Origin of the sequence: Candidatus Amarolinea dominans (assembly GCF_016704685.1) — a bacterium.
Taxonomy (GTDB): Bacteria; Chloroflexota; Anaerolineae; order SSC4; family Amarolineaceae; genus Amarolinea; species Amarolinea dominans.
In genome coordinates, this window is the sequence record NZ_JADIZS010000026.1 from 1 (window position 1) to 112,780 (window position 112,780).

General features: G+C 61.7%; 85 protein-coding genes, 2 tRNA genes, 6 rRNA genes and 3 pseudogenes. 28 read left to right on the forward strand and 68 right to left on the reverse strand.

Annotated elements, in window-relative coordinates:
• Positions 1–21: 21 nt before the first annotated feature.
• Complete coding sequence (locus tag IPF85_RS17440) at positions 22–1,320, reverse strand: ATP-binding protein (RefSeq protein ID WP_343409339.1); 1,299 nt, start codon at positions 1,318–1,320, stop codon at positions 22–24.
• A gap of 415 nt (positions 1,321–1,735) precedes the next feature.
• Between IPF85_RS17440 and ftsY the strand changes: the two genes are divergently transcribed.
• The 3 genes from ftsY (at position 1,736) to IPF85_RS17455 (ending at position 5,201) form a co-directional block, all read left to right on the forward strand.
• Positions 1,736–2,686: a signal recognition particle-docking protein FtsY gene (ftsY, locus tag IPF85_RS17445; protein ID WP_343409340.1), complete on the forward strand. Its 951-nt coding sequence runs from the start codon at positions 1,736–1,738 to the stop codon at positions 2,684–2,686.
• A 45-nt stretch (positions 2,687–2,731) separates the two neighbouring features.
• A protein-coding gene (gene prfB / locus IPF85_RS17450) for a peptide chain release factor 2 (protein WP_343409418.1) occupies positions 2,732–3,836 on the forward strand; the annotation gives its coding sequence in 2 pieces (ribosomal slippage) (positions 2,732–2,797 and positions 2,799–3,836; 1,104 coding nt in all).
• Positions 3,837–3,839: 3 nt separating this feature from the next.
• Positions 3,840–5,201: a bifunctional riboflavin kinase/FAD synthetase gene (locus IPF85_RS17455; protein WP_343409341.1), complete on the forward strand. Its 1,362-nt coding sequence runs from the start codon at positions 3,840–3,842 to the stop codon at positions 5,199–5,201.
• Between the two features lie 292 nt (positions 5,202–5,493).
• On the opposite strand, the gene thyX is transcribed toward IPF85_RS17455, so the two are convergent.
• From thyX to IPF85_RS17490, 7 genes are all read right to left on the reverse strand, one after another.
• Positions 5,494–6,036: an FAD-dependent thymidylate synthase gene (gene thyX, locus IPF85_RS17460; RefSeq protein ID WP_343409342.1), complete on the reverse strand. Its 543-nt coding sequence runs from the start codon at positions 6,034–6,036 to the stop codon at positions 5,494–5,496.
• Positions 6,033–6,497, reverse strand: coding sequence for a hypothetical protein (locus IPF85_RS17465; protein WP_343409343.1), 465 nt, complete (start codon positions 6,495–6,497; stop codon positions 6,033–6,035). Before IPF85_RS17465 ends, thyX begins: the two co-directional genes overlap by 4 nt.
• Positions 6,498–6,568: 71 nt before the next feature.
• A complete protein-coding gene (locus IPF85_RS17470; protein ID WP_343409344.1) occupies positions 6,569–7,210 on the reverse strand; it encodes a CBS domain-containing protein in 642 nt (213 codons plus the stop codon).
• 280 nt (positions 7,211–7,490) lie between these two features.
• A complete protein-coding gene (locus IPF85_RS17475) occupies positions 7,491–8,381 on the reverse strand; it encodes a glycerophosphodiester phosphodiesterase (RefSeq protein ID WP_343409345.1) in 891 nt (296 codons plus the stop codon).
• A gap of 31 nt (positions 8,382–8,412) precedes the next feature.
• The gene (gene era / locus IPF85_RS17480; protein WP_343409346.1) at positions 8,413–9,387 is read right to left on the reverse strand and encodes a GTPase Era; all 975 of its coding nucleotides are present in this window, start codon (positions 9,385–9,387) and stop codon (positions 8,413–8,415) included.
• Between the two features lie 13 nt (positions 9,388–9,400).
• Complete coding sequence (locus tag IPF85_RS17485) at positions 9,401–10,141, reverse strand: queuosine precursor transporter (protein ID WP_343409347.1); 741 nt, start codon at positions 10,139–10,141, stop codon at positions 9,401–9,403.
• A 25-nt stretch (positions 10,142–10,166) separates the two neighbouring features.
• Complete coding sequence (locus IPF85_RS17490; RefSeq protein ID WP_343409348.1) at positions 10,167–10,616, reverse strand: phosphopantetheine adenylyltransferase; 450 nt, start codon at positions 10,614–10,616, stop codon at positions 10,167–10,169.
• A gap of 421 nt (positions 10,617–11,037) precedes the next feature.
• Between IPF85_RS17490 and IPF85_RS17495 the strand changes: the two genes are divergently transcribed.
• The 4 genes and pseudogenes from IPF85_RS17495 to IPF85_RS17510 all read left to right on the forward strand — a co-directional run.
• Positions 11,038–12,450 carry an endo-1,4-beta-xylanase gene (locus IPF85_RS17495; protein WP_343409349.1) on the forward strand — a complete coding sequence of 471 codons (1,413 nt, stop codon included), beginning with the start codon at positions 11,038–11,040 and terminating at the stop codon, positions 12,448–12,450.
• Positions 12,447–13,022, forward strand: coding sequence for a hypothetical protein (locus tag IPF85_RS17500; protein WP_343409350.1), 576 nt, complete (start codon positions 12,447–12,449; stop codon positions 13,020–13,022). Before IPF85_RS17495 ends, IPF85_RS17500 begins: the two co-directional genes overlap by 4 nt.
• Positions 13,023–13,060: 38 nt before the next feature.
• Positions 13,061–13,522, forward strand: a complete 462-nt coding sequence (locus IPF85_RS17505) for a YqhA family protein (RefSeq protein WP_343409351.1) — start codon at positions 13,061–13,063, stop codon at positions 13,520–13,522.
• Between the two features lie 47 nt (positions 13,523–13,569).
• A pseudogene (locus IPF85_RS17510) lies at positions 13,570–13,698 on the forward strand (DNA adenine methylase); the annotation flags it as partial.
• A gap of 120 nt (positions 13,699–13,818) precedes the next feature.
• On the opposite strand, the gene IPF85_RS17515 reads toward IPF85_RS17510, so the two are convergent.
• Positions 13,819–13,983 carry a hypothetical protein gene (locus IPF85_RS17515; RefSeq protein WP_343409352.1) on the reverse strand — a complete coding sequence of 55 codons (165 nt, stop codon included), beginning with the start codon at positions 13,981–13,983 and terminating at the stop codon, positions 13,819–13,821.
• Positions 13,984–14,344: 361 nt separating this feature from the next.
• Between IPF85_RS17515 and IPF85_RS17520 the strand changes: the two genes are divergently transcribed.
• The gene (locus IPF85_RS17520) at positions 14,345–16,300 is read left to right on the forward strand and encodes a M28 family peptidase (RefSeq protein ID WP_343409353.1); all 1,956 of its coding nucleotides are present in this window, start codon (positions 14,345–14,347) and stop codon (positions 16,298–16,300) included.
• A 143-nt stretch (positions 16,301–16,443) separates the two neighbouring features.
• On the opposite strand, the gene IPF85_RS17525 is transcribed toward IPF85_RS17520, so the two are convergent.
• Both IPF85_RS17525 and IPF85_RS17530 read right to left on the reverse strand, forming a co-directional pair.
• Positions 16,444–16,755 carry a hypothetical protein gene (locus IPF85_RS17525; RefSeq protein WP_343409354.1) on the reverse strand — a complete coding sequence of 104 codons (312 nt, stop codon included), beginning with the start codon at positions 16,753–16,755 and terminating at the stop codon, positions 16,444–16,446.
• Between the two features lie 66 nt (positions 16,756–16,821).
• On the reverse strand, positions 16,822–17,307 hold the full coding sequence (locus IPF85_RS17530) for a PaaI family thioesterase (RefSeq protein ID WP_343409355.1): 486 nt from the start codon (positions 17,305–17,307) through the stop codon (positions 16,822–16,824).
• A gap of 242 nt (positions 17,308–17,549) precedes the next feature.
• Between IPF85_RS17530 and nadC the strand changes: the two genes are divergently transcribed.
• The 3 genes from nadC to nadB are packed head-to-tail and all read left to right on the forward strand — an operon-like array spanning position 17,550 to position 21,067.
• The gene (nadC, locus tag IPF85_RS17535) at positions 17,550–18,422 is read left to right on the forward strand and encodes a carboxylating nicotinate-nucleotide diphosphorylase (protein ID WP_343409356.1); all 873 of its coding nucleotides are present in this window, start codon (positions 17,550–17,552) and stop codon (positions 18,420–18,422) included.
• 29 nt (positions 18,423–18,451) lie between these two features.
• Complete coding sequence (nadA, locus tag IPF85_RS17540; protein WP_343409419.1) at positions 18,452–19,495, forward strand: quinolinate synthase NadA; 1,044 nt, start codon at positions 18,452–18,454, stop codon at positions 19,493–19,495.
• A 3-nt stretch (positions 19,496–19,498) separates the two neighbouring features.
• Positions 19,499–21,067, forward strand: a complete 1,569-nt coding sequence (gene nadB, locus IPF85_RS17545; protein ID WP_343409357.1) for an L-aspartate oxidase — start codon at positions 19,499–19,501, stop codon at positions 21,065–21,067.
• A 2-nt stretch (positions 21,068–21,069) separates the two neighbouring features.
• Here the strand turns inward: nadB and IPF85_RS17550 are convergent, their stop codons facing one another.
• From IPF85_RS17550 to galK, 11 genes are all read right to left on the reverse strand, one after another.
• Positions 21,070–22,077, reverse strand: a complete 1,008-nt coding sequence (locus IPF85_RS17550) for a branched-chain amino acid ABC transporter permease (RefSeq protein ID WP_343409358.1) — start codon at positions 22,075–22,077, stop codon at positions 21,070–21,072.
• 60 nt (positions 22,078–22,137) lie between these two features.
• Positions 22,138–23,523, reverse strand: a complete 1,386-nt coding sequence (locus IPF85_RS17555) for a branched-chain amino acid ABC transporter permease (protein ID WP_343409359.1) — start codon at positions 23,521–23,523, stop codon at positions 22,138–22,140.
• Positions 23,524–23,551: 28 nt separating this feature from the next.
• Positions 23,552–24,283: an ABC transporter ATP-binding protein gene (locus IPF85_RS17560; protein ID WP_343409360.1), complete on the reverse strand. Its 732-nt coding sequence runs from the start codon at positions 24,281–24,283 to the stop codon at positions 23,552–23,554.
• A gap of 32 nt (positions 24,284–24,315) precedes the next feature.
• Positions 24,316–25,095: an ABC transporter ATP-binding protein gene (locus IPF85_RS17565; RefSeq protein WP_343409361.1), complete on the reverse strand. Its 780-nt coding sequence runs from the start codon at positions 25,093–25,095 to the stop codon at positions 24,316–24,318.
• Positions 25,096–25,269: 174 nt separating this feature from the next.
• Positions 25,270–26,385: a substrate-binding domain-containing protein gene (locus IPF85_RS17570; protein ID WP_343409420.1), complete on the reverse strand. Its 1,116-nt coding sequence runs from the start codon at positions 26,383–26,385 to the stop codon at positions 25,270–25,272.
• Positions 26,386–26,698: 313 nt separating this feature from the next.
• Positions 26,699–27,499: an alpha/beta hydrolase gene (locus tag IPF85_RS17575; protein ID WP_343409362.1), complete on the reverse strand. Its 801-nt coding sequence runs from the start codon at positions 27,497–27,499 to the stop codon at positions 26,699–26,701.
• Between the two features lie 50 nt (positions 27,500–27,549).
• Entirely contained in the window at positions 27,550–28,341 is a 792-nt protein-coding gene (locus IPF85_RS17580) for an alpha/beta hydrolase (protein WP_343409363.1), read from the reverse strand.
• The gene (locus IPF85_RS17585) at positions 28,332–29,060 is read right to left on the reverse strand and encodes an HAD hydrolase-like protein (protein WP_343409364.1); all 729 of its coding nucleotides are present in this window, start codon (positions 29,058–29,060) and stop codon (positions 28,332–28,334) included. The genes IPF85_RS17580 and IPF85_RS17585 overlap by 10 nt, the downstream gene beginning before the upstream one ends.
• A gap of 24 nt (positions 29,061–29,084) precedes the next feature.
• Positions 29,085–30,770: an AMP-binding protein gene (locus IPF85_RS17590; protein ID WP_343409365.1), complete on the reverse strand. Its 1,686-nt coding sequence runs from the start codon at positions 30,768–30,770 to the stop codon at positions 29,085–29,087.
• Positions 30,771–30,842: 72 nt separating this feature from the next.
• On the reverse strand, positions 30,843–32,582 hold the full coding sequence (locus tag IPF85_RS17595) for a hypothetical protein (RefSeq protein ID WP_343409366.1): 1,740 nt from the start codon (positions 32,580–32,582) through the stop codon (positions 30,843–30,845).
• 12 nt (positions 32,583–32,594) lie between these two features.
• Positions 32,595–33,746, reverse strand: coding sequence for a galactokinase (gene galK, locus IPF85_RS17600; RefSeq protein WP_343409367.1), 1,152 nt, complete (start codon positions 33,744–33,746; stop codon positions 32,595–32,597).
• A gap of 321 nt (positions 33,747–34,067) precedes the next feature.
• Here galK and fabF point away from each other — a divergent pair, with 321 nt between their 5' ends.
• From fabF to IPF85_RS17615, 3 genes are all read left to right on the forward strand, one after another.
• Positions 34,068–35,327, forward strand: coding sequence for a beta-ketoacyl-ACP synthase II (gene fabF / locus IPF85_RS17605; protein ID WP_343409368.1), 1,260 nt, complete (start codon positions 34,068–34,070; stop codon positions 35,325–35,327).
• Between the two features lie 29 nt (positions 35,328–35,356).
• Positions 35,357–36,799, forward strand: coding sequence for an RsmB/NOP family class I SAM-dependent RNA methyltransferase (locus IPF85_RS17610; protein WP_343409369.1), 1,443 nt, complete (start codon positions 35,357–35,359; stop codon positions 36,797–36,799).
• A gap of 207 nt (positions 36,800–37,006) precedes the next feature.
• Positions 37,007–37,507, forward strand: coding sequence for a divergent PAP2 family protein (locus tag IPF85_RS17615; RefSeq protein WP_343409370.1), 501 nt, complete (start codon positions 37,007–37,009; stop codon positions 37,505–37,507).
• Positions 37,508–37,947: 440 nt separating this feature from the next.
• Here the strand turns inward: IPF85_RS17615 and IPF85_RS17620 are convergent, their stop codons facing one another.
• The 12 genes from IPF85_RS17620 to IPF85_RS17675 form a co-directional block, all read right to left on the reverse strand.
• Positions 37,948–38,439: a hypothetical protein gene (locus IPF85_RS17620; protein ID WP_343409371.1), complete on the reverse strand. Its 492-nt coding sequence runs from the start codon at positions 38,437–38,439 to the stop codon at positions 37,948–37,950.
• Complete coding sequence (locus IPF85_RS17625) at positions 38,436–39,590, reverse strand: RHS repeat-associated core domain-containing protein (RefSeq protein ID WP_343409372.1); 1,155 nt, start codon at positions 39,588–39,590, stop codon at positions 38,436–38,438. The genes IPF85_RS17620 and IPF85_RS17625 overlap by 4 nt, the downstream gene beginning before the upstream one ends.
• 8 nt (positions 39,591–39,598) lie before the next feature.
• Positions 39,599–40,858 (reverse strand): M23 family metallopeptidase, encoded by a 1,260-nt coding sequence (locus IPF85_RS17630; RefSeq protein WP_343409373.1) that lies wholly within the window; start codon positions 40,856–40,858, stop codon positions 39,599–39,601.
• Positions 40,859–40,871: 13 nt separating this feature from the next.
• The gene (locus tag IPF85_RS17635; protein ID WP_343409374.1) at positions 40,872–41,723 is read right to left on the reverse strand and encodes a hypothetical protein; all 852 of its coding nucleotides are present in this window, start codon (positions 41,721–41,723) and stop codon (positions 40,872–40,874) included.
• Between the two features lie 652 nt (positions 41,724–42,375).
• Positions 42,376–42,555, reverse strand: a complete 180-nt coding sequence (locus IPF85_RS17640; RefSeq protein ID WP_343409375.1) for a hypothetical protein — start codon at positions 42,553–42,555, stop codon at positions 42,376–42,378.
• Positions 42,556–42,633: 78 nt separating this feature from the next.
• On the reverse strand, positions 42,634–43,071 hold the full coding sequence (locus IPF85_RS17645; RefSeq protein WP_343409376.1) for a hypothetical protein: 438 nt from the start codon (positions 43,069–43,071) through the stop codon (positions 42,634–42,636).
• A 113-nt stretch (positions 43,072–43,184) separates the two neighbouring features.
• Positions 43,185–43,847 (reverse strand): hypothetical protein, encoded by a 663-nt coding sequence (locus tag IPF85_RS17650; RefSeq protein WP_343409377.1) that lies wholly within the window; start codon positions 43,845–43,847, stop codon positions 43,185–43,187.
• A 5-nt stretch (positions 43,848–43,852) separates the two neighbouring features.
• Entirely contained in the window at positions 43,853–44,551 is a 699-nt protein-coding gene (locus tag IPF85_RS17655; protein WP_343409378.1) for a hypothetical protein, read from the reverse strand.
• Between the two features lie 34 nt (positions 44,552–44,585).
• Complete coding sequence (locus IPF85_RS17660) at positions 44,586–47,567, reverse strand: RHS repeat-associated core domain-containing protein (RefSeq protein ID WP_343409379.1); 2,982 nt, start codon at positions 47,565–47,567, stop codon at positions 44,586–44,588.
• On the reverse strand, positions 47,546–48,616 hold the full coding sequence (locus IPF85_RS17665) for a hypothetical protein (RefSeq protein WP_343409380.1): 1,071 nt from the start codon (positions 48,614–48,616) through the stop codon (positions 47,546–47,548). The genes IPF85_RS17660 and IPF85_RS17665 overlap by 22 nt, the downstream gene beginning before the upstream one ends.
• Entirely contained in the window at positions 48,570–50,246 is a 1,677-nt protein-coding gene (locus tag IPF85_RS17670) for a hypothetical protein (protein WP_343409381.1), read from the reverse strand. Before IPF85_RS17670 ends, IPF85_RS17665 begins: the two co-directional genes overlap by 47 nt.
• A gap of 253 nt (positions 50,247–50,499) precedes the next feature.
• Complete coding sequence (locus tag IPF85_RS17675; protein WP_343409382.1) at positions 50,500–52,989, reverse strand: tetratricopeptide repeat protein; 2,490 nt, start codon at positions 52,987–52,989, stop codon at positions 50,500–50,502.
• 216 nt (positions 52,990–53,205) lie between these two features.
• Between IPF85_RS17675 and IPF85_RS17680 the strand changes: the two genes are divergently transcribed.
• Both IPF85_RS17680 and IPF85_RS17685 read left to right on the forward strand, forming a co-directional pair.
• Entirely contained in the window at positions 53,206–54,153 is a 948-nt protein-coding gene (locus IPF85_RS17680; RefSeq protein ID WP_343409383.1) for a ribonuclease Z, read from the forward strand.
• Positions 54,154–54,391: 238 nt separating this feature from the next.
• On the forward strand, positions 54,392–55,375 hold the full coding sequence (locus IPF85_RS17685; protein WP_343409384.1) for a type I phosphomannose isomerase catalytic subunit: 984 nt from the start codon (positions 54,392–54,394) through the stop codon (positions 55,373–55,375).
• Between the two features lie 43 nt (positions 55,376–55,418).
• Here the strand turns inward: IPF85_RS17685 and IPF85_RS17690 are convergent.
• From IPF85_RS17690 to dnaX, 22 genes and pseudogenes are all read right to left on the reverse strand, one after another.
• Positions 55,419–57,117: pseudogene (locus IPF85_RS17690) on the reverse strand (methylmalonyl-CoA mutase family protein).
• 98 nt (positions 57,118–57,215) lie between these two features.
• Complete coding sequence (locus IPF85_RS17695; protein ID WP_343409385.1) at positions 57,216–57,632, reverse strand: DUF2283 domain-containing protein; 417 nt, start codon at positions 57,630–57,632, stop codon at positions 57,216–57,218.
• Positions 57,633–58,116: 484 nt separating this feature from the next.
• Positions 58,117–59,571, reverse strand: coding sequence for a phosphoenolpyruvate kinase (locus tag IPF85_RS17700; RefSeq protein ID WP_343409386.1), 1,455 nt, complete (start codon positions 59,569–59,571; stop codon positions 58,117–58,119).
• A gap of 11 nt (positions 59,572–59,582) precedes the next feature.
• Positions 59,583–60,743, reverse strand: coding sequence for an acyl-CoA dehydrogenase family protein (locus IPF85_RS17705; RefSeq protein ID WP_343409387.1), 1,161 nt, complete (start codon positions 60,741–60,743; stop codon positions 59,583–59,585).
• Positions 60,744–60,769: 26 nt separating this feature from the next.
• Positions 60,770–61,327, reverse strand: coding sequence for a CBS domain-containing protein (locus IPF85_RS17710; RefSeq protein WP_343409421.1), 558 nt, complete (start codon positions 61,325–61,327; stop codon positions 60,770–60,772).
• Between the two features lie 27 nt (positions 61,328–61,354).
• Positions 61,355–62,554: pseudogene (gene ccrA / locus IPF85_RS17715) on the reverse strand (crotonyl-CoA carboxylase/reductase); the annotation flags it as partial.
• Positions 62,555–62,855: 301 nt separating this feature from the next.
• Positions 62,856–65,003, reverse strand: coding sequence for a hypothetical protein (locus tag IPF85_RS17720; RefSeq protein ID WP_343409388.1), 2,148 nt, complete (start codon positions 65,001–65,003; stop codon positions 62,856–62,858).
• A 142-nt stretch (positions 65,004–65,145) separates the two neighbouring features.
• On the reverse strand, positions 65,146–65,826 hold the full coding sequence (locus tag IPF85_RS17725; protein ID WP_343409389.1) for a transposase: 681 nt from the start codon (positions 65,824–65,826) through the stop codon (positions 65,146–65,148).
• Between the two features lie 111 nt (positions 65,827–65,937).
• Positions 65,938–66,759, reverse strand: coding sequence for a DNA repair protein RecO (gene recO / locus IPF85_RS17730; protein ID WP_343409390.1), 822 nt, complete (start codon positions 66,757–66,759; stop codon positions 65,938–65,940).
• Positions 66,760–66,763: 4 nt separating this feature from the next.
• Positions 66,764–67,162, reverse strand: coding sequence for a cytidine deaminase (gene cdd, locus IPF85_RS17735; RefSeq protein ID WP_343409391.1), 399 nt, complete (start codon positions 67,160–67,162; stop codon positions 66,764–66,766).
• A 152-nt stretch (positions 67,163–67,314) separates the two neighbouring features.
• Positions 67,315–68,691, reverse strand: a complete 1,377-nt coding sequence (locus IPF85_RS17740; RefSeq protein ID WP_343409392.1) for a hemolysin family protein — start codon at positions 68,689–68,691, stop codon at positions 67,315–67,317.
• A gap of 108 nt (positions 68,692–68,799) precedes the next feature.
• Positions 68,800–68,916, reverse strand: a 5S ribosomal RNA gene (gene rrf / locus IPF85_RS17745).
• Positions 68,917–69,034: 118 nt separating this feature from the next.
• Positions 69,035–72,017, reverse strand: a 23S ribosomal RNA gene (locus IPF85_RS17750).
• Between the two features lie 273 nt (positions 72,018–72,290).
• A tRNA-Ile gene (locus tag IPF85_RS17755) sits at positions 72,291–72,364 on the reverse strand.
• A 129-nt stretch (positions 72,365–72,493) separates the two neighbouring features.
• Positions 72,494–73,986, reverse strand: a 16S ribosomal RNA gene (locus IPF85_RS17760).
• A gap of 109 nt (positions 73,987–74,095) precedes the next feature.
• Positions 74,096–74,212, reverse strand: a 5S ribosomal RNA gene (rrf, locus tag IPF85_RS17765).
• A gap of 116 nt (positions 74,213–74,328) precedes the next feature.
• Positions 74,329–77,312, reverse strand: a 23S ribosomal RNA gene (locus IPF85_RS17770).
• 276 nt (positions 77,313–77,588) lie between these two features.
• Positions 77,589–77,662, reverse strand: a tRNA-Ile gene (locus IPF85_RS17775).
• A gap of 128 nt (positions 77,663–77,790) precedes the next feature.
• Positions 77,791–79,281 (reverse strand): 16S ribosomal RNA (locus tag IPF85_RS17780).
• Together the 16S, 23S and 5S rRNA genes with 2 tRNA genes alongside form the textbook arrangement of a ribosomal RNA operon.
• Before the next feature lie 783 nt (positions 79,282–80,064).
• Positions 80,065–80,667 carry a recombination mediator RecR gene (gene recR, locus IPF85_RS17785; protein WP_343409393.1) on the reverse strand — a complete coding sequence of 201 codons (603 nt, stop codon included), beginning with the start codon at positions 80,665–80,667 and terminating at the stop codon, positions 80,065–80,067.
• A gap of 20 nt (positions 80,668–80,687) precedes the next feature.
• Positions 80,688–81,023 carry a YbaB/EbfC family nucleoid-associated protein gene (locus tag IPF85_RS17790; protein WP_343409422.1) on the reverse strand — a complete coding sequence of 112 codons (336 nt, stop codon included), beginning with the start codon at positions 81,021–81,023 and terminating at the stop codon, positions 80,688–80,690.
• 122 nt (positions 81,024–81,145) lie between these two features.
• Positions 81,146–82,969, reverse strand: a complete 1,824-nt coding sequence (dnaX, locus tag IPF85_RS17795; protein ID WP_343409394.1) for a DNA polymerase III subunit gamma/tau — start codon at positions 82,967–82,969, stop codon at positions 81,146–81,148.
• Positions 82,970–83,253: 284 nt separating this feature from the next.
• Here dnaX and rsmG point away from each other — a divergent pair, with 284 nt between their 5' ends.
• The 11 genes from rsmG (at position 83,254) to IPF85_RS17850 (ending at position 95,622) form a co-directional block, all read left to right on the forward strand.
• Entirely contained in the window at positions 83,254–84,009 is a 756-nt protein-coding gene (gene rsmG / locus IPF85_RS17800) for a 16S rRNA (guanine(527)-N(7))-methyltransferase RsmG (RefSeq protein ID WP_343409395.1), read from the forward strand.
• 102 nt (positions 84,010–84,111) lie between these two features.
• On the forward strand, positions 84,112–84,918 hold the full coding sequence (locus IPF85_RS17805; RefSeq protein WP_343409396.1) for a TetR/AcrR family transcriptional regulator: 807 nt from the start codon (positions 84,112–84,114) through the stop codon (positions 84,916–84,918).
• A gap of 43 nt (positions 84,919–84,961) precedes the next feature.
• A complete protein-coding gene (locus IPF85_RS17810; RefSeq protein ID WP_343409397.1) occupies positions 84,962–87,145 on the forward strand; it encodes a PEP/pyruvate-binding domain-containing protein in 2,184 nt (727 codons plus the stop codon).
• A complete protein-coding gene (locus IPF85_RS17815) occupies positions 87,055–87,636 on the forward strand; it encodes a PEP-utilizing enzyme (protein WP_343409398.1) in 582 nt (193 codons plus the stop codon). The genes IPF85_RS17810 and IPF85_RS17815 overlap by 91 nt, the downstream gene beginning before the upstream one ends.
• 262 nt (positions 87,637–87,898) lie before the next feature.
• Entirely contained in the window at positions 87,899–88,402 is a 504-nt protein-coding gene (locus tag IPF85_RS17820) for an HNH endonuclease (protein ID WP_343409399.1), read from the forward strand.
• Positions 88,403–88,530: 128 nt separating this feature from the next.
• On the forward strand, positions 88,531–89,976 hold the full coding sequence (locus IPF85_RS17825) for a PQQ-dependent sugar dehydrogenase (protein ID WP_343409400.1): 1,446 nt from the start codon (positions 88,531–88,533) through the stop codon (positions 89,974–89,976).
• On the forward strand, positions 89,973–90,701 hold the full coding sequence (locus tag IPF85_RS17830; RefSeq protein ID WP_343409401.1) for an SURF1 family protein: 729 nt from the start codon (positions 89,973–89,975) through the stop codon (positions 90,699–90,701). The genes IPF85_RS17825 and IPF85_RS17830 overlap by 4 nt, the downstream gene beginning before the upstream one ends.
• A 37-nt stretch (positions 90,702–90,738) precedes the next feature.
• Positions 90,739–92,055 carry an imidazolonepropionase gene (gene hutI / locus IPF85_RS17835; RefSeq protein ID WP_343409402.1) on the forward strand — a complete coding sequence of 439 codons (1,317 nt, stop codon included), beginning with the start codon at positions 90,739–90,741 and terminating at the stop codon, positions 92,053–92,055.
• 93 nt (positions 92,056–92,148) lie between these two features.
• The gene (locus IPF85_RS17840; protein ID WP_343409403.1) at positions 92,149–93,129 is read left to right on the forward strand and encodes an ABC transporter ATP-binding protein; all 981 of its coding nucleotides are present in this window, start codon (positions 92,149–92,151) and stop codon (positions 93,127–93,129) included.
• A gap of 5 nt (positions 93,130–93,134) precedes the next feature.
• Positions 93,135–94,691 carry an ABC transporter permease gene (locus IPF85_RS17845; protein WP_343409404.1) on the forward strand — a complete coding sequence of 519 codons (1,557 nt, stop codon included), beginning with the start codon at positions 93,135–93,137 and terminating at the stop codon, positions 94,689–94,691.
• Between the two features lie 154 nt (positions 94,692–94,845).
• Positions 94,846–95,622 (forward strand): mechanosensitive ion channel domain-containing protein, encoded by a 777-nt coding sequence (locus IPF85_RS17850; RefSeq protein WP_343409405.1) that lies wholly within the window; start codon positions 94,846–94,848, stop codon positions 95,620–95,622.
• Between the two features lie 10 nt (positions 95,623–95,632).
• On the opposite strand, the gene IPF85_RS17855 is transcribed toward IPF85_RS17850, so the two are convergent.
• The 4 genes from IPF85_RS17855 to IPF85_RS17870 all read right to left on the reverse strand — a co-directional run bounded on the left by IPF85_RS17855 (position 95,633) and on the right by IPF85_RS17870 (position 99,587).
• Entirely contained in the window at positions 95,633–96,448 is an 816-nt protein-coding gene (locus IPF85_RS17855; protein ID WP_343409406.1) for an ABC transporter ATP-binding protein, read from the reverse strand.
• Positions 96,449–96,532: 84 nt separating this feature from the next.
• The gene (locus IPF85_RS17860; protein WP_343409423.1) at positions 96,533–97,687 is read right to left on the reverse strand and encodes an ABC transporter permease; all 1,155 of its coding nucleotides are present in this window, start codon (positions 97,685–97,687) and stop codon (positions 96,533–96,535) included.
• A 113-nt stretch (positions 97,688–97,800) separates the two neighbouring features.
• The gene (locus IPF85_RS17865) at positions 97,801–98,883 is read right to left on the reverse strand and encodes an ATP-binding protein (protein WP_343409407.1); all 1,083 of its coding nucleotides are present in this window, start codon (positions 98,881–98,883) and stop codon (positions 97,801–97,803) included.
• Positions 98,880–99,587 (reverse strand): response regulator transcription factor, encoded by a 708-nt coding sequence (locus IPF85_RS17870; protein WP_343409408.1) that lies wholly within the window; start codon positions 99,585–99,587, stop codon positions 98,880–98,882. Before IPF85_RS17870 ends, IPF85_RS17865 begins: the two co-directional genes overlap by 4 nt.
• Before the next feature lie 465 nt (positions 99,588–100,052).
• Between IPF85_RS17870 and IPF85_RS17875 the strand changes: the two genes are divergently transcribed.
• Positions 100,053–101,126: an alpha/beta hydrolase gene (locus tag IPF85_RS17875; RefSeq protein WP_343409409.1), complete on the forward strand. Its 1,074-nt coding sequence runs from the start codon at positions 100,053–100,055 to the stop codon at positions 101,124–101,126.
• A gap of 318 nt (positions 101,127–101,444) precedes the next feature.
• On the opposite strand, the gene IPF85_RS17880 is transcribed toward IPF85_RS17875, so the two are convergent.
• The 8 genes from IPF85_RS17880 to IPF85_RS17915 form a co-directional block, all read right to left on the reverse strand.
• Positions 101,445–102,611, reverse strand: coding sequence for an aminotransferase class I/II-fold pyridoxal phosphate-dependent enzyme (locus IPF85_RS17880; protein ID WP_343409410.1), 1,167 nt, complete (start codon positions 102,609–102,611; stop codon positions 101,445–101,447).
• Between the two features lie 40 nt (positions 102,612–102,651).
• Positions 102,652–103,644 carry a sugar phosphate nucleotidyltransferase gene (locus IPF85_RS17885; protein WP_343409411.1) on the reverse strand — a complete coding sequence of 331 codons (993 nt, stop codon included), beginning with the start codon at positions 103,642–103,644 and terminating at the stop codon, positions 102,652–102,654.
• 25 nt (positions 103,645–103,669) lie between these two features.
• On the reverse strand, positions 103,670–105,130 hold the full coding sequence (gene gatA / locus IPF85_RS17890) for an Asp-tRNA(Asn)/Glu-tRNA(Gln) amidotransferase subunit GatA (protein ID WP_343409412.1): 1,461 nt from the start codon (positions 105,128–105,130) through the stop codon (positions 103,670–103,672).
• Complete coding sequence (gene gatC, locus IPF85_RS17895; protein ID WP_343409413.1) at positions 105,130–105,423, reverse strand: Asp-tRNA(Asn)/Glu-tRNA(Gln) amidotransferase subunit GatC; 294 nt, start codon at positions 105,421–105,423, stop codon at positions 105,130–105,132. Before gatC ends, gatA begins: the two co-directional genes overlap by 1 nt.
• 267 nt (positions 105,424–105,690) lie before the next feature.
• A complete protein-coding gene (locus IPF85_RS17900) occupies positions 105,691–108,819 on the reverse strand; it encodes a hypothetical protein (protein WP_343409414.1) in 3,129 nt (1,042 codons plus the stop codon).
• A 287-nt stretch (positions 108,820–109,106) separates the two neighbouring features.
• A complete protein-coding gene (locus IPF85_RS17905) occupies positions 109,107–110,210 on the reverse strand; it encodes a hypothetical protein (RefSeq protein WP_343409415.1) in 1,104 nt (367 codons plus the stop codon).
• A 298-nt stretch (positions 110,211–110,508) separates the two neighbouring features.
• Positions 110,509–112,413: a hypothetical protein gene (locus tag IPF85_RS17910; RefSeq protein ID WP_343409416.1), complete on the reverse strand. Its 1,905-nt coding sequence runs from the start codon at positions 112,411–112,413 to the stop codon at positions 110,509–110,511.
• Between the two features lie 68 nt (positions 112,414–112,481).
• A partial coding sequence (locus tag IPF85_RS17915) for a hypothetical protein (RefSeq protein ID WP_343409417.1) occupies positions 112,482–112,780 on the reverse strand: 299 nt, incomplete at its 5' end.

Below are 112,780 nucleotides of genomic sequence, written 5' to 3' on the forward strand. Positions count from 1 at the left end.
CTGACGCACGACGTTTCGCCATCAGGTTGCCTCTACGATCTGTCTCAGATCGCCCAGGAAGGGGATGGCGCCGTAGCGACCGCGCACGTAGTCACGTCCGAAGGACGCATCGTTCCGCACCCTGAACTCGGCAAGCGAGTACAGGTGCGTCGCGCCGTAGCGGTCCTTTTCGGTGAACCAGATTTGGTCGCGGCGGAGGAAACGGTTGTCAAGCAGGCCGGTATCCTGAGTGGTGAAAATCAGTTGCGCGTGGCAGGGATTAGTCTCTCTGGCGTTGAAAAGCCCAACGATTTCGCGCGTGAGAAGAGGATGAAGTCGGGCATCCAACTCATCCACGACTAAGACCCGCCCCTCTTTCAGCGTATGCGTGAGCGGACCAGCCAGGGCGAAAAGCTTCTGCGTGCCTTCAGATTCCTGCTCATCCAAGTTGAAAATCTCTTGCGCCACAAGATGACCATCCCGGTCGTACTGGGGATGAACCGTGTGAATCGCCACGTCCTCAATCTTCGTACCGGTGTGTTCCATGAGGGATCGAAAGGCTGTCTTCAATCCTTCAGGCATACTCTCAGGCAAAGAATCTATACGGGTTGGCACATGCTCTACTTTCAGATCGTGGATGCCGAGGTCCAATCGGCGCACAAACTGAACGATCTCGTCACGCATCTCGCCATCGAACAATTTTTGCTGGGTAAACATGCGCATGCCCGTATCCTCAAGGCCAGAAGCAATCCCCAGACGAAAAAACCAATCGAGAACTTTCTGGGCTACTTTGCCGTTGAACTGGGCCACAATGGAGAGGAAGAGGGCATTGGGTCGGGTCTTGCTCATTAAGTCCCGACCTTCCTTGAAGCCCTCGCCCAATTGGACGTCATCTCCCATCCGTTCGAACAAGCGGGCTTCCCGGCTGCGCGGCACGTGGAATAGCCACTCCTTTTCGACCCGCTGGGACGTGGCCATGAAGCCATAGCGGTAGCGTCTGCCTCCCGCGATGAACACCATCTCGAAGTGAGATGGCTGCGCGATCGTCTCAGCGCTCAGCCGGAAAGGCTCAGCGTTGATCGCGCCGGTAGGTTGAGTCTCCTTGGGCGAATTGAGCACAAACTCGCGCATGAAGCTGATCGCCCGCACCAGGTTGCTTTTGCCGCTGGCGTTAGCCCCGTAGACTGCGGCGCTGGTGAGCAGACGAGGCTCCCCCTCCGTCTCGAACACGGTGTTCTCATCCAGAGTCTTGTCCTTGGCGCTCAGGTTGGCCGCTAACATGCTGAGCGTGACAATATCCCGGAAGGAGCGGAAGTTTCCTACGCTGAACTCGACAAGCATTGTAGCCCTAGTCCTTTGGTTAAGGAACGAGAATTTTTTAATTGTCTGGTTTAACAACCCACGGAATGGCTATGTTCGGACACTTATTTAATTCTCGTTCCCAAAGCGATAATTTTGTGAAAAAATCACGAATAGCCCTAGTTTACTCTACATACATAATATTGGCAAGCCCGAATTTCAGGCTCAAGTGTTGCCCGCGCGACTCATCCGACAGAAGTATGCGCAAAGCTCGCTGCGCGCGCTCGATAGTCGGGTCGCCGATGCACTTCGAGTACCAGTCATACGCTCACAACGCCCGCTGGCCTGTGCTTGGGTAAACTCACGGCTTGCGGTATAATCTTTCTCTTGGAAATCAAGGGCCGCCGGCGACGGGATTGGCCCTGTGGGTCAAGATGAGATCGCGAAGGAGCAAGCAGTGCTGTCACGTTTATTCAAGCGGCCGGAAGATCGCCAGGCCGAGCAGGAGAAGGTGCAGGAGAGCCTGACCAAGACCCGGCGCGGCCTCTTTAGCCAGATCGGGGGCCTGTTCCAGGCCAATGAGCTGACCGACGAAACCTGGGATGACCTGGAGACGCTGCTCATCCAGGCCGATGTGGGCGGTGAAACGTCGGCCAAGCTGGTGGAGCGTATGCGCAAACGCGTGCAGGCGCTCGGCGTCAAACGCGCCTCTGACGCGCAGGCGATCTTTGAGCAGGAGCTGATTCGGTTACTCGATGAGCACCGCCCGCCCAAAGATGACATGGAACGCCTGCTGACCATCATCATGGTCGTGGGCGTCAACGGCTCCGGCAAGACGACCACTATCGGCAAGTTGGCCCGGCTGTACAAACAGGCCGGCTACAAGGTGGTGATCGCGGCCGCCGATACGTTCCGTGCGGCCGCGATCGAGCAACTGGTCATTTGGGGCGAACGCGCCGGCGTCGAAGTGATCAGCCAGGGGTCGGGTGCGGATCCAGGCGCGGTGGTGTATGACGCCATCCGCGCCTGCCAGGAGACGCGCCGCGCGGATGTGCTGTTGATTGACACGGCCGGGCGTCTGCACACCAAGTATAACCTGATGAAGGAATTAGAAAAGGTGCGCAATGTCTGCGCAACCCGCGTGCATAAGGCGCCGCACGAGGTGCTGCTGGTGCTGGACGCCAACACGGGCCAGAATGCAATTCCGCAGGCCAAGCACTTCAAGGAAGCCACGCAGTTGACCGGCGTCGTCCTGACCAAACTGGATGGCACGGCCAAGGGCGGCGTGGTCTTTGCCATCGGCGAGGAGCTGGCGCTGCCGGTGCGCTTCGTCGGCACCGGGGAAAAGATCACCGATCTGGCCGAGTTCAGCGCCGAGGCCTTTGTGGCCGGCCTGTTCGAGAAGTAAGACGATAGAAAAAACTGAGCGCAAAGAAACGAGGAAAAACTTATGATGCAAGATCTCACACTGCGCCTGGACAAACTCGACGCCCGCTTCGAGTCAATCTGGAGGCGTCTTTGACTTAGATGAGAAGTCCAAGAAGGTTGTAGAATTCGAACAACAATCGCAGGCGTCGGATTTCTGGAACGATGGCCTGGCCGCGCAAAAGCAGATGCGTGAACTGTCCGATCTGCGCCAGCAGGTTGAGAGTTGGACAGCCCTGCGCCATGAGGTGCGGGACGCGCGCATCATGCTGGAAATGGCGCAGGCTGAGGAGGATGAAGACACCGGCGCTGAGCTGGTGTCTGAGCTGGATCGGCTGCAAAAGGTGCTGGAGGAGCGCATCTTCCAACTGGCCTTGTCGGGCAAACATGATCGCAACGATGCCATTCTGGCGATCCACGCGGGCGAAGGCGGCACCGAGGCGCAGGATTGGGCCAGCATGATGCTGCGCATGTATCTGCGCTGGGCCGAGCGCCGCGGGTACAAGGCCACCATCACCGATCAGACGCAAGGCGACACCGCGGGCATCAAGAGCGTTTATGTGGAGGTGATGGGGGAGCATGCGTATGGCTATCTGAAGGCCGAAAAGGGCAATCATCGCCTGGTGCGCATCAGCCCGTTCGACGGCTCGGCCCGGCGCCACACGTCGTTTGCCAAAGTCGAAGTGATGCCCATTCTGGACGACGACATCGAGATCAAGATCGCCCCGAGCGACATTCGCATGGACTTCTTCCTCTCCGGCGGCGCCGGCGGGCAGAATGTGCAGAAGAACTCGACGGCCGTGCGCATCACGCACCTGACCAGCGGCCTGGTGGTGACGTGCCAGAATGAACGCAGCCAATTGCAGAATCGTGAGTCCGCGATGCGCGTGCTGCGCGGCAAGCTGTATGAAATCGAACGGCAGAAGAACGAGGCCGAGCGGGTAGAAATAAAAGGCGACCTGGTACATGCCGGCTTCGGCAGCCGCATACGCTCCTACGTTCTTCATCCCTATCAAATGGTCAAAGATGAGCGCACTGGCCTTGAAACCAGCAATACCCAGGCCGTGCTGGATGGCGAAATTGACGCGTTCATTGACGCCTGGCTGCGTCAACAGGTGGGCGACGAAGAATAGGCCATGCAACGCTACCGCGATCTCTATCAGACGCAACTAACTGCGCCCACCTACCTGAGTATCGGCAACTTCGACGGGGTTCATGCCGGTCATCAGGCCCTGCTGCAGCAGATGCTGGCCGCCGCGCACCTGGCCGGCGCGCAGGCCGGCATCCTGACCTTCGATCCGCACCCGCGCGAGGTGCTGCGGCCTGACCAACCCTCGCCCAGCCTCTCCACGTTGGACGAGCGCCTGGCGCTGCTGGAGGCGCTGGGCCTGGACTTCGTCGTCGTGCAGCCATTCAGCCGCGCGACCGCGCAGGTGACAGCGACCGAATTTGCCACGCTGTTGGTCAATCGTCTGCACGTGCGCGAACTGTGGGTGGGACCGGACTTTGCCCTGGGACACAAGCGTCAGGGCACGGTGTCGTTCTTGCAAGAGATCGGGGCACGCCTCGGATTCACGGTGCAGGTGGCATCCACGTTCTGGCAAGATGGTCATGAGGTGCGCAGCGGGGCAATTCGCAGCCTGATCGAGAGCGGCGACGTGCGCACGGCCGCCCGCCTGTTGGGCCACCCCTACACCCTGACCGGAGTGGTGGTCAAGGGCGATCAGCGCGGGGCCACGATTGGCTTCCCCACGGCCAACCTGGCGGTCGCGGCCAATCGCCTGCTGCCGGCCAACGGCGTCTATGCGACGTGGGTGGTGCTGCCCTGGGAACGCCGCGCCGCGGTGACCAACATCGGCGTGCGCCCCACCTTCAGCGGGCAGGGCCGTTCCATCGAAGCGCACATCCTGGATTTCAGCGGTGATCTGTACGGTCAGTCGTTCGCGTTGGAATTCGTGCAGCGCCTGCGGCCCGAACAGCGCTTCGACGGCATCGAGGCCCTGATCGCCCAGATTCGCGTGGACGCGGCGCAGGCACGCGCGCTTCTGACCTTTGCGGCCGAAGATGCCGGGCATTCGCTCATTTACGAAGAACTGGAGCACACGGCCGATTGGGCGGTGCGCATCTTTGGCCGCGACCTGCCCACGCTCTTTGCCCACGCCGGCGAGACCCTTTTCCGCCTCATCCAGACGCCCTTCGCCGCGCCACCGCAGGTCACGCGGCAGGTACAGGTCGAAGGCGCAGATCTGGAGATGCTGCTGGTGAGATGGCTGCAGGAATTGCTCTATTTGATGGAAACCGAGGGCGAACTGTACACGCAGTTCAGCATCGAGGCGCTCACCCCGCCGGCCGGCGCGGAGCCGGCGCGTCTGACCGCCACCGTGGCCGGCATCCGCGGCCGCAGCGATCGGTCACCCATCAAAGCCGTGACCTATCACGACCTCAGCGTCAGCCAGACGGACGATGGCTGGCAGGCAACGGTGTTGTTCGATACGTGACCCAGCGAGGAGGCAGACCAAACGTCTTATGAATCACAATGTTTTTGTGCAACGCCAGATTAGCGATCTTGCAGATTTGTGGTAAGCGCAGTGTTGTCTGTGGACAGAAAAAAGCGCCGCGACCGAAGGCCCAAACGGGCTTTGCTCGCGGCGCTTGCGATATGATTTCACTGCGTTTACAAATTCACGAAATGCTTGGCTCTCCGTGTCCATCGTTTCGCACACCGCAGGGCAACAATCCTGTTCATCATGTAAATCCTGTCTGAGATGGAGCCAAAGGTTATCAGCTATCCTATGCCGGCAGCGGCTCCCCCGGCAAGAAGTAGTCCACCAGGTCCTGGAACACGGCCGGCGCCAGCCGGTGGAGAGTGCGCAGGATTTCCTCGGCCACCTGCCGAATTTCCCACTGTGCGGCTTTGTCGCAGCGCAGCCAGCAGAAGTGACGCCAGGCGCTGAAATCCATCGTGACGACGATGCGTGTGACGGACGCGTTGGGCAGCAGGAAGCGGCTATCTTCCTTGCGAATGCCCAGGGCGCGCAATTCGCCGTAGGCACGTTCCAGGTCGTGCATGGCCTGTTCGAAGCGGACGCGTGTTTCTGGATTCTGCGCAATGGCGGGCGGGGTCACGGTCAGTTCGATGCCCGGCTGCGCAATTTTGCTCAGGTCTACGTAGCGCTGGCTTTCCTGGCTGAAAGAGGCGAGCCGATGACGCACCAACTGGTGACTGGCCGCGCGCGAGATGCCATCGAGCAAGAAGGTGGCCGCGCCGTGCTGCTGTAGCTCCTCGGCCGAGAGGGAAGCAGGCGCCAGGCTGCCGAGCAACAGCACTCTCATGCTTTCTCTCCTGCCAGGTCGGCGTACAACATGGGCCACGTCTGCGCGGCCAGGATCAAGAGCTGGCGAGCCAGCTCGGAATCAGAATGCTTGATGATGTCGCGCAGCGTGCGTGCGTTCATGCTGAGGATGACCGACTGCGGGCGCCGCGTGAAACGCAGGCCGTGAGCCACTTGGTAGGCACGCAGAATTTCCGCATCCGGCACCTCCCAGGCCTCGAAAACCATCTGCAGATGTTCGATGATGTCCTCGTGCCCTTCACGGACGCGGGCGCTGATGAAGCCCGGCGCCGTGCCCATCTTGTCGGTGGAACGATAGCAGACGCGGCCCGCATATTCGATCAGGGCCAACCCAAAAGCCTGCGTCCCTTGCGCCACCAGGTAACGCACATCGCTCGCAGCCAAATCCTGTGTCAACAAATCGGGGTTCACCTGGGTCGCCGCCAGTAATGTCACGCGCATGTCGAAATCCGTCCTCGCTCTTTATGAAGACTTCCGAAGTCTGCGGGACTTCGGAAGCCTGGGGCGCACGTCTACGCTTCCCGAATGTCAATGATCTCGCCGCTCAAGCGTTCCAGGGTGTCTCGCACCGTGGCCATGTCCAGGTCGGTTTTCATCATCACCTCGAAGGTGCCGGGCTTGATGCCCTCCAACGTGGCGAGGGCCATGATGTTACCGCCCCTGACGGCAATGGCCGAGGTCAGCGTGGCCAACTCACCCTTGACGTCGGGCACAACCACGGTGACGCGCACGCCGGGCTTGCGCGCGCCCAATAATTCCACAAAAATCTTGAAGAGGTCCGATTCGGTGATGATGCCAACCAGGCTGTTTCCTTCGATCACCGGCAGGCCACCGATCTTCTTGTCGGCCATGATACGGGCCGCCTCTTCCAGTGGCGTCTTGGGGGTGACGGTGATGACCGGGGTGGACATGATCTTCTCGACATTCAAACGGGAGAGAAGATAGCGCAATTCAAAAATGTCCAGCGACGTGGCCGGTGAGGGAGAGGCCAGGTAGAGGTCCTTATCTGAGACAATACCTATCAGGCTGCCGTTGCTGTCCACAATGGGCAGGCGACGGACGTTCCTGTCACGCATCAGACGCAGGGCATCATCAACGCCTGTTTCACGGGTGATCACGACGGGGTTCTTGGTCATGCGCTCGCCGACTAACATGGTATCCTCCTTCGTACGTTGGTGTCCAACTGTAGAAAATGCGTCGCCACACCAGAGGTGCGACCCACAAAAAACGACTTTAGGGTTCAGACCCTCACCCCCTACCCCCTCTCCCGACGACGGAACTGCTGTCGTCGGGAGAGGGGGGGGGGGGGGGGCCGCCCCGGGGGGCTCTCCCCCCCGGGGGGGGGGGGGGGGGGGGGGGGGGGGGTTGGGGGGGCTGCAAGGGGAGGGGGCCGGGGGGTGAGGGCCTGAACGCTTACCTTTTACGAACCCTTAGCTAGGGGGCCTTGCGTCCCAACACCTCCAGCGCCAGGTCGGGCCGGTCGGTGATGATGCCATCCACACCCATGTCAATCAGGCGGCGCATGGTCCCGGCATCGTTGATGGTCCAGGCATGAACAGCCACCTCCCGCGCGTGCGCGGCCTGCACGAAGTGCGGCGAAAGCACCTGGATGTTACCAAAATACTCTGGCACCTGCAAAGCGTCGGCCGTGGGGCGATAGAAGGCCGAGACACGCACGGTTTGCGCGTAGAAAAAGCCGCGCACTTCGCTCTCGGAGGCGCCTGTCGCCACGGCCGGCCGCAGCGCCCGGAAGCGTTCGATCACGTCGTTGTTGCTGGCCACCACCAGCACTCGCTCCTGCGCGCCGGTCTGCTGAATGAGGTCCGCCACGGCCTGCTCCATGGGCGGATCAGCCTGTTTGATTTCGATGTTGATGCGCAGCGCGGGAAAGGCCGCCAGTACCTCCTGCAGCGTGGGGATGACAACACCCTGACCGCGGAAGGGGTAGGTTTGGCCGTTGTCGGTGCTGAACTGATAGCCGGCGTCCAGGGCTTGCAGTTCAGGCAGGGTGAAGTCATGCACATGCCCGTAGCCGTTGGTGGTGCGATCTACGGTTGCATCGTGAATGACGACCACCACGCCATCTTTGCTGGTGTGTACGTCCAACTCCAGCACGTCAACGCCCATCTGCGCGGCGTTGCGAAACGCGACCATCGTATTGCTGGGCGCCAGGTCGGCGCCACCTTGATGGGCCATCACCAGGGGCCGCGAGGTCTGCAAATAGGCTTTGTAGGGCCGCGGCTTGATTGTGAGCAGGCGATAGATGGCGAAGAAAACCACTACCACGAGCAACGTCAAGGCGATGCGGCCGATGATACGCTTCATGTTCACCTCTTCCCCTCTTCACCTCTTCACTTTACTCGGCGGCGTAACCAAAGCGGCGCAGATAGGTCAGATCGCGGCGCCAGTGCGGAACGACCTTGACCCACAACTCCAAATAGACCTTGGTCTCAAGCATCTCTTCGATACCCACACGAGCCTGTTGGCCGATCTGTTTCAACATGCGCCCGCCCAGGCCGAGTACGATGCCCTTCTGCGACTCGCGCTCCACGTAGACGGTGGCCGCGATGTAGGTCATCTCCGGCCCGCGCGTCTTGAACTCATCCACCACGACCGCGACGGCATGCGGCACTTCCTCGCGCAGATGATGAATCACCGCTTCGCGTACTAACTCCGCGGCAATGAAACGCTCCTGCACGTCGGTCACCTGATCGGCCGGGTAGTAGGGTGGGCTGAGCGGCAGCAAAGGCCGCAGCACGGCAATCAAGTCATCTATGCCCTGGCCCCTGGCGGCCGCCAACGTCACTAGCGCCGTAGGTGCGACCAGGGCACTGAACACAGCCTGGCGTTCAGCCAGCGTAGACGCATTGACCAGGTCAACCTTGTTGCAGCCGATCACCACGGGGCGGCCGGCGGCTTTTTGGGCCAGGAGGAGTGCAATCTGTTCATCCTCGGCAAAGGGCGGCTCTGCGATATCCACAATCCACAGAATCACGTCGGCGTCGGGCAGCGCCATGACCGCCTGCTGCACCATGTATTCGCCCAGCTTGTGGCGTGGGCGATGAATGCCAGGGGTATCCACGAAGACGATCTGGGCCTCGGCCAGCGTCAGAATACCCAGCAAACGGCTGCGGGTGGTCTGCGGCTTGGGCGCGGTAATGGCGATCTTCTGGCCCAAAATGGCATTGAGCAGCGTTGATTTACCCACATTGGGGCGACCAATGATCGCTACAAACCCGGCGCGGTGTTCAGGCGCCGCGCTGCTGTGGTCATGCCCGGCTGTTTCCACGGGCAACGGTTGCTTGTCGGCGTCGCTTTGATTCTGGCTCACAGGTTACGTCCCATCATCCAGCCTGTGCTTCGAGATGAAATGGGTTGAAATTGGTGTTGATGTCGTAATAGTCCTCGTTTTCCAGGCGCTTGAGCAGGCTGACGATTTGGTAGGTCAACGGCGTGAAGAGCACCTCGATGCCCACCTTGAAAAGATAGTTAGTGACCACCAGGGTCAGTGCGATGGCCCAGGGAAAGACTCCGGCCAGGCAGGCGATGGCCACGAAGAGCAGCGAGTCAACGCCTTCGCCGATCAACGTGGAGCCAATCGTGCGTAGCCACAGCCAGCGCCCGTGAGTCAGCACCTTCAGGCGCGCCAGGGTGTAGGAGTTAGAGAATTCGCCGGCAAAATAAGCGAGCAGGCTGGCCACAATGATCCCTCCGCTGCTCACGCCGCCGAGGATGGCATCGTACGCGCCCTGGCCCACGCTCTGCTGCCAAAGTGCTTCGCCGGGCATACGGCTCACCAGCCACAGGGTGGCACTCAGCAACGCCGCGGCGCCGAAGCCCACCCAGATCACACGCCGGGAGCGCTGGTAGCCATAGACTTCGGTGAGCACGTCGCCGAAGATATAGGAAATGGGGAAGAGCAGCGTGCCGGCATCGAAGGCCAACGGCAACCCGCCCAGCCACGCCGGCAGGGAAACGCCCCAATCTACGATTTTGGCTGAAGAAGCGATGTTGCTGGTCAGCAAAACGGTGACAAAGAGCACCATGACCAGGTCCAAGAAACGATACGTCCGTGCAAAAGTCATGCCAACATCCTATGCCGATCTGTCCCTAGCTGACCAGGTGTCCATATTCATCAATTTCCCCCGCCCAGATGCGTGTGCTGCTGATGGGATGGCCGTCTTCGGCCAACACCCAGGCAATCTCAGCGATGCGCAGCGGGGGCTTGCCTGCCTCGCGGCGTTTGATGTTGATGCGTTGAGCGCCGACCAGTGTCTCTGGCGAGACGACAAGCAGGTCATAATCCTCACTCACGGTGTGCCCGTACGTGTCATGCAGGGGGGCAATCGTCACCGGGAGATCGGGAGTCAGGGTACGCACAAAGTCCAAAACACCCTCGACCCGCTCGGCGAAAGGAGCAATGGGGTGCTGTTTGCCCTGCACCATGCTGTTGACCGTGACGCCAATGACTAATTCGGTGGCCTGACTGGTTGCGTAGCGCAGCAGTGCCCGGTGGCCGTCATGCAGCGGAGAGAAAGTCCCGCCGAGTACCACTCGCATCTGTTAGTTCACCTCACTTTCAGCCCTGCAGCCGGCCATCCGTTCACACAACCTGACACCGGGATGCGGCATAAGCGGTCTGCTCGCTGCCAGGGGCGAATCCAGGCGTAAGTGCGGAGATTTTACTCGATTTAGATGCAAATGACAATTGCGACTCACGAGATTTGACTACTTACTGAAGGGGCAGAACGGCTCGATGGACATTTTGTCAGCAACCTGTTAGGGTTGCGCGGCGGGCGGCTGTGTTATACTGTCAACATGTTATTTGGATCTTATGAGTTGAATTTTTGTACAGGCAGCGAGGGTTAGACCGCCAAGACGCGAAGGTCGCGAAGTTTTTTTCTTGGCGCTCTTGGCGTCTTCGCGGTTCCTGTCTCTCTGTTTGGTTCCGGCATGCCCGGGTTAGGAGACGATCACCAACTTGCTCGAACTCAGAAATTTGTCCCAATTCTGCGCTCTGCTCCTCATTCTTACGGCTGCAGCCAACGTCTCTCCTCGCCTGCAGACTTCCGAAACTGCCCGGCAAGCGCCAACGATGACCGCCAGCGCTGCGGGCGCTGACGTGCCGACCGGGGAAACAAGGATCGCCGGCCGCCAGGCGCTGCCGATTTGGCCGGCGGGGCCGCTATCGCCCGCCTTTTTTGGTATGCACATTCAGCGGCCGGACATTGCCTGGCCGAAAGTGAACGGCGGCCTGGGCGCGGTGCGCATCTGGGACGCCGGCGCACAGTGGGCTGACATCGCCCCGGCCAAGGGGGTTTTCAACTGGGATGCGCTGGATGCCCATGTCAGCCGGGCGCGAGCCAACGGCGCCGATGTCATCATGAACCTGGGGCGCACGCCGCGTTGGGCCAGCGCCCGGCCGGCTGAGCCGAGCGCGTATGGCCCCGGCCAGGCCGCGGAGCCGGCGCTCGATCAGTACTGGCAGGATTGGGTACGCGCGGTTGCGACCCGTTACCAGGGCAAAATTCGCTATTGGGAGGTTTGGAATGAGCCAAACGACACGGCGTTCTTTTCGGGCAGCGCCGAGAAACTGGTTGACCTGGCACGCCAGGCCTACTTCATTTTGAAGACGAGCGATCCAGACAACCAGGTGCTCAGCCCCAGCCCCTACAATGTCAATTATCTCGATTACTACCTGTCGCTGGGCGGCGGTGACTATGCCGACGTGATCGGTTACCATTTCTACCTGGCCGAAGCCCCGGAGGCGCTGGCGACCTGGTATATTCCGAGCGTCCGGGTCGTCCTGACGCAGCGTGGTCAGGCGGACAAGCCGCTGTGGAACAGCGAGGGCGGTTATCTGCGGCCCGCGGTGCCCGGCCCCAAGACGCTGAGCGATGAGACGGGCGCGGCCTACCTGGCGCGTGCTTATCTGCTCAACTGGACGGGTGGCGTCAGCCGGTTCTATTTCTATGCCTGGGACAACCACACAGCGACCAACATCGAATTGACCGCGGCCGACAACACGACCTTGACCGCGGCCGGCGTGGCCTACCGGGAGCTGAGCGGCTGGCTGCTGGGCGCACAACTGAGCGAACTGCGCGTGGATGAGGCCGGCGTCTGGATCCTCACCTTCGATCATCCAACTCGCGGTCAGGCGTACATCGTCTGGCATCCAACCGAAACGATCGTGTTCGACTTGCCCGCGGCGTGGCAGGTGCAGGCGCTGCGTTCCCTGGCGGGCGCCCACATGAGCCTGAGCGGACAGCGCCAGCTCGCGGTGGGGCCTGCTCCCTTGCTGCTGGAATCGTCCCCGGTACACAGCCTGTACCTGCCGACCGTCAGCGGGCCGGCGCAATCAGGGGCTTTGGGCCGCCAGGAATGGGGGAGATGACAGGCGAGATGTTGACAAGATGGGTGAAAGCGGCGGCTCTCATGGTGGGGCCTGTGCTCTGGCTGGCGCTGCCCTGGGTTTTGACTGCCTGCCAGGCGTCGCCGGCGCCAGCGGTCGTGACAGCCACGCCGAGCCGGCCCGATGCGCAGATTGCAGTGACGCAGACGCCCACGCAAACCGTGTTGGAGGTGGTCAGCCAGGGCGGTATTGGCGAGGCGGACGTTGAGATGGGGCCGGGTGCGCGGCCTCCGCGCCTGGTCATTCGCCTGCACCTGGCGGGTTTGGAACAATTTCGCCTGACCTACGGCGACACGATCATCACCGCGGCGGTGGCGAGCGTGGGCCAGCCCATCGTCAGGCAGCAGCGCAGCCTGCTCAGCGCGCCGGCGACCGAAGAAACGCTGACGGACGCCAGCCGCTTCTGGCTGCCGCTGCGCCTGGTGACCGACACGGCGGCCGCGGCTCAGATTCCCCTGGAAAACGGCGCCTTCGAACTGGAGCTTTCGCCCGATTTCTGGGCCAGGGACTACCGCAGCTTTCATTTCGAGTGGATAGATTTTTACCGCGGATAGACAAATTTAGTATAATAGCCGTATCGAGGTACATCAATATGCTGGCTAAACTACTGCAAAGCGTGCGCTACGTAAACCTGGTTGGAGTGGTCGCCCTGCTGCTGGCGGCGATGGCGGCCCTGGGCTGGGCGTCACTCAAATCGTTGACCACCATCATGCTCATCATCAACAGCGGCGCGCAGGACGCCAAGATTCCCATCGCCCTCATCGAGGTGGTGGACAGTTTCTTGATCACCACGGCGCTCTTCGTCTTTGCCTTCAGCCTGTATGAACTGTTCATCGGCGGGCTGAAGGTGCCGGGCTGGATGCTGGCGCATAACCTGCAAGAGCTGAAAGCGAAGCTGAGCGGCGTCATCGTGCTGGTCATCGTGGTCAAATTCGTCGAACGCCTGGTCAAGTGGGAAAATCCCAGCGACACCCTCTTCTTTGGTCTCGCCGTTGCCGTCGTGTCGGCCGTCCTGATTGCCTTGACGAACGTGGGCGCCAGCGGCAAGGATTAGTGACGATATCGAACTGCAACAGACGAATTCAAGAAACCTCGCAACAAATACCAGATACCCTGTTCGAGCGCGAGGTGTTCGTCAATTGCGGGCCTTCGATGCTCAGGCGATTTCAGATGAACGGGCAAACGCTGGAAGGGGAGATGGTGGCGGATCGGCTGCTGCTGACATACTGATGAGATAATGGGCGACAATGGCCGTGGAGTCGGCGCAGCGAGCCAGGTCTGGCCATTGATGCAAGCAGGCGACAGGAGGACTTTCGGATGAAATGCTCAACATCTTCGACGCGGAGACTGTCAGCCGCCCTGGCCGTGATCTTCCTGGCCGCGCTCTGGCTGCCGCAAGCGCCGGCGCAGGCCGCCAACCGCCGCCTGGATGGCGTGCTCGGTCCGCAGTTGTTCCGCATCGGGACCCCGCCAGCGCGCCAGGCCGAACTGGCCGCAGCCGGGCTGGTGCTGCACACCCGGCTGGCTGACGGCGCCTTTCTCGCCAGCGGCCCCGCCGCGGCCGCGGCCGCCTTGCAGACCGCGGGCCTGGCCTTCGAACTCCTGGCGGCCGACACCGGCGGTCAGGTCTACTACCTGGTGGATGCGCAGGCGCCAGACGCCGCGTCCTGGCCGGCCAGTTCGGCCACATCCTCTACCAGGATGCGTTCGATCTGCTGGTGGCCGTGCCGTCTACCGCTGAACAGGCCTTCGTCGAAACGCTGCCGGCGCAGGGGGTGGCGATCGTCCTTGTTGCCAGCAGCCCGTTCTTCGCAGAGACCGGCGCGGGTCTGCCCTCGCCCCGCCCGCCAGCACCGACCCGGTCATCGTCGCGCTGTTGAACCAACTCAGCGCCGCGGCCCTGTCGGACCGCATCGCAGACCTGAGCGGCGTGCGCCCTGTCGTCATCGGCGGCAGCAGCGTGACGTTGACCACGCGCTACACCTTGGCCAGCCGTATCCGCGACGCGGAAGCCTATCTCCTGCAGGCCTACCAGCAGATGGGGCTGCCGGCCAGCTACGCCAGTTGGACCTACAGCTCCTACAGCGGCCGCAATGTCATTGCCGACATCCGCGGCGTGACTCATCCTGAGCGCCTGTGGCTGGTGGGCGGGCATTTCGACAGCATCTCCGAGATTCCCTACACCACGGCGCCGGGCGCGGACGACAACGGTTCGGGCACGGCATCCACGCTCGTATTGGCCAACCTCCTGCGCGGCCAGCAGTTCAGCGACACGATTCGCTTCGTCCACTTTTCGGGCGAGGAACAGGGGCATTGGGGCAGCCAGGTCTACGCCGCGGCGCTGCGCAACGCCGGCAGCCAGGTGATGGGCTACATTGATCTCGATATGATCGGTTACGATGGCAACGATGACCGCGTGATCGAGCTGCACAGCGGCGCCGGCAGCAGTTCGATCGGCCTGGCCAACGCGTTCATCTCGGCCAACAGCCGCTACGGCCAGGGCCTGACGGTGGAGCTGAAAACGAGCAGCGCCAGCCGTTTCTCGGATCACGCCTCGTTCTGGGACAAGGGCTACGCTGCGTACCTGGCGATCGAGAACTTCTTCGACGACAGCCGCCCGCGGGACCGCAACCCGTGGTATCACAACAGCGGCGATACGCTGAGCCGGGTTGATCTGGATTACGTGCTGCGCTACGCACGCACGACGCTGGCCTCACTGGCCGAATTGGCCGGCATCGTCAGCGGCCCTACGCCGACGCCCACGGCCACGCGCACCAGCACACCGACCGCTACGAATACGCCGACGCGCACCAGCACGCCGACCGCCACCCATACACCGACGCGCACCAGTACGCCGACGCCGACCGCCACGCGCACCAGCACGCCGACCGCGACGCCCATCCCCGGCGGCTGTACGAATCTGCTGGTCAACGGCGATTTCGAGGGCAGCAGCGGCTGGGCGTTCGGCTCGACTGCGCGGCCGGCCGGCTATGTGACATCGCCGGTACACAGCGGCGCGCGCGCGCTGCGCCTGGGCATTGCGCCCGGCACGGCCAACGCCACCGCGCACTCCTCCGCCTATCAAACCGTGGTCATTCCAGCCTGGCCTACGGGCGTTTTCCTGCACTTTTGGCAGCGGCCCGGCGGCGGTGAAGCAGCCGATTACCGCGAAGTGCTGCTGCTCAACACCAGCTACGGCCTGGTAGCCACCATCGAACGCAGTTCGGCCGTGGGCAACGATCAATGGCAGGAGAAGACCTTCGACCTGACCGCGTATCGCAACCGCACGTTGGTGCTCTATTTCAACGTCTACAACAACGGCAGCGGCAATCTGACCCGGAACTACCTGGATGATGCGGCGCTGTTCGCCTGCGTGCCTACGCCAACGCCGACCCTGACGCCCACGGCCACAGCCACGCCGACCGCAACGCCCACGCCTACCCCGTCGCCCACGCCGACCGATATTCCGACGCCGACCGAGACGCCAACGCCCATGCCAACCGAAACGCCGGTGGACACGCCCACGCCGACCGGTACACCCACGCCGGATGACGCCTCACCGACGCCCACGGAAACGCCCACGCCGGACGATGGCACGCCCACGCCGACAGATACGCCGACGCCGGACGACGGCACACCAACGCCCACACCCACGCCGGGTGACGCCTCACCGACGCCCACAGTCACGCCCACGCCGGGCGAGGCTACACCCACGCCAACGCCAACCGACACACCCACGCCGGGCGAGGCCACGCCAACGCCCACAGAAACCCCGCCCACACTGCCCCCGCGTCAATTCCTGCCGCTGATCGTGTGGCAGATGGCCGCCTGAACAAAAACACTGGGATCAAGAAATACTAAGCCGTACCGCCAGTCAGGTAAAAGCCGGTCTGTTGCCTGGCAACCAGCTGAAGCACTTCGTCTTGCAGAGGATAGAGTTGCGTCAGGTAAAATTCGCGACTCGCAATTTTCTGACTAGTCAAGCGATGGTTTGTCATTGAGTAGGTCTGGATGTTTCAGAGAAATCCAATCGGTCAGGAAATCGAGTCCGCGCTGAACTTCCAGCATGCGCACCCGTGAACGCCACCGCGGCCATCCTTCGACGATCGCCTTGTAGCCAAGTAAATGAATCATCTCATCATACGGGGCATACTCGATCAAACGTAGAGCGGCCCAATCACGGTTCAGGCGCCCAATCTCCAACGTGCCGTTGAGAATGCCCTGAAATTCTTCGTACGTGATATTGTGATCCCACAGATAAGGAGGCCGTAGATAGCGGAATGTCATTCGCTCATCCACAGGCTGCGAGGATTTGGTCGGGTGTATAGTCGTTGACGCCGTCATGAGGGTGTCCTATTTTGTGTTCGCCATGTCATCCGGCATCTGGACGGCGACGACTTCGCCGCGTACGCACAGTTGGCCGGCTGCGTAGAGTTGAACGCTGACGATGGTCTTGCGGCCTTTGATCTCTTTGACCTGGGCGCGCAGGGTCAACGGGCCGGCCAGGGGCGTGGGGCGCAGGTAATCCACGTGCAGCGAGCCGGTGACATAGCGGAAGGGCGGCTCGGTATCCATTTCGCGCCCGGCCGCGCGGTAGGCCGCGGCGGCCGCGGTGCCGGTGGCGTGGCAGTCCACCAGCGACGCTAACAGGCCGCCATAGACGTATCCGGGCACGGCCGTGTGCTCCGGTCGCGGCTGAAACGTGCAGACCGTTTCATCGCCCTCCCAGTAGCTCTTGATCTGCAAGCCGGTTTCATTCAGCCGGCCGCAGCCGTAACAGTAACTGGTGTGATTGGGGTAAAAATCTTGAAAAGCTCGTCTCAAAATCGGTTCCTTCATCGTGCAAACTTAACTATACGATCCTCGAGATGAGTCGCGGCATAAACGAGCGCCTGACGAATATCTTCATCATCCAGTTCGGGATAATCCCAAACACTATTTTACCCTGATGGACGCGACTGCGCCAATCACGTTGGGGCGCGTGACTTGGCATTGCGGGGCGAACGGTGGTAAACTGACCAGCAGCCAGGGGGCGAAATGGGGGCTGAGATGAGGGCTGAAATCAAGGAGAGAGAGCGATCATGAAGTTGGAACCGTTTGATTTCACCACGGACGCGGCGCAGGCAGGGATCGCGCAGATCGTCTCCCGCGGCCTGGCCGAGGATGTGGGCGACGGCGATGTGACATCGCTGCTCACCGTGCCTGAAAATGCACTGGTGGACGGAGATTTCATCGCCAAGGAGGCGGGCGTGGTGGCCGGCCTGGCCGTGGTGATCCAGGTCTTCGCGCAGGTGAGCGACCAGGTGCAGGTGACGCCCCTGGTTGCCGATGGCGAGCGCGTGGCGGTGCGCCAGGTGATTGCGACGATCCGCGGCGACGGTCGCGCCATTCTCACCGGCGAGCGCGTGGCCTTGAACTTCTTGCAGCGCATGTCGGGCATTGCCACGGCCACGCGGCGCTATGTGGATGCCGTGCAGGGCACGCGCGCGGTCATCCTCGACACACGCAAGACCGCGCCGGGGCTGCGCGTGCTGGACAAATGGGCGGTGCGCCTGGGCGGCGGGCAGAATCACCGTTTTGGCCTGTACGATATGGCGATGATCAAGGATAACCACATCGCGGCCGTGGGCAGCCTGACCGCGGCCGTGCAGCGCGTGCGCCAGGGCGATGCGCGCCAGCGGCCCATCGAGGTGGAGGTGACCACGCTGGCGCAACTGGCCGAGGCGTTGCAGCAGCCGGTGGACCGCATTCTGCTGGATAACATGCCGCCGGAGCAGATGGCCGTCGCGGTGCAAATGACGGCCGGCCGCATCCCGCTGGAAGCCTCGGGCAACGTGAATCTGAACACGGTGACGGCCATTGCCGCGACCGGCGTAGATTACATCTCGATCGGCGCGCTGACCCATTCGGTCAAGGCGCTCGATATTAGCCTGGATTTGAGGGATAGCACATGACCACACTACAACGAGTGGATCGTTCCCGCATGACCGTGGACGATATTCTTGCCGACCTGCAGGCCAAAATTGGCGACTATACGCCGGCGTTCGAGCTGCGCTTGCAGGCGGAGCTGGCCTATGAGATCAACCAGCTCAAGCGCCAGCGCAACGCGATCATCCTGGGCCACAATTACATGGAGCCGGCGCTGTTTCATTCGGTGCCCGATTTTGTGGGCGATTCGCTGGACTTGAGCCGCAAGGCCGCTCAGACCGAGAAGGACATCATCGTCTTTTGCGGCGTCAGGTTCATGGCCGAAACGGCCAAAATCCTCAACCCGACGCGCACCGTGCTGATTCCGTCGCTCGAGGCGGGTTGTTCGCTGGCGGCCAGCATCACCGCCGCGGACGTGCGCGCGCTCAAGGCCCGCTTTCCCGGCGTGCCGGTGGTGACCTATGTCAACACCTATGCCGATGTCAAAGCTGAGAGCGATATCTGTTGCACCTCTGGCAACGCGGCCGCGGTAGTGGACTCACTGGGGGTTGACACGGTCATCTTCTTGCCTGATGAATACCTGGCGCGCAACGTGGCGCGCGACACCGGCAAGCACATCATCCTCCCGACGCTGCTGCCCGGCGGCAACATCACCTTTCAGGACACGGACGTGGACTATCAGATGATCGGCTGGCACGGCCGCTGTGAGGTGCATGAGCAGTTCACGGTGAGTGACATTGATGCGGTGCGCGCTCAATTCCCCGATGTGGTCATCCTGGCGCACCCCGAATGCAGCCCGGAGGTGGTGGCCGCGTCGGACTTCTCCGGCAGCACCAACACCATGATTCGCTACGTGGAGCAGACCAAAGCCCCGCGCTATCTGCTGCTCACCGAGTGTTCGATGGGCGAAAATGTGGCCGCGGCCAATCCCGACAAGGAAATGCTGCGCCTGTGCATGGTGCGCTGCCCGCACATGAACCAGATCACGCTGCAGATGACCCGCGACGCGCTGGCGAATATCCAGTATGTCATTGACGTGCCTGAGGAGATTCGCGTGCGTGCGGCCCGCGCGGTGCAGCGCATGATTGCGATCGGATAATCCATGAACGATTACCTGGAAACGGACGTTCTGATTCTCGGCAGCGGCATTGCCGGCGCGACCGCGGCCCTGGAATTGGCCGATGCCGGCCTGGCGGTGACGGTGGTGACGCGTGCGCTGCAGCCGGAAGATTCCAACACCTATTGGGCGCAGGGCGGCATCATCTACCGGGGTGAGCATGACGCGCCGGCCGCGCTGGCGGCCGATATTCTGCACGCGGGCGCAGGGCACAGCTACCCTGCGGCGGTGCAGATCCTGGCCGAGGAGGGGCCGCCGGTGCTCAAGCGCGTGCTGCTGGAGCGGGTGGGGGTGCAGTTCGACCGTCATGACGACGGCGCGCTGTCGCTGGCCCTGGAGGGCGGCCATTCGATGCCGCGCATCCTGCACGTGGCCGACCACACCGGGCAGGCCATCGAGGTGGCGCTGATACGGGCGCTGACCGCACATCCCAAGGTGACGCTGCTGACCGGCCACACCGGCGTGGACCTGCTGACGCCTTCGCACCATGCCCTGAACCGCCTGGCTGTCTACGAACGGCGCTCGTGCGTGGGCGCGTACCTGTTCGAGCAGGCGACGGGCCAGGTCAAGCGCTGCCTGGCGCGCGCCACCATCCTGGCGACCGGCGGCCTGGGCCAGATTTTCCTGCGCACGACCAATCCCGCCGGCTCGCGCGGCGATGGCGTGGCGATGGCGCAGCGGGCGCAGGCGCGCGTCATCAACATGGAGTTCGTCCAGTTTCACCCGACCACCTTCTACCACGTGGCTGCGCCCAACCTGCTGATCTCAGAGGCGGTGCGCGGCGCGGGCGCACGCCTGGTGGACGCCAACGGTGAACCGTTCATGCAACGCTATGCGCCTGAATGGAAGGACTTGGCCCCGCGTGATGTGGTGGCGCGTAGTATCCGCCAGGAGATGCTGGCGCGTGATCTGACGCATGTCTACCTCGATCTGCGTTCGACCGTGCCGGAGAGTGAAATCATGCAGCACTTCCCCACGATTCGCAGCAGTCTGTTGCCCTACGGCGTGGACATCGTCAAAGACCTGGTGCCCGTGGTGCCCGCGGCGCACTATCAGTGTGGCGGCGTGTGGGTGGACGCATGGGGCAAGACGACGATCCGCCAGCTTTATGCAGTGGGTGAGGTGTCATGCACCGGAGTGCATGGCGCCAATCGCCTGGCCAGCACCTCGCTGTTGGAAGGGTTGGTGTGGGGCAGCCGGGCCGCGCACGACATCGCCCGACATCTGCCGCCTGGCCTGACGATCGCGCCGGACGGCATTCCGCCGTGGCGCGATGATGGCCTGGACGAACCGGACCCGGCGCTGATCAGCCAGGACATGAGCGCGATCAAGCATATCATGTGGAACTACGTGGGGCTGGCGCGCACCGCGCGGCGGCTGGACCGGGCGCTGAGCGAGTTGTACCATCTGGAGACCGAGATCGAGAGCTTTTACCGCACGTCACGCCTGACCGACGGCCTGATCGGTCTGCGCAACGCCGTGCGCACCGCGATCCTGGTGGCTTCGGCCGCCTGGCAGAATAAGCGCAGCATGGGCGCGCACTACCGGGAGTAGGCTCAATGGATCAATTCAAGCAGACGACGCCAGCCTTGCCGCCATTGGAACGCGTGCTGTTGCCAGGTGCCGACGATGCCGTAGGGGACGAAGAGCACGAGTAGGATGTAGATGATGCCGATGACGAGCACCGAGGCCTGACCGAAGGTGTTGGAAAGCCAGTAGCCGAGCAGTTGCAGCACGCCGGCGCCCAGGGCGGGGCCGATCAGGGTGCCCACACCGCCAATGATGGTCATCAGTAAGGCGTCAATGGTGCGGTTGATGCCCAGCAGCGAGGGCGTGGCGCTGCTGTTGAGCATGACCTGTAGGAGTCCGGCCAGCGCGGCCATCAGCCCGGCCACGATGATGGCCAGCAGCTTGAAGACCGTGGTGTTGTAGCCGATCATCTGCGCACGGGCTTCGTTTTCGCGCACGGCCACGAACACCTTGCCGGTCGGCGAGTTGACGATGCGGCGCAGCGCCAGGTAGACCAGCACCAGCAGCAGCAGCGCCAGGTAATAGAAGCGCAGGCGCTCGTTGGTCGGGTCAATGAAGGCCGGCACAGCCATCCCGTGCAGCCCATCTTCCGCGCCCGTGTACGCGCGCAGGTCTGAACCGGAGGCCAGGATGGCGAAAAATTCGGCGAAGGCCAGGGTGGCCATGGCGAAATAGACCCCTTTGACCCGCAGCGAGACGATGCCCACGATCAGCCCCTGCACGATAGCCACCACGATGACCAGCAGCACGGCCAGGCCAAAGGGCCAGTGCAGGTGCTTGACCGCAATGCCGGCGGTGTAGGCCGCGGTGCCAAAGAACATGGCATGGCCGAATGAAAGAATGCCGGTGTAGCCCATCAAGATGTCGTAGCTCATGGCGTAGATCGCCATGATAAAAACCTCGATCAACAGGCTCTGCCAGAACTTGGAGCTGCCTTCGCCCACGGAGGTGCCGGTCAGCGCCGCCACCAGGTAGGGAAACAGCACCAACCCCGCCAATACCGCCGCCCCCGCGCCCCACTGCTTGATCTTCATGCTTTGATCCCTTGATCCCTTGATCCCTTGATCCCTTGATCCCTTGATCCCTTGATCCCGTCATTCCTTCTTTCCCAACAGGCCGCTTGGTTTGACCAGCAGGATCAGGGTCATGATGAGCACGGCCGAGGCGCGGGCAATGGTGGCGCCGGCCACATTGTCGCCGATGGCGCGGGCCAGGCCGAGCACCACCGCGCCCAGGGCTGTGCCAGGATAACTACCCATGCCGCCGATGACGACCGCGATGAAACCTTGCAACTGAAATTCCAGCCCCATGTCGGTGTAGACGCCCAGGAAGGGCGCCGCGATGACGCCGCCCAACGCCGCCAACGCCGCGCCGGCCGCAAAGACCAGCGTGAACACCTGGCGCACGTTGATACCGAGCGCCTGCACCATCTCCGCGTCCTGCACGCCCGCGCGGATGATCATGCCCAGGCGTGAGCGCTGCAGCACCAGGGCCACGATGAGGGCAATGGCAAGCCCCACGACGATGATGAACAAGCGATAGGTGGGAAACGGGCGCCCCAGCATGTCAATGCGGCTGCAATGGTTGACCGCCCAGTCGAGCAGGGTGGCGGCGCGGCAGTTCTGATCGAACAGCTCGGGTCGCGCCATGCTGAAGCCGGCCGGGCCCCACAGGGCGCGCACCACCTCGTTGAGCACGAAGGCCAGGCCCAGGGTCATCAACACCTGAAAGATCGGTCGCGCATAGAGCGGGCGGATCAGGCTCCATTCGATGAGCGCGCCGAGCAGCCCGCCGCTCAGCGTACCGATGACCAGAGCCAGGGCAAAGCGCCAGTTGCTGTCGAGGCCGATGATGGCCTGGCTCAGGGGCGCCTGTTGCCAGGTGATGAACAGCGCCAGGCCCAGCAAAATCAGCGGGCCGGCCCAGACCCCCGCGGAAGCCGGGCGAGACACCTGGTTCCGGGGCCTTTCACCGCCCACGGCCGCGCTTAGCCCAAAGAACGCGCCGCTCAGCACGCCGCCCAGCAGGCGCGCCAAGCTGGCCCCGCTCTCCCATTCACGCACGCTCAGCAGCGCCACCACTACGGCCAGGACCAGGCTGACGACCGCGATGCCCCGTTTCTTGAGGAAACCGGGTATCTTGACCAATGGCGCCACGAAAAGGCCGGCCAGCAGCCCAAGCAGCAGCGGCAGCCCGGTCAGCAGCACGCCGCTGCGATCGAAGAGGGTGTAGCCGATGTACGCGCCAATCATGAAAATGGAGCCATGCGCGAAGTTGAGAACATCCATCAGGCCGAAGATGAGCGAAAGGCCCGACGCGACCAGAAAGTAGAGCGCAGCCAGGGTCAAGCCACTGAGCACAATGTTGGTCAGCGTTGGCACGCCGCGGGTCTGCGCAATCACAGCCAGAACAGCAATCATCAGCAGCACCAACGCAACGGCGCCCCAAGAAACCCGGGTTCTCAGCGTCAAGTATTTCATGCCGGGCACCTCCTCTCAAGCTGTCATTTCAGGCAACGCCCAGGAAGCGCTGGATGAGCGCCTTGTCCTGCACCAGGTCGGCCATCAGGCCATGATGACCATTCTTGCCGTCGTCAATGATGTAGTAGCGGTCGCCCAACTGGCTGGCCATGGTGAAGTTCTGCTCCACCAGCAGCACCGTCAGATGATCGCTCAGACGCCGGATGGCTTCCATCATCTGCTCGATGATGACCGGCGCCAGGCCCTCGCTCGGCTCGTCAATCAACAGCAGGCGGTTTTCAGGCACCAGGGCGCGGGCAATGGAGAGCATCTGCTGCTGTCCGCCGGAGAGCTGCCCACCCTTGAGCTTGATCAGACGCTGCAAATCAGGAAACAGGCCAAAGATCAACTCAGCACGCCGCGCCAAGTCACCCTTGCGGCGCTCGGCCAGGCGCAGGTTCTCATCCACCGTCAGATCGCGGAAGATGGCGCGATGCTCCGGCACATAGCCTACGCCCAGGTTGGCAATATCGAACGGCTGCCAGCCCTCGATGGCCTGGCCGTCGAAGACGATGCGCCCGCTGCGCGGCGGGGTCAGGCCCATGATCGAGCGCAGAGTGGTCGTTTTGCCGGCCCCATTGCGTCCCAGCAGCACGGTGATGCTGCCCTCCGGCACCTCCAGGTCCACACCTTCCAGGATGTGAAACTGACCGATGAAGGTATGCACGGCGGAGACGCTGAGCAAGGGGGGGCCGTTTGCCTGGTTTGAGTTGGTTGCCATGTCCTGTCTCCAGACTCCAGAAACCGGGTTTCTCAGGCCGGTTTCTCGACATCCCGGTAAAGGCCGCCCAGGTACGCGTGCTGGACGACTTCGTTAGCGGCAATCGCGGCCGGGGTGCCGTCGGCCAAAATTTGGCCCTGGTGCATCACGGTGATGCGATCCGAGGCGCGCATCACCACGTCCATGCGGTGCTCAACCAGCAAGACGGTCTTCTGACCCTGCATACGAATGGCGTTGATGACCTCCATCAGATGCGGCACCTGTTCCGAGGCCATGCCGGCCGTTGGCTCATCCAGCAGCAGCACGGCCGGATCGGGCGCCAGGAGAATCGCCAGCTCCAGTTTGCGCTTGTCGCCATGCGGCAGGGTACGCGCCAGCACCTGCTCCTTGCCCCCCAGCGCCACCTGCTGAATCACCTCCCCGGCGCGCGCCACGTACTGCGGAAAATGACGCGCATCCCGCCATAGGGTCAGGTTATCGCGTCCCAGCGCCTGCACGGCCAGACGCACATTTTCAAGCACAGTCAGGTTGGGAAAGATGTTGGTGATCTGAAACGAACGCCCCAGGCCCAGGTGAACCATGCGATGCATCGGCACATGGGTGATGTCGCGTCCGCGGAAAAAGACCTGGCCGCTGGTGGGCTTGAGCGTGCCGCTGAGCAGGTTGAAGAAGGTGGTCTTGCCCGCGCCGTTCGGCCCGATGATCGAATGCAGCGATCCTGCCTGCACCTGCAGGCTGACCCCATCCACCGCCTTGAGACCACCGAAGTATTTGCTGACGTTACGCGTCTCCAGGATGATATTTTCCAGCATCGTAACCTCAGTTGGGGGGAGAGAGAGCAGAGATCAGAGAGCAGAGACCAGAGACCCACGTGGAAGGCGGTTGATTTGTGGTTGAAAGTGAGGGGTGAGACCGGAGGCCGGAGAACTTCCGCCTTCCACGAAACCCGATCTCCGATCTCCGATCTCCGATCCCTGATCTCTGTTCTACTGCGCGCAGCGCTTCAGCTCGGCTGGCACGGCGCAGGGCGGCGTGGTTTCGGCCGCGCTGTATTCCTTGATCAGCTCGATGTTCTTGAACTCAGGGTCATCGGCCTTGATGATCTTGACCAGGTACAGCGGCTGTAGGGCGACGTGGTCTTCCTTGCGGAAGGTGGTGGTGCCCTTGGGGCCTTCGAAGCTCAGGCCCTCGAGCGCGGGAATCATCTTCTCGGCCGTTGCGTCGCCGCCGGTCTTTTCCAGGGCTGCCACGATGGCCTGCGCCGCGCTGAAGCCACCCTCGGTGAAGAGGTCGGGCGGGCTGTTGAAGCGCTTCATGTGTTCGGCCACCAGCCAATCGTTGGCCGCGGTCTTGGGCAGCGTATAATGGTAGACGTTGACGCCGACAACGCCAATGGCGCCGCTATAGACGGCCTTGAAGGTGGCGTTGTCGCCCACGCCGGTGGCCACGGTCATGCTGTCGAAGACGCCGGCATCGGTCATCTGCTGGAACAGCGGCAGGAAGCTGGCGCCGGCCCAGGTCACGATCAGAACCTTCGCCTTCGCGGCCAACACCTGGTTGATGTAGGACGAGAAATCGGTGGCATCGGCCGGGATGAAGATGGAGCCAACGCCTTCGGCCGTATCGTTGGCGGTGAACTGGCCGCCCTTGGCCTTGACCACCGCGTAGAAGCCGGCCGCCGAGCCGCGACCAAACGCATTATCGGGCGCAATCTGCACGAAAGGCCCCTTGTACTGCTCCACCAACGCGCCGCCCATCGTCAGCGCGTCCTGCACGCTGGTGCGGCTGGTGCGGAAGGTGAACTCGTTGAAGTTGGCGCCGGTGATGGCCGGGCTGGCCGCGGGGTTGACCATGAGGATCTTCTTGTTAGCCTTGGCCACTTCCATGATGGCCAGGGTCACCGATGAACTGGGCGCGCCCTGCAGGAGGTCCACGCCATCCTTTTCGATCAGTTCACGCGCCATCGCCGCGCCGGTCTCAGCCTTGCCGCCGGTGTCCTTGATGATGACCTCGATTGGGCGGCCAGCCACCGTCATGGTGCCCTTGGTCGCGTATTCCAGGCCCAGTTGGAAACCGTTGACCTGCTGCGTGCCGTAGAGCACCAAGCCCGAAGCCTGGTCGGTCAGGACGCCAATCTTCAGGGGCGCGCCGGCGGTCGGTTCCGGAACCTTGGTGGGGTCCGGGGCTTTGGTCGGTTCAGGGACCTTCGTTGGTTCTGGGGCTTTGGTCGGTTCCGGGGCCGTCGTGGCGGCGGGGGCTGGTGTGGCGCGTCGCGCCGCCGCAAGCGGTCAACGCAACCATTAACGCAATCAACAAAATGGGCAGTAATCTCTTCACGATTTTCTTCTCCTATACGAATCATATTGATCCGGCCGGCACACGGTTTCCGGTCGGAAGGGCACACAATACAGCCCTCTACCCGCGGCTTTGCTTGCGCAAGAACCCGAGCAGGATGCTGTTGAACTCGGCCGGTCGTTCCCAGAAGGTGGCGTGACCGGCGTCACGGATCAGGTGCAGCTCTGCATTGGGGATGGCATCGGCGATCAATTGGGCAAATTCACGCGGCTTGAGCACGTCACGCTCACCCACCACCACGCAGGTGGGCGCCTTGATCTCTGACAGGCGCTCGGTCAGGTTTAAATCCAGAAAACAGGTGAGCAGACGAGCCACGGCCGGAAAATCTAGGCGCTGGTAACGATCATGCGCCTGCGCCAACGCGGCCGGATTGGCCCGCATCCAGGCGGGCGAGAAATTATAGGGCGTGGTGACATTGAAGAACAGATCAGGGTCACGGCGGGTGGCGGCATCGCGCCAGGCCGCAATGATGGTAGCCAGCGCACTGTCCACATGACTGGCGCTGTCGGCCACAAACAGGCTGAGGGTGCGCGCCGGGTAACGCAGGGCAAAGGTCAGGCTGATTTCCCCGCCGTATGAAATGCCGGCGATGTGCGCGCGCTGGATGCGCAGACGGTCGAGCAGGGCGGCCAGGTCATCCGCGTGTTGCTCAAAGGTGTAAGGCCCAGGCGGATGCGCCGATTGCCCCTGACCGCGACAATCGTACAGGAGCACACGAAAGTACGGCTTGAGCACCGGCACCTGGTTGAACCAGCTCGAAGTAGCGGCCAGGATGCCGTTGCTGAGGACAACGACCGGGGCGTTGTCCGCCCCATGCAGTTCATAATAGAAATCAATTCCGTTGACGTTCAAGGTCGGCATGGCGGTAGGTTGATCCTCAGACACCCGCTTTGTCTCACGAGTCGGGTTTCTTATTCGATAAACTGAACGACAGAGTCCACAAAAGCATCAGGCTGCTCGATCATGGGACAATGACCGCAGCCCCGAAAGACCTCGAGGTTGCCTGCGCCGGGAATACTCAGAAAAGTCACACGTGTCGCCTCTGCATCTACCATCATATCCTGATCGCCCCGAATTAGCAAAGTTGGCAGGTGGATATTCGGAAGCTGCGCCATCACGTTCCATTGAGCCAGGGCACGCGCCGGGCCGGTGAACGCGGCCGCTGGCATGGTCCGCGCATCATCCACCAGGCTCTGAAAGAAATCATTGGGCGGGTGGCCGGGCATCAGGCTGGCAAACGCCCGCACCAGCAGACCGCGATCGGTGCGCATCTGCACCAGGTAGGGGTATGCCTCCGCCGGCGTCACCACGCCCAGGGCCGGCGCGGTGTCAACCAGGATCAGGGAGCGCGGCCGCAACAGGTCGCTGACGATGCCCTCCAGGGCAATGGCGCCGCCAAAGGCATGAGCCACCAGGTGATAATCATCCAGACCCAGGGCTTCCACGAACTGCGCCAGGTCAGCGGCCAGGCGCGGGATGGTGTAAAATGCCTCGTCATCGTCCGCGCCGGGTCGCCGTGAGCGGCCGCTGCCGCGCTGATCGGGGGCGATCAAGCGCCAGGCGGCCGGCAAACGTGACATGACCGGCTGCCACCAGCGGCTGCTCGCCAGGCTGCCATGCACGAACAGCACGGTTTCGCCCGCGTCGGCTGGCCCCTGCTCAACATAATAAAGCTCGATGTCGGGCAAGGCAATCAGCGGCATGGCGAGCCATTCGGTTTCTGGCCGTCATGGAGCAGCACAGACAGCAAGGCCTCCGTATCCCGCAGGTCTTCGAACACCCAATCGGCGCCGGCCGCGGCCAGAGCATCCATGGGGTAAGGCCCTGTCGCCACGGCGACCGTGGCCGCGCCAATGGCCTGACCGCAGGCGATGTCCGCGGGCGTGTCGCCGATGACCACCACCGCTTTGCCGGTGAACGACTGGCCGGTGAGCGCCGCGGCCCGTTCCACGGCCAGCCGCGGCAGCACGTTGCGATCGCCGCTGTCGGAACCGTAGCCACCCAGGCGGAACTGCGCCGGGTTGATGCCCGCGCCGCGCAGTTTGACCGGAGCCGTGGTTTCCAGGTTGCCGGTGACGAGTCCCAGCAGCGCCTGGTTGCGCGCCACGGCTGGCTGCAGCGCGGCCAGCAGTTCCAACGCGCCCGGGCAGGGATCAAGACCGCGCTCGACAATCGTCTGCTGCAGGTAGATGGGCGCCAGGCGGCAGAATTCGGGCCAGCCGGCCATGATGTCCGCTTCGCTCAGGCCGGCCGGGGTGAGCGCCTCACGCACCGCACGCCAATCGGTGCTGCCGGCCAGGGGAATCACCTCGATCTCGCCGCTCATCCCGTAGGCGGCCTGCAGCGCTCGCGCCAGCGCCAGGCGCCCGGCGCCGCGCGAATTCACCAGCGTGCTGTCCACATCGAACAAAAGTAGTGACATTGATGTTCTGACCATTTTTCATCTTCAGGCCGCATCGGGTCGCGCCTTGAGTTCGTGCTTCAGGATCTTGCCCGCGCCTGAGAGCGGCATGGCGTCCAGGATCACCACGCGGCGCGGGGCCTTGAAACGGGCCAGGTTGGCCTGCATGAACGCCAGTAGTTCATCTGCCGTGGCCGCGGCGCCCGGCTTGAGCGTGACGAAAGCCCGGCCCACTTCGCCCCAGCGCTCATCGGGCACACCGATCACCGCGGCCAGGGCCACGGCCGGATGGCGGTAGAGCACCGCTTCGATCTCCGCCGGATAGACATTCTCGCCGCCGGAGATGAACAGATCTTTCTTGCGCCCCACGATGAAGAAATACCACTCGGCATCGTAGCGCGCCAGGTCGCCGGTGTGAAACCAACCTTCGACATCCAGCGCGGCCGCGCTGGCCGCCTCGTCGTTGAAATAGCCGGAGGCAAAAGACGGACCTTTCAAGACCAGCTCGCCCACCTGGTCCGGGCCAAGCGGCCGATTTTCGGCGTCAACGACGCGTGCGTCCACGTAGAAATTGGGGCGACCGATGCTGCCCGCCTTGCGGATGGCATCTTCGGGCGCCAGGGCAAAGACGCCAGGGCCAAATTCGGTCATGCCAAAGCCCTGCTTGAAACGCACCTGCTTCTCCGCGGTGTATTTCTCCACCAGGGGCACGGGCAGGGGCGCGCCCCCGCTGGTGCAAAAACGCAGGGAACTCAGATCGGCCGTGGCCCAGGTGGGCGCCTGCGTCAACAATTCGTACATTGTGGGTACGCCGGCAAAAACCGTCACCCGCTCCTGTTCGATCAAGCCGAGCACCTGCGCCGGGTCGAACTGCCGCGTCAAGACGGTGGCGCCGCCCAGGATGATCTGCGGCAGAGTATACACGAAAAGACCGCCGGTGTGAAACAGGGGAAAGACATTGAGAAAGATGTCGTGATGCTGCAGGTCATGAATGACCGTGTTGAGGGTGTTCCAGGCAATCTGGCGGTGGGTGATGCGCGCGCCTTTGGCATGGCCGGTGGTGCCGCCGGTGAAGATCAGCGCGGCTGTATCTTCCGGTTCTAACGCCGGACAGGTGACCGGTTCCGGCGCCGCCTGCGCGATGATGTCCGCATACGCCTGGCGAAACTGCTCAGGCGGCGCGCCATCGCAGGCGAGCGATTGAAATCGCGCCTGATGGGCGTCCCGCCGGGCGTCCACGCAGGTGGACGCAGTGTCGGTCGGCGCAGGCCGACCTTGCGGCGGAACGCCCGTTCGGCCCGAATTCATTCGGCTGTGGTCGGCGCCATCCAGGGGGATGAAGAAGCCCGGTTTCTCGGCGAGCGCGTCAGCCAGAGACGTCACCGTGTCGTGAAACTCGTCCGAATAGAACAGGATGCGCGGGGTGGTTTCCTGCACCACCGTCAACAGTTCGCGCCAGTGCAGGCGCCAGTTGAACGCGGTGTGGATGGCGCCCAGCTTGCCGCAGGCAAAGAAGATGTCGAGGTGTTCCACGCCGTCACGGGCGAGGACTCCCACCCGATCTCCCTTGCGCACGCCGGCCACGCTGCGCAGCCAATGGGCCACGTTGTTGGCGCGGACGTTCAATTCGGCGTAGGTCAGCCGCAAGGCCGGCGTCTTGCCGGCATCTACGATAGCGAGGCGCGCGGGCGAATAGATCGCCCGACGGCCCAAATAATCACCGATGACCATGGGCTATGGCTCCCCTGGGAAAAATCTCGAACCGCAAGCCGCCGAATAAATCCGGCGGTGCGATGGCAATCACTACTCCGTCCACGTGCTGACATAGATATAGCCGCTGTTGGCAAAGGCCAGGAAAAGGCGCTGTGGCCCGGCCGCGATGATACGCGGGTCATCGGTCGGCACGGTGCTGAGGCGACTCGGCGCCTGGCGCAGGACACCGGCCGCGTCCAGGCGCGCCAGCCAGACGCCGCCATTGCCGCCGGAGCCGCCCCAAATCACGTCGCAGTTGCCGCTGCTGCTGCAGGCCACATCAGGCACAGGCCAGGGCGCAACCTGGCTGACAATCGTCGTGGCCTGCACGGCGCCATCGGGCGCCAGGCGCGCCAGGCGCAGGTTGGTCGGCCCCGGATTAGGCGCGGGCGGCGGGTTCGGGTAATCCTGCCAAACTACCCACACCTGGCCGGTGACCGGGTTGAAGGTGGCGCGCGGCTTCTCTTGCGCGCCAGGGGCCGCATAGGTCACGGTGTTGGTCACAGACGCGGTCACGCCGCTGCCAAGCATCTGTTGGTAGATGTCGAACGCCTCTTCAGCGCCGGCGCCGCTGCGATCATCGCTCCAGAACAAGTAATGCTGGCCGGCATGGTAGGCCATCGTGGCGTACTGCTGGTAGCGCGGGGCCGGATCGTGCGGCGGCGCGCGGTCCGTGGTGACCACGAAGTTGCCGCCATCTTCCAGGCGCAGGGTGCCGAAAAGATAGCCCAGCCACTGGCCAAAAATCTCTTTGGCCGTTTCGGGCGGGCGCGGCGGAGTCATCCCCATGCGATAGCGGTGATCGTGCCAGATGATGAGGAACTGGTTGCTCTGCTCATCGTAGCTGATCACCGGCACCCACTGGCAATCCACCGCGTCGGCGATGACCAGCGGCGAGTCAATCAACTGCCCGTCGGCGCCCACGCGCTGCGCCTTGATGTCATAGCAGGTATCGAACCAGGTCGCGGATGTGGCCTGCGGGCTGACCTCCTGCCAGGCCACCAGGTATTCTTGCTGCTGTGGGTTGTAGACCACAAACGGCCACTGTGCATCCTGCGCCGTGCGGTTGATCTCGATGTCCATCGTGCCCAGCGGCGTCCCGTCCGGGCGCACCAGGCGACCGTAGATATCGCCGTTGTTTTCCAGCCCATAGCCCAAGGTCCACTCGCGGCCGGGGTCGTTGCGCTTATCCTGCCAGACGACCAGGAAACGGTCGTGCTGGCCGTCGTACGCGGCGTGCGGCTGAAAGCGCGCCCAGGTTGGAGTGCCGGGGTTGATCGCCGCCGGCGCCGGTGTGGCGCCAGGCGTCCAGGCGGAGGTCACAGTCGGCGTGGGGGTTGGCGTGGGCGACGGCATCATGGTCGGGGTTGATGTAGACGAAGGCGTCAATGTCGGCGTCAGGGTTGCCGTGGGCGATGGTGTGTGTGTCGGCGTTCGTGTCGGTGTGAGTGTCGGCGTGAATGTGAGCGTCCATGTCGGTGTGAGGGTCGGTGTCCGTGTCGGCGTTCGTGTCGGTGTGAGTGTCGGTGTGAGTGTCGGCGTCCGCGTCGGCGTGAGTGTCGGCGTTCGTGTCGGTGTGAGTGTCGGCGTCCGTGTCGGCGTTCGTGTCGGCGTCGGCGTGACCGTGGGCAGCGGCGTCCAGGTCGGCACAGGGGTGTGCGCAGGGCCGCCGTCCAGCACAAGCAGGAGCGGGAAAAAAGTCGTGGTGCGTACCGCGGGCGCGGTCACAGCCAGCGCCGCAACCAGCGCGCCCAGGCTCAAAATCGTCAGGTAAAGATTCCGTATGCTCAAGTTAGTGACCCGTCATTCGCCTAAGATGATGCCGGCGCCAGCTTCTGCGCCGCTCAGGTAAATCTGCGGCGTCAATCCGGTGCGGCGCGCCACCTCGCGCTGCAAGGCATCCACCACCGCGGGGACGCAGGCGTTGACGACCAGGCTGACGGTGCAGCCGCCAAAACCGGCGCCGGTGAGGCGCGCGCCCAGGCAGCCAGGCACGGCCCGGGCCACCTCCACCATCGTGTCGAGGACCGGATGGCTGACGGCGTAGAGATCGCGCAGGCTGGTGTGCGATTCGTCCATATCGCGACCAAAAGCCGTCACATCGCCCGCACGCAAGGCCGCCACGCTGTGCAGCACGCGTTCATTTTCTGCAACCACATGCCGGCAACGCTGCGCCACCAGGTCAGGCAACGCCGGCGCGCGGCGCTCGAACTCGGCCAGGCTGACATCACGCAACGCCGGCACGCCCAGGCGCCGCGCGCCTTCTTCACACTGGGCGCGGCGCTCATTGTAGGCGCTGTCCACCAAGCCGCGGCGCACCGTGCTATCGGCAATGACAAACTGCACCCCGGCCGGCAAGGGCACGGCCTCGAAACCGAGACTGCGGCAGTCAATGAGCAAGGCATGCCCGGCCTGGCCCAGCGATGAAATGTATTGATCCATGATCCCGCACTTGACGCCCACAAAGTCATTCTCGGCCTTCTGGCTCAAGAGCGCGGCCTGCACCGCGTCGAGCGTCAGGTTGCCCAGGGCGCGAAAGGCGGTCACCGTCGCCAGTTCGGTGGCGGCAGACGATGAAAGCCCGGAGCCGATCGGTACGTTGCCCTCCATCACCGCATCGAAACCGGTCAGTTCGAAGCCGGCGCCCTGCAATGCCCACGCCACCCCGCGTAGATAGTTGCCCCAGGGGCTTGTGGTCGTCAATTGCAGGTCGTCCAGGCTGAAGCGATCGTGCTGCTGGAAATTGAGCGAGAAGACATGCACCTGACGATCCGTGCGCGGCGCCAGGGCCAGGCGCACATCGCGGTCAATCGCCATAGGCAGCACAAAACCGTCGTTATAATCGGTGTGCTCGCCAATCAGGTTGACACGACCGGGCGCACGCACCAACCACATGGGCATGGCGCCAAACTGCGCGCTAAATGTGCGGCGCAGGGTTGCATGACGTGATGACACAGTTAGACCTCTTGCCATTGAACACGAGACAGGATGCGGCGGCTATTACGATGGCTATTGTACGCCGGGGCTTGCAGACTGGCAAGTACGGGTCACTTTTCTTTTCGCCCTGGTCAGGTATCATCGTCCTACCCAAATAGGTGGGTATGAACCACCCCGATAGTGACGTAACTTTTTGACAGGTAATCCATTTCTCGTTATGATGCTTGATGATGCTGCATCAAGGGTGCAACCCGCTCCGCCCCGGTCTTTCAACCGGCGCCAGCAGAGCGCGCAAGATGGATCGAAATCATTTGTGACATGAGAGAGGAGTATCACGGCATGACACGTGTTTTTGTGACCGGGATGGGGGCTTTGTCTGCACTGGGTAACGATGTGCCAACCTACTGGCAAAACCTATTGGCGGGCAAATCTGGCGCCGGCCCCATCATAGGCTTCGATGCCAGTGATCTGCCCGTCCGCATTGCCTGCGAGGTCAAGGACTTCGACGCCAGCCAGTTCATGGATCGCAAGACGGCCCGGCGCACCGCCCGCTCCATTCAACTGGCGGTGGCAGCGACGCGCCAGGCCCTGGCCGACGCCCACTTCGAAGTGACGCCGGAGAACAGCGAGCGCGTGGGCGTGCTGCTGAACACCGGGGGCGGCGGCATCACCGAGATGGAGCCAGGCACGATCGGTCTGATCGAAAAAGGCCCGCGTTCGGTCGGGCCGTTCCTGGTTCCCAACGTAATGTCCAACGCCGTCGCCTGCGTGGTCTCGATCGAATTTGGCGTGCGCGGCCCGGTCATGACCTCCACCGCGGCGTGCGCCAGCGGCAACTACGCGCTGATCGAGGGCTACAACCTGATCCAGCGCGATGAGGCCGATGTGGTGATTGCCGGCGGCAGCGAGGCGGCCATGTCGCGTCTGACGATGGCGGCCTTTGCCCGCATGGGGCCGCTTTCCTCACGCAATGATGACCCGGAACATGCCTGTCGCCCGTTCGACAAGGAGCGCGACGGGTTCGTGTGCGGCGAAGGCGCCGGGGTGATGATCCTGGAAAGCGAAGCACATGCGCGCGCACGCGGCGCGCAACTGCTGGCCGAAGTGCGCGGGGGCCGCATCACCGGCGATGGCTATCACATCACTGCGCCCGAACCGAGCGGCAACGGCGCCGCCCGCGCCATTCGCAACGCGATCAAGGCGGCCGGGCTGCAGCCGGAAGACATTGACCTGATCTATGCTCATGGCACCGGCACGACGCTCAACGATGCCGTGGAAACGACCGCAATCAAGAAAGCGTTGGGGCAACATGCCTACAGCGTGGCGGTGACAGCCACCAAATCCATGATCGGCCACACGCTGGGCGCGGCGGGCGCCTTGTCGGCCATTGGCGCGGTGCTCAGCCTGCATGAAGGCATCATTCCGCCCACCATGAACTACAGCGTGCCCGATCCTGAGTGTGATCTGGATTATGTGCCGGACGTGGCGCGCCAGAAAACCCTTCATCACGCGCTGGTCAACGCGTTTGGCTTCGGCGGCCAAAATGTCGTCGCCGTGCTCAGTCGGGTCAACGACTCCGAGATGACGGCTCCGAGATAATAACTCCTACGATAACAGTTCCTGGAATAGTGAAGAAACACGAAATCAACCCAGCGCACACAGAAACCCGTTTTCTTGCAGAAAACGGGTTTCTGACAGCATTGGCGCCACTGCTGGGCGCGGAGCGCGACGCGTTCGAGGCGACGTATGCGCAGCCGCCCACGATCGGGCTACGCGTCAATACGCTGAAGCTGGCGGCTGCTGCGCTCAGGGATCGCCTGACGCCGTTGGCACTGGCGCCCGTACCGTGGTGCGCGGCCGGTTTCTGCATAGACGCCAGCGCCGCATCTCCTGCGGATTTTAGCCTGGGAAAATCTCCACTGCACGCCGCCGGCCTCTACTACCTGCAAGAACCGAGCGCTATGGCGGTGGCCGAAGTGCTGGCGCCACAGCCCGGCGAACGGGTGCTCGACTTGTGCGCGGCGCCGGGCGGCAAATCCACGCACCTGGCCGCGTTGATGCAAAACCAGGGCCTGTTGGTCGCCAACGAAACCGTGCCAGGCCGGGCCGCCATTGTCGCCGAAAACCTGGAACGCTGGGGCGCACGCCATGCCATCATCACCAGCGAGACACCTGCACGCCTGGCAGCACGCTGGCCCGGCTTCTTCGATCGGGTCCTGGTTGATGCACCCTGTTCGGGCGAGGGGATGTTCCGACGCCTGCTGGCCGATGGTGCGCGCGTGGAATGGAGTGCAGGGCAGGTGGCCGGCTGTGCGCTGCGCCAGATGGATATCCTGGCCGCGGCCGCGCTTCTGCTGTGCCCCGGCGGAATCCTGGTCTACAGCACTTGCACCTTCAACCTGGACGAAAATGAACGAGTGATCGCACATTTTTTGCAGAGCCATTCCGATTTCGAGTTAGCCGCGCTGCCGGTCGTCCCCGGTTGGGCGCCCGGACTTGGTCCGCTGGCAGGGCAGCCCGGGGTCGCGCGGCTGTGGCCGCACCGCGTCGCCGGGGAAGGACACTTCCTGGCGCTCCTCCAGCGTCGCCCCACAACAGAGACACCTCCACCCACGCGGCGCGCGCTGAGCGCCGGCCGGCCAGGGCGTGCGGCCCAACGCGCTTGGGAAACCTTCTGCGCGGCCAATCTGGTGGCTGAGCCGCCGGGCACGTTGCTGCAAACCGGAACCTACCTGTACCAAGCGCCGGAGCCCACGCTTGATCTGGCGGGCTTGCGCGTGCTGCGACCGGGTTGGTGGTTGGGCGAAGTGCGCGGCGAGCGTCTGGAGCCGAGTCACGCCCTGGCCCTCGGCCTCACCCAGGCCGATTTCCAGCGCACGCTTGACCTGGAGCCAGATGACCCGGCCGTGATGGCCTATTTGCACGGCGAGGCGCTGACTGCGCCCGGTGCGGCCGGCTGGCTGGCGGTCTGTGTGGATTCTTTCCCGCTGGGCTGGGGCAAGCGCAGCGGAGGGACCGTGAAGAATCATTACCCCAAAGGGCTGCGGGTAACAGGCGCCAGCCACAAGTGACCTCACCGCGACCCCCTCTACGGATGGCCGCGCCCAACCCGGCTTGACGGCGGGACTGTTTGGACTACAATTCAAGTCAAGGGCTGCCCTGTGCGCCTCGCAACGCTGACCGATCAGGGGACCGGCGGGAAGCGAGAGGTCAGGAGACCGACCCGCACAAGGCAAAGGAGATGGGCTACGACACTTTCTGACAATCTGGCTGGGCTGTTGCGCAATGATATTTTGCTGACGGTTTTCTGCGCATGGCTGGCGGCGCAGCTCATCAAGGCCGCGATTGAGTTCTGGTTTACCCGGCGCATCACTTGGCGCGTCCTCTTTGGGATGGGCGGCATGCCCAGTTCCCATTCGGCCTCAGTCACTTCGCTCAGTACCGCCGTGGGCCTGCACGTCGGTTTCAACAGCGCGCTCTTTGCCGTGACCGCCATCCTGGCCGCGATTGTGATGACCGACGCCGCCGGGGTGCGCCGCGCGGCCGGTCGTCATGCCAGCGTTCTCAATTGGCTCCTGACCGATTTCCTGGAGGAGGAGCAAACCGACCAAACACCGCCCGAGCAGCCTTCCAACTTGCCGCCAGAGCAGCCTTCCAGCTTCGAGATGAACATTCCACTGCCGCTGCAGGAACTCCTGGGCCACACCCCGGTGCAGGTGGTGGTGGGCGGATTGTTGGGTATCGTGGCTGCCGTCGTCTACTACACCATCGCCATGTAGAACAACAGTCACTGCTGGCTCACACCAAGACACCAAGATGCCTTTTCTTCTTTGTATCTTGGCGTCTTTGGATGAAAACTCCTTTGGCTCACACCAAGACACGGAGACACAAAGGCTGATCTTCTTGCTGCAACCGGTTCTCCGCATCGTAGACCAGGGTGTAGGTCACGCCGCCCACTGTGCGCCCGGTCATGTTGCCGTTGCAGGACGGAATCAGCCACGAATTTCACTAATTTGCACGAATTCCAGGATCCTTTCGTGTCGATTCGTGCAATTCGTGGCCGAAAACCGGACCGATGGTCTCCTTGACCCGGCTGCCGTCGCCGTCGTACACGTAGCTTGCCGTGACGCCCCCGGTCATCGCAGTCAGCCGGTTCTCGGCATTACAGACCAGGGTGATGTATGATGGGGGCGCAATCTCTCTGTAAGTGCAGCGGCCACTAATCATCACCTATCGTGCCGGTCATGCGCCAGACAACATCGTTATCCAAAAAAAAGATCACCATAGGGAATACTCGATCACCTTTAAGATCGTAGCTGCAGACGTAATAGGTCAGTTCCAGTCTCGGCACATAGGTGGGTGGTTCACATCCATACTCATAACGCCCTAGTTTGGCTTTGACATCATCACGCGTGGATACCCCGCGTTCGAATGTCGAAAGGATAATCGGGAAGAAATCAGGAGCATACACGGGCCGATCTTGTATGCACAAACGGTTGTCCTTGATCTCGAAGTTCATACAGATATCCTGGATCGTTTCCGAGTCCAGGGGCGTGGTGTATTTCGACAAGTCTGGCATCCGCAACCTGGCAATCGAAATCGGTAGGGTGCATCCGCATGAGATCGCCAGCAACAATGCCAGGTTGACGATGAATAAACGCCTGCTCATGCCGTTCACTGTGGTTTCGCCAGCAGCCATCTGCTTGTTCATGGCGAACCTCGCATTCTTCCGTAGTTCGCTTCCATCTGCTGAAGCCTGCCGCGGCTGCCAGGGCCCAGTGGGCCGAGATCTCGTCTGAGCGTGTCACCCAATTCCACAGGGGATGTAATCAGGCCATAGGTGATCTGGTAACCGATCAATACCCCAGCCTCAGAAAGAACCCAGTCCTGCCAGCTGGTACCCCATCCGCTGTCCCAGTTGAGCTTGCTTTGCACTTGCTCGTGTATGAGATTGCCCCACTGAGATAGGGTGAAGTTCAGTTCGAAACTGATGGTATCTCCAGGTGTCGTCGTTTGGGCGATGTACCCCCAGATATGATACGGTTGGTTGTGCCTATCACGAAAGTTCGAATGGAAGCCAGTATCATGAAAGTAGACTGTGTTGCTTGGGCAATCGTGCGGTTCTCGACCGACGCCGGCACAGCCGCCGCCTCCCAATCCGAGCATGGTTGAGAGAGCTGGCGCTATCAGGCCGAAGGTTCCGTAAGCAGGCGATCCCGTGAATATCTTGCCCATTTCAGGCATGAAACGGTCCCAAGTTCGATAGAGGCCAGCCGCCACGTCAGAAATCACAGCCATTGCTTCGAGATCGTTGATCCCGCCCAAGTCAGCGACAATGCTCTTGGCAACACTGCGAACACCAGGCGCGCCAGGGCTGATCATATAGCGATGTTTGGTGGGATGCCAGGTGACTGCACAATCTGTGTCCACGCAGTGTGCGTGTCCTGTTGGGTCAACATAGGCGGTCGGTTGATTCCCGACGTAGCTGTATCTGTTGAGATTTTGCGGATTTTGGGGATTAGGCACGATCGTATCCGCGCTGATGAATCGCCCCAGCGCCGGGTCGTAGTATCTGGCGTTGTAGAAATACAACCCGCCCGCCACCTCGTCCAGCACCTGCCCGGTGAAGCGGCGCTTCGTCGGCGTCGCGCCGAAGGGCGTCCCGCGAGTCTCGCCCCACGGCTTGTACCACAACTCCGCCTCGCGCACACCGTTGGCGCCATTGGCCGTCACCGTCGTGCTGCCCAGGTGATCGCGCAACAGCCAGTACAACACCCCAGCCACGCGCTGACTATTGAAAAGGTGGGACATAAGATCAAACAATTCCTGGTTCGCGTCCGATGTCCTATATGCCCATTCCAACTACTCAATCAGTAGTTGTTCATAATCGCTGACACGAACGTATTGTTGAATGCAGGTTGATGAGCCACAGTGATCTGAAACGTTTGGTTGGAATACACTTCAGCGGCGCCCGCAAAGCTACTGGTCATATCTTGAAGTGCATGTTGTGCGCTCAGTACCCAGGTGGAGCCGCTGGGCAAGGCTAAATACGTGCGCGAGTCTACCACGCGGCCATTTTCCACAAAGATAACGCTGACCTGGGCCGAAACGCCGCTGATATTCTGAATGGAGAGAGTTGTATTCCAGTTGCTCGTCTGAAAATAGAACACTTGACTGATCACGGTTGAGGCGTAGTCGTAATAGAGGGTTACATTGTTGATGTAATCCCAGCGGAGATACCCTCTCTCGAAAAACTGGCAGTCGCCGTAGGTGCCAGGGCAATTGTTGCTACCTCGATTACCAATGGGCGAACCTGGCAACCCGTTCAGCTCATACCATTTGCTCTCCATCACGCCGGTAAGTTGATAGGGACCCTGGGTATTGTGGTTTTGATCACGGTAGCCCATCGGAATGGGGTCGCCGCTGCGCCACCACGGCTCGGTATGCCCAGATGGTTGGTTCCAGGGGTCAGTGTACCAAGGTCCCCGCCAGCCGTAAGGATCGAATACGATGCCATCCTCGCCACTGTATCGGGCTTCGAAGTGTAGATGGGCCGCCCCTGTACCCGTGTTGCTGCTGAGCGCAATCTGTTGCCCACGGATTACTTGAGTATTGTGGGCAATTCGGGAGTTGCGGTCAACGTGACCGTGCTTGGTAAAGTAGTCGTTCCCATGGTCAATCACAACAGCGAACCCCAGAATATCGCGCTGCAAGGCAGTCCCCGGTGCTGCGGCGGCGATTGCAGTGTTCAAGGGAAAGCCATAATCAATGGCCGGATGCATATCATAATAGACACGTCGTCCGCCAGCCGCACCACAGTTGGCTGCGTCTTGAAGAACCGTGTAATATCCGCAAACCTGTACGGTCCCTGACCAGAAACAATCAAAGCAGTTATTGGAACGCAACCCTCGTTCAGTGGTATAAGCCGCTATCTCGTCGTCGATGGTGTTATAGAGCACATCAGGATGAGTATGGTCAAAGTAAGACGTGATAGCAAAACGTCGCGCGCTTGGAAATGAAAAGCGAGGTTCACCTCCCTGAGATTGGGCCAGCCGTAGCGGTTGCACAGAGCAAATGACCACAGCAGCGGCCAACAAGCAGAAAACTGCGAGGCGTGTCCTGTGTTTCATTTTCGGAGACCTCCTACGGTATCACGCTCAAGGCGCGAGGCATTATTGGACTGTCGACTGCCAATTGCTGTAAGCTGCGATCGTCGACGTTAATCAGCCAGCCGTTTAGTTGGTTACCCATATTCGACATGAACGCCACCGCTGACCCATCTGGCGTCCAAACGGGTGACCAAGCCCCTTGACCATTGAGGTTGGTTAGCTGTCGCCATTCTTGCGTGTCCGCATCCACAACCCACAAGTTGCTGACCAACTTGTTTAGATTAAAGTCAGCTGATTCGTCATCCATATTCTCCCGTCGAACAACAAGGATCCGATGACCCTGGGGAGCCCAGGTCGGAAAGCTGTCAAACACTTCGTCTGGGCTGAGTTGCCACTGCTTGCCCGTCTGCACGTCAAGCACCCAAAGCGGTCCGTAGTTGTTGAATTGACCAACGATCTGATCCCAGATGTAAGCAATGAATTGTCCATCAGGGGACCAAGTGACAAGATCCGGCGTGGTGCCGGGTCTGGGTGAAGGAGCTAGTCCCTCGCGGAGCAAGTTGCCAGCTGTGTCGATGATCTTCAGTCTGTCACCCTGAATGATCGTGTAGGCAACGGCCTTCCCGTCTGGCGACACGGCGGCGTCGGTCACGGTTTCACCTTCGGGCGTGATCCTGCGGGCCTCGCCTGTGTCACTGTTCAGTATCTCCAAATGGTCGCCCATCAATAGCCATTGATTGGAATCTGGAAACCAGCCGCGGAACCAACCACCTCTCGCCTCTCCCACGGCTCTGCCCCCACTCACAGGAGCGATGATTACCAGTGACATGCCTTCAGTGTTGCACAGATGCAAAGCGACCTTCTGCCCATCAGGAGATGGGCGCATATCGCACAACTCGCCTGACCCTGTGTAGTCTTTGGAAATGAATACCGGCCTGAAGGTATTACCTCTAGCCGTGCTCATCTGTGGTCCAACGATGACGGTAGGCACGATAGGGGTTGGGCGCGGTGCTGGGGTGAAAATCTCGATAGGCTCGGCTGGCGGCGTCAAGTAGTCAGGACAAGGCGTCAGACTGATTGGATAGGGTGGCGTGGGATACCTGGCGCAGATCGCGGCGTCGGTTGGGTTAGGTGTCGGTGCAACTGCGGAAGGCAGCGGCGACTGGGGTTGCATCGGTAGTAGAGGAGGGCGTCTCGACGAGTCGCCGACAGGTCCGCAGGCGACTGCGAGCACGCCCAATACTATAACGCTGAATACCGCCAGCAGATGAACCAACGATGACAGGCGCGGCGCGAGCCGGCCGCGAGCAGAATGTCGAGAAGAGAGGGGAGAGAGAGTAGAACACCGGCGTAACATAACAACAGACTCCTTTCGTGCAGCAATCGAAACGGATGGGGTCAGGGACATTTTCCTGACTGCTGAAGGAGGTCGCGGGCGGGAGAGAGAACTCACGCCAGGGACTTCCGGCGGCGGGAGACGACTCGGAAGGCGGGGGACAGACTTGTGGCTGGTCACAGCATACGCGCGCGGCGCTCTGTCAAGAGGCAAAATTTGGGCGCAGCAATTCCGAATTGGGCGGACGATTGACCACAAGGAACGCATAGAACACAAAGCAACGGCAGAAGATTCGCAGATTGGCGGCGTCTTTGCGCTCTTTGTGTTCTATGTGGCAAAAATCCGCCCAGCTTTCTCTGCCACGAATTTCACCAATTTTCACGAATCGAGCTTCTGTCTTCGTGTCAATTCGTGCAATTCGTGGCGAAAGTCGGGCCGGCTTTCTCTGCCACGAATTTCACTAATTTGCACGGATTTTAGGACCCTTTCGTGTCAATTCGTGGCAAAGATCCGCCCCGCTTTCTCTGCCACGAATTTCACTAATTTGCACGAATCGAGCTTCTGCCTTCGTGTCAATTCGTGTAATTCGTGGCAAAAATCCGCCCAGCTTGCTGCTGCCAATCACCGCCTTGACCCGGTTGCCGTCCGCGTCATAGGTGTAGCTGGCCAGCACCGTGCTTCCCTGCTTCACCTGCTGCAGCCGGTTCTCCGCATCATAGACCAGGCTGTAGGTCACGCCGCCCACCGTGCGCCCGGTCATGTTGCCGTTGCAGTCGTAGCTGTAGGCGCTGCTGCCCGCCTGCTGCACCGCATGCGGCTTCGTCGCAGGCGTTCCCGTCCGGCAATTCCCCGGCGACGACGCACCGTACACAGTGCTCCCCACACTCGCTTTGCTCACCGTGCAATTCTCCCTGCGTGAATTGCAGACTTAGTTCAACCGCCAGACTGGCCCAGGCTTCATTGGCACAGGGAGTTGCAGGCAATTCAAACTTCTCGGGTCTGACAGTTTTGTTACTGGATCTTGGGCTCTGTTTTGATCGAGTCCCAATATCCTGGCCACGGCTTGTAGCTGTTCACAATCCGGATATAGGTTTCCTGTGGGTACAGCCCGAATTGCCGTTGAAGCAGATCATCCGCCGAGCCTGGTTGCCTGAACATCAAGGAATTGATAGGAAAATCATCTGTGATCGCCGGCGGTTGTTCGGTATTTGTGGGATAGAACTTCGCTCCACCAGCGATAACGCCTTGATCTAGAAACAGCAGATTGAAGTCAAGCTCCATCATCCCCTCGCCAGTCAATCCATAGGTGGCAGCATAATATTCAGGTTCTCCAAGGCAAACGATCAGATCTCCAGCTGAGAGCCATTCAGCTGTTACACCTATGTTTGTGATCATGCTTTCCTCGAAACCTGCACTGTACCACAGGCTATTCTGGCGCCATCGCACGACATATGCGTGCAACTGCGGCAGTTGCGTAATTGGCGTCAGTGTGACGCCTTCAGAGGGTAGATGATAAGTTTCTTCCACCCACATCTTGAACTTTTCCGGTGTCATTACCGTAGAAATCTTGATACGCAAGGCAGACATCTCGTCGCAGTCGGGTTGTGCTGTACCGATGCCGACGCAACCCGCCAGGATCACGCTCAATAGGAGAATCGCTACAAATTTACTCATAGCGTTCACCTCCCACCCAATAGGGCTGTGAGGCGATCCATCTGTAGCGTTAAATCTTGTAGGAGATCGATGTTGGATAGTAACTGGATGTTGGGGCTACTCCAAATGCCAGTACTCGCATTTTTATCCGAGAACACCCAAACCGTTACCGCCTCAGCCCACACATCCCACCTTGCCGGATAGAAATGGGACTGCGCGGCATAATTCGTCAGGGGTTTCTCATTCCAGACATCTGAAAAACGCCCATACATGGAATTTCCGTAAGGCCCGATTCCAGTCTGGATGTGGCTATGCCAGTCAATGATGTGTGCGAGTTCATGCACGACAGTATGCATCAGCCAGGTTGCATCATTCACGGCATTGGATATGCGCACAGTATCGGTGCCTGGTGGCAACGCACAGGGATGGCCGAAACATGATCCCGACCTGATCTGAGCGCCCCCACCGAGCAATCTTCGTAACTGCGCCAAACCCCCGCTGAGCCTGTTGCCGAACCGAACGATCCCGGTGGCCATGGGGATCAACTGAGAGGCGAAATCCCATACGCCAGCGATGCTGATGCCCGCTTCGCCCACGGTTTCACGCAGAATCTGTTCATCCTCGAATTCGGGATTGCCAGGGTTGCCAAACCAATTTCCGCCGGTGTGGCCATGCGCTTTGTACCAGCGGTCTTTCCAACGCCATTCCTCTTGCCAACAGGTCATGTCGCCGGCCGCACAGGCCGCATAGCCTGATGGATCAACGAAAACGGTGGGTCGGGTTGCCGACATAGCTGTAACGGTTCAGATTCTGCGGATTTCCTGCATTGGGGATCAGCGTATCCGCCTGAGTGAACCGCCCCAGCGCCGGGTCGTAGTATCTCGCGTTGTAGAAATACAACCCAATGCTCGCATCCTCGCGTTGACCCGTGAACCGGTAGGTCGTCGGCGTCGTCTGGTAGGGCGTCCCTCGATTCTCACCCCACGGCTTGTACCACAACTCCGCCGTGCGCTCACCGCTGGCGCCATTGGCCGTCACCGTCGTGCTGCCCAGGTGATCGCGCAACAGCCAGGACAACACCCCCGCCACGCGCACGGCCACCCGCTGACCGTTGAAATAGTAGTATTTCGTGTGCGTCGTTGCGCCGCCAACCACCTTCTTCTCGTACAGATTGCCGATAGCGGTGACCGTCTCCCCGTTCATCACGCTCTTCACCCGGTTGCCGTCCGCATCGTACACGAAGCTCGCCGTCGCCGCCCCACTGATGCTGACCAGGCGATTCTCGTCATCATACGTCAGCGTGTAGGTGTTCCCCCCGATCGTGCGCCGCCGCATGTTGCCGTTCTGATCGTAACAGTAACTGCTGCCGTTGCTTGTGCTCACCACCGCATGCCTCTTCACCAACGCCCCCTCCGGGCAGGTGCTTGCCTGCGCCACCCCGTAGCCGTACGTCCCCTGCCCCGTCTTGCTGATCAGGTTCCCCGCATTGTTGTAGCTGTAGCTCTCATCGTACACCCAGCTCCCGGTCCCATCGTCGTAGCCCGCGCAAATCGCATCACCCGTGAAGCCGCTCAGCAGCCGATCCAACCCGTCGTAGCTGAAGCACTGCCGCTGACCGTTGTTGCGCGCATCCACGATCCAGCGCACATTGCCGGCCGTATCGTAGCCATACGTCAAGTCCTGCAAACTGCTGGCATTCGCCGACGTTCCTGCCTTCACCTGCTGCAGGCGCCCCAGTCCGCCGCTCGCTGTCCAGGGATGGTAGGTGAACGCCATCTGCACCACCGGATTGTTGTTGTTGCTCTGCTTGCCCAGCTTCAACTGCGTCAGCCTCCCGGCCTCATCATACACCGCATTCCCACTGCGCACATAATCCACACTGCTGTACATCCGCCCCGGCAGCCCCTGCGCTGTGTACGCCACGTTGACCGTCTCCGCACTCTGGGTCGGGTAAACTACCCGCAGCACCCGGTCCGCCGAATCATAGGTGTAACCGACGGTGTACGCATCCCCATCAATCGTGTGCGTTTCCGCCGTCACCCGCCCGCGCTTGTCGTATGTCCAACTCGCGCTGTTGTTGACCTCGCCGCCCACATACGCCCTCATCCCGGTGCGCCGACCCTTGCCGAACTGCGTGGCCCCATCGGACGCATCATAGCTGTAATCGGCCAACACCATCCCGCTGCTGCTGCCGCTCTGCCATTTCTGCGTCAGCCGGTTCAGCCCATCGTAGCCAAACCCTATCGTGACATTCCGCGCATCGGTCTGCGTCAGCAGGTTCCCGGCCATGTCGTACGTGTAGCTCCACGCGCCCATGTCCGGATCGTTCATGCTCATCTTGCGCCCCAACAGATCATACGTGATCGTGGTCACCGCCCCATCCGGCCCGGTCATCTGCACCAGCCGATCGGCGATGTCGTAAGCATAGGTCGTCACGCCGTTCGCATTCGCATTCCAGGCTGGCGTCGGACACGTGGCCGTGCCGCTGCCCACCTGCCCCAGGTACTCCTTGACGCTCAGCAGCCGCCCCCACGCATCGGTCTCCGCAAGCGCCTGCAAGTACCTGTAGGTGATATCGTTGCCCTGGATCGTGCTCTGCTCACGAATCACCGCGGTCTGCCGATTCTGGTAGAACGTACAGGTCTTGCTGCCATCCGGCTGCGTCACTTGGTTGATGCGCCCCAACCGATCGGACGTTGACTGCGTCGCGGCCAGCCCACTCCAGTTCACCGCCCGGTACGTCACTCCGCTCACCGTACTCGTGTACGGCGCCGAGGCCGCAGCCAGGCTGCCCAGCCCATCGTAACGCTGGCTCACCAGGCTCCACTGGCTGCTGCTGTACTCCTTCTGCACCTGCCGCACACGCCCCAACCCATCGTAGAACGTGCGCTCCTCCAGGTAGGTCGCACTCGCACTGGCGTCGCCGTTGCCGTCATCGCGCAGCAAATGCCGCTGCACATACAACCCCTGGTCAGTCGTGTAGACGATCTGCTCCGTCGCCGGATTGCCGAACCCCGCCCCCGGCCTGCGCACCTCCGTCAGCCGGCCAAACGCATCGTACGTGTAGAGCGTGACCGCCCCGTTGGCGTCGGTCTCGCTCTGCACCTGTCCCACCAACCCGCTGCCCCCCGCCGTCGCATTCATGCCGTAGCGCGTGTAAGTCGTCGTCAGCGTCGCGCCGCCCAACTGACTGTCCGGCTGCACCGTCACGCTCATCGCATAGGCATGAAACGTGTTGTCGAAGGCCGTCGTGACCACGCTGCCATTGGCCGCCGTCTCGCTCCGACGGTTGCCCCATGGGTCATAGTCGTAGGCCACCAACCGCACCCAGTTCGCGTCACACGCCGCGCCCCCCTGTCCCGCCTGCCACACCTCCTTCAATTGCCCATTCCTCGGCGCCTGGTTGTACGCCGCATAGCCGCTGTAGTCGTCGTAGATGGTGCGCGTCTGCCCTTGACATGTCCCGCTTTCGCTCCCCGCGAACAGCTTCTCCTCCGCCACCCGATTGACGATGTAGGTCGTGCCGTCATTACGCGGGTAATAGACCCGCTTGATCGTTCGGTAAGGCGTCGTTGGCGCAGCCTCGCTGGTCAGCCGGGTCAACAGCAGATTGCCATACGCCGCATCGTAGGTGTTGACGCTCTTGGTGTAACGCAGCGGCGGGTTCGTTCCGTTCGGGTCCACTACGTATTCGGTCTTGTCTTGCAGATAAACGAAGGTCATCCCGCCTGGCGTGCCCACGCTGGTCTCATTCCATGTCTGGTCGCTGCGCGCCAGCAAAGTTGGTGCCGCCCGAACCCGCGCGTCTCTGTCTTGTACAACCTGCCCTTCCAGCGGTGTTGATTGGTCGTGGTGTGGAACCACTGCTTCAGCCGCGTGTCCGGCTGACCGCTGCCGATCAAGGCACCGCTCCCCACCAGCGTCATTTCCGCTTCGGCAAAGCCCCCCGCCTCTTCGTCCCAGGTCGTCGTGTACCAGTAGCTCGTCACGATGTCGGGATCGCTCCCGCCCCCGCGCCACCGCTCCTGCTGCACCACCATTCCGCCGCTCGAACCGCCGTACGTAATCTCCACCCGCCCCTGGTAACCGTTGTTCACCGTCACCATGTGCCCATCCGTCGTGCCGCTGCCGTAGGTGTAGCTGGTTGGCGGCAGCGCATTGCTGCCGGTCCCATAGCGCGTGATCGTACTCAAGTACAGCCGGCTCTGCGACGGCGCCGCCGGGTTGGTGAATGCAGTCATGCCCAGCACGGCCTTGTGCAGCAGCGTATTGTTGGCCATTACCTCCACCCGCTGCAGGTATTTCCGTGTCCAGAAAACCTGGTAACCGGTCTCGTCGAAGTGCTCGGCCCGATCCTCCCGGTTCAGATAGAATAGCTTCAGCTTGAAGATGCCGTTTGGCCCATAGCTGATCTCCTTCACCCGCGCCGCGCGCACCTGGATGAGCTCATCGGCCGTGTAGTCGTGGTTCGAGCAGACTGCTGGCTGGGACCCCGCTTGCCGTGTGCCTTCATAGTCATAGTTGAAGGTCAGGCGATTGGGGACGGTCGGCGTGGTGTCGCGCACCTCGGTCAACACCCATTTCGTGAAACGATGCACCACCCGCTGCTCCGAAGGCGTCCAGTCTCCATTGCTGCAATCGCGCACATACAGCGCCGGCTCGAAGTGATAGGTAATGCCGCCCTCGGTCGTCACCTCCCACACCAGGTTGTCCCGGTTGTACTCCCCTGGCGTTTGGGGCAGATCAATCGTGCTGAAGGGCGTCGGCGTACTGGGGTCGAAATATTCCATCGACCGGATAGTCAGGGTTGGAAGCGGTGGGCCGGCGAATCTTCAGGAAGGGGTCCTGCACGCTGTAGAAAATCTCGCCGTGTTTCTCCAATTCATGGGTCACGCCGTTCAGGGTCAGGTGGTACTTTCCCATGCCGTCTGGAGTCAAGTCGTGCAGGATGTAGCTCAACCCGCCGATGTCCCAGCCCCACCCGGCCAGTTGATGATGTCCGTCGCCGGCCAGGCTGCGGCTGCTGTAGTCCAGGCTCAGCCCAGGCGTCAGTCCACCCGGCCCCGGCGGCGCTGCGATCGGGTAGCTCACGGTCCAGGCCCCGTTGTACAACTGCGACTGCACCCCGTTGATCCCCGGCGCCGGTTCCGGCACAATGGTGTTGCCTTGCGCAAACAGCGTGAAGTGCGTCAGGGTGGTGGTCAGCGCCCTCTGCTCCTGATCCACGCTCGTCGGCAAGACCACCCAGCGCCCATCGGCCGCATCCTGGTAGAACAGTGAGGCGCCCGGGGGCCAGGGCGTTTGCTCATCGCCGGCCGCCGGATCGCGATAGCGCAGCGTCAACCCCACAGGGAACTGCGTGACCGGCAGCCCCGAGATCTCCGTGGCGCTCAACTCGAACAGGAAATCAAGGTTCGACGGCTGATCGGGATCGCTCTCATGCGGCGTGTAGCGCAGCAAGGTCGGCGCGCGCACTGCGCCCGGCCGCACCTCCACCTGCACCCGTCCATCCGCGCTGAGCAGTACTCCGCCTTCGCCGGGCGTCAGCCACACCTCATCCAGCCCCGGCCCCGGCGTCGCGGTGGGCGTCGGCGTCGGCGTACACTCCTCATCATCCTGGCAGGGCGACGGCGTGGCCGTCGGCGTCCAGGTGGCCGTTGGCGGATCTTCCGTGGCCGTCGGCGTCGGCGTACACCCCTCATCATCCTGGCAGGGCGGCGCCTCAGCCGTCGGTGTGGTCGTCGGCGTTGGCGTGCAATCGAACCCCAGGCAGGGCGGCGGCAGCGTGGCCGTGGGCGTCGGCGCACAGTCCTCGCCCAGGCAGGGCGCTGCGGTGATCGTGATCGCCGCGCTGGCCTGCACCCCCGCGCCCACCTCCTCGCCCACCAGGGCCGCGGTGTTGGTGATGACCTGGCCGCTGACCTCCGCCAGCGCCTGCGCCTGGAACGTGCCGGTCAGCGTTGCCCCCGCGGCCAGTTGACCAATGACCCATTCCAGCCGGCGTTCGACCTCCAGGTAGCTGAAATTCCCCTCCCCGGCCGGCCAATAGGCCAGCTCCAGCGGCAGGGTGTCGCTCACCACCAGTCCGCTCAGGGCGCGGTCGGCCAGGGTGTTGGTGATGACCACCGTGTAAGTCACCACCCCGGCCGGCTCGATCTGCTGCGGCGCCGCGGCCAGCGTCAACTGCACCGGCGCAGGCGCGGGCGTCGCATCGGGATCGGAAATGAGATCGAAATTGGGATCAGGGGACATGAGTTTAGTAGCGGTATTTATCTGGGGGGGGGTAGCAGCAGCCGCCGTGGAAAAGAGCAGGCTGAATACTACCAACAGATGAACCAACGACGACAGGCGCGGCGCGAGCCGGCCGCGAGCAGAATGTCGAGAAGAGAGGAGAGAGAAAGTAGAACACCAGCGTAACATGACAACGGACTCCTTTCGTGCAGCAATCGAAACGGATGGGGTCAGGGACATTTTCCTGACTGCTGAAGGAGGTCGCGGGCGGGAGAGAGAACTCTCGCCAGGGACTTCCGAAGGCGGGAGGCGACTCGGAAGGCGGGGGGCAGACTTGTGGCTGGTCACAGCATAGCACGCGCGGCGCTCTGTCAAGAGGCAAAATTTGGGCGCCAGAGAATACTCCTTTGTGTCTTGGTGTCCCTGTGTGAAAAAATCTCTGCTACCGAGAACCGTAAAGCCGCGTGTAATGAGCCAGATGCGCGGTGATCAGGCTCAGGTATGCGCGCGGCTCGGCAATAGAGATGGTTTCGTAGAAGAGGTCCTCATCCGGGCCGCTGCGGTCGCGCCAGAACTTGGCATTTCCCGGCCCCGCGTTATAGCCGGTGAGCGCAGTCGCCACATTGCCATTGGCCGCGCGTAAGCCGCGCATCGTGTAGAAGACGCCAAACTTCACGCTGATCCAAGGGCGGTAGAGATCGCTCTCCTGAAAATCGAGCATCCCCAACTCGCCGGCAATCCAGCGGCCGGTGCTTGGAATGACCTGCATGAGGCCACGCGCCGCGGCGGAGCTTTCCGCGCCTGGCTCGAACAGGCTTTCCTGGCGAATCATGGCATAAACCAACAGCGGGTCAACGGCAAAGCGCGTCGCCTCTTCAGCCACCAGGTCAGCGAAATGCTGCGGATAGGCCAGCCGCTGGATGAAGATCGGCGTGTCGCTGACCGACTTGCCGGGCGCCAGCGCGATCACCCGCGCCGCGCTGATCACACTCAGGCGGTACGTTCCCAGTTCCTCGAAGGCAAGGGCCAGTTGATACACCAACAGGGGATCGTTCCAATAACGCGTCCGCACCAATTCCAGAGCCTCAAGCGCCGGCCCGCGCAGACGCAGCGCCAGGTAGGCCTGTCCGCGCTGCCAATCCTGATCGCGACCGATGCGCTGATCGAGGCGGGCCAGGTCCGTCACCCCACTGCCCGTTTTTGCCCAGGTGCGCAGCCAGCGCTCGGCAAAGGCCCGGCTGCCATCGTCGGATTGGCTCAGAAGCCCGGTTTCTCCGAGAAACCGGGCTTCTACCGTCAACGCCAGACCGGCCTGCAGGGCCAGGGTGCGCGCCCGTTGCCCGGCGTAGCTCTCCGGCGCCTGATTGACAACGGCTTGCCAGGCAGTCAACGCCTCACTGCGTTTGCGCTGCGCCAGCAATCCCTTGCCCAGCCACAGGCGCAGGGTCGGCGCCTCGGCCGCGGCCGGGTAATCCTTCAGCCCGCGCTGCCAGAGGGTCAGCGCGGCGCTGACTTCGTTGAGACGATAACGATTGATGCCGGCGCGCAGGAGGGCATTGGCGGCGGCCTTGTGCTGCGGGAAAGAGTCAGCCAACAAGGCTTGGTAGGATGCAGCCGAACGGTAATCTTCGCTGCGCTCCAACTGGCGGGCCAGTTCCAGCAGAACATCCGGCGCCTGCGCGTGCTTGGGAAAGCGCTGCACGAAGGTGCGCAGGGTGGCGATGGCGCCGCTGCGGTTGTTGGCAAAGCGCTGCGTCTCGGCCTTGCCCAGCCACGCGCTCGCCCAGGCCGCATCGTTCGGGTATGAATTCAGCAAGCGATCCCAGGTGGCCAGCGCGGCCGGGTAGTTTTCCAGGCCCTGGTAGCTGCGTGCGCTGAGAGCCAGGGCGGCGCCGCGGCGCTCACCCGGCTGGCCGGCGAGGAACGTCTCCAGGGCGTTGATGGCAGGCTGGTACGCGCCATTTTCGTAATCCACCTGCCCGCGGGTGAACGCGTCCACCGGCAGATCGTTGTCCACCAGGCGAATGAGCGCCTGGTAGGCATAGCTGCTGCTCGGCGCCAGGGCGATGGCCGTGCGCCAGTGCTTTTCCGCGGCCGCGCGCTGCCCCAGACTCCAGGCGGCGTCGCCGGCCAGGGCGTGCATCTCCGCCTGGTAGGGTGCATTTTGTGCAACGGTCAGAATCGCCTCGAGTTGCGCCAGGGCGCCGGCAAAATCAGCGCGGCCCGTTGCATACGCGGCCCACTGCTCGCGCACACGTAACGCCAGCACGCGATTGGGCGCCGCGCTGACTGCCGCTTGATAGGCCGCGGTCACCGCGCCCGGCTGCTCCTGCGCAGCCGCAATCTCGGCCAGGCGTTGATACACATCGTACGCCAGCCAGGGTGAACCGTTTTTCAGATAGTCCTGATAGGCGCTGCGCGCCGCTTCCCACTGCGCCAGCGCCTGCTGAGCCTGGCCCAGGTGAAACTGCGCATCCGCGCGGCGCGCATGGGTGGGCGCACGGCGCAGGAAGTCCTCGAATGCGGTGATGGCTTCGGTGTGCAGGCCATCCGCCTGAAAGCTCTCGCCCAGGTGGAAAAGCGCATCTGCGGCCTGGGGATCACGTGGGGCGCGACTGAGGAAGGTCGTGAAGGCGGCGCGGGCTGCGGCATGGTTGCCGTTGTGCTGCTGGCGCAGACCCTCCCGCAGCCAGTCGGCCGGAGCCAGCGGCGTTGGCGTCCCGGTGGGCGTGGGCATCACGGTCAGGCCGGCGGGCGCCGATTCGAGCGGAATCGTCGCAGCAAAACCGGGCGCTGCCAACAGCCCCAGCAAGATCGAAATGGCTGCGCAAAAAAGAAACCATTGCCCCGGACAGTAAAGGGCTGGACGCCGATGCCGGCATGTCTGACCGCCAAGACGCAAAGGCGCAAAGGCAGGATAATCTGTGTTCATCTGTGAAAATCCATGGTCTTATCCTGTTGGACACGGATCGTTTTCATCATCCGTGTCCATCTGTGAAAATCCGTGTATCCCTTATCATAGAGCTATTCTACCACAGCATGCGTGAGAGAGCGGCTCGTCAGGCAACTTGACCAATCGCGGGGCTTTGTGTCGTCGCTGGCGCGGTGGTATAATCTGATAACGATTTGCTTGAAAGAAAGGTTGCACATGTTCGAGGTGGTATTTTTGGGTACGTCGGCATCAGCGCCGTCGGTTCAGCGCGGATTATCGTCCGCGGTGGTGATGCATGGCGAATACCGGTTCATGATTGACTGTGGCGAAGGCACGCAGCGCCAGCTCTTGCGCAGCCGTTTGGGCTTCAAACGACTGGATCGCATCTTGATTACGCACGGCCATCTCGATCACATCCTGGGCCTGGGCGGGCTGGCGTCCACCCTGGGGCGATGGGAAACGCTCGACCGGCTCGACATTTTCGGAGGACGGTCGGCGTTGAAGCGCATCGAGGGCCTTTTGCGGGTAGTTTTTGGCGCGGCCAAGTTGCCAATGGCCGTTTCGCTCAATCCGTTGGAAAACGGCCCCGTGCTGGCGACACGCGATTTCGTGGTCAGCGCCTTTCCGGTCAGCCATCGCGGGCCGGACTGTTTCGGTTTCGTGTTCGAAGAGCGGGCGCGGCGTCCTTTTCTGGCTGAGCAGGCCACGGCGCTTGGGGTGCCGGCCGGCCCGGTGCGGCGTCACCTGGTGGATGGACAGAGCATCACGCTGGACGATGGCCGTGTCATTCACGCGGATGACGTGCTCGGCCCGGTGGTCAAAGGGGTCAAGCTGGTTTTCATCAACGATACCGGCGAGACCACAGGCCTGGCGGAGATTGCTGACCAGGCCGATGCCCTGGTGATCGAATCCACCTACTGCCAGGATGAGTTGGCGCTGGCGCGCGAGTTTGGTCATCTGACCGCGGCCGACGCGGCGCACCTGGCCGCGGCCGCCAACGTCAAACAACTGATCCTGACCCACCTCTCACGGCGTTACCACCCGCAGCAGATCCTCGACGAGGCACGAGCCATTTTCCCTGCCACCAGCGTGGCCAGCGATTTCGATCATTTCAGGATTGTCAAGGGCAAACCGGTCGAACTGCTGCGCGGCGAGAGTCTGTGAAAATATCCTGGCGGCAGTTCGGAGGTGGCATCATGACCACAACCTGTAGTGGCTTGGTGTTCGAAAACTACCACATGCGGTATGCCATCGCAGGGGTGTTACGCACCCCGGAGATATTTTCACAGACTCTGAGAGCAACCACGAGTAGGCGCCTGTTCGGAAAATCGCCCTGACCCGCTCCTGGCGTCTGGGTCAACACACACCCGCGCCAGCACAAGCACGCAACAAGAAAACCACTATGAACCTCTACCCGCTGACATTCACCCCGGTCCTGAAGGATTATCTTTGGGGCGGACGCAACCTGGCGAAGCTGGGACGTCAACTCCCGCCGGCCGGCCCTGTGGCCGAGAGTTGGGAAATCGCCGGGCACGTGGACGGCGCCACGATCGTAGACAACGGCCCGTTGGCCGGCCAACCGCTGACCGCGGTGCAGCAGGCCCTGGGGCTGGACCTCATTGGCCGGCGCAGCGTCTGGGCGCAGGCGCGCGGCAAATTTCCGCTCCTGGTCAAACTCCTCGATGCCCAAACGCCGCTGTCGGTGCAGGTTCACCCGGATGACGCCTACGCGCTGGCCCATGAAGGCAATGAACTGGGCAAGACGGAGATGTGGGTCATCCTGCACGCCGAACCGCAGGCACGCCTGATCCTGGGCGTCAGGGCGGGCGCCAATGCCGCCAAATTCCGCCAGGCCCTGGATGAGGGCCGCTTGCAGCCGCTGCTGCACGTGCTGCCGGTCAAGACCGGGGATCATGTCTGTGTACCGGCCGGAACGCTGCATGCGATCATGGGCGGACTGCTCATCGCCGAGATTCAGCAAAACTCCAACGCGACCTACCGGGTGTACGATTGGAATCGCGTCGGCGCAGATGGCAAGCCGCGCCCCCTGCACGTAGAGAAGGCGCTGGATGTGATTGATTTTGGGCAGGTGGAGCCGGCAGTGGGCCAACCGCAGTTGCTGGCAGATGTCAACGGCGTGCAGCGCTGGGAATTGTGCCGTAATCGCTATTTCGTTACCGAGCGCGTCATCATGGCGCCCGGCGCCAGCTTCGACGGCGTCTGCGATGGGGAAAGCCTGGAAATCTGGGGTGTACTGGCGGGTCAGGCGATCATCGCCGACCTTGCGCTGGCCGCGGTGCGCTTCACCCTGCTGCCCGCGGCGCTCGGCGCGTTCACGGTGCGTGCCAGCGCACCAGCCACCCTGCTGCGCACCTACGTGGCGTGAGGCGAAACAGAGGCCGGGTTTCTGCGAGAAACCCGGCCTCTTCTTAGATGACGGTCGGCGGGGTGTATTCGCCCCATTCCTGGCGCAGCACACCGCAGATTTCGCCCAGCGTGGCGTAGGCGCGCACGGCATCCAGGATAGGCGGCAGCAGATTGCTCTCCGCGCCGCCGGGTGCCTGGGCCACGCTGCGCAGCCGGGCCAGGGCGGCGGTCACCGCGGCGTTGTCCCGTTGCAATCGCAACTGTTCGAGGCGCGTGTGCTGCACGCGGTAGGTCTCTGGGTCGGGCCGGAAGATGCCGACGGGGCGCTCCTCGCCCGGCGCCTGGAAGGCATTGACGCCCACGATGACCTGGCGGCCGCTCTCCACGGCCTGCTGGTATTTCCAGGCGCTATCGGCGATCTCTTGCTGCATCCAGCCGCTTTCGATGGCCTGGATCGAGCCGCCCATCTCCTTGATTTTCTCGATCAGCGCCCGCGCCTCGGCCTCCAGCCGGTCGGTCAACGCTTCCACGTAGTATGAACCAGCCAGGGGATCAACCACCTCCGTGACGCCGCTTTCATGCGCGATGATCTGCTGCGTGCGCAGGGCGGCCGCTTGCGCCTCCTCGGTGGGCAGCGCCAGCGCCTCGTCGTAGCAGCTCAGCGCCAGGCTCTGGATGCCGCCCAGGACGCTGGCCAGGGCCTGGAAGCCGGCGCGGGCGATGTTGTTGAGCGGCTGCTGCGCGGTCAACGTGGCGCCGCCGGTTTGCACATGGGTGCGCAACGTCATGCTGGCCGGTTTCTGTGCGCCGTACTGATCGCGTAGAATGGTGGCCCACAAACGGCGCAAGGGCGCGGTACTTGGCCACTTCCTCGAAGAAGTTGTTCTGGGTGTTGAAGATCCAGGAGATGCGCGCGGCAAAGTCGTCAATGTTGACGCCGCGTGCCAGCACCGCGTCGGCGTATGACATGGCGTTGGCGATGGCAAATGCCATTTCCTGGCTGGCTGTGCTGCCGGCGTCGCGAATGTGATAACCGCTGACGCTGATCGCGTTCCAGCGCGGCACGTGACGGGCGCAGTAGGCGATGGTGTCCGCGGCCAGGCGCACGCTGGGGCCAGGCGGGAAGATGTAGGTGCCGCGGGCGACATATTCCTTGAGAATGTCGTTCTGGATCGTGCCGGTGAGCCTGTTGGCCGGCACGCCGCGCTTCTCACCCGCAGCAATCACCATCGCCAGCAGAATGCTCGCCGGCGCGTTGATGGTCATGCTGATGCTGACCTTGTCCAGCGGGATGCCATCCAGCATGGCTTCCATGTCGGCCAACGAATCAATGGCAACGCCGGCCTGGCCCACCTCGCCTGCGGCAAGCGGGTCATCGCTGTCATAACCGATCTGCGTCGCCAGATCGAACGCGACACTGAGACCGGTCTGTCCCTGGCTCAGCAGGTATTGGAAGCGCGCGTTGGCTTCGGCGGCCGTGCCATAGCCGGCGTACTGGCGCATAGTCCAGAAGCGGCTGCGGTACATGGTGGGCTGCACCCCGCGCGTAAAGGGGAACTGACCCGGAAAGCCGAGGCGCTCCAGGTACCATTCCTGGTCAGCCTGCGGCGGCGGCTGCGGGCCGGCATCCAGCGGCGTGAAGAGCCGCTGGACGGTCTGAGTTTCCGGCCGCTCCGGCGCCCGCCGGATGGATTCAGCCAGATCACCGGCTTCCCAACGCTGCAAACCTTCAGCGAGCATATGCTGAGTTTCTTCCTGCATAAGACACTCCACCGTTCTGCGGAACAGATCATGGGGCAACATTCATCCTGGAGTTCAGATCAGGTATCCCCATACCACCCATGTCGGAGTGCAGCCAGTCATGCGGCTGCCATCAATGGTTGCAATTCCACATAGGTGACGGGCCTTCGCACCGTAGGAGACGCCTGGAAATGAGAGAACTTCAAGAATTGATTGACAGGTGGGGACGTCACAGTCCGTACCACGCTCTCTCTCCACTCTTCGGGAATCTGATCCAGCTTGTCCACGGGATAGCTGCGCGGGCCGAACTCCGTATGTTCTGTAAGAATCGAAAAATGGAGCAGCACAAGACTAACCGCTCGTCGCGTCTGCCTGTTGAAACGCAGAATGATGTGATCGGTCAATTCGATACCGGTGGCAGGTTCGTTTTCGGCAAAGAAGATCTCCAGCATATCGGCTTCTTGATCGTAGATCAAACGAACCGGTGTGCCATCGGTCGCCGTAATCTGAGTCTTGTAAAGGCTTAACTGATTCATGCTTTTACCTCTTGGAGTGGATATATTGCGCCCACCCTGTCACCACGAAGTTGTTGGGAACATAGTTACCCTGCTCATCGAGGCGAGTCCTGAAAACGACTACAACCACCAAGTGATTGTTCTCCGGTAACAAATTATCGAATCGCTTGAAATACCGATACTCGTTGGGAACCCATGAATCTTGCTGGCGGCGTCCGGTGCGCAATGTATCGAGAAACTGCTCAAGCAAAGGTTCCAATTCGGGTCGAGATTCCAGTATGTGCCGCCATCGTTCCTCAGTGAAGTAAACAGTATTCCCGAAGCGGTCTTGAACTGTCCATTTCATAATTCAACGACTTCGTTCCTCCGATGAGGCATTTCCCCCAGAAGTCACGGTATCCACAGCAAAACACATGGTAGTGCTGTGGTGGGCATTTGTCAATTCACGCAGACGGAGAGCAAACAAGACAGCGTAGCGGGTATTCCCATCTGCTCTCCGCAGAGGTCAGGTGTTCTTCTTGTACGCTCGATTCTGCACGATCCTGACGAACGAGCGGCCGTGTAACTCCTCCAGGGTGATGCCGGTGGCGGTGGCTTCTTGCTCGGTGATGGCGCCGCAGGCGATGCCGCGCAAGAAGAAGTTGAGCAGACCCTGGCCCGTGGCGGCATCGTCGAACATGTTGCCGCTAAGGGTGGCCTGCGCGGCCGCGTCCACGAAGCGATTCAGGCGCCGGCTGGCATCTTCCAGGCTTTCCAGGAAGAAGGTGTAGACGGCCGCGTAGCGCACAGGCAACTGCGCCGGGTTGAGGTCCCAGCCCTGGTAATAGGCGTGGCGCAAGGAATGCCCGATGTTGTCATAGTGCAGCTTCCACGCGGCATGAACAACGGCCAGGTTCTCGGCCTCCTGCTGCGGGGTCAGCGGCTTATCTTTCGTGGCGCGGTGCGGGCCGATCGGCATGACCGTGGTGGCGCCGTCGCTGATGCTGACCCCGGTGCCGGCCAGGCTGACCTGCAGCACGTGACGGGCGAAATCGGACGCGGGGTGCGTGTGGGTCTGGTAGTGTGCGGTGATGTTGCACAGCGCGGTGTAGTCATAGGTGCCATACGCGCAGTAGCGCACGCGTCCCCGGCCCGCGCGCACCAGGTGATTGACTGTGTTTTCACCCAGGTGGTTGATGATGGCCTGCGGCGTTTCGATCATCAAGTCCATGCCGATGGCGCCGGGCGCAATACCGTTCCTGGCCTCCAGCATGTCCAGCAAGTCAGCCAGTGCAGAGACCTGCTCTGGAATGGTCACTTTGGGCAGGGTCACGACGAAGTTGGCCGGCGCCTTACCGCCGCTGGCCGCGGCCAGGGCCGTGATGGCGAGATCGAGCGTGCGCACGCCGCGCTTGTAGCTTTCCTGCGTGAACGGCTTGACACGAATACCGATGAACGGCGGCAGGGTTCCGACCGCCATGCCCGCGGCCAGTTCCTTGCCCACGCTCATGGCATGGATGTCTTCCTCCTCGTCCGGCCGGTTGCCATAGCCATCCTCGAAGTCCACGCGGTAATCTTCCACCGGCTCGGTTTGCAGCTTCGCGCGCACGCGCTTGTGGACCGTATGCGCCATCCAGGCCGGCTCGTGCGTGAAGCTGGCGGCCTGCGGGTCCTTTTCGATGATGGCGGCCAGGTGTTCGATGTCGGCGCTGCTCTCTGGCAGCGTGGCGGCGCCCGGCAGCCCCAACGCCCTGGCAAAGATCACGAAATTCGGCGCGTAGGCATCCAGGTTACGCAGGCCGATACCGCCCAGTTTGAGTGCGGTGTCGCCCTTGAAGAGATGTGCGCCGCCATACACGGTATGCACCGGCTGGCGGGTCGTGACGTCGCCGGGGTAGTGATAGGCAAACTGCTGATTGGCGGTCGCCAGGCGCTCGATCACCGGCGCCAGGTCTGAGGTTGAAAGAGAAGTTGTGCTCATAAAAAAGCCTTTCAGGACAACAGGCGCTTGGCGATGACTTCGGCCTGGATTTCGCTGGTGCCTTCGAAGATCTTGAACACGCGGCCATCACGCCAGAAGCGATGGGCCGGATATTCGAGCGAATAGCCGTAGCCGCCAAAGATCTGCATCGCGTCGGAGGTCACATGCTCCACCATCTCCGCGCAGAAGAGCTTGGCCATGCCGGCTTCCAGGTCACAGCGTTGACCCATGTCCTTCATGCGCGCGGCGTAGTAGGTGAGCTGGCGTCCGGCTTCGATCTGGGTACGCATGTGGGCCAGCTTGTGGCGGATGATCTGGAATTCACTGATGGCCTGGCCGAACTGCTGACGCTCCTGCGCATATTTCAGCGCGGCGTCGAACGCAGCCTGGGCCACGCCCACGGCGCGGGCGGCCGTCTGGATGCGCGCCCACTCATAGGTTGCCATCAACTGATAGAAGCCCTTGTTTTCGACCCCGCCGATCAGGTTGGCAACCGGAACCCGGAAATCTTCGAAGCCGAGGCTGTAGGAGCGCATGCCGTAATAGCCCACGGTTGGGATGTGCTCGCCAGACAACTGCGGCGGCTGAAAATGATCGCCCGGGTCTTTTTCCACCAGGATGATGCTCAGGCCCTTGTGGCGCAGCGAGGCATCCGGGTGCGTCCGCGCGAGCACGGTGAGGATGTGCGCGCGGTTGGCAAACGTACACCAGGTCTTGGCGCCGTTGAACACATACTCGTCGCCGTCACGCACGGCGCGCAACTGCATACCAGCCGTGTCCGAACCAGCATTTGGCTCGGTAAAGGCGGCCGCGGTCAAGATCTCGCCGGAGACGATGCCGGGCAGGAATTTTTCTTTCTGCTCCTGTGTGCCGTGCGCCAGGATCAGCGTGCCGGTGATCAGGTTGCGCGTGAGCACGCTGCCCACGCTCAGCCAACCACGGCTCAACTCCTCGGTGACCAGCGTCATACTCACGGCATCCATGCCGGCGCCGCCCCATTCCTCCGGGAAAGACATGCCGAAGAAGCCCAGGTTTGCCATCTGCTTGATGAGACCCATCGGAATCTCCAGGGCGCCCCGGTAGTATTCGTCGGCAATCGGTATCACCTTCTCCTCGGTGAACTTGCGGACGGTCTGACGCACCGCTTCGTGCTCTTCAGTTAGAAAGGACATAGAAAACCTCCCTGTTATGTGACTGGCTAGGCTGGATCACGAGGCGCCGCGGGATTGGCGTAGCCCATCATTTGGCGGATGATGTCGGTCATCGAGATGACGCCGACCGGGCGCAGGTGTTCGCCCTCCTCTTGCACCACCACCAGGCGGTGAATGCGATGGCGGGTCATGGTGGTGATCACGTCCGAAACCGACGCCGCCAGCGTGCAGGTGATGAGGTCAGGCGTCATGATGTCAACGGCCGTCAGGTGTGCTACATCGGCCGGCGCCCGTCCCTGACGCGCCATCACCATGTCGGTCTGCGAGACGACGCCGACGGCGTAGCCCTGCGCGTCCACCACGACCACGGCGTGGATGTGATTTTCGACCATGCTGCGGGCCACTTCATCCACGGTTGTGCGCTCCAGGCAGGTGATGACGCCCTGATGCATGACCTCGCCCGCGGGGCGCTGATCCACAAACTCGCCGCCGGCCGGAATGCCGTGGCGCGGGCGAGCATAGATATCTTCTGGTTCCATCTCAGCCTTCTCAGCCTTCTCAGCCTCCGCGGCCACTTCAGGCGTAATTTCATACAGGCCGCGCATGGCGGCGCGCTGGTCAGCCGTGTTGAGCAGCCCGGCGCTCACAGCGCCCACCAGGATAGACATGTTGCCGTGAGGGTGACGATTTTCGTACATCAACTGATGAGCTTGCGGCAGTTCGCCCCAGCTAAAGGTCTGTGACAGGCAGGGGTCCACCTTGCCCGCAATCACCAGATCGTTGATCCCCGTGGCCTGTTCGTCGTTGGCAAAGTGCGAGCCTTGCATGCGCTTCTGGCGCATCCAGAGATAGCGCAGATCAACCGTCGCGTTGTAGCCGGTGGTGCCGGCGCAAATGACCACCATGCCGCCGGTGTCGCACACGAACATCGAGGTTGGGACGGTGGTCTCCCCCGGATGCTCGAAGACGATGCGCGGGCTACGCCGCTCACCGAGCACGTCCCAGATGGCCTTGCCAAAAGTGCGCACCCCCTTCAGCCAGGTGTTGTAGCCGACGGTGTCTTTCCAGTGCGGCAGCATGCCCCAATGATTGAAGTTCTTGCGGTTGATGCAGCCTTTGGCGCCCAGGCTCAAGCAGAAGTCCACCTTGCTCTCGTCAGAAATGACGGCGATCGGAATGCCACCCGCGGCTTTGACGATCTGAATGGCCTGCGAGCCGAGGCCGCCGGCGCCGCCCCAGATCAGGACGACATCGTCCATCTGCACATTGTGCGGCGGCCAGGCGTGTAACATGCGATAGGCGGTCGCGCCCACCAACATGTAGGCGGCCGCAGCCTCCCAGGTCAGATGCTTGGGTTTGGGCAAGCACTGATGCGCCTGCACCTTGGTGAACTGGGCAAAGCTACCCCAGTTGGTCTCGTAGCCCCAAATGCGAAAACTGGCGCCAAACATCGGGTCGCCGCCAGCCGTGACCACCGGGTCGTTGCGATCCCAGGATCCGCAATGGATGACCACTTCATCGCCCACCTTGACGTTGGTGACATCTTTGCCCACCTTGTAGACGATGCCGCTGCCATCGCTGCCGCCGATGTGAAAAGGCTCCTTTTCGCCGGCCTTCAGGCGCGCGCCGATGACATCCACCGGAACGCCCAGGGCCGCCCAGACATTGTTGTAATTGACGCCGGCCGCCATGACGTAGACCAACACTTCGTCGTCGGCCGGCTCCGGCACGTCAAGCACTTCCACCTGGAAGGCTTTAGTTGGCTCGCCGAAGCGCTCTTGCCGAATCAACCAGGCGACCATCTGCTTCGGGACATGCCCGATGGGCGGCATCTCACCGACATGGTACAGATCTTTCAGCGGTTCCGAACGATGACCGGCACTTGATGGCTTGATCGCGACACTCGATTTTATAGCTACTCCTGCAGGCAACACATCCATCTTTCACCTCCCGGCTGCTGGCGTTGTAGAGGGGCACAAAAGCAACATCTTTCATAAAATAGTGTAGGTCATCATGCCCACAATTGTCAAATCTCACAACGCAGTGCGTCATATCCTGCAAGCGGGCACGAATTGCGCCTGACCCCTTAGGCGGAAAAGTGAAGTTTATTCCCGCTTGCCGTATAGCAGAGAATCAGCGCGTCTGCACGATCCAGGGAAAATAGAAGGTGACTGGCGTTGGTGATGGGGTCAGGGTTGGGCTTGGCGTCGGGGTACACGTCGCTGTGGCGCTGGGAGTGAGGGTCGGGGTGGGCGTGAGCGTCGTAGTTGGCGTGGCCGTGCGTGTGGGAGTCGGCGTCGAAGTGGCTGTCGGGGTGGCGGTGTGGGTTGGCGTCCGCGTGGGCGTTGCGGAATACGTGGGGGTTGGCGTGGGCGTCACGGTTGGAGTGGGGGTGCGGGTCGGCGTAGGGGTATCGGTGGGCAGCGGGCCATCGCGTAAGCGCAGCGTGACCAGCCCGCCCAAGTCATCGGCTACAAATAGAAGGTCGCCCGCCAGACGCACGCGCCGGGCCAGGCCGGCCGTCTCCGCCGCAGCCACCCACTGCGGCGCGGCCGGATCGCTGACATCGAGGACGGTCAGCCCCCGCGCGTGGTTACTGATGACGGCCAGTTGATCCAGCACGCTGATGCCGGTAGCGCCGGGGGTGTAGAAGGCGCTGCGCAAAATCGGCGCGGCCGGATGACTGCTGTCGTAGATCAGCAGGCCATCCTCCACATCGGCCACGTAGACCAGGCTGCCTACCACGGCCACCGCGGCGGCCCAGCCAGAAACGGTGGTGGTGCTGCGCACCAGGGGCGCAGCCGGGTTGGTCAGGTCCACCAGCAAGAGGCGTTTGCCGGCCGCCACCGCGGCCAGGTTGCCCATCAGCGCGACGTCATTGGCTGGAAACTCGGTCGCCAGGGTGCTGCGTACGATCGGCGCCGCGGGGTTGCTCACATCCACGATCACCAGGCCGCCCCAGGCATCGGCCACGGCCGCCAGCGAACCGCTGACCGCGACGCGGCGCGCCTGACCGGGCGTGTCGAGCAGGCCGCGGACGAAGGGCGCAAGGGGGTTGGTGACATCCACCAGGCGCAGGCCGCGCTCGCCCAGGGCGACAAAGGCCAGATTGCCCACCACATCCACCCCAAACGCCGCGCCGATCACATCGAGGGATGCCAGGTGCTGCGGCTGGCCGGGGTCGCTCACATCAAGCACCTGCAAGCCGTCATTGGCTGCGGCGATGAAGGCCAGGTTGCCAGCCAGCGCCACATCGAGCGCCGCGCCGGGCGGGTCGTAAAACCCCACCAGGGTCGGCGCGGCCGGCTGGCTGACATTGACCAGCAGCAGGCTTTCACGGTCCGCAATGAAGGCCAGGCCGTTGAGCGCCTGCACATTGACGGCCAGTTCCCGGAACGTGGCGAAGAGCGTCGGCGCAGCCGGGTTGCCCACATCCACGATCTGCAGCGCGTCGCCGTCGGCCACGAAGGCCAAATTGCCCACCACGCTGACCGCCGAGGTCAGACCTGGCGTGTCGAACTGCCCCAGGCGGCGCGGCGCGGCGGGGTTGCTCACATCCACGATGCGCAGGCCCTCGCCCTGGTAGGCGAGGTAGGCCAGGCCGCCCACCACTGTCACGCCAACGGCCACACCGGCCGAACGCAAGGTGCTGCGCACGGTGGGCAGCGCGGGGTTGCTGATGTCCACGATGACCAGGCCATTGAAATCATCGGCCAGGTAGGCCAGGCTGCCGACAATCTGCACGGCGTGCGGGGTGCCGGGGGTGCGCAACTGCGCCAGCAAGGTGGGCGCAGCGGGATTGCTGGCATCAATGAGCGTCAGACCGCGGCCGTAGTCGGCCACAGCCACCAGGCCATTGGCCGCGCTGACTCCTTTGGCAAAGCCGGCCGTCGCCAGGTGACCACGCACGCTGGGCGCGGCCGGGTTGCCCACATCCAGCAGGGTCAAACCGCCGGCGCCGCTGACCACGTAGGCCAGGCTGCCGGCCACGCTGACCCCTTGCACGATGTCGCTCAGCAGCGGGCTGCGTCCCAGGACAACCGGCGCCGCAGGTTGGCTCACGTCCAGGATCAGCAGGCGCGGACCGCTGCCGAGGTAGGCGCGTGAGCCGATCACCGCCAGCGCCGCGCTGCTGCTGCCGCCAAGTTGGCCCAGGGGATCAAGCACGATGGGCGGCTGAGCGGGCCTCGCGCTGGCCGCGCCAAAGTGTGCGATCGGCAAAAGCAGCAGTACGATCAGCGGCAGGGAGGCGAGCAGTCTGAGCTTCAGACGGTGATGCATGGTTGAGCCTCCGTTGTGGGTAGCGTACCCTTGCGGTCGCCCCGCGTCGTGGGTAGGGGCGTACCCTTGCGGTCGCCCCCGTCGCGGTCGCGGTCTCCCCGGTCGCGGGTGGCGACATCGAGGGCAGGTGCAAGACCTGTCTCTACCGATATTTCTCGTACCGTTCCACATCTTCCAGGTATGCCTCTACATTGGCCGGAAACGGACGTTTAGGCAGATTCTGCGAGTTATCTGGGTCCAACGCCCACTTCAATGGGTTCTCTCGGATGTAACGCCGGATCGCGTGCAATTGGGCCTCGCTGCGAATGATGTGTTCGTAATAACTGCGCTGCCAGAATTTGGCCCGACGGGTCGGGTCGTTGGCCCCGATCCAATCCAGGTATACCTTGAACACCAGCGATTTGAACGATCCAACCACGTCGCCCAACGTCGGCGTCAGGTTCACCGCGGTGGGTTCGGGAATGATCCAGGTCCGTTTGTTGGCTTTTGGGGCCACCGCGAGGGTTGCCCCTACGTCTGGCAGGGTTGCGGGGATTGCCTCTGTCCGTTCCGTCCCTACGCCAGCATTTGTACCGACAGGCAGAATCCATACGATGAAATGGGTGTGGTTTGGCATGATGACGAATTCATCCAAATCAATGCTCGGAAACCATCTCGGCAGCGCATACCAAACGTCAATGATGATCGCTGACACGATCGGATCCTCCAGGACACATTCGCGCCCCTGCGTGCAGATGGTGACGAAATATGCACCGGATTGGCTGTAATCGTAACCTGGCAACCGGATGGACTGGCGATGGTGTTTTTCGGGATTGTATGACATGTTTCTTTTCAACTAACAGGGCGGGCGCAAGGCCACGCCCCTACCGATGACCGATGTTTGTAGGGGCGCACCCTTGCAGTCGCCCCCCGTGTGCTTCAACAAAGAAAACGTCTACAAAGGCTGTGTCGCTTGATAGCGCATGCGGCGCAGGAAATCTACGGATTTGAGGTTGCGCTCCAGCAGGGCCATGAGGTAACGTTGCAGCAGCAGTTCGGTCTGGATCATGAGCGCTTCGCTGGGCGCCAGGGCCAGCACGGTGTCGAAATCGGAGCGCTGCACGAAGCGCAGGAGCTTGAAGACGGCCAGAGGTAATTCCTCGCTGCCGGCCAGGGCCTCGCCGCAGCGTGGGCACAAAACCCCGCCCCCAACATGGTTCCAGAAGTTTGTTACCGGCTGCAATTCGTCGCTGCAGTTGACGCAATGATAGAGCTGGGGCTGGTAGCCGACCAGGTTGAGCAGGCGCAGCTCGAAGAAACGCAGCGTGACGTCGAGTTTGGGCATGGAATCGAGACGCTGGAGGGTCGCGACGAGCAGGTCGAAGAGGGGCCGGTTCTCATCATGCTCGGTGGTGAAGCGATCCACCAGTTCGGCCACGTAGTAGGCGTAGTTGGCGCGCAGCATGTCCTCATGGATTTGCGGGAAGGGGTGGATCAGCTCGGCTTGGGTGATGAGGTCCCAGGTGTGACCTTTGGCGACCAGGAGCAGGCTGTGTGCAAACAGTTCGAGGTGACCAGTCTTGCGGCTGGTGGGCTTGCGCACACCTTTGGCCCGCAGCACCCGTTTGCCGTGCATGGGCGTGAAGACCGTCAAGAGACGATCGGTCTCACCGTGATCCTGGCGACGCAGCACCACCGCCTCCGTGCGGTAGACGCGGGCGCGGCGGCTGGTGGTGGCGTCGGTAGTGATTGCTGGTGTGTGCGTCGAAGCGTTCATAGCGTCACGGAGTCAGGTGTTCTGGGCCAAAAAAGCCGGGGATCAAGGCGTGCGCGGGCAGAGTCTGGCGGATTCCCTGCTCATCAGCAATGATGACCGGCATGTCAGGGGCAAATTCGACCATCACCTGCCGGCAGGCGCCGCAGGGAGAGCCACCGTTGGCGGTGACAAGGGCCAACATGACAAAGTCGCGCTGCCCCGCGGCAATGGCGCTCGCGATGGCCACGCGTTCGGCGCAGATAGTCAGGCCATAGGAGGCATTTTCGATATTGCAGCCGGTGAACACATCTCCCGCGGCGGTCAGCACGGCCGCGCCCACGAGATAGCGCGAATAGGGCGCGTAGGCGCGCAGACGCGCCGCGCGCGCCTGTTCCACGAGTTTCTCCGGTTGCTCCAGTATCATCGCGTGCTCGGCCATGGCTTTCCCCCAGGTTTTGATCTTGTGCTGGCAGACGCTGTGCCGGCTATTGTATACTGCAAGCAGGCACGAATTGCGCCTGACCCCTTAGGCGGAAAAGTGAAGTCTATTGCCGCTTGCAGTATAGCACAGTGGCGCTAGAAGAAGAAGAGGGAGGAGAGGATGGCGCCTTTGACGGTCGGCATACTTCCCTCGGGGGTTGCTTCAGCCTCTGGGGTGGCGGCAGGCGGTGGGGTAATCAACGCCTGCACGCGATCAATGCTGTTGCCGTCCACCGACAGCACCTTGAGGATGCCCCCGTCGAAGGGTACTTCTTCGCCCTGCATGGGGACGCGGCCCAACCGGCTATAGATGTAGCCGCCGAGCGTGTCGCCGCCCTCGCTCGGTAGCTCGATGCCGAGCGCGTCGTTGACCTCGTCCAGGCTGGCGCGTGCGCTCAACAGGTACTCGCGCTCGCTGACCCGGATGATTTCTGGCTCTTCCTCATCGTACTCATCCTGAATGTCACCCACGATTTCTTCCAGCAGGTCCTCGATGGTGACAACGCCGGCCGTACCGCCGTACTCATCCACCACGACCACGATATGCACTTTGCGCTTTTGTAGCTCGCGCAGCAGTTCACTCACTGGCTTAGAGTCGGGCACAAAATAGGGTTGACGCATGAGGATGCGCAGGTCAATGTTGGTTTGCGCCGCCGCGCCTGCATCCACCGTGCGCTGCTGTTCGCGAAAGACGCGCAACAGGTCCTTGGCATACAAGATGCCCACGATATTGTCCACAGTCTCATGGTAGACGGGAATGCGTGAATGACCGGCTTCGAGCACCACGTCGAGCACTTGTGACAGTGGGGTCTGATCGTCCAGCGTCACCAAATCAATGCGCGGCACCATCACCTCGCGCACCAGGGTCTTGTCAAGCTCCAGGATGGAGCCGATCATTTCTTTTTCGCTTTCTTCGATCTGGCTTTCTTCCTCGCTGACGTTGAGCAGGAAACGCAAACCGTCTTCGCTCAGGAAGATGCTCTCTTCGGTGGCTCTGTCATTCTCATCGTGCGTGCGCAGACGTCCGGCTACACGCAGGTACAGCCAGGTCAAGGGCGCCAGGAGGGCGGTGAAGAAGCTCACAAGGGGCGCCAGGAAGAGAGCTACCGGTTCCGGGCTGCGCACAACCAGGGCGCGTGCGACCGTTTGGATCAACACCATGGCAATCAGCAGCAGCGTCTGCAGTAGCAGCAGGGCGCCGAGGCCGAGCTGATAGGTCAAAACCCCGTAGGTTACCGCGGTAGCTGCAGCAATGAGGGCAAGCACTTTGAGTTGCAGGAGGGTCGTCAAGAAACGGCCGGGGGCCTCGAGCAATTCCATCACGCGGCGGGCAGGGGAGAGGCCCTGCTCGCTCATGAGTCGTAAACGGCCGCGGCTGAGGGAGGCGAGTGCCATCTCGGCCGCGGCGGCAAAAACGGTCACCACAATGGCCAGGGCTAAGACGCCCCAAGCTATCGCAGCTTCAAGGTCCAAGATAGAGAAACTCCTTCTGCAAATTCACACGCAAGCAAAATGCGGGCAAAAATGCAGGTAAATAAGAAAAGAGCCGATGATGGCTCTTTTTGAGATGAAATCAGGTTTTGTTGGCAGCGGCCTACTCTTGCACTCAGTCACCCGAGGACTACCATCGGCGCTGAAGGGCTTAACTGCCAGGTTCGAGATGGGACTGGGTGTACCCCCTCCGCTCTAGCCACCAACAAAACCTGTATTCAACTATCAATTTGCGACTTCCGCTGTTCGCACAGCAGCCGTCATCTCAACTCAATTGTGTGTGTGTAGCTTGCACGTCTCGACGCTTAATGCCTGCCGCCTCACGTGGATTAAGTCCTCGTGCATTAGTACGGCTCGGCTCAACACCTCACAGTGCGTACACCTGCCGCCTATCTAACCGGTAGTCTCCCGGTGCACTTACCCTTTTACAGTGGGGGATCTCATCTTGAGGCGCGTTTCCCACTTAGATGCTTTCAGCGGTTATCGCTGCCAGACTTAGCTACCCAGCAATGCCTCTGGCGAGACAACTGGTACACCAGCGGTCTGTCCACCCCGGTCCTCTCGTACTAGGGGCAGCCCCTCTCAAATCCCCTTCGCCCACAGCGGATAGAGACCGACCTGTCTCACGACGGTCTGAACCCAGCTCGCGTACCGCTTTAACCGGCGAACAGCCGGACCCTTGGGACCTACTTCAGCCCCAGGATGCGACGAGCCGACATCGAGGTGCCAAACCTCCTCGTCGATGTGAACTCTTGGAGGAGATCAGCCTGTTATCCCCGGGGTAGCTTTTGTCCGTTAAGCCACGGCCCTTCCACTCGGAACCGTAGGATCACTAAGCCTGACTTTCGTCTCTGCTCGACTTGTATGTCTCGCAGTCAAGCTACCTTATGCCTTTACACTTACATGATGATTTCCAACCACCACAAGGTAACCTTTGCGCGCCTCCGTTACTCTTTAGGAGGCGACCGCCCCAGTCAAACTGCCTACCAGACACTGTCCCCATGCCCGATCAGGGCCACAGGTTAGAGCCAAGACTCCATCAGGGTGGTATTTCAACGTCGACTCCACCGATCCTAGCGGACCAGCTTCTTAGCCTCCCACCTATCCTACACAGACAAAGCCCTAACTCAATGTCAAGCTACAGTAAAGCTCCACGGGGTCTTTTTGTCCTGCTGCGGGTAAACGGCATCTTCACCGCTATTTCAACTTCGCCGGGTCCCTTGTTGAGACAGTGCTCTGCTCGTTACGCCTTTCGTGCGGGTCGGAACTTACCCGACAAGGAATTTCGCTACCTTAGGACCGTTATAGTTACGGCCGCCGTTCACCGGGGCTTCGGTTCAAAGCTCATCACCTCTCCCCTTAACCTTCCGGCACTGGGCAGGCGTCAGCCCCTATACGTCAGCTTTCGCTTTCGCAGAGACCTGTGTTTTTGTTAAACAGTCGGCAGAGCCATTTCGCTGCGACCACCAATCGCTCAGACAAGCTAGTCGCCCTCACAACCAGTGGCAGTCCTTTCCCTAAGTTACGGACTTAATTTGCCTAATTCCTTAACAAGGGTTCTCCCGTTCGCCTTGGTATTCTCTACCCATCTACCTGTGTCGGTTTGCGGTACGGTCACGCATACCTCGCTAGAGGCTTTTCTCGGCAGCTCGGGCTCAGCCACTTCCGGCCCTCTCAGGCTCCGCCATCACCCCTCAAGCTCCAGGAACGGTTTTCCCTATCCCCTTCATCGCCCTACAGGCTTAGCACCAGAATCCAATAACTGGCTGGCCTACCCCCCTGCGTCACCCCCTTCACTCAAACGGTATCACGTGGTACAGGAATATTAACCTGTTGTCCATCGGCTACGCCATCCGGCCTCGCCTTAGGCCCGACTAACCCGACGCGGATTGACCTTCCGTCGGAAACCTTAGATTTACGGCGAACACGGTTCTCACGTGTTTTTCGCTACTCATGCCAGCATTCTCTCTTCTGCACGCTCCAGGCGTCTTTCCAGTCACCCTTCTCTGCTGTGCAGAACGCTCCCCTACCACTCATATACCCGCAAGTATATGAATCCGCAGCTTCGGTGACGAGCTTTAGCCCCGTTAAATTTTCGGCGCAGGATCACTAGACCAGTGAGCTATTACGCACTCTTTCAAGGATGGCTGCTTCTAAGCCAACCTCCTGGCTGTCTGGGTAATCCCACATCCTTTCCCACTTAGCTCGTACTTCAGGACCTTAGCTGGCGATCTGGGCTGTTTCCCTTTTGACCACGAAACTCATCTCCCGTAGTCCGACTCCCAAGCTACAACTACCGGTATTTGAAGTTTGGTTTGGTTTGGTAAGCTATACGCCCCCTAGCCAATCCAGTGCCCTACCCCCGGTATTCAACACTTGAGGCTAGCCCTAAAGCTATTTCGGGGAGAACCAGCTATCTCCAAGTTCGTTTGGCATTTCACCCCTACTCACAGTTCATCTCATAATTTTGCAACATTAACGAGTTCGGGCCTCCACGAGGCGTTACCCCCGCTTCACCCTGACCATGAGTAGCTCACCTGGTTTCGGGTCTACTCCCAGCAACTTGTCGCCCTTTTCAGACTCGCTTTCGCTACGGCTCCGGCTGTATCTGCCTTAACCTCGCTACTGAAAGTAACTCGCTGGCTCATTCTCCAAGAGGCACGCCGTCAGACCTCCCCTTTCGGGTATTGTCCTCCGACTGCTTGTAAGCATACGGTTTCAGGTTCTATTTCACTCCGGTTAACCCGGTTCTTTTCACCTTTCCCTCACGGTACTTGTTCACTATCGGTCGCCATAAGTCTTTAGCCTTAGAGAGTGGTCTCCCTTGCTTCCCACAAGATTTCTCGTGTCCCGTGGTACTCAGGGTACTAGCAGGAGTTTCAGACCTTTCGTCTACAGGAGTCTCACCTTCTGCGCTCTGCCTTCCCAGTACAGTTCGACTAGACCTGAAATTTCTTACTCCTTCGTGTCTCTGCAACAACACGCCCTAGCCCCTTCAACCCCCACGCTGCAACGGCTGCAGCCTTCTACACAACGTGGGTTTAGGCTCCTCCCCTTTCGCTCGCCACTACTCAGGGAATGTTCTCTTTTCCTCCGGGTACTTAGATGTTTCAGTTCCCCGGGTGCCCCCTGCTCACCCTATGTATTCAGATGACAGTGCCTGGGCATTCCCCCAGGCGGGTTTCCCCATTCGGATATCCCCGGCTCTCACGCTTGATGACAGCTCACCGAGGCTTTTCGCAGCCATCCACGTCCTTCTTCGGCTTCTGGCGCCTAGGCATCCACCGTATGCCCTTACTAACTTAATCCACGTGAGACGGCATTCATTAAACGTCTTCTATCCTCTTCCATCGCCTTCTTCGCTATCATGCCATCTACACTCACACAATTCAGTTGTTAATGTCCTCGGCCAGATCACTACCTTCCAGTAATAACCTCTCCGCCCAGCGTTACGCTAGCGGCTAAGCTCCTGCTCTCTCCGCACAAGCTCACCCGCTATCTCACAACCCATTCAAAAACCCGGCTTCCCAACCGGGCTCTCGCTTTATCTCTCGCTCTATCCTTCTTTCCCCCACCCTCAGTGGGCCTTTCTGGACTCGAACCAGAGACCTTTCCCTTATCAGAGGAATGCTCTAACCAGCTGAGCTAAAGGCCCTCTCTCTCCCTCTCAATGTACCTTAACCGCTAAAGAGTGATAGGAAAATTCAAAGATAGCTACAGCCCTAACCTCAGAGTAGGCTCCCAAAAACCGCTTCCGCAGCCCTCGGCACGCCTTTCTCCCTAGAAAGGAGGTGATCCAGCCGCACCTTCCGGTACAGCTACCTTGTTACGACTTCGTCCCAGTCACTAGTCCCACCCTCGGCGGCTGCCTCCTCGCGGTTAGCTCACCGACTTCAGGTGTTACCAGCTCCCATGACGTGACGGGCGGTGTGTACAAGGCCTGGGAACGTATTCACCGCCGTATTGCTGACCGGCGATTACTAGCAACTCCGACTTCATGGAGGCGAGTTGCAGCCTCCAATCTGAACTGAGGCCGGCTTTGTGAGATTAGCTCTACCTCGCGGCTTTGCAACCCTCTGTACCGACCATTGTAGCGTGTGTAGCCCTGGATATAAAGGCCATGCTGACTTGACGTCATCCCCACCTTCCTCCGGCTTGATACCGGCAGTCTCGCCAGACACTTATAACTGGCAACAGGGGTTGCGCTCGTTGCGGGACTTAACCCAACACCTCACGGCACGAGCTGACGACAGCCATGCAGCACCTGTGGACGCTGCCCGAAGGCTCGTTCCCCTTTCGGTTCACTACTACGCCCATGTCAAACCCAGGTAAGGTTTTTCGCGTTGCATCGAATTAAACCACACGCTCCGCTGCTTGTGCGGGCCCCCGTCAATTCCTTTGAGTTTTAGCCTTGCGACCGTACTCCCCAGGCGGTGAACTTATCGCGTTTGCTACGGCACCGACGGAATTCATACCGCCAACACCCAGTTCACATCGTTTACAGCGTGGACTACCGGGGTATCTAATCCCGTTCGCTACCCACGCTTTCGCGCCTCAGTGTCAGTTGCGAGCCAGGGCGCCGCTTTCGCCACTGGTATTCCTCCCGATATCTACGCATTCCACCACTACACCGGGAATTCTGCACCCCTCTCTCGCCCTCAAGCCAAGCAGTCTTGAACGTCTCCTCCCAGTTAAGCCAAGAGATTTTACATCCAACTTACTCAACCACCTACGCGCTCTTTACGCCCAGTAAATCCGGATAACGCTCGCCACCTACGTTTTACCGCGGCTGCTGGCACGTAGTTAGCCGTGACTTATTCCCAGGGTACCGTCCTTCCTCGTCCCCCGGAAAAGGAGTTTACAACCCGAAAGCCTTCGTCCTCCACGCGGCGTTGCTGGGTCAGCCTTTCGGCCATTGCCCAATATTCCTCACTGCTGCCTCCCGTAGGAGTTTGGCCCGTGTCTCAGTGCCAATGTGGCTGATCGTCCTCTCAGACCAGCTACCGATCATCGCCTTGGTAAGCCGTTACCTTGCCAACTAGCTAATCGGACGCAGGCCCCTCCCTCAGCGCATTGCTGCTTTCCTTGTGGCCCTCTAACAACCACAAGCTCATGCGGTATTAGCTCAAGTTTCCCTGAGTTATCCCCCACTAAAGGATAGGTCACCTACGCGTTACTCACCCGTGCGCCACTGTCTACCTAAGCAGACCGTTCAACTTGCATGTGTTAAGCACGCCGCCAGCGTTCATCCTGAGCCAGGATCAAACTCTCCATTTAATCCTAACCTTTATCTTATCTATCAGATAGCTAAAACTGCAACACTATCTCCTCTTACCTTCCTATCACTCTTTAACTGTTAAGGTGCATACAAGATGAAATCAGGTTTTGTTGGCAGCGGCCTACTCTTGCACTCAGTCACCCGAGGACTACCATCGGCGCTGAAGGGCTTAACTGCCAGGTTCGAGATGGGACTGGGTGTACCCCCTCCGCTCTAGCCACCAACAAAACCTGTATTCAACTATCAATTTACGACTTCTGCTGTTCGCACAGCAGCCGTCATCTCAACTCAATTGTGTGTGTAGCTTGCACGTCTCGACGCTTAATGCCTGCCGCCTCACGTGGATTAAGTCCTCGTGCATTAGTACGGCTCGGCTCAACACCTCACAGTGCGTACACCTGCCGCCTATCTAACCGGTAGTCTCCCGGTGCACTTACCCTTTTACAGTGGGGATCTCATCTTGAGGCGCGTTTCCCACTTAGATGCTTTCAGCGGTTATCGCTGCCAGACTTAGCTACCCAGCAATGCCTCTGGCGAGACAACTGGTACACCAGCGGTCTGTCCACCCCGGTCCTCTCGTACTAGGGGCAGCCCCTCTCAAATCCCCTTCGCCCACAGCGGATAGAGACCGACCTGTCTCACGACGGTCTGAACCCAGCTCGCGTACCGCTTTAACCGGCGAACAGCCGGACCCTTGGGACCTACTTCAGCCCCAGGATGCGACGAGCCGACATCGAGGTGCCAAACCTCCTCGTCGATGTGAACTCTTGGAGGAGATCAGCCTGTTATCCCCGGGGTAGCTTTTGTCCGTTAAGCCACGGCCCTTCCACTCGGAACCGTAGGATCACTAAGCCCGACTTTCGTCTCTGCTCGACTTGTTTGTCTCGCAGTCAAGCTCCCTTATGCCTTTACACTCTACGGCTGGTTTCCATTCAGCCTGAGGGAACCTTTGGGCGCCTCCGTTACTCTTTAGGAGGCGACCGCCCCAGTCAAACTGCCTACCAGACACTGTCCCCATGCCCGATCAGGGCCACAGGTTAGAGCCAAGACTCCATCAGGGTGGTATTTCAACGTCGACTCCACCGATCCTAGCGGACCAGCTTCTTAGCCTCCCACCTATCCTACACAGACAAAGCCCTAACTCAATGTCAAGCTACAGTAAAGCTCCACGGGGTCTTTTTGTCCTGCTGCGGGTAAACGGCATCTTCACCGCTATTTCAACTTCGCCGGGTCCCTTGTTGAGACAGTGCTCTGCTCGTTACGCCTTTCGTGCGGGTCGGAACTTACCCGACAAGGAATTTCGCTACCTTAGGACCGTTATAGTTACGGCCGCCGTTCACCGGGGCTTCGGTTCAAAGCTCATCACCTCTCCCCTTAACCTTCCGGCACTGGGCAGGCGTCAGCCCCTATACGTCAGCTTTCGCTTTCGCAGAGACCTGTGTTTTTGTTAAACAGTCGGCAGAGCCATTTCGCTGCGACCACCAATCGCTCAGACAAGCTAGTCGCCCTCACAACCAGTGGCAGTCCTTTTCCCTAAGTTACGGACTTAATTTGCCTAATTCCTTAACAAGGGTTCTCCCGTTCGCCTTGGTATTCTCTACCCATCTACCTGTGTCGGTTTGCGGTACGGTCACGCATACCTCGCTAGAGGCTTTTCTCGGCAGCTCGGGCTCAGCCACTTCCGGCCCTCTCAGGCTCCGCCATCACCCCTCAAGCTCCAGGAACGGTTTTCCCTATCCCCTTCATCGCCCTACAGGCTTAGCACCAGAATCCAATAACTGGCTGGCCTACCCCCCTGCGTCACCCCTTCACTCAAACGGTATCACGTGGTACAGGAATATTAACCTGTTGTCCATCGGCTACGCCATCCGGCCTCGCCTTAGGCCCGACTAACCCGACGCGGATTGACCTTCCGTCGGAAACCTTAGATTTACGGCGAACACGGTTCTCACGTGTTTTCGCTACTCATGCCAGCATTCTCTCTTCTGCACGCTCCAGGCGTCTTTCCAGTCACCCTTCTCTGCTGTGCAGAACGCTCCCCCTACCACTCATATACCCGCAAGTATATGAATCCGCAGCTTCGGTGACGAGCTTTAGCCCCGTTAAATTTTCGGCGCAGGATCACTAGACCAGTGAGCTATTACGCACTCTTTCAAGGATGGCTGCTTCTAAGCCAACCTCCTGGCTGTCTGGGTAATCCCACATCCTTTCCCACTTAGCTCGTACTTCAGGACCTTAGCTGGCGATCTGGGCTGTTTCCCTTTTGACCACGAAACTCATCTCCCGTAGTCCGACTCCCAAGCTACAACTACCGGTATTTGAAGTTTGGTTTGGTTTGGTAAGCTATACGCCCCCTAGCCAATCCAGTGCCCTACCCCCGGTATTCAACACTTGAGGCTAGCCCTAAAGCTATTTCCGGGGAGAACCAGCTATCTCCAAGTTCGTTTGGCATTTCACCCCTACTCACAGTTCATCTCATAATTTTGCAACATTAACGAGTTCGGGCCTCCACGAGGCGTTACCCCGCTTCACCCTGACCATGAGTAGCTCACCTGGTTTCGGGTCTACTCCCAGCAACTTGTCGCCCTTTTCAGACTCGCTTTCGCTACGGCTCCGGCTGTATCTGCCTTAACCTCGCTACTGAAAGTAACTCGCTGGCTCATTCTCCAAGAGGCACGCCGTCAGACCTCCCCTTTCGGGTATTGTCCTCCGACTGCTTGTAAGCATACGGTTTCAGGTTCTATTTCACTCCGGTTAACCCGGGTTCTTTTCACCTTTCCCTCACGGTACTTGTTCACTATCGGTCGCCAGTAGTCTTTAGCCTTAGAGAGTGGTCTCCCTTGCTTCCCACAAGATTCCTCGTGTCCCGTGGTACTCAGGGTACTAGCAGGAGTCTCAGACCTTTCGTCTACAGGAGTCTCACCTTCTGCGCTCTGCCTTCCCAGTACAGTTCGACTAGACCTGAAATTTCTTACTCCTTCGTGTCTCTGCAACAACACGCCCTAGCCCCTTCAACCCCCACGCTGCAACGGCTGCAGCCTTCTACACAACGTGGGTTTAGGCTCCTCCCCCTTTCGCTCGCCACTACTCAGGGAATGTTCTCTTTTCCTCCGGGTACTTAGATGTTTCAGTTCCCCAGGTGCCCCCTGCTCACCCTATGTATTCAGATGACAGTGCCTGGGCATTCCCCCAGGCGGGTTTCCCCATTCGGATATCCCCGGCTCTCACGCTTGATGACAGCTCACCGAGGCTTTTCGCAGCCATCCACGTCCTTCTTCGGCTTCTGGCGCCTAGGCATCCACCGTATGCCCTTACTAACTTAATCCACGTGAGACGGCATTCATTAAACGTCTTCTATCCTCTTCCATCGCCTTCTTCGCTATCATGCCATCTACACTCACACAATTCAGTTGTTAATGTCCTCGGCCAGATCACTACCTTCCAGTAATAACCTCTCCGCCCAGCGTTGCACGCTAGCGGCTAAGCTCCTGCTCTCTCCGCACAAGCTCACCCGCTATCTCACAACCCATTCAAAAACCCGGCTTCCCAACCGGGCTCTCGCTTTATCTCTCGCTCTATCCTTCTTTCCCCCCACTCTCAGTGGGCCTTTCTGGACTCGAACCAGAGACCTTTCCCTTATCAGAGGAATGCTCTAACCAGCTGAGCTAAAGGCCCTCTCTCTCCCTCTCAATGTGCCTTAACCGCTAAAGAGTGATAGGAAAATTCAAAGATAGCTACAGCCCTAACCTCAGAGTAGGCTCCCAAAACCGCTTCCGCAGCCCTCGGCACGCCTTTCTCCCTAGAAAGGAGGTGATCCAGCCGCACCTTCCGGTACAGCTACCTTGTTACGACTTCGTCCCAGTCACTAGTCCCACCCTCGGCGGCTGCCTCCTCGCGGTTAGCTCACCGACTTCAGGTGTTACCAGCTCCCATGACGTGACGGGCGGTGTGTACAAGGCCCGGGAACGTATTCACCGCCGTATTGCTGACCGGCGATTACTAGCAACTCCGACTTCATGGAGGCGAGTTGCAGCCTCCAATCTGAACTGAGGCCGGCTTTGTGAGATTAGCTCTACCTCGCGGCTTTGCAACCCTCTGTACCGACCATTGTAGCGTGTGTGTAGCCCTGGATATAAAGGCCATGCTGACTTGACGTCATCCCCACCTTCCTCCGGCTTGATACCGGCAGTCTCGCCAGACACTTATAACTGGCAACAGGGGTTGCGCTCGTTGCGGGACTTAACCCAACACCTCACGGCACGAGCTGACGACAGCCATGCAGCACCTGTGGACGCTGCCCGAAGGCTCGTTCCCCTTTCGGTTCACTACTACGCCCATGTCAAACCCAGGTAAGGTTTTTCGCGTTGCATCGAATTAAACCACACGCTCCGCTGCTTGTGCGGGCCCCCGTCAATTCCTTTGAGTTTTAGCCTTGCGACCGTACTCCCCAGGCGGTGAACTTATCGCGTTTGCTACGGCACCGACGGAATTCATACCGCCAACACCCAGTTCCATCGTTTACAGCGTGGACTACCGGGGTATCTAATCCCGTTCGCTACCCACGCTTTCGCGCCTCAGTGTCAGTTGCGAGCCAGGGCGCCGCTTTCGCCACTGGTATTCCTCCCGATATCTACGCATTCCACCACTACACCGGGAATTCTGCACCCCTCTCTCGCCCTCAAGCCAAGCAGTCTTGAACGTCTCCTCCCAGTTAAGCCAAGAGATTTTACATCCAACTTACTCAACCACCTACGCGCTCTTTACGCCCAGTAAATCCGGATAACGCTCGCCACCTACGTTTTACCGCGGCTGCTGGCACGTAGTTAGCCGTGACTTATTCCCAGGGTACCGTCCTTCCTCGTCCCCGGAAAAGGAGTTTACAACCCGAAAGCCTTCGTCCTCCGCGGCGTTGCTGGGTCAGCCTTCCGGCCATTGCCCAATATTCCTCACTGCTGCCTCCCGTAGGAGTTTGGCCCGTGTCTCAGTGCCAATGTGGCTGATCGTCCTCTCAGACCAGCTACCGATCATCGCCTTGGTAAGCCGTTACCTTGCCAACTAGCTAATCGGACGCAGGCCCCTCCTCAGCGCATTGCTGCTTTCCTTGTGGCCCTCTAACAACCACAAGCTCATGCGGTATTAGCTCAAGTTTCCCTGAGTTATCCCCCCACTAAAGGATAGGTCACCGACGCGTTACTCACCCGTGCGCCACTGTCTACCTAAGCAGACCGTTCAACTTGCATGTGTTAAGCACGCCGCCAGCGTTCATCCTGAGCCAGGATCAAACTCTCCATTTAATCCTAACCTTTATCTTATCTATCAGATAGCTAAAACTGCAACACTATCTCCTCTTACCTTCCTATCACTCTTTAACTGTTAAGGTGCATACAAGGTCAGATAGCCGAAAAAACAGCAGGCCAGTTCATGTGCCTGCTTTCGATCTAACCTATAGGTTGCTGCCTACGCAACAACACGAGCTATTCTACTACACAACCAGTGCGTTAGCAAATCGCAGACAGGCTCCGATTGAGCCAACCGGTCTTCACCCAGGAAGTCGCCAGCTTTGTCTCACGATTTTTGATTGTGATGTAAAATTACGCTTCTCAAAGAACCGCCCGCCAGTATCTCTACTGTGCGAGCGCATTTGCAGTTGGGTATTGTATCAGGCGCACCACGTCCTGTCAAATCTGCTGCGCCTGTCCGGCCGAAACTCTTCACCACGCACCAGGGTATGTAGTCCTACAAGCCACGCCGAGTCTGCGTCCCGTGGGTGGCCCTGAAGGCGTGTCCTGTCAAATTCGCGAGCGACTTCGGTGATCCACTCTTGCACTTGCGAACCGATGAACTCACACACAGACGTGACTCACGCGCAACGCCTGGTACGGGGCATACCATGCACTTGTTGCTGAACCACTACCCCTTTGAAAGAACTTTCTCTCTCGGCTGCCCCAACAGGCAACGAGGGCCGAATTTACCACGCCCTCCCCGATGTGTCAAATCCAACGCACAAGCCGGACAAACTCGCTGGGGCATCTCTCCGGCCACGACGCTGACCCGCGTCGCGGCCCGGCGCCTGTCGCCTAGCGCATCTCGCTGCGCCCATCCAAGGCACTCGCCAGTGTCACCGCGTCCGCATATTCCAAGTCCCCGCCCACCGGCAAACCACGCGCCAGCCGTGTCATCCGCATCCCCGCGATCTGCAACTGCCGCTGAATCCAAGCTGCCGTATTGTCGCCCTCCAGGCCAGGGTTGGTGGCCAGGATGATCTCCTGCACCGGGCGCCGCTGAATGCGCCGAATCAACTCCGCAATTTTCAGTTCCTCCGGCCCGATGCCGTCAATCGGCGAAATCACCCCATGCAGGACATGATAGACGCCCCGATAGCTCCCCGTCCGTTCGATCGCCAGGACATCGAGCGGCTCTTCGACCACACAGATGACAGAATGATCGCGACTCTCATTCGCGCAGATCGAGCACGGGCTGGTCTCGACTACGTTGAAACATTCCGCACACAACTGCGTGTGTGCTTTGAGATCCAGCAGCGCCTGGCCCAGCCCTTGTGTGATCTCATCCGGCGCGCGCAGCAAGAAGAAAGCCAGGCGGGAAGCCGTTTTCGGCCCGATGCCAGGCAAGCGTGCAAAGGCATCAATGAGGCGCGCAACGGGTGGTGCGAGTGGTTCCATAGTCGTAATCCGCCGTAATCCTAGAAAAGACCAGGCAGGCTCAAACCGCCAGTGAGCGCCGCCATCCGTTTGGATGCCAACGCCTGCGACTGCGCCAACGCCTCGTTGACAGCCGCTACCAGCAGGTCCTGCAGCATCTCGACATCCCCTGGGTCAACCGCCTCAGGCTTGAGCGTGATAGAGGTAATCCGCTGATCCCCGGTGGCAACCACCGTGACCGCCTCTCCGCCCACGGAAACCGTGACCGTTTCCGACTTGAGCGCCTCTTGCGTCTTACCCATCTCTTCCTGCAGCTTCTGGATTTGCGACATCATGTTGCCGCCCCCGCCCGCGCCGCCGCCAGGACCGCCCCGCATGGGTGGCTGTGGCACAAACCCGCGATGTTTACCTTTTGACATGACCGATCTTCATTCCTTTCTATTTCTTCCTGTCTCTTTCTGTCTCTTTCTGTCTCTTCCTGTCTCTTCCTATTTCAATGCTATTTCACATCGAAACGTTGGGTTAGTCCGCTGGCAGTTCGCGCACCACGGCGCCCAGTTCTCTGGCATGCGCTCAGGACCGAATCGTCCGCCGGTTGACTGCCAACCGCCCGCGACGCCACCGCCTCAGGCTCGGCAGCCTGCACGCTGACAATCTCCGGTTGCACCACTGCCGGGGTTGTGCGCACCCGTGGCTGGTATTGATCCTCGGCTATCACGATGATACGATGAGGTCCGCCCAGGACCTCACTTAACACCGCTTCCAGCGTGGCCTTGTTCTCCGGCTCCAGGAGGCGACGTGCACTGTAAGGCGCGCCCTGCTTGTTGCCGTCAAAACCAATGATCACCTGGGACTGCTCGACCGCCAGGAAACGCACACCGCCTGTCAGAATGCCCAGCAACGTGCGGCGCCGATTCTGTAGCAATTCCTTGACGCGCGCCCAATTCTGACGCAGCACGGTGAGCTGATCAACATCGGCGGCGTCCTCAGGCGCGGGCGGGGCCTGCGTCGGTGTCGGCGCCATCGCGACTCCCGCCGCGGGCGCGGACGCCGGGGTCAGGGGCGCAGGTTTCTCAGCCACTGTTGGCTGGCCGGGCACAGAGACAGGCTGACTTTCTGCCAGGGCGTCGGTCGGCTTGTCGGCCACGGGAGCGACTGCGGGAGCGCTGCGGGCCAGGCCAGTGACCGGCGCGGCCTGCCTCTCGCTCACAACAGATGGCGCCTGACCAGCGCCGTCCAGTGCAGCGTCAACCACGGCCAGCTCCAGCGCCAACTGGGGGACGCCCTGCAAATTGCCGCGCAGATCAACGACGGCCTGGCTGAACAGGCGAATGGCACGCAAGAGCGCGGCCGGATCGAACCGCCGCGCCTGCTGGGCCATGTCGCGGATCGTCTCGGCCGGCAGATCAATCAGGGTCTCGTTGCCGCCCAGTTGAATGAGCAAAAGCGCACGCAAATAATCCACCGTCTGGCGCGCCAGCTCGCGCAGCTCGACGCCAGTGGTTGACAGATCTCCGATGACATCGAGGCCAGCCGCGGGATCGTGCGCGGCCAGGGCGTTCACCAGGCGCGCAATGGCCGCACTCGGCACCGTGCCCAGCATCGCCTCCACCTGCTGAGCCGTGATCGTCTCACCGCCATAGGCCATCAGTTGATCCAACAGGCTGATCGCGTCGCGCATACAGCCCGTGGCGTGGCGCGCAATGGTATTCAGGGCATCCAGTTCGGCGCGGCGTTCCTCGGCCTGGCAAATCGCCTGCAGATGCTGCACCATCTCCCGCTGCGGGATACGCCGGAAATCGAAGCGCTGACAGCGCGAGATTACCGTGGCCGGCACCTTCTGCACGTCGGTGGTGGCCAGGATGAAAATGACGTGCGCCGGCGGCTCTTCCAGCGTCTTCAGCAGCGCGTTGAAGGATGAAGTCGAGAGCATATGTACTTCATCTATAATGTAAATTTTATAGCGCGCTTCGCCAGGGCGGAAGTTGACCCGATCAATGACGGTCTCACGCATGTTGTCAACGCCCGTGTGAGACGCCGCATCAATTTCGATGAGATCGAGCATGCGATCCTCGTTGATCGCGCGGCAGATGCGACACTGATTACAGGGGCGCTCAGCGGGCGCAGCCTCGCAATTGACCGCCTTGGCCAGAATACGCGCCATGCTGGTCTTACCGGTGCCCCGCGGGCCGGTGAAAAGATAGGCGTGCGCGATGCGATCATCGCGCAGGGCGTTGCGCAGTGTCTGCGTGATCGGCTCCTGGCCAATCAACTCGTCGAATGTCTGGGAACGCCACTTGCGATAGAGGGCCTGCGCTGCCATTGCCATCTCCTTACCAACGGTCCTGTAGGCTAGGGGCTTGTCAAAACACAACTGCCTGTTCTTGCCTGCATTTTGCTCAGAAAAAGCGAGAACTCATTCTTTGGCAAGCCCTAACCGGCCAGAAGTTTATCACTTTCAGGCTGGATTGGCAAGCGACTTACGCCGACCGCACGTCGCGATCACGACCGCTCCAGCCAGCAGCGCAGCCTGGGCGCCGGCTGACGTTGACAGGCTGGCGTGGCGACGTATAATAGACTTAGCTTGTGAACGACAAAGGTTGATATATGCAGCATTTTGCGGAACACGCCACCGAATTGGGTCTCACCTTGAGCAGCGAACAGTGCCTACGGTTCGAACAGTATGCCGCGGCGTTGGCGGAGTGGAATGAGCGATTCAATCTCACCACCATCACCGAGCCGGCGCAGGTGGAAACCCATCATTTTCTCGATTCTCTGAGCGCGTTGCCGGTGCTGGCTGCCGTTCAGAGCCTGAAACTACCCGCGCTCCTGACTTCGACACCCACAGCAATTGATGTCGGTACTGGGGCAGGGCTGCCAGGATTGGCCCTCAAACTGGTGTGGCCCGGCCTGCAGTTGACGCTGCTGGAAGGCACGGGCAAGAAGGTCACCTTCCTTGAGCATATGATTCAACTCTACGGATTGAGCGGAGTCAGGGCGGTGCATGGTCGCGCCGAAGAGCTGGCCGGTCACGCGCCCTGGCGTGAAGGGTTCGACCTGGTGTTGGCGCGTGCCGTCGCGCCCCTGCCGATCTTACTCGAGTACCTGCTGCCCCTGGCGCGCGTCGGCGGTTGGATTCTCGCCTACAAGGGCGCCGTGCCGCAGGTTGATGCCGAGTTGGCCGCCAGCGGCGATGCCATCACCCAACTGGGCGGGCAACTGATCAGCGTGCAGGCGCTGCAGGTGCCGGGCCTGCACGAACGGCGCAGCCTGATCGTCATGCGCAAGGTCAAGCCTACTCCGCGCGCCTTTCCTCGCGCCAGCGGCGTCATCCGCAAGCGCCCGTTGGGCAGCAGCCAGTAGGCCCCACAGAACACCTCCGCCCAACCACCCCTTTTTCCTTGACAAATCGCCTGTGCTGATGTATCATTACTATGAACGGTCGTTCATAATAATAGGTGACTTATGGAAGAAGAACTCAGCAAAGGCGAACGCACGCGGGCAACCATCCTGGCTGTTGCCTACAACCTGTTCGTCACCACTGGCTATCACGGCACTTCGATGCGCCTGATTGCTGACGGCGCCGGGTTGGTCGTCGGCGGGGTGTACAACCATTTTCCCAGCAAGGAAGAGATTTTCAAGGCGGTGGTGCGCACCTATCACCCGTTCGTGACCATGATTCCCCAACTCAATGCGTCGTCCACCGGGCAGACGGCCGAGGAGATTCTGCGGGCGACGGCCCAACGTCTCATGGCTGAAATTGACCGGCAGCCGGGCCTGATCAACCTGATGTTCATCGAACTCGTGGAGTTCAACGGTCAGCATATCCCGGAACTGGTGGAACTTCTGCTGCCCAGTGTGTTCGGGTTCCTGGAGCGGTTGCAGGCCGCGCCCGGGCGTTTGCGCCCGTTCAGTCCGCCGGCCATTTTCCGCATCTTTCTGGGCAGCATCTTTGCCCATTACCTCACCGCTTCCCTCCTGAGCCGTTCGACACTCAACCAGGCCACCCCTGCCACGGGCGGCCTCGGCACCCTGGACGATGTCATGGACATGTTCTTTCACGGGATCATGGCCCCGCTGACGCCGGAACTCCCGCCCGCCCCGGTGCTTGACGATGTCGCCCGACCCGCTTCGTTCAGCCCGACGCCGCCGCCTGACGCGGCGCCTCAGCCACAGGACACACCGACCCCGCCATTGTCACCCGTAGAACCTACCGCCCCTGGCCCCACCTGGAAGGGCGGCCGGCGTGTATCCCCGCGGAGAAGTGTCTGAAATCAAGCAGGCGTTTTCTGTTTTGACGCCACGGAGCATAGGTATGAGCACAAAACCCACGGTGTTAGCGCTCGCTCAAGCTGACGCCTCGCTGGCGACGGCGGGCGGGAAAGGCGCCAATCTGACCCGCCTGGTGCGCGCCGGGTTGCCGGTGCCGCCAGGCTTCATTATTTCCACCGCAGCCTACCAGGCCTACGTTGGCAGCAACCACCTGGATGCCGTCATTACGGTGGCGTTGGCCGCGCTGCGCACCGATGACCCGGCCGCGCTGGCAGCCGCCTCGGAGACCATGCGCAGCCGCTTCGCGGCCGGGGTGATGCCCGCCAACCTGGCTGCGGAAATCAGCCAGGCCTACGCCAACCTGGGACGCCCGCCCGTCGCCGTGCGCTCATCTGCCACGGCCGAAGACCTGCCCGATATGTCCTTTGCGGGACAACAGGACACCTACCTGCACATCATCGGCGACGCGGCGCTGCTGACCGCGGTCATCAACTGCTGGAGCAGCCTGTGGACCGCACGCGCCATTGGCTATCGCGCCCGCAATGGCATTGACCAGGACAGCGTGGCCCTGGCCGTCGTCGTGCAAGAGATGGTGCCCAGCGCAGCCTCTGGTGTCCTTTTCACAGCGAACCCCTTGAGCGGCAAACGCAACGAGCTCGTCATTGACGCCATCTTCGGCCTGGGCGAGGCCCTGGTCTCCGGCCTGGTCGAACCTGACCATTACGTGGTGGATGCGCAGGGCCGCATCGTCAGCAAGACCCTGGGCGCCAAAGCCCTGGCGATTCACGGTCAGGCCGGCGGCGGCACGATCACCGCGCCCAACGATGCCGGTCAGCGCCAGGCCCTACCCGACCCGGTGATTACGGAACTGGCCGGCCTCGGCCGCCGCGTGGCCGAGATCTTCGGTACGCCGCAGGACATCGAATGGGGCTGGGCGGAAGGTCGCCTGGCGCTGCTGCAGGCACGGCCGATCACCTCACTCTTCCCCCTGCCAGCGCCGTTTCCGCCCGAACCGTTGCGCGCCTTCTTCTCGTTGGGCGCGGCGCAGGGAATGCTCGACCCGATTACGCCCCTGGGCCGGGACTTCTTCATGAATCTCGTGGTTTTCGCTTCTGGCCTGTTTGGCGCCCGCTGCACGCTGCAAACGCAGAAGGCCCTGGCCGAAGCGGGTGAACGTTTGTTCATCAACATCACCGGCGCGCTCAAGAATCAAACCACGCGTGGTTTGATCAACGGATTCCTCAGCGTCATTGAGCCGGGAACGCATGAATTGCTGGCTCCCCTGTTGAACGACGCGCGCCTGGCGCCTAACAGCCGCGGTTTTAGCCTGCGCGCGCTGTGGAACATGGTACGCTTCTTCGCTCCACTGGTGCGCACCGTGGCGGTCAATTTGTCACGGCCTGAGCATGGCCGAGCTGTCACCCAGCAGTCCATCGAGCGAATGCTGACTGGCATGGAAGCAGAGGCTCAGGCCGCCACCAGTCTGGGTGCGCGCGTGGCCCTGGTCGAAACGTTGCCGCGCCACCTTCTCACCACCTTTATGCCTTACATCATTCCGAGCGTGGCGTCCGGCATCATCCCACTACGCCTGCTCAACGTGCTCTCCCAGGATGTGCCCGACGGGCCACAATGGGTGCTGACCACCACCCGCGGCCTGCCGTACAACGTGACCACCGAGATGGACCTGGCGCTGTGGGCCACGGCCCAGCAGATCAAGGCCGATGCTGCGGCGGCCGCGGCCTTCAAGCAAGCGGATGCCGTCGCCCTGGCCCGCGGCTATGAGGCCAGGCAGCTACCGCCAGTCGCCCAGACGGCGCTCAGCGCCTTCCTGCGCCGCTATGGCATGCGCGGCGTGGGCGAAATTGACATTGGCCGCCGGCGCTGGCGCGAAGACCCCACGCAAATCATGCAGGTGGTGCAGAGCTATCTCAACATCGAAGACCCTAATCAGGCGCCGGATGTCGTTTTCAAGCGCGGCGCGGTGACAGCTGAAGCAGCCATCGAACACCTGACGCACGCGATACGGCGGGGCAAACGCGGCTGGATCAAGGCGCGGCTGGCGCGCGTGCGGCCGCGCGGCGCATCCGTGCCCTGGCCGGTCTGCGCGAAACGCCCAAATTTTCGATCATTCGCGCCATGGGCATCTTGCGTCAGGTCTTATTGGACAGCGGCCGCGCCCTGGTCGCAGCCGGTATTTTGGAGCAGGCCGAGGATGTCTTTTTCTTGACCACAGCCGAGTTGCAGCAACTGGCATCGGGCGCGCGCGCCGCGTGGAAGCCGCTGGTGGCCGCACGTCGCGCCTCCTACGATCGCGAGAAGCAGCGCCGCCAGGTGCCGCGCCTCCTGCTGAGCGACGGCCAGGTCTTCTATGCGGGCCTGGGGGCAAGCAACGCGGATGGCGCCATCACCGGCAGCCCCGTCTCGCCCGGTGTGGTCGAAGGCGTGGTGCATGTCGTGCTTGACCCGCGCGGCGCGCAGTTGGCGCCAGGCGAAATCCTGGTCTGTCCTGGCACCGATCCGGCCTGGACCCCACTCTTTTTGGCGGCGGGCGGCCTGGTGATGGAGGTCGGTGGCCTGATGACGCACGGCTCGGTCGTCGCGCGCGAATACGGCATCCCGGCCGTGGTTGGCGTGCATGAAGCCACGACGCGCCTCAAAACCGGTCAGCGTATCCGCGTGGACGGCTCGGTCGGGCGGGTGACGGTGCTCACCCCCTGATTTTGACAAACGCTGCCAATTGAAGTAGGATATTGCCGTAACCCGAAAGAGTGTCTCAGGAGTGAGGTTCGAAGATGACGGTTTGTAGTCAATCACAGAAGGCCTGGTTTGACCTGCGACGGGAATTCCCGATCACGGGTGCGACCGCGCGCGGCTCTGCCTGGGCAGGAGGAGGAGAGTAGTTTTCTATTCTCAGCCATCTGCCGTCAGCGAGCCGCCAAACAGGCGGCTTTTTTATTGCCTGCGATCGGAGGTAAACAGTATGGTAGCTCAATCCATCTTGCTGCTGAATGCGTCGTATGAGCCACTGACCGTGGTGACGATGGCGCGCGCGGTCAAGCTCCTGCTGCGAGGTCGCGTGGAGGCGGTCAGCGCCGAGCATGTCACGGTGTCCAGCGCCGCGCAGACGCTGGCAGTGCCGCAGGTGCTGCGCCTGAAGATCTACGCGCGCGTCCCGCATCGCCGCACGCCGGCCTGGACGCGCAGCGGGGTGTTCGAGCGCGATGATTTCACCTGCGCTTACTGCGGTCGTCGCCATGCGGGCCGCGATCTCACGGTGGATCATCTCATCCCGGCGTCGCGGGGTGGAGCCTCCACCTGGGGCAATACGGTCGCGGCCTGCGCGCGCTGCAATCAGCGCAAGGCCAATCGCACGCCGCATGAGGCTGGCATGAAGCTGCTGATCGAGCCAAAGACCCCGCGCACCAGCTACCTGATCGCCAGCGGCGATGTGCCCGCGGCCTGGAAGATGTGGATTGAGCTGTGAGGTGTAGGGAGGTGGGACATCTATAGCACAACGCACGCCTTCGATTTGTTGGCATAACTCGCCAACGATGGTACCATAGGCCGTCAGCAGATAACCCAGGTCAACCAACACCGAAAGGAAAAATGCTCATGCCAACTATTCACCGTACCTTGATGATCCTCCTGCTCGCCTGTCTGCTTGCCAGCCTGCCGCCCGCCAGCGCCCTGGCTGCTGAACTTTCGCAAACAGGCAAAGCGCCGGCCGCGGACCAAACCGGGCCGGCTGTCACCATCGCCACCACGCTGATCGTCGGCAGCCTGGAACGCCCGGTCTATGTCACGGCTGCGCCGGCCGACCGCGCCCGCCTCTTCATCATCGAAAAGCGCGGGCGTATTCGCATCTACAAAAACGGCGGCCTGCTGCCCACCTCGTTCCTGGATGTCTCCGCCCTGGTGAGCTACGGCAATGAAGAAGGGCTGTTGAGCATGGCGTTTCATCCCAACTACGCCAGCAACGGCTACTTCTACATCTACTACGTCAATCTCTCCGGCAACCTGCAGATCGTCCGCTACAGCGTGTCCGCCAACCCCGATGTAGCCAATGTGGCCAGCGCCCTGACGATCATCACCATCGCCCATCCCACTAACTCCAACCACAACGGCGGCCAACTGCAGTTTGGGCCGGACGGCTATCTCTATCTCGGCACGGGCGACGGCGGCAGCGGCGGTGATCCGCCCAACAACGCGCAGAACACCGGCGTCCTCCTGGGCAAGATGCTGCGCCTGGATGTGGACGGCGGCACACCCTACGCCATCCCGCCCACCAATCCCTTTGTGGGGGCAGGCAATCCGCTGGATGAAATCTGGGATCTCGGCACGCGCAACCCCTGGCGCTTCAGCTTCGACCGCCTCACCCATGATCTCTGGATCGGCGATGTGGGGCAGGGCGACTGGGAAGAGGTGGACCTGGAACCGGCCGGCAGCGCGGGCGGCGTCAACTACGGCTGGCGCTGCATGGAAGGCAACGCGCAGTACAACTTCTCAGGCAACTGCAGTTCGCTGACCCTCACCCCGCCGGTGCATGTCTACAGCCACGGCAACGGCTGCTCCATTAGCGGCGGCTACCGCTTTCGCGGCTCGCCCAACAGCAGCTTCTTCGGCCAGTATTTCTTTGCCGATTACTGCGGGGGCAGCCAGGCGCGCAGCCTCACCTTCGGTGGCAGCACCTGGACCGCGGCCAACCACACCTTGACGCCTCCGGCCGGCCGCAGCATTGCCTTTCTCAGTTCCTTCGGTCAGGACGCCATCGGCGATCTGTACATCGTCACCGATTGCTCCAACTATGGCGGCACCTGCGGCAATGGCTCCGGCGCGGTCTACAAGCTGAGCCTGCGTCCCGTCTGCACTCCCGGCGCGTTCACCACCGATGTCAACGGCGATGGTCTGCAGGACGTCCTGGATGTGCAGCTCGTCGCGGCCGATTTCCAGCGCACCGATTTCGTGCCCGATCATGATCTGGACTGCAGCGGCGCGGTGGAGGTCGGTGATATTCAGGCCGTGGCCACGGTGTGGGGCAACCAGGGTTTGCAGCCATGATGCGGCGCGTCGTCAGCCGGCGCTGGCTGCCGCTAACGATCCTGGTCGCAGCTGCCGTCATCGGCCTGGGCAGCTTGGGTGTGTGGCAGGTGCGGCGCCTCAACGAGCGGCGGGCGCTCAACACCGACATCCAGGCGCGCCTGGCCGCGCCGGCCATCGAGTTGACAGGCGCGGTGGCGGATCCGGCGGCGCTCAACTATCGGCATGTGCGGGTGCAAGGCGCCTTCGACCCCGGTCCGGAGATCGTCCTGCGCAATCAAGCCCGGCAAGATGAGCCTGGTGTCCACCTGCTGACGCCGCTGCGTCTGGCCGGCAGCGACCAGGCCGTCTTGATTGATCGCGGCTGGATCCCCTACGATGCGCCTCGCAGTCAATACCCGGCCCCGGGCGAGGCCGTCATCATCGAAGGCATTGCACGCGCGACCCAGGCGCGGCAGGGCTGGTTGTCCCCGCTCGACCCGGCCCTGACGGCCGAGCTGACCCGTGTGGAAAGCTGGTATCGGGTAGACATTGCGCGCATCCAGGAACAGACGCCCTATCCGTTGCTGCCTATTTTTGTGCAGCAGACCCAGGGCTTTGCCGGCGGCGTGCTACCGGCCGCTGATGTGGAGATTGATCTGAGTGACGGGCCGCATCTCAGCTACGCCATTCAGTGGTTTGCCTTCGCCACAACCCTGCTGATTGGCTATGGATTCCTGATCCAGCACCAATCAGCGGACGCCTGAATAGCCCATGCTGCAGTCGTGAAAACGAGGTAACGCCATGCATGTCTCGCGTATCATCTATCACGCCCGCCAACTGCTGACCGTGGCGGCGCCGCCGGGCGGTGGGCCGCGACGCGGCGTCCAGATGGCCGACAGTGGCCTGATCGAGGATGGCGCGCTCGCCATCAAGGGCGAGGTCATTGTTGCGGTGGGCACGTCCGCGCAGATCATGGCCGCCTACACCGCGGATGACATGCTGGATGCCAGCGATTGCATCGTGCTGCCGGGCTTCGTGGACCCGCACACGCATGTGGTGTGGGCCGGCGACCGCGCAGCGGAGTTCGATCTGCGCATTGCCGGCGCCAGTTACATGCAGATCATGCAAGCCGGCGGCGGCATTGTCAGCACGGTCAAGGCCACGCGCGCCGCCTCCATCGAAGAACTGGTGGCACAGACCGCACGCCGCCTGGACCGCATGTTGGCGCATGGCACCACCACGGCCGAGGCCAAGACTGGCTATGGCCTCAACCTGGACGATGAAATCAAGATGCTGGACGCCATTCGCATCCTGGATGAGGATCACGCCATTGACCTGGTGCCCACGTTCCTGGGCGCGCACGCGGTGCCGCCGGAGTTCAGCGGCCGCACCGACGCCTATGTGGATTTCCTGGTTGCCGAGGTGATCCCGGCCGTGGCCGATTTGCAGTACCAGGTGGTGCTGAACGCAGCCGACGGCGGGCCTGGCTACACCACCTATGTGCCGGCGGCGCGCTTTTGTGATGTCTTCTGCGAGCACGGCGTCTTCGACCTGGCGCAGAGTGAGCGCATCCTGACCGCCGCGGCTGAGGCGGGCATGGCGCTCAAGCTGCACGTGGATGAGTTCGCGCCCCTGGGCGGCACCCCGTTGGCCGTGCGTCTGGGCGCCACCTCGGTGGATCACCTGGTCAGCACTCCGCCCGATCACCTGGCCCTGCTTGCCCAGTCCAACACCATCGGCGTGGCGCTGCCTGGCACGCCATTCGGCCTGGGGCATCATGAATTTACGCCGGCGCGGCGCCTGCTCGACCTGGGCGGCGCGCTGGCCCTGGCGACCGATCTGAACCCCGGCACCTGCTGGTGCGAGTCCATGCAGTTCATCATTGCCCTGGCCTGCCGCTTTCTGCGCCTGACGCCCGCGGAGGCCATCTGCGCGGCCACCCTCAACGCCGCGCACGCCATCGGCCTGGGCGCGGTGGTGGGCAGCCTGGAGGTGGGCAAGCAGGCCGATATCCTGCTGCTCGACGCGCCCGACTACCGCCATCTTGGCTATCGCTTCGGCACCAACCTGGTGCAGCAGGTCATCAAGAAGGGGCAAGTGGTGTGGAGGGAGGAGTGAGGCGTGTGGAGCACGAAGGCGCGAAGGGGCACACGAAGGCGCGAAGGCGCGCGAAGGGGGGGCGCGAAGGCATGAGAATCGGAGATGAGAGACATGGCGCCAGTGATCGAGGTCAGCCAGGTGAACAAGGTTTTCGGAGAGCAGGTTGCGCTCCGGGATGTGAGTCTGCGGGTGGAGCCAGGAGAGATTTTCTGTCTGCTCGGCCCCAGCGGCAGCGGCAAGACGACCCTCATCCGCCTGCTCAACGGCGTCTATTTTCCCACACAGGGCCGGGTAACGGTCTTTGGCAAAGAACCGGCCCGTTTTTCACGCCAGGATCGTGAACAGATCGGCTATATGCCGCAGATGTTTGTGCTCTACCCCAACCTGAGCGTGGCTGAAAACCTCAACTTCATCGCGTCGATCTATGGCCTGAGCTGGCATGATCGGCGTCAGCGTCTGCCGCGCCTGCTGGAATTGGTCAACCTGACCGAGCATCAGCGCAGCCTGGCCGGCAACATCTCTGGCGGCATGAAACGGCGCCTGGAACTGGCCTGCGCGCTGCTGCATGAGCCGGCGCTCGTCTACATGGACGAACCAACGGCCGGCATTGACCCCATTCTGCGCGCGTCGTTGTGGAAGGAATTCCGCAGCCTGCGCGACGAGGAACGCATTGGCCCGCAGGGCGAATCACTGGGTCGGCGCACACTTTTCGTCACCACCCAATATGTCAACGAGGCCGATAGTTGCGACAAGGTCGCGATTGTGGCCAAAGGCGAACTGGTGGCCCTGGGCACGCCGCAAGAACTGCGCGCCCAAGCCCTGGGCGGCGAAGCCATTGAAATCACAGCCGACCGGATGACCCGCCAGCACATGACCATCCTGCAGGATCTACCCGGGGTGAAGGGAATCGAGCGCCTCAAATTCGATCAATTGCGCATTGCGGTGGATGACGCCCAGACACGCCTACCCCTGATCGTGCAGACGTTGTACGAGCAGGGACTCGACCTCGATAGTGTGGACATCGTAGAACTCAAATTCGATGAGGTTTTCGTCCGCTTGATCGAGCAGCACGAAAAAGAAAAGCAGGGGTAGGTGTCATGCCAAAGTTTTTATTGCGTCTGATCTCGTTCCCAAGCAAAGAAATCTGGGAGGTGTTGCGCCAGCCGCGGCTGGTGCTGTCCCTCATCCTCGGCCCGTTCCTGATCCTGCTGCTCTTCGGTGTGGGCTATACCGGCGCCCGGCCCCAGGTCAGGGTGCTGTTGGTGGTGCCTGAAGGAGCCGCCATCCGTGACCAAATCCAGCCCATCGCCGGTCAGTATGGCGGGCCGATCAAGGTGGTGGAGATCACCAGCGACGCCGCCGCGGGGCAGGAAAAGCTGATCAACAAGGAAGTGGATGTGCTGGCGCAGTTCCCGGCCGATGCCTATGCCGAGTTTCGCAGCGGCCATCCGATCACGCTGACGGTGCTTGTCAACGAAATTGACCCCGTGGGCGCGGACTATGCCGCCTACCTGGTGAATGCACTGGTCACACGTATCAACCAGGACCTGGTGGTCCAAGGGCTGGCCCGGGCGCGCACGCTGTCCGCGGGGCTGGATGAGTTCTCACAGGACACCCTGGTTCGCCTGGATGAATTGGACCAGGCGCTGGGCAACGGTGATACGGCCACCGCGCTGCAACGCCTGGATGAACTGGAAGCGCAGGTGGATGCCGCGTCCGTGGGTTTGGACACGGCCTTGGGTCTGAGCGGCGGTATCTACGCGGCCGTTGGCAGCGCGGTGGGCGGATCCGACGAGGAGGTGCAGAAGTTGCAGGCATCGCGCGAGGCGCTGACCGACATGAAAGCCACGATCCGCGAAGTACGCGGCCAGATCGTACAGGCGGATGGCGGTGACGTGGCAAAATCACGCGCCCAACTGCAAGAGACACGCGGGCTGCTGGATCAACTGCAAGAGGTGGGCACGCTGCTGCGTGACATCCCGCCGGAGGTGCTGGTCAATCCCTTCACGCTCGACATTCACAACATTAACAGCGACCGCCTGCAGGGCCGGCCGCCTGGCTACATTGATTTCTATGCGCCGGCGGTGTTGGCGCTGCTCGTGCAGCACCTGGCCGTGACCTTTGGCGCGCTCTCGCTGGTGCGCGAAAAGCTCCTGGGCGCCGACGAGATTTTCCGCGTGGCGCCCATTGCGCCGGTCGAAATTCTCGCGGGCAAGTATCTCAGCTATATCATTCTGGGGTTGGTGCTCGGCGGTATCTTGACCGCGCTCATCCTCGTACTCGGCGTGCCATTCTTCGGCAGTGTGTGGGCTTTTCTGCTGACCCTGCTGCTGGTGACGGTGGCCTCGCTGGGTTGGGGCTTCTTCATCTCGCTCATCTCCCAATCCGAAAGCCAGGCAGTGCAACTTTCGATGATTTCACTGCTGGCCGCCGTTTTCTTCAGTGGCTTCTTCCTGCCCATCAGCGGCCTGCGCCTGCCTGTCCAATACCTGGCCTACGCCCTGCCGGTCTACTACGGCCGCGAGGCGTTCCAGCGTCTTTTCCTGGTCGGCGCCTGGCCCAATCCGCAGCACCTGCTGGCTTTGCTGGGCCTGGCAGTCTTCTTTTTCGCCCTCAACAGCGTCCTGTTCGCGCGCGACTACCGCAAGCAGTAGCGGCAGCCAGCCTGCGGGGGGGATGGCGGACTTGCCTGGCAACCGCAATTCGTGGTAGAGTGAGAGCAACCGGCCGCGTGTGGGGCCGGCGCGATCTTTCAGGCAACGGGGTGCCGTGATGTCTTTTCCGCCCTCTTCGATGATCAGTCAGCCGATGGCCACAGCAACCCTGCTGATTGCCCTCTATTTCTTGCTCGCTCTGCTAATCGCGGCGCTGTCACAGCAGCTCGCACGGGTGGTGGCCTGGGTCACCTACCTGGCGCCGCGGCACAGACGGCCCTCGCACGAGCGGCGGGAAACGCTGCAAGGTCTGCTTGCCAGCGGCATCAAATTCGCCGCATTTATGGCCGCGATCGTGGCGACACTGGCCCTCTTCATCCGGTCCGACACGCTGATCTGGATGATCGGCCTTTTCAGCGCCGCGTTTGGCCTGGGTGCGCGCGCATTCGTCAACGATCTGCTGGCCGGCGGCAGCTTCATCTTCCGCAACACCTTTGCCATTGGCGAAAAAGTCGAGATGGTCGCGGGCATGGATCGCATTCAAGGGGTGATCGAACGCGTTAACGTGCTGGACACGTTGGTGCGCGCGCCGACCGGAGAGCTGTTCACGGTGCCCAACGGCGAGGTTCGGGTCATTCGCAATTTCAGCCGGGCCAGCTTTTCCACCGTCAAACTGGCCTTCATGGTCGCACACAGCGACTTGGCCCGCGCCCTGGCCCTGGTAGAGGCGCTGGGCGTGGAGGCGGTTACGCTGCTGCCCGACCTGATCGAACCCTGGCAGGTGATTGCCGGCGGTGAAATGCTGGGCAACAAGACCCAGCTCACCGTCATTGCCAAGGCGACCTTCGCGCACGCGGCCTCGCTCAAACTGCAAATCGCCACGCTCTTACAGGGCCGCGTGCAAGGGGCCGGCATCGAGTTGACCGACTAAGTGCAGGTGCTCAGAGGGTGTTGAGGGCAGCCGTCAGCTCCGGCGTCCTGGTCGGTTTGACGGGACGCGGCTCGGTGGTGATGTCGCGCAGCGGCGGTCGTTCCCCACGACCCGTGCCAGCCAGGGCGGTGATTTCGGCGCGGTCGGTGATGATGCGCGCCAGTTTGCCATCGAGCATCTGAATGACGCGGTCGGCGAAGGGCACCATGCGCAGGTCATGCGTCACCATGATGCCGGCGCGGCGCTGCTCGTGAATCAGCGCGGCGAAGGTCTCGACCGCCTGAAAGGCGCGCTCCGTGTCGAGCGAGGCGGTTGGCTCATCGGCCAGCACCACCTGCGGGTTGTGAATCAGGGCGCGGGCGATAGCCACCCGCTGCTGTTGACCGCCCGAAAGCTGGCGCGGCAGGCTGTGCAGGCGATCCCCCAGGCCCAAGCGTGCCAGCAGGTCACGTGCCCGCGCCTGGCTTGCCCTGTCCCGCTGGCCATTCAGACGCAGCATCAGTTCCGTGTTCTCCAACGCGGTCAGATAGGGCACCAGGTTGTTCGCCTGAAAGGTGAAGCCGATCTTTTCACGACGAAACGCGGTACGCTGCGCTTCGCCCATGGTGCTCAAGTCCTGTCCGCCGATCAAGAGCGCGCCGGTCGTCGGCTTGAGCAGGGCTGCCAGCATCGCCAGCATCGTCGTTTTGCCCGAACCGCTGGGGCCGACCAGGGCGACGAATTCGCCCTCGCTCACCGTGAGCGAAACAGCGTCTACCGCATTGATCGTGCCGCTGCCGCCCTGGTAGGTTTTCGTGACCGCGCGTGTTTCCAGTGCAATCGTCATGATTTCTCTTTGCCTTTCGTTCTTTGCTCGCAAGACCGGTTTCTGCGCGAAACCTGCCTTGTTACCTCTCCGCGTGACGCGTTGTCAGGAAGCCAGCCCCAGCGCCATCAACGGCTCCACCTTGAGCGCCTGGCGGATGGAAAGCAGGCCGCCAACCGGGCCGATCACCAGCAGTGAAACGATGCCCACGATGACATTAGGCCCGGTGAAAGCAATGGGGACGGTGGGTGGGAAGACCAATGAGAGGCCAATCGTCACCGCGCTGCCAATGGCGACACCGATCGCAGTCACCAGGATGATTTGAATGATGGAAGCTGCCGCGATGGTGCGGTTGGGCGTGCCAATCGCTTTCAACATGCCGATCTGCGCGACCTTCTGCAAGGTCTGAATCTGGAAGAAGCCGCCGATGACGAGCACACCGATCAACAGCACGAAGCCGCGCTGCGTGTTCAAGGTGCCCTGCTGCGCAGAGTAACCGGGCGTACTCTCGTAAGCCGTCACCAGGTCAGCCGCCTGAATGTCGCTGACTTCAGACTCCAGGCGCAATTTCATGGCCGCGCCGGCGGCAGGATCGAGCAGGCGCACGGCCACCACGTTGGAGATCAGCTCGGCGTCGGCTGGGCCGGCCGCGGCCTGCGGCTTGATCTTCTCGAAAGTCAGCATCGGCACCACGACCGAAGGCTGCAAGGAGTATTGGCGCGCATCGCTGACGCCCACCACGAGCAGATCGTAGTATTCTTCCTTCGCCGCCTGAATCGTCTTGACCCGGATCGTATCGCCTACGCCCACTTTGGCGCGCACGGCCGTGTTGCGGTCAATCACCGCCTCGCTGGCGCGGCGGCCGCTCAGTTGCTGCCCCTGCAGAGCCGGAATCTCGCCAGGCAGCCCCGGCTCCACCCCGATCAACGAGACATTGAGCGGCTTACGATTATCGTCGAAGACGAGCGAAGCCGCGGAGAAGCTAATCGGCCCCACCTCGGCCACACCTTCAACCCGACGGATGGCGTTGAGTTTGGAGCGCTCGATCTTGCTCGTGCCGATCGAATAGTCCACTTTGGCTTTGAAGACGAGTAAATCGGCATCGAGCTTTTCGATATACTGTTTGTTGCCCGAACCCAGGCCTTCGCCCAGGCCGGCAATGAAAAGCACCAACAGCGTAATCAGCGCAATGACCATGCTGAAGAGCAAGAAGCGTCCCCGATTGCGCAGCATTTCTTTGTAGGCCAGATAGGCGCCCATCACATTCATCTCCCCGTACGAATAAGTTCTTTATTGAACTGGGAGATTGGACGGCGCGCCGCGCGAAAAAGCCACACTGGGCGGGCGCCAGTTCGAGACTTCGAGCCGGTTCGTTAGCGGCCCGGCAGCGTGATGATAAACCGGCAGCCGCGGCCCTTGCCCTCGCTGTGCGCTTCGATGCGGCCGCCGTGAGCTTCGACGATCGCTTTGACAATCGCCAGCCCCAGCCCGGTGCCGCCGGTTTCACGGCTGCGCGAGCGATCCGCGCGGTAGAACCGATCGAAGACGGCGGCCAGATGCCCCGCCTCCAGCCCTTCGCCGCTGTCCTGCACCGCCAGCCAGGCTTCCCCCTCACGCAGGCCGGCGCTGATGAACACCTGGCCGTCTGCGGGTGTGTGCCGCAGCGCGTTGAAGATCAGATTGAAGAGCACCTGCCGCACCCGGATGGGATCCACCGTGAGTTGCGGCAGCTTGTCTGTTTGATCCGCCAACTGCACGCCTTTTTCGACGGCGAGCGGCTCCAGGGCCTGCAAGGTCTCGGTCACCAGCGCGTTGAGATCGGTCGGTTGTTTTTCCAACGGAAGCTGATGGGTCTCGGCCAGCGACAGGTCGCGCAGGTCGTTGACCAGGCGCATGAGGTGGCGCGTCTGCCCGTAGAGATTGGCGATCTCGGCTTCGTCCAGCGCATAGACGCGATCCAGCGCGGCGCGCAGGTTTCCCTCCAGCACGGTCAGGGGCGTGCGCAGTTCATGCGAAACGTCCGCCATCAGATTGTTGCGCAGCGTTTCGGCGTGCTGCAGGTCGGCCGCCATCTTGTTGAAGGTGTCGGCAAGCTGCAACATCTCGCGGCTGCCGCGGGCCTTGACGCGTGTGTCCAGATTGCCCGCGCCGATGTGCTGCGCGGCCCGCGCCAGGTCTGTCATCGGCGCGCTGACGACGCGGCCGATCACCACGCCGGCCATCAGTCCCACCACCAGGGAGAGCGCCATGAAGTTGAGCAAGCGCCGTGCAATCTCAGCCTGATCCGGCTCGCCATCCGCACCCGGCGCGCCCGGCGTTTGCAGCGTGGGCGCAGCGCCGCTTCCCGGCCCATTCTGCGCATCCCTGTCGAACGTGATGGCGAGGAACTGCATGAAGAAGACGAGAAACAACACGCCGCCGATCATCAGGCTGAGCCGAACCCATAACCGGTTCATGGCGCACCGCCGGTCAAGCGATAGCCGACGCCGTAGACGGTCTGAATGATCGTCGGATTGTCCGGGTCGTGCTCGATCTTGCGGCGCAAATTGCGCATATGGGTATCGAGCGCCCGCCCCATGCCTTCGCTGGCGTAACCGAGGGCCTTATCCAGCAGATCATCGCGGGTCAGGGTGTAGCCCGGATTCTGCATGAACAGGGTGAGCAGATTGAACTCCGTGCGCGTCAGCTCCACCGGCCGGCCTTCGATCGTCAGCGTGTGCTGGTTGAGATCGAGCCGCAGGTTGCCTGTCACCAGGACCTGGCCGACCGCGCCCGGCCGTTGATCGAGCCGGGTGCGGCGCAGGAGCGCGTTGACCCGCGCCACCACCTCGCGCGCATTGAACGGCTTGGTGATGTAATCGTCCGCGCCCAGCTCCAACCCCACGATCTTGTCGGTGTCTTCGACGCGCGCGGTCAGCATGATGATCGGTGTTGCGGCCAGGATGCGATCGGCGCGCACGATGCGCGTCACCTCCCAGCCATCGCGGTGGGGCATCATCAGATCAAGGATGACCAGGTCCGGACGTTCGTGGCGCAGCGCGTGCAGCGCGGCTTCGCCGTCGCCCGCCAGCAGCACCAGGTAACCCGCCTGCTCCAGGTAGGCGCGCAGCACTTTCAGAATAGATCGGTCGTCGTCAACCACCAGGATTCGTTGTGGCATAGGCTCATTCTCCCGCAGTCGTCTGGCGTCTCACAACCGCCAGTGAATATCGCTTCGCTGATGTGATGATAACACAGCAATCTCAAGACAATGTCAAGAAGTTCTCGAGCGATACAGTCCGAGCGCACGATCGCGCCCACGCAGCTTGCTGGACACGGATCAACACGGATTTCTTGTCAAGCGGCGTAAAGGCTCAGCCTGCCTGGAATTCAGACAGGATTCACAGGATTGACAGGATATTCGAACTCTCGTGGCGGTAGTTTTGCACACCACAGAGCAAGAATCCTGTTCATCCTGTTCATCCTGTCAAATCAACTTGCAGGGTGAGCAGTTACCAGGCGGCCCAACAAAATCCAGATTCTGTGTAGACGATCTTGAGGATTTCTTGAGATTTCGGTGTTAGCATGGAATTCGTCGGGGCGCACCGTGATGGTCGCCCGAAATACCCAAGAGGAGTTCCAAACCATGTTCAGTTCATCAATCACTCATCGCCCTGCCCGGCGCCGCTCGGCGACGCTGAGGCAAATCGCTGTCGGTCTCCTGGCCCTGCTGGTCAGCAGCATCATGACCGGCTGCGCCGCGCCCGCGCCGGCCGCGCCGGCGGCTACTGCCACCACTGCGGCCGCCGCGCCGGCGACGCCTGCGGCCACTGCCACCACCGCGCCGGCGGCCGCCGCGCCAGCCGGTCGCCCCGCTATGGGCGGCGGCGTGACGGCGATCAAGGCCACGCCTGCGTTCAAGGATGTGGCTTACGCCAGTGCTTCGGCCACGCAGAAACTCGACATCTACCTGCCCGAGGGCGATGGCCCGTTCCCGGTCGTCATCAACGTGCATGGCGGCGCGTTCAAGATGGGCGATAAGAGCAATCCGGCCAGCGCGGACGATTTCCTGGCCGCCGGTTACGCCGTGGTCAGCGTGGACTACCGCCTGAGCGGCGAAGCCCTGGCGCCCGCACAGATTCAGGATGTCAAGGCGGCCGTGCGCTTCCTGCGCGCCAACGCCGCCGCCTACAAGCTGGCCCCGCAGCGCTTTGCCGCCTTCGGCCAGTCGGCCGGCGGCAGCCTGGTGGCGCTGCTGGGCGCCTCGTGCGGCGCGGCGGCGCTGGAAGGGGCTGAATTGGGCAACGCCGAGCAGTCGAGCTGCGTGCAGGCCGTGATTGACTGGTTCGGCCCCACCGATTTCCTGCAGATGGACCAGCAGTTTGCCGGCACCTCCTGCCCCGCGACCCACGACGCCGCAGACTCGCCTGAATCGCTGGTCGTCGGTGCGGCGATCCAGACCGTGCCCGATAAGGTCAAGCTGGTCAATCCGATCACCTACGTCACCGCAGACGCGCCGGCCTTCCTGATCCAGCATGGCACCGCGGACTGCAACGTGCCGCCGCAGCAGGGCCAACTGCTGTACGATGCCCTGCAGGCCGCCGGTTCAGACAAAGCCACGCTGACCTTCCTCGAAGGCGCAGGCCACGGCGGTTCACAGTTCAGCGACGCCGCCAACATGAAGGTCGTGCTCGATTTCCTGGCCGCCAACCTAAAGTAGGGGCATGGCCTTGCGCCTGCCCGCGTGGGCGACCGCAAGGGTGCGCCCCTACAAATTGAGGCCACCAACCTGAAGGGCATAGCCTGCCCGCGTGGGCGACCGCAAGGGTGCGCCCCTACAAATCGAGAAGATACGACGGCCCCATACCGCCCAAAAACAAAGCCCACGGTCAGCGTTTTGCTGTCCGTGGGCTTTCGACCCCGATCCCCGATCCCCGATCCCCGATCTCTAATCTCCGGTCTCCGATCTTCGCGCTTCGCGCCCTTCGCGCTTCGCGCCCTTCGCAACCTTCGCGTCTTCGCGCTCCAAACTCCGCTCTCACCCATGCCGCCGCATGAAACGGTACATCTTCTCCAGCGCCTGCTCGAGTTTCTCGGTTGCCGTGGCATAGGAACAGCGCACGTAGCCGTCACCGCCGACGCCGAAGGCATTGCCGGGCACCACCGCGACATGTTCCTCTTGCAGCAGGCCGTTGGCAAACTCCTCATCGCTCATGCCGCTCTTTTGCACCGACGGGAAGGCGTAGAACGCGCCCTGCGGCTCAAAGCAGTCCAGGCCGATCTCGTTCAAGCCCTTGACGATCAAGCGGCGGCGGCGATCGTAGCTGGCAATCATCGCCTGCACCGCGTCCTCCGCGGCCGGGTCCGACAGGGCCACTACGCCGGCCACCTGGCCCGTGGTGGGCGCGGACATGATCGTGAACTGATGCACCTTGCGCATCGCGGCCAGCAGGTCGGCCGGCGCGGCCGCGTAGCCGATACGCCAACCGGTCATGGCGTAGTTCTTGGAAAGCCCGCCCAGCAGGATGGTGCGCTCCTTCATGCCGGGCAGAGCCGGTACGCAGGTGTGCTGCACACCGTAGACCAGGCGGTCGTAGATTTCATCGGACAGAACGATCAGGTCATGCTTCTGCGCCACCGCGGCGATTTCGACCATGCGCTCATGGCTCATGACCGCGCCGGTTGGATTGTTCGGATAGCCGATCAAGAGGGCTTTGGTGCGGGGAGTGATGGCGGCCTCGATCTGCTGCGCCGTCACCTGGAACTGCGTTTCGACGTAGGTGGGGATGGGCACAGGCACGCCGCCGGCAAACGTGACTTCCGCGGTGTAGGCCACGAAGCAGGGCTGCGGCACGATCACCTCATCGCCCGGATCGAGGATAGCGGTCATCGCCAGGTAGAGCGCCTCGGAGACGCCGACGGTGATGAGCAGCTCGGTCTCTGGATCGTACGACACGCCGTAGAGGGCCGCCAGTTTGGCAGCCACCGCGCGGCGCAGTTCGATCGTACCGGAGTTGGAGGTGTAGCGCGTTTCGCCGCGCTGCAAGGAGGCAACGCCGGCGTTGCGAATAGCATCAGGGGTGACAAAATCTGGCTCGCCGATGCCCAGCGAGATCACATCGGGCATGGTGGCGGCAATGTCGAAGAAGCGGCGAATGCCAGAGGGGGGCACGCTGGCAACGCGCTGCGAGATACGATCTGACATACGATGGTCCTCCTGCGAATGACGGGGGGGATGGGGGGGATCAGGCGGCGCTGAAATCTACCTGTGACGAATCGCCGACGTTGAGTTTGCGGTAGGCGCCGCGCACGAACGCGCCTTTGCCGATCAGCGATTCGCTGAGCATCGTGTCCCCGATCACGGCATCTTCATCCACGATCGAATTGCGGATGAGCGAATTCTGCACGCACGCGCCGGCGGCAATGGTGGCGAAGGGGCCAATCACCGAGCCTTCGATGCAGGCATTGTCGGCAATGTAGACCGGCTGAATGATCGTGGAGTCCACGATGCGCGCCTGGCCCACATACGCGCCGTTGTGCTCCAGCAGGTAGCGATTGGTGTGCAGCACCGTCTCCGGCTTGCCGCAATCCTCCCAAACCTCCACCTGCCGCGTGACGAAGCGCGCGCCCTGCTCGATCATCACCTGGAACGCATCGGCCAGGTAGAACTCCCCCTTGGTCTGGCGATTTTCGGCCATGAGCTGCTCGATGGCCCGGTTGAGCCAGGCGCCGTCATGAATGTGATAGACGCCCACCACCGCCATGCGCTGGTCGAAGCCGGCGGGTTTTTCGATCAACTGAGTGACGAGACCGTCCTCGTCGGTCACCGCCACGCCGAAGCGCCGCGGGTCGGCCACCTCTTTGACGTAGAGGATGCCATCGGCGTCCACCTGCGGGATTTCGAGCAGATTGGCTTCGAAGATGGTGTCCACGAAGATGATCAGGATTGGCCCGGCGATGGCCTCGCGCGCCAGCCAGATGGCGTGCGCCTGGCCGAGCAGCTCCTTCTGTTCGAAGAAGCGCGCCGGGAAATGATAGTTGGCCTCCACGTATTCCCGAATCTGGTCGCCCAGGTAGCCCACGATGAAGATCACTTCGTCCAACTCGATGCCTTTGAGCTGGTCGAGGATGTGACCGAGAACCGGCTTGCCGGCCACGTTGAGCAGCGGCTTGGGTTTGGTGTAGGTGTGAGGGCGCAGACGGGTGCCAAAGCCCGCCAGGGGAATGACAACTTTCATAGCACTGATTGACTCCTCGTTGTTTTTACAGCGGCGGGTGCGGCAAATGCCAGGCGGTGGCCTGCTCGAAGGCGTGCGCAGCGCGTAGGATCTTCTCCTCGCCAAAGGCCGGGCCGAGCAACTGCAGGCCGATGGGCAGCCCGCTGCTATCGAAGCCGCAGGGCATGGAGAGTCCGCAGTTGCCGGCCAGGTTGAGCGACAGGGTGAAGATGTCGGCCAGGTACATCTGCAGGGGATCGTCCGCCTTTTCGCCGATCTTGAAGGCAGTGAAGGGCGAGGTGGGGCAGGCCATCACATCTACCTGCGCAAACGCCCGCTCGAAGTCGCGGCGGATCAGGGTGCGCACCTTCTGCGCGCGCAGGTAATAGGCGTCGTAGTAACCGGCGCTGAGCGCGTAGGCGCCGAGCATGATGCGGCGCTTGACCTCCGGGCCAAAGCCGGCCCCGCGCGTCTGGCGGTAGTTCTCCCAGATGTCGGTGGCGCCGGCGGAAAGGCCAAAGCGCACGCCGTCGTAACGGGCCAAGTTGGCCGAGGCCTCGGCTGGCGCGATCAGGTAGTAGACCGGCAGGGCCTCGGCGGTGGTCGGCATGTTGACTTCGATGATCTCCGCGCCCAGGTCGGCCAGTCTGGCGATGGCCGCGCGCACCGCCTGCTCGGTTTCGGGCTGCATGCCGGCGATGAAATACTCGGCCGGCACGCCGATGCGCATACCGCGCACATCGCCGGTCAGGGCGCGGCGATAGTCCGGCGTCGGCAGGGGCATGCTGGTGGAATCGAGCGGATCGTGCCCGGCGATGGTTTGCAGGAGGATGGCGGCGTCGGTCACGTCTTTGCCAAAGACGCCCACCTGGTCGAGCGAAGAGGCAAACGCGATCAGGCCATAGCGGCTGACCCGGCCGTAGCTGGGCTTGAGGCCGACGACGCCGCAGAAGGAGGCGGGTTGGCGCACGCTGCCGCCGGTGTCGGTGCCGAGCGCGCCCAGGCACAGGTCTGCGGCCACGGCCGCGGCGCTGCCGCCGCTGGAGCCGCCGGGCACACGCGTCAGATCCCACGGGTTGTGGGTGGTGCAAAAGGCGGAGTTCTCGGTGGAGGAACCCATGGCGAACTCATCGGTGTTGGTTTTGCCCAGGAAGACCGCGCCGGCCGCTTCCAGCCGGGCGACCGAGGTGGCGGTGAAGGGGGGGATGAAATCTTCCAGGATGCGCGAGCCGCAGGTGGTGCGCACTCCTTCCAGGCAGAGCACATCCTTGATGGCGAGAGGAATGCCGAGCAGGGGATGGTCTTCGCCCTGGCTGCGGCGTTGATCCGCGGCCGCGGCCATTTCCAGCGCCATTTCGGGCACGATGGTCAGATACGCCTGCAGATCGTTGTCCAGGGCGAGGATGCGGTCGAGCACCGCCTGGGTCAGAGCCAGGGAGGTCAACTGCCCGCGTTGCAACAGGTCATGCGCGTCGTGAATGGTAAGGCGAAAGAGGTCCACGGCCATCACTCTTCTTCCAGCACCGCGGCCACGCGGAAATGGTTGTCTTCGGCGTTAGGCGCGTTCGCCAGCACGTCTTCGGTGGGCAGGCAGGGCCGCGCCACGTCCTCGCGCCAGACGTTGGTCAGCGGCAGGACGGAGGCCGTCGCCTCGATGTCGTCGGTCGCTAGGTTTTGCAGGCGTTGGGCGTAATCGAGGATAGTGGAGAGCTGCGTGCGAAAGCGCTCTTTCTCTTCGGCAGTCAAGCCCAGCTTCGCCAGCTCGGCAATGTGTTCGACGTCTTGCAGCGTCAGGGCCATAGTTTATGCTCGATGGGTGAGATGCGATCCTGAACACATTATAGCATCGCCCGCAGTTGCCAGCAAGATTAGCGCCGCCTGTACACTCATTCTTCACTGCAAAGGCGCAAACCGATGCGGTTACGCCCTTCGGCCTTGCGCTAACTCTCCCAACGCAAATACGCTCAGGACGCAAAGGTGCAACCAAGACAAAAGCAAAAAGCTTGGCTTGCCTATGCGCTCTGGCGTTAATCTTTAACGCAAAGAGCGCCAATCAGTTTTACAGGGTCACAAAGAAGAACTCTTTCGCTCTTGGTGTTCTTTGTGTCCCTGTGTGCGAATTTCTAGCGCCGGCGGCGGAGGGTCAGGGCGGACAGGCCGGCCAGGCCCATCGCAACCAGGGGCAGGATGATGGGGGATGCGGGCGCGGCGCTGATGTCGAGGAGATGCACGGCCGTGGGCGCCGCGTAGGTCGCGCTGATGGGGCCGTGCCGCGTGACCGCGCCGGCGATGTCCACATCCTCCAGCCAATAGTAGTAGGTGGTGTTGTTGACCAGGTTGGCCGCGTCCAGCCATTCGTAGCTGAAGCCCTGGCTGCTGCCCGGCCCCTGCGAGGGGATCAGGCTGGCGTTGAGCTGCACGTCTGGTGCGTTCGGCGTGGTTCCGCGCCAGAGGTTGAAGCCGACGTTGCCGATCTCGCTGACCGTCTCCCAGCTCACGCGGATGGCCTCGCCGCTCTGCGTCGCATCGAAGCCCGCCAGCGCCGCGGCCAGGGGCGTGCCTGCGGCGTTCCACAGGCTGAGGCAGGAGGTAACGGCCGGCGACTGCGTCACCGAGGTGGTGGGCAGACAGTTGACGGCGTTGCTGTTTTCGGAGCATTCGGTCAGGCTGGACGCGGAATCGAGGGTCGTACTGGTGACTTGCAGAGCGCCGCCGATGAGCAGGCTGCCGCTGCATGCGCACTGCACGGTGGTGTTGACTGTTTCGGTGCGTTGGGCGTACGCGGCCAGCGTTGCTACGCTGCTGTGGGTCGCGCTGTTGGCCGCATCCGGCGTCGCTGATGGTGAAGGCGTTGCTGAAGGGGCCGGTGGCCGCGCCGCAGCTCGGATTGGCGAGATTGTAGCTGACGGTGATGGGCGCGTCCACTACGCCGCCGCTGCACGCGGCCGGGTTGACCGCGCCATTGGCGAGGATTTCCAGGGTGGTGTCAATGACCAGTTCAGGCAGGGCAGACGTGGCGGCCAGGCCGGGCGCATTACCGCCGCTGCACTGCGTCGCACCGTTGAAGTAGACCTGCTGCGCGCCCAACTGAGTGCTGCCGTCGTAGCAGAAGCTCTGCAGACTCCAGTTGTAGCCGGTGGCGCGATCAGACTGCAGGGTGTAGGCGCCGCAGCCGTTGGCCGCAGCGCTCAGGTCAATCTCCAGGTAGATCTGCGCCTGGCTGTTGTAGTTAGAATCGCCCGGCGAGGCCGACTCGCACAGGCCGCCGCCTGCGCAGTAGCCTTTAGACACGGTGGGGTCCGGCGGCGGGTCGGTGTAGCAGGCATCGCCCCAGTATTCCTCGTTGGTGATGACGTTGCTCAGATTGAGCGCATCGCCGTCGTACCAGGCCACGGTATCGTTGTCGCTGTTGACTGCCGGAATGGACTTGCCGCAGTAGGAGCCGTCATACGTGCCGCTGGTGGAGCTGGGGTCGCCGCCCGCATGCGACCAGTAGGTGCAATCGGTGGCGCCCTGCACGCGATGGACCGAGACCGCGGCCAGCGTGGTGGTTGACGGCGCGCCGCCCGCGCCCGGCTTGAAGACCTTGAGGCCGGTCATGTTCTCGAAATCATCGAAGGGAAGGCGCAGCTTTTCACCGCAGCGCGCCAGCACGGTGAAGTCGAACTTGCAGGTGGGACAGAAGGTCTTGTTGGACATGCACCAGGCGTCCGAGTGAATACGGCCGGTCGCGCCGGAGGGAGTGGCGAACTTGACGTACAGGTCGCGCACCTCGCCGCCCGTGCCCTCGAAGCAGACCTGGTATTGATCCACGCCGCTGGCCGGCACGGTGATGCTGGTGTCCTTGACGCCGGTGGCGTCGCCCTGGTTGGTCGAAGAACCGGCCGCGCCCTGGTAATAGGGGGTTGTGGTCAGATTGCCCGCTGCGGTTGTGCCGTTGGAATGGATCGTCAAGCTCTCATTGGCCTGCACATCCACCATGAAGCACATCTTGCCGGCGGCCCGGCAGGGGCTCATGCTCAAGAGGATGCTTTCCGCGCCCGGGCCGGTGGCGGCGTCGCAGAAACCGGGGCCTTCAGCGTTCACACCGCCGGCCGTGCCGCAGGTCTTGGAGCCGTTGGTGGTGATGGATGGGGTGGGAATCGCCACGATGGAGACGGCCGCCGTGTTCGAGGTGGAGACGCCCAGGCCGGCGCCGGTGGCGGTGGCGGCGTTGTTGACCGTGCCGCTGGCGCCGCCCAGGGTGTTGACTTCCACGTTGATGGTGGTGGAAGCGCCCGCGGCCAGCGCGCCGATGCTCCAGGTGGCCGCCTGCGTGCTGCTGTTGAAGGAGGATGTGGCCGGAGATGAGTTGAGAAAATCGAGCTTCGTCTCATCGAAGTCATCGCTCACCGTGACGCCGCTGGCGACTGTTCCAAGATTCTGTATCTCCAACGTATAGTTGAGTGCATCGCCAGGGCTGGCCGAGCTTTCACTGGCGGTTTTTGTCACCACCAGATACGGTTGTGCAGACACAGAGAAGTCGTCAATAGACAACCCGTGATCGTCGCCGCTGCTGTTATCATCCTGCCAGCGGAGCCAAATCTCTTGGCCGTTGGTCACGGTGACATTGACAACCGCAAACAACGTGGTTCGATTGGCAGCAAGATTTCCGTCCAGCGCGCCAGCCGTGCCTCCTGAAATTGGACCGGCAAAATTGAGCGAACTTGCGGCGGTCCACGAACCGCCAGTGAGGCTGGTAGCGCCGACCTGGTAGGCAAACGCGAGCGAGTGCTGCGATGCATCTGCACTGTTTCGCCACTGTTCGCCGGTGTAGTCTATGGCTATGGCAGACACAGTAGAGCCGGTGTCGTTGACCAGGCGCACGCCGTAGTAAATGGCACCGGTCGTTCCAGATGCCACCGAGCCTAGCGCGCGTTCCGTGGAACCGGTCGAACCAAAACTGAAGACAGATCCGGTGGTGCTGGTGCCGGTTCCGGCATTGTAGGTTGTCTTGTTGGTGTACCAACCGGCAATAGTTGAATCATCGGTCCAGGGATTTCCGGTGCCAGTATTGGACAATGTATCGAAGTTCTGTTCGTAAGGAGCGGAGAGGCTGATGGCCGCAGCCGGCGCGGCGCGCACGTGCTCCGCATTGGGTGTAACGCCGGCCAGGGGCAGGAGGGCCATCACAACGACGAGGGGAAACAGGCGCACCAGGTTTTCGAGGAATCCGCATCAGTGTATTTCCTTTCCGGGGAAGACAGGAACGGCTGCGGGATATCGGTGACAGCCGATTCCGCCGTAGCGCGGGGATAGCAACGATACTGCAACCGGACTAACTGATAGACGGATGGATTTTTCGCGTTGCCGGCGATGCTCACACAGGGACACCAAGAAACAAAGAAGAAATCTCTGTTCTTGGTGTCCTTTGTGTCCCTGTGTGCGAATTTCTAGCGCCGGCGGCGGAGGGTCAGGGCGGACAGGCCGGCCAGGCCCACGCGTCAGGGGCGAACAGGGGAGCGGGGGCGGCGTCGAAGCCGAGGAGGCGCACGGCCGTGGGCGCGGGAATAGGTCGCGCTGATGGGGCCGTGCCGCGTGACCACGCCCGCGATGTCCACATCCTCCAGCCAGTAGTAGTAGGTGGTGTTATTGACCAGGTTGGCCGCGTCCAACCACTCGTAGCTGAAGCCCTGGCTGCTGCCCGGGGCCTGCGACGGGATCAGCGTGCTGTTGAGCTGCACGTCCGGCGCGTTCGGCGTGGTTCCGCGCCACAGGTTGAAGCCGACGTTGCCCACCTCGGACACCGTCTCCCAGGTGACCAGGATGGCGTCCCCGGACTGCACGGCGTCGAAGCTCGCCAGGACCGCGGCCAGGGCGCCGGGCGCCAGCGTGAAACCGTCAACGGTCAGGCCATCATTGCCAGCGGAAACATCGAAGTCGGTCCAACGCAGCCAGAAGGTGGCGCCATTGGCAATGCTCAGGCCGCCGATGAGGCCGGAGACGGCGGTGCGGTTGGCGCTGGCATTCCCATCTTTGGCGCCGGCCGAGCCGGAGGTGACCGGGCTGATGCAATCGAGGGCATTGGCATTGATCCAGGTTCCGGTCGTCAACGAGGTGGCGTTGGTGCTGACCTGAAAATCGAGCCGATCAGCGGCGCCCGAACCGCCGCGACGCCACTGCTCACAGACGTATTGAACAGACAACTCGGTCAGTTCTTCGCCCGTGTCGTTTTGGAACTGAACGCCAAACATGGAGGAGAAATTGCCGGATCGCTGGGTCCCCAGGGCGCGTTCGCTGCTGCCGCTGGCTCCGAAGCTGTAGGTGTCTCCGGTGCCTGAGCTGCCGTAGCCGGCCGTGTACTGCGTGTTGGCCTGGGCGCCGCTCTCCGAGAGTTCCCATCCTGGGGGCAGCGATGAGCTTGAGCCGGAATTGGCAAGGGTATCGAAGGTTTGAGGGCCGTAGCTGCCAGAAAACGAAATGGCGGCCAACGGTTCCGCCAGTAGGGCCGCGCCGTTCACAGCGCTGTTGGCCTGCGCCAGGGGCACGGAAATCAACGAGAGTACGAGCAAAACCAGGGGGGCGAATCGTCGAATCGAATGTAACACCGGAAGCCTCCTTCGGGTTAGGGTTCGACTGGAACAAATACCAGTTGACCTTCATAGTAGGCCCGGCAACTGACGAAATGTGTTACAAATACCTGACAGGACTGTAAGCCAGCAATCTTCGTGTGAGACTCTTTTCCTGGCTCACACAAAAGGACTCACACAGGGACACCAAGACACAAAGAAGGGTTTTCTGCCCTTGGTGTCCTTTGTGTCTTGGTGTGCGAACTCTTTCCCGGCTCACACAGGGACACCAAGACACAAAGAGTTTTCTGCCCTTGGTGTCCCTGTGTGCGAATTTCTAGCGCCGGCGGCGGAGGGTCAGGGCGGCGAGGGCGGCCAGGCCGACGGCGGTCAGGGGTAGGGCGAACGGCAGCGCAGGTGAGGCGTCCGCGGTCAGCAGGCGCACGGCCGTGGGCGCGGAATAGGTCGCGCTGATGGGCCCGTGCCGCGTGATCGCGCCGGCGGTGTCCACATCCTCCAGCCAGTAGTAGTAGGTGGTGTTGTTGACCAGGTTGGCGCTGTCGGGCCACTCGTAGCTGAAGCCCTGGCTGCTGCCCGGCGCCTGCGACGGGATCAGGCTGGCGTTGAGCTGCACGTCCGGCGCATTCGGCGAAGTGCCGCGCCACAGGTTGAAGCCCAGGTTGCCGATCTCGCTGACCGTTTCCCAACTCACGCGGATGGCCTCGCCGGCCTGCGCTGCGTCGAAGCCGGCCAGGGCCGCGGCCAGGGGAACATCGGCATCATTGACATCCACACCAGTGCCCAGGTTCGTCCACTTGGTAATCATAGTGTAGGTATTGACCAGCGGATTCTCCAGGGGAGACGCGCTGATATTGTCCGGCGTATTCCTGAAGGCATCGTAGTCAGCGTCCGAAGAATTGGAAGCGTACAGGTAGACACCCAGGCTCGAAGGTGAGCCGATCCCACTGCGAGGGATCGAAAGCTCGACAATAACGGGATCCGTGTTGGTGTCACTGCCACTACCATCATCCGATACATCGCTCCAACTGGTACCCGATGCCTGGTACTTGTTGAGAGAAGCACCGTTCCACTGATAAGCATACTCAGGTTCGAAGGCATTGTTGAACTGCACTCCTGCAAACCCTCCACGATCTGGATCACCATTTGCCAGGGTAGTGTCAATCAACACGTTGAACTTGTCGCCGCTGCCACTACCAAGTCCGGCAAAGGCCACGTAGATGTTGCTGGCGTCCCAAGTCAAGAAATAGCGCATCTGTGATTCACCACCGCCGGTACTGGTCCCAGCACCCAGAAACTCATTCGTATGCCAATCGTCCAGGCGACCATCAATCGTCTTGGCGCTGGTGTAGGTGGTAGCATTGTTAGGTTGACTGGAGGTGGCCGTACTGTTGTCGGCCAGGCTCGAGTCGCCCGTCTTGACACCGATATCAGGATAGCCGTCGTTATCGGCATCCACATCTACGGTGTAGATGGAACTAAACGTACCTCCACCCCCGCCGCCGTTCGTTGGCAAGGTCTCATCACTGGTGCCGCCCGGAGTATTGCCATAACCAACAACAACACCTAGTTTGGCATCCGTGGGAACCTTGCCGGCGCCGGCCCCGTAAAGGTCATTCCAGGAGATCGAGAATTCCGCCTCATCAGGCGTTCCCTCGGTGATGGCGATAGCAACCCCCGTCAACCAGGCAAAAACGCTCGTGGATCCGCCACGGCCGCCATCGCCGCCCCATCCACGCAAACCAGCATTGTCCGAAGTGCTTCCAGCAGACACTGTGCTTCTCTGAAAAACACCCGTCGCGTAATCAGCCTTGAAGTTACTGTCGCTCTCGTCAAAACTGGGGTTGGTAACGAGCGCATCCACCGCTCCGGTCGAGTCGGTCAGACCGGTGAGATTGTCAACACCACTGTTGGATGCACCGCCATACTCGATGTCCAGGAAGACCACGAATCCATTGTTGCCGCTATTTTCATATTCTCCTTGCACGCGCAAATACAGATAGAGGGAGTCCCAGGTCACGAACAGGCGGTCAAGGTTGTTGGTCGTTCCAAAGCTACTGTCATCGGTGCTTTCACGAGCCACTAATTCGTCGGCGTTCCAGTCAGTCACACTACCATCTACCGTAATGCCGGTATGATAGCTGCCCGCTAATGCCACGGGATAAGAAACGATCAAGGCCAATACCATCACAGAAGTGATTATCTTGACGAAATTGCTTTTCATACTTTCCTCCTCGATGCGCCGGATACCCCCGGCTGGGTGCTATGTGGAGATGTTTGCCACGCGGTGAGCTACCTGACCAGCAGGACCCAACGGCTCACGGTGGGCAGGGGGATTTCACGATAAGTCTGGGGGAGAGCGGCCCACCACGCGGCCAAACCCTGTTGCACGGCCAGGGCGTCGCCGCGGGGCGGTTGGGCGTCCGGCCGCCACTGCCAGGCGGGCATGATGATCGCCTGCGGGGGTTGTGCGGCCAACCGGCGCTGCACCAGGGCCGCGTCGCTGCCCGTGGTTCCCAGGCCGGCATGCACGATGTCGAACGGCGTCGGGTTGGGGCGGTCAGCCAGCAGATACCAGCCCGGTGCAAAGC

What these genes read in the sequence shown, in the direction of transcription:
- IPF85_RS17635 (WP_343409374.1), bottom strand. Translation starts at nt 41,723, where the DNA reads ATGCGCCCATCTCCTGATGGGCAGAAGGTCGCTTTGCATCTGTGCAAC.
- IPF85_RS17865 (WP_343409407.1), bottom strand. Translation starts at nt 98,883, where the DNA reads ATGAACCGGTTATGGGTTCGGCTCAGCCTGATGATCGGCGGCGTGTTG.
- IPF85_RS17565 (WP_343409361.1), bottom strand. Translation starts at nt 25,095, where the DNA reads ATGCTGGAAAATATCATCCTGGAGACGCGTAACGTCAGCAAATACTTC.
- IPF85_RS17700 (WP_343409386.1), bottom strand. Translation starts at nt 59,571, where the DNA reads ATGAGCACAACTTCTCTTTCAACCTCAGACCTGGCGCCGGTGATCGAG.
- IPF85_RS17705 (WP_343409387.1), bottom strand. Translation starts at nt 60,743, where the DNA reads ATGTCCTTTCTAACTGAAGAGCACGAAGCGGTGCGTCAGACCGTCCGC.
- IPF85_RS17840 (WP_343409403.1), top strand. Translation starts at nt 92,149, where the DNA reads ATGGCGCCAGTGATCGAGGTCAGCCAGGTGAACAAGGTTTTCGGAGAG.
- IPF85_RS17485 (WP_343409347.1), bottom strand. Translation starts at nt 10,141, where the DNA reads ATGACTTTTGCACGGACGTATCGTTTCTTGGACCTGGTCATGGTGCTC.
- IPF85_RS17825 (WP_343409400.1), top strand. Translation starts at nt 88,531, where the DNA reads ATGCCAACTATTCACCGTACCTTGATGATCCTCCTGCTCGCCTGTCTG.
- IPF85_RS17675 (WP_343409382.1), bottom strand. Translation starts at nt 52,989, where the DNA reads ATGAACACAGATTATCCTGCCTTTGCGCCTTTGCGTCTTGGCGGTCAG.
- IPF85_RS17885 (WP_343409411.1), bottom strand. Translation starts at nt 103,644, where the DNA reads ATGAAAGTTGTCATTCCCCTGGCGGGCTTTGGCACCCGTCTGCGCCCT.
- IPF85_RS17465 (WP_343409343.1), bottom strand. Translation starts at nt 6,497, where the DNA reads ATGCGCGTGACATTACTGGCGGCGACCCAGGTGAACCCCGATTTGTTG.
- IPF85_RS17555 (WP_343409359.1), bottom strand. Translation starts at nt 23,523, where the DNA reads ATGAAATACTTGACGCTGAGAACCCGGGTTTCTTGGGGCGCCGTTGCG.
- IPF85_RS17805 (WP_343409396.1), top strand. Translation starts at nt 84,112, where the DNA reads ATGGAAGAAGAACTCAGCAAAGGCGAACGCACGCGGGCAACCATCCTG.
- nadA (WP_343409419.1), top strand. Translation starts at nt 18,452, where the DNA reads ATGACCGTGGACGATATTCTTGCCGACCTGCAGGCCAAAATTGGCGAC.
- IPF85_RS17590 (WP_343409365.1), bottom strand. Translation starts at nt 30,770, where the DNA reads ATGGTCATCGGTGATTATTTGGGCCGTCGGGCGATCTATTCGCCCGCG.
- IPF85_RS17490 (WP_343409348.1), bottom strand. Translation starts at nt 10,616, where the DNA reads ATGCGAGTGGTACTCGGCGGGACTTTCTCTCCGCTGCATGACGGCCAC.
- IPF85_RS17525 (WP_343409354.1), bottom strand. Translation starts at nt 16,755, where the DNA reads ATGACATTCCGCTATCTACGGCCTCCTTATCTGTGGGATCACAATATC.
- IPF85_RS17440 (WP_343409339.1), bottom strand. Translation starts at nt 1,320, where the DNA reads ATGCTTGTCGAGTTCAGCGTAGGAAACTTCCGCTCCTTCCGGGATATT.
- recR (WP_343409393.1), bottom strand. Translation starts at nt 80,667, where the DNA reads ATGGAACCACTCGCACCACCCGTTGCGCGCCTCATTGATGCCTTTGCA.
- IPF85_RS17710 (WP_343409421.1), bottom strand. Translation starts at nt 61,327, where the DNA reads ATGCGCGGCCTGTATGAAATTACGCCTGAAGTGGCCGCGGAGGCTGAG.
- IPF85_RS17575 (WP_343409362.1), bottom strand. Translation starts at nt 27,499, where the DNA reads ATGCCGACCTTGAACGTCAACGGAATTGATTTCTATTATGAACTGCAT.
- nadB (WP_343409357.1), top strand. Translation starts at nt 19,499, where the DNA reads ATGAACGATTACCTGGAAACGGACGTTCTGATTCTCGGCAGCGGCATT.
- IPF85_RS17720 (WP_343409388.1), bottom strand. Translation starts at nt 65,003, where the DNA reads ATGCATCACCGTCTGAAGCTCAGACTGCTCGCCTCCCTGCCGCTGATC.
- IPF85_RS17655 (WP_343409378.1), bottom strand. Translation starts at nt 44,551, where the DNA reads ATGACCTGTTGGCAAGAGGAATGGCGTTGGAAAGACCGCTGGTACAAA.
- IPF85_RS17455 (WP_343409341.1), top strand. Translation starts at nt 3,840, where the DNA reads ATGCAACGCTACCGCGATCTCTATCAGACGCAACTAACTGCGCCCACC.
- IPF85_RS17880 (WP_343409410.1), bottom strand. Translation starts at nt 102,611, where the DNA reads ATGTCAGATCGTATCTCGCAGCGCGTTGCCAGCGTGCCCCCCTCTGGC.
- IPF85_RS17685 (WP_343409384.1), top strand. Translation starts at nt 54,392, where the DNA reads ATGAACCTCTACCCGCTGACATTCACCCCGGTCCTGAAGGATTATCTT.
- gatC (WP_343409413.1), bottom strand. Translation starts at nt 105,423, where the DNA reads ATGGCCCTGACGCTGCAAGACGTCGAACACATTGCCGAGCTGGCGAAG.
- fabF (WP_343409368.1), top strand. Translation starts at nt 34,068, where the DNA reads ATGACACGTGTTTTTGTGACCGGGATGGGGGCTTTGTCTGCACTGGGT.
- IPF85_RS17790 (WP_343409422.1), bottom strand. Translation starts at nt 81,023, where the DNA reads ATGCGGGGCGGTCCTGGCGGCGGCGCGGGCGGGGGCGGCAACATGATG.
- IPF85_RS17850 (WP_343409405.1), top strand. Translation starts at nt 94,846, where the DNA reads ATGGCCACAGCAACCCTGCTGATTGCCCTCTATTTCTTGCTCGCTCTG.
- rsmG (WP_343409395.1), top strand. Translation starts at nt 83,254, where the DNA reads ATGCAGCATTTTGCGGAACACGCCACCGAATTGGGTCTCACCTTGAGC.
- recO (WP_343409390.1), bottom strand. Translation starts at nt 66,759, where the DNA reads ATGAACGCTTCGACGCACACACCAGCAATCACTACCGACGCCACCACC.
- IPF85_RS17630 (WP_343409373.1), bottom strand. Translation starts at nt 40,858, where the DNA reads ATGAAACACAGGACACGCCTCGCAGTTTTCTGCTTGTTGGCCGCTGCT.
- hutI (WP_343409402.1), top strand. Translation starts at nt 90,739, where the DNA reads ATGCATGTCTCGCGTATCATCTATCACGCCCGCCAACTGCTGACCGTG.
- IPF85_RS17665 (WP_343409380.1), bottom strand. Translation starts at nt 48,616, where the DNA reads ATGGAATATTTCGACCCCAGTACGCCGACGCCCTTCAGCACGATTGAT.
- IPF85_RS17830 (WP_343409401.1), top strand. Translation starts at nt 89,973, where the DNA reads ATGATGCGGCGCGTCGTCAGCCGGCGCTGGCTGCCGCTAACGATCCTG.
- IPF85_RS17550 (WP_343409358.1), bottom strand. Translation starts at nt 22,077, where the DNA reads ATGAAGATCAAGCAGTGGGGCGCGGGGGCGGCGGTATTGGCGGGGTTG.
- thyX (WP_343409342.1), bottom strand. Translation starts at nt 6,036, where the DNA reads ATGAGAGTGCTGTTGCTCGGCAGCCTGGCGCCTGCTTCCCTCTCGGCC.
- IPF85_RS17650 (WP_343409377.1), bottom strand. Translation starts at nt 43,847, where the DNA reads ATGAGTAAATTTGTAGCGATTCTCCTATTGAGCGTGATCCTGGCGGGT.
- IPF85_RS17670 (WP_343409381.1), bottom strand. Translation starts at nt 50,246, where the DNA reads ATGTTACGCTGGTGTTCTACTTTCTCTCTCCTCTCTTCTCGACATTCT.
- gatA (WP_343409412.1), bottom strand. Translation starts at nt 105,130, where the DNA reads ATGGCCGTGGACCTCTTTCGCCTTACCATTCACGACGCGCATGACCTG.
- IPF85_RS17500 (WP_343409350.1), top strand. Translation starts at nt 12,447, where the DNA reads ATGACAGGCGAGATGTTGACAAGATGGGTGAAAGCGGCGGCTCTCATG.
- IPF85_RS17815 (WP_343409398.1), top strand. Translation starts at nt 87,055, where the DNA reads ATGGGCATCTTGCGTCAGGTCTTATTGGACAGCGGCCGCGCCCTGGTC.
- IPF85_RS17845 (WP_343409404.1), top strand. Translation starts at nt 93,135, where the DNA reads ATGCCAAAGTTTTTATTGCGTCTGATCTCGTTCCCAAGCAAAGAAATC.
- IPF85_RS17870 (WP_343409408.1), bottom strand. Translation starts at nt 99,587, where the DNA reads ATGCCACAACGAATCCTGGTGGTTGACGACGACCGATCTATTCTGAAA.
- IPF85_RS17505 (WP_343409351.1), top strand. Translation starts at nt 13,061, where the DNA reads ATGCTGGCTAAACTACTGCAAAGCGTGCGCTACGTAAACCTGGTTGGA.
- IPF85_RS17620 (WP_343409371.1), bottom strand. Translation starts at nt 38,439, where the DNA reads ATGAACAAGCAGATGGCTGCTGGCGAAACCACAGTGAACGGCATGAGC.
- nadC (WP_343409356.1), top strand. Translation starts at nt 17,550, where the DNA reads ATGAAGTTGGAACCGTTTGATTTCACCACGGACGCGGCGCAGGCAGGG.
- IPF85_RS17580 (WP_343409363.1), bottom strand. Translation starts at nt 28,341, where the DNA reads ATGCCGCTGATTGCCTTGCCCGACATCGAGCTTTATTATGTTGAGCAG.
- IPF85_RS17475 (WP_343409345.1), bottom strand. Translation starts at nt 8,381, where the DNA reads ATGAAGCGTATCATCGGCCGCATCGCCTTGACGTTGCTCGTGGTAGTG.
- IPF85_RS17810 (WP_343409397.1), top strand. Translation starts at nt 84,962, where the DNA reads ATGAGCACAAAACCCACGGTGTTAGCGCTCGCTCAAGCTGACGCCTCG.
- IPF85_RS17695 (WP_343409385.1), bottom strand. Translation starts at nt 57,632, where the DNA reads ATGAATCAGTTAAGCCTTTACAAGACTCAGATTACGGCGACCGATGGC.
- IPF85_RS17470 (WP_343409344.1), bottom strand. Translation starts at nt 7,210, where the DNA reads ATGTTAGTCGGCGAGCGCATGACCAAGAACCCCGTCGTGATCACCCGT.
- IPF85_RS17875 (WP_343409409.1), top strand. Translation starts at nt 100,053, where the DNA reads ATGTTCAGTTCATCAATCACTCATCGCCCTGCCCGGCGCCGCTCGGCG.
- IPF85_RS17560 (WP_343409360.1), bottom strand. Translation starts at nt 24,283, where the DNA reads ATGGCAACCAACTCAAACCAGGCAAACGGCCCCCCCTTGCTCAGCGTC.
- IPF85_RS17530 (WP_343409355.1), bottom strand. Translation starts at nt 17,307, where the DNA reads ATGAAGGAACCGATTTTGAGACGAGCTTTTCAAGATTTTTACCCCAAT.
- IPF85_RS17910 (WP_343409416.1), bottom strand. Translation starts at nt 112,413, where the DNA reads ATGAAAAGCAATTTCGTCAAGATAATCACTTCTGTGATGGTATTGGCC.
- IPF85_RS17820 (WP_343409399.1), top strand. Translation starts at nt 87,899, where the DNA reads ATGGTAGCTCAATCCATCTTGCTGCTGAATGCGTCGTATGAGCCACTG.
- IPF85_RS17680 (WP_343409383.1), top strand. Translation starts at nt 53,206, where the DNA reads ATGTTCGAGGTGGTATTTTTGGGTACGTCGGCATCAGCGCCGTCGGTT.
- IPF85_RS17855 (WP_343409406.1), bottom strand. Translation starts at nt 96,448, where the DNA reads ATGACGATTGCACTGGAAACACGCGCGGTCACGAAAACCTACCAGGGC.
- IPF85_RS17585 (WP_343409364.1), bottom strand. Translation starts at nt 29,060, where the DNA reads ATGTCACTACTTTTGTTCGATGTGGACAGCACGCTGGTGAATTCGCGC.
- cdd (WP_343409391.1), bottom strand. Translation starts at nt 67,162, where the DNA reads ATGATACTGGAGCAACCGGAGAAACTCGTGGAACAGGCGCGCGCGGCG.
- IPF85_RS17860 (WP_343409423.1), bottom strand. Translation starts at nt 97,687, where the DNA reads ATGGGCGCCTATCTGGCCTACAAAGAAATGCTGCGCAATCGGGGACGC.
- dnaX (WP_343409394.1), bottom strand. Translation starts at nt 82,969, where the DNA reads ATGGCAGCGCAGGCCCTCTATCGCAAGTGGCGTTCCCAGACATTCGAC.
- IPF85_RS17725 (WP_343409389.1), bottom strand. Translation starts at nt 65,826, where the DNA reads ATGTCATACAATCCCGAAAAACACCATCGCCAGTCCATCCGGTTGCCA.